Annotated in this window: 99 protein-coding genes, 3 tRNA genes and 4 pseudogenes; 46 read left to right on the top strand and 60 right to left on the bottom strand. The window is 69.4% G+C overall.

Features of this window, described 5'->3' with window-relative positions; translation table 11 throughout:
* The 6 genes from BCY76_RS02275 to fabF all read left to right on the top strand — a co-directional run.
* Positions 1 to 514 (top strand): transketolase-like TK C-terminal-containing protein (locus BCY76_RS02275; RefSeq protein WP_442935339.1); only part of this gene is annotated, 514 nt, incomplete at its 5' end.
* Positions 515 to 749: 235 nt separating this feature from the next.
* A complete protein-coding gene (locus BCY76_RS02270; RefSeq protein ID WP_070161427.1) occupies positions 750 to 1,925 on the top strand; it encodes a PucR family transcriptional regulator in 1,176 nt (391 codons plus the stop codon).
* A 117-nt stretch (positions 1,926 to 2,042) separates the two neighbouring features.
* Positions 2,043 to 2,966 (top strand): ACP S-malonyltransferase, encoded by a 924-nt coding sequence (locus tag BCY76_RS02265; RefSeq protein ID WP_085437109.1) that lies wholly within the window; start codon positions 2,043 to 2,045, stop codon positions 2,964 to 2,966.
* 136 nt (positions 2,967 to 3,102) lie between these two features.
* Positions 3,103 to 4,107 carry a beta-ketoacyl-ACP synthase III gene (locus BCY76_RS02260; RefSeq protein ID WP_085437112.1) on the top strand — a complete coding sequence of 335 codons (1,005 nt, stop codon included), beginning with the start codon at positions 3,103 to 3,105 and terminating at the stop codon, positions 4,105 to 4,107.
* Positions 4,108 to 4,251: 144 nt separating this feature from the next.
* Complete coding sequence (locus tag BCY76_RS02255; RefSeq protein WP_070161425.1) at positions 4,252 to 4,497, top strand: acyl carrier protein; 246 nt, start codon at positions 4,252 to 4,254, stop codon at positions 4,495 to 4,497.
* A 120-nt stretch (positions 4,498 to 4,617) separates the two neighbouring features.
* Positions 4,618 to 5,862 carry a beta-ketoacyl-ACP synthase II gene (gene fabF, locus BCY76_RS02250; protein ID WP_085437108.1) on the top strand — a complete coding sequence of 415 codons (1,245 nt, stop codon included), beginning with the start codon at positions 4,618 to 4,620 and terminating at the stop codon, positions 5,860 to 5,862.
* A 229-nt stretch (positions 5,863 to 6,091) separates the two neighbouring features.
* Here the strand turns inward: fabF and BCY76_RS02245 are convergent, their stop codons facing one another.
* The 14 genes from BCY76_RS02245 to ffh form a co-directional block, all read right to left on the bottom strand.
* The gene (locus tag BCY76_RS02245) at positions 6,092 to 6,595 is read right to left on the bottom strand and encodes a DUF3145 domain-containing protein (RefSeq protein ID WP_070161423.1); all 504 of its coding nucleotides are present in this window, start codon (positions 6,593 to 6,595) and stop codon (positions 6,092 to 6,094) included.
* A gap of 308 nt (positions 6,596 to 6,903) precedes the next feature.
* Positions 6,904 to 7,962 carry a tyrosine recombinase XerC gene (locus BCY76_RS02240; RefSeq protein ID WP_083277664.1) on the bottom strand — a complete coding sequence of 353 codons (1,059 nt, stop codon included), beginning with the start codon at positions 7,960 to 7,962 and terminating at the stop codon, positions 6,904 to 6,906.
* 21 nt (positions 7,963 to 7,983) lie between these two features.
* Positions 7,984 to 9,441, bottom strand: coding sequence for a DNA-processing protein DprA (locus BCY76_RS02235; RefSeq protein WP_085437107.1), 1,458 nt, complete (start codon positions 9,439 to 9,441; stop codon positions 7,984 to 7,986).
* Positions 9,438 to 11,039 (bottom strand): YifB family Mg chelatase-like AAA ATPase, encoded by a 1,602-nt coding sequence (locus BCY76_RS02230; protein ID WP_085437106.1) that lies wholly within the window; start codon positions 11,037 to 11,039, stop codon positions 9,438 to 9,440. The genes BCY76_RS02235 and BCY76_RS02230 overlap by 4 nt, the downstream gene beginning before the upstream one ends.
* On the bottom strand, positions 11,036 to 11,446 hold the full coding sequence (locus BCY76_RS02225; RefSeq protein ID WP_070161417.1) for a YraN family protein: 411 nt from the start codon (positions 11,444 to 11,446) through the stop codon (positions 11,036 to 11,038). The genes BCY76_RS02230 and BCY76_RS02225 overlap by 4 nt, the downstream gene beginning before the upstream one ends.
* A 150-nt stretch (positions 11,447 to 11,596) precedes the next feature.
* Positions 11,597 to 12,298 (bottom strand): ribonuclease HII, encoded by a 702-nt coding sequence (locus tag BCY76_RS02220; RefSeq protein ID WP_070161415.1) that lies wholly within the window; start codon positions 12,296 to 12,298, stop codon positions 11,597 to 11,599.
* On the bottom strand, positions 12,298 to 13,077 hold the full coding sequence (lepB, locus tag BCY76_RS02215; protein ID WP_083277663.1) for a signal peptidase I: 780 nt from the start codon (positions 13,075 to 13,077) through the stop codon (positions 12,298 to 12,300). Before lepB (BCY76_RS02215) ends, BCY76_RS02220 begins: the two co-directional genes overlap by 1 nt.
* On the bottom strand, positions 13,067 to 13,774 hold the full coding sequence (gene lepB, locus BCY76_RS02210; protein ID WP_070161413.1) for a signal peptidase I: 708 nt from the start codon (positions 13,772 to 13,774) through the stop codon (positions 13,067 to 13,069). The genes lepB (BCY76_RS02215) and lepB (BCY76_RS02210) overlap by 11 nt, the downstream gene beginning before the upstream one ends.
* Positions 13,775 to 13,926: 152 nt before the next feature.
* Positions 13,927 to 14,319, bottom strand: coding sequence for a 50S ribosomal protein L19 (rplS, locus tag BCY76_RS02205; RefSeq protein ID WP_070161411.1), 393 nt, complete (start codon positions 14,317 to 14,319; stop codon positions 13,927 to 13,929).
* Between the two features lie 245 nt (positions 14,320 to 14,564).
* Entirely contained in the window at positions 14,565 to 15,311 is a 747-nt protein-coding gene (gene trmD / locus BCY76_RS02200; protein ID WP_070161409.1) for a tRNA (guanosine(37)-N1)-methyltransferase TrmD, read from the bottom strand.
* 71 nt (positions 15,312 to 15,382) lie between these two features.
* Positions 15,383 to 15,964, bottom strand: a complete 582-nt coding sequence (gene rimM, locus BCY76_RS02195; protein WP_083277662.1) for a ribosome maturation factor RimM — start codon at positions 15,962 to 15,964, stop codon at positions 15,383 to 15,385.
* Between the two features lie 24 nt (positions 15,965 to 15,988).
* Positions 15,989 to 16,231, bottom strand: a complete 243-nt coding sequence (locus BCY76_RS02190; protein WP_070161407.1) for an RNA-binding protein — start codon at positions 16,229 to 16,231, stop codon at positions 15,989 to 15,991.
* Positions 16,225 to 16,674: a 30S ribosomal protein S16 gene (gene rpsP / locus BCY76_RS02185; RefSeq protein WP_070161405.1), complete on the bottom strand. Its 450-nt coding sequence runs from the start codon at positions 16,672 to 16,674 to the stop codon at positions 16,225 to 16,227. Before rpsP ends, BCY76_RS02190 begins: the two co-directional genes overlap by 7 nt.
* 205 nt (positions 16,675 to 16,879) lie before the next feature.
* Positions 16,880 to 18,502: a signal recognition particle protein gene (ffh, locus tag BCY76_RS02180; RefSeq protein ID WP_070161403.1), complete on the bottom strand. Its 1,623-nt coding sequence runs from the start codon at positions 18,500 to 18,502 to the stop codon at positions 16,880 to 16,882.
* 212 nt (positions 18,503 to 18,714) lie between these two features.
* Here ffh and BCY76_RS02175 point away from each other — a divergent pair, with 212 nt between their 5' ends.
* The 5 genes from BCY76_RS02175 to BCY76_RS18455 all read left to right on the top strand — a co-directional run bounded on the left by BCY76_RS02175 (position 18,715) and on the right by BCY76_RS18455 (position 27,051).
* Entirely contained in the window at positions 18,715 to 19,428 is a 714-nt protein-coding gene (locus BCY76_RS02175) for a hypothetical protein (RefSeq protein ID WP_085437105.1), read from the top strand.
* Positions 19,429 to 21,093: 1,665 nt separating this feature from the next.
* The gene (locus BCY76_RS02170) at positions 21,094 to 22,029 is read left to right on the top strand and encodes a glycosyltransferase (RefSeq protein ID WP_336581737.1); all 936 of its coding nucleotides are present in this window, start codon (positions 21,094 to 21,096) and stop codon (positions 22,027 to 22,029) included.
* Positions 22,030 to 22,193: 164 nt separating this feature from the next.
* Positions 22,194 to 22,565, top strand: coding sequence for a hypothetical protein (locus tag BCY76_RS02165; RefSeq protein ID WP_070158633.1), 372 nt, complete (start codon positions 22,194 to 22,196; stop codon positions 22,563 to 22,565).
* A gap of 196 nt (positions 22,566 to 22,761) precedes the next feature.
* Positions 22,762 to 25,350, top strand: a complete 2,589-nt coding sequence (locus tag BCY76_RS02155; protein ID WP_085437103.1) for a glycosyltransferase — start codon at positions 22,762 to 22,764, stop codon at positions 25,348 to 25,350.
* Positions 25,351 to 25,470: 120 nt separating this feature from the next.
* A complete protein-coding gene (locus BCY76_RS18455; protein WP_070158630.1) occupies positions 25,471 to 27,051 on the top strand; it encodes an ATP-grasp fold amidoligase family protein in 1,581 nt (526 codons plus the stop codon).
* Here BCY76_RS18455 and BCY76_RS18450 read toward each other — a convergent pair.
* On the bottom strand, positions 27,015 to 29,189 hold the full coding sequence (locus BCY76_RS18450; RefSeq protein ID WP_070158629.1) for an acyltransferase family protein: 2,175 nt from the start codon (positions 29,187 to 29,189) through the stop codon (positions 27,015 to 27,017). The two genes, BCY76_RS18455 and BCY76_RS18450, sit on opposite strands and share 37 nt — an antisense overlap.
* A gap of 281 nt (positions 29,190 to 29,470) precedes the next feature.
* On the opposite strand from BCY76_RS18450, the gene BCY76_RS02140 reads away from it, so the two are divergent.
* The 5 genes from BCY76_RS02140 to BCY76_RS02120 all read left to right on the top strand — a co-directional run bounded on the left by BCY76_RS02140 (position 29,471) and on the right by BCY76_RS02120 (position 35,900).
* Positions 29,471 to 30,640 (top strand): acyltransferase family protein, encoded by a 1,170-nt coding sequence (locus tag BCY76_RS02140; protein ID WP_070158628.1) that lies wholly within the window; start codon positions 29,471 to 29,473, stop codon positions 30,638 to 30,640.
* Between the two features lie 27 nt (positions 30,641 to 30,667).
* Complete coding sequence (locus BCY76_RS02135) at positions 30,668 to 31,567, top strand: SGNH hydrolase domain-containing protein (protein WP_085437102.1); 900 nt, start codon at positions 30,668 to 30,670, stop codon at positions 31,565 to 31,567.
* Between the two features lie 298 nt (positions 31,568 to 31,865).
* Complete coding sequence (gene wecC / locus BCY76_RS02130; protein WP_070160400.1) at positions 31,866 to 33,104, top strand: UDP-N-acetyl-D-mannosamine dehydrogenase; 1,239 nt, start codon at positions 31,866 to 31,868, stop codon at positions 33,102 to 33,104.
* An 81-nt stretch (positions 33,105 to 33,185) separates the two neighbouring features.
* A complete protein-coding gene (ftsY, locus tag BCY76_RS02125) occupies positions 33,186 to 34,403 on the top strand; it encodes a signal recognition particle-docking protein FtsY (RefSeq protein WP_070160402.1) in 1,218 nt (405 codons plus the stop codon).
* Between the two features lie 231 nt (positions 34,404 to 34,634).
* A complete protein-coding gene (locus BCY76_RS02120) occupies positions 34,635 to 35,900 on the top strand; it encodes an ammonium transporter (RefSeq protein ID WP_070160403.1) in 1,266 nt (421 codons plus the stop codon).
* A 101-nt stretch (positions 35,901 to 36,001) separates the two neighbouring features.
* Here BCY76_RS02120 and BCY76_RS02115 read toward each other — a convergent pair whose 3' ends face one another.
* Positions 36,002 to 37,240: an MFS transporter gene (locus BCY76_RS02115; RefSeq protein WP_085437111.1), complete on the bottom strand. Its 1,239-nt coding sequence runs from the start codon at positions 37,238 to 37,240 to the stop codon at positions 36,002 to 36,004.
* Positions 37,241 to 37,421: 181 nt separating this feature from the next.
* Here BCY76_RS02115 and BCY76_RS02110 point away from each other — a divergent pair, with 181 nt between their 5' ends.
* From BCY76_RS02110 to BCY76_RS02100, 3 genes are all read left to right on the top strand, one after another.
* Positions 37,422 to 38,408, top strand: coding sequence for a hydroxyacid dehydrogenase (locus tag BCY76_RS02110; protein WP_070160405.1), 987 nt, complete (start codon positions 37,422 to 37,424; stop codon positions 38,406 to 38,408).
* A gap of 33 nt (positions 38,409 to 38,441) precedes the next feature.
* A complete protein-coding gene (locus tag BCY76_RS02105; protein ID WP_070160407.1) occupies positions 38,442 to 39,131 on the top strand; it encodes a methyltransferase in 690 nt (229 codons plus the stop codon).
* A 179-nt stretch (positions 39,132 to 39,310) separates the two neighbouring features.
* A complete protein-coding gene (locus BCY76_RS02100) occupies positions 39,311 to 40,450 on the top strand; it encodes a 2-hydroxycarboxylate transporter family protein (RefSeq protein ID WP_170922557.1) in 1,140 nt (379 codons plus the stop codon).
* 25 nt (positions 40,451 to 40,475) lie between these two features.
* On the opposite strand, the gene BCY76_RS02095 is transcribed toward BCY76_RS02100, so the two are convergent.
* The 5 genes and pseudogenes from BCY76_RS02095 to wecB form a co-directional block, all read right to left on the bottom strand.
* Complete coding sequence (locus tag BCY76_RS02095; protein WP_085437100.1) at positions 40,476 to 42,017, bottom strand: IclR family transcriptional regulator; 1,542 nt, start codon at positions 42,015 to 42,017, stop codon at positions 40,476 to 40,478.
* A gap of 38 nt (positions 42,018 to 42,055) precedes the next feature.
* Positions 42,056 to 43,804, bottom strand: coding sequence for an AAA family ATPase (locus BCY76_RS20180; protein WP_336581734.1), 1,749 nt, complete (start codon positions 43,802 to 43,804; stop codon positions 42,056 to 42,058).
* A gap of 81 nt (positions 43,805 to 43,885) precedes the next feature.
* Entirely contained in the window at positions 43,886 to 44,185 is a 300-nt protein-coding gene (locus BCY76_RS20610; RefSeq protein WP_442935340.1) for a hypothetical protein, read from the bottom strand.
* A gap of 24 nt (positions 44,186 to 44,209) precedes the next feature.
* A pseudogene (locus tag BCY76_RS20175) lies at positions 44,210 to 45,625 on the bottom strand (chromosome segregation SMC family protein); the annotation flags it as partial.
* 98 nt (positions 45,626 to 45,723) lie between these two features.
* A pseudogene (gene wecB, locus BCY76_RS02085) lies at positions 45,724 to 46,871 on the bottom strand (non-hydrolyzing UDP-N-acetylglucosamine 2-epimerase).
* A gap of 157 nt (positions 46,872 to 47,028) precedes the next feature.
* On the opposite strand from wecB, the gene BCY76_RS02080 reads away from it, so the two are divergent.
* From BCY76_RS02080 to BCY76_RS02065, 4 genes are all read left to right on the top strand, one after another.
* Positions 47,029 to 48,156 carry an ATP-binding protein gene (locus tag BCY76_RS02080; protein ID WP_070160421.1) on the top strand — a complete coding sequence of 376 codons (1,128 nt, stop codon included), beginning with the start codon at positions 47,029 to 47,031 and terminating at the stop codon, positions 48,154 to 48,156.
* Between the two features lie 135 nt (positions 48,157 to 48,291).
* Complete coding sequence (locus tag BCY76_RS02075) at positions 48,292 to 50,433, top strand: acyltransferase family protein (protein WP_170922556.1); 2,142 nt, start codon at positions 48,292 to 48,294, stop codon at positions 50,431 to 50,433.
* A gap of 67 nt (positions 50,434 to 50,500) precedes the next feature.
* Positions 50,501 to 51,451, top strand: a complete 951-nt coding sequence (locus BCY76_RS02070; protein WP_083277531.1) for an ABC transporter permease — start codon at positions 50,501 to 50,503, stop codon at positions 51,449 to 51,451.
* Positions 51,448 to 52,488 carry an ABC transporter ATP-binding protein gene (locus BCY76_RS02065; protein WP_083277532.1) on the top strand — a complete coding sequence of 347 codons (1,041 nt, stop codon included), beginning with the start codon at positions 51,448 to 51,450 and terminating at the stop codon, positions 52,486 to 52,488. Before BCY76_RS02070 ends, BCY76_RS02065 begins: the two co-directional genes overlap by 4 nt.
* Positions 52,489 to 52,643: 155 nt before the next feature.
* On the opposite strand, the gene BCY76_RS02060 is transcribed toward BCY76_RS02065, so the two are convergent.
* From BCY76_RS02060 to ileS, 6 genes are all read right to left on the bottom strand, one after another.
* Positions 52,644 to 53,357 carry a hypothetical protein gene (locus tag BCY76_RS02060; RefSeq protein ID WP_070160424.1) on the bottom strand — a complete coding sequence of 238 codons (714 nt, stop codon included), beginning with the start codon at positions 53,355 to 53,357 and terminating at the stop codon, positions 52,644 to 52,646.
* A gap of 130 nt (positions 53,358 to 53,487) precedes the next feature.
* Positions 53,488 to 55,170: a hypothetical protein gene (locus BCY76_RS17920; RefSeq protein WP_170922555.1), complete on the bottom strand. Its 1,683-nt coding sequence runs from the start codon at positions 55,168 to 55,170 to the stop codon at positions 53,488 to 53,490.
* Between the two features lie 213 nt (positions 55,171 to 55,383).
* Complete coding sequence (gene ndk / locus BCY76_RS02050; RefSeq protein ID WP_085437097.1) at positions 55,384 to 55,797, bottom strand: nucleoside-diphosphate kinase; 414 nt, start codon at positions 55,795 to 55,797, stop codon at positions 55,384 to 55,386.
* The gene (locus tag BCY76_RS02045; protein ID WP_085437096.1) at positions 55,798 to 56,304 is read right to left on the bottom strand and encodes a DUF4233 domain-containing protein; all 507 of its coding nucleotides are present in this window, start codon (positions 56,302 to 56,304) and stop codon (positions 55,798 to 55,800) included.
* A 1-nt stretch (position 56,305) separates the two neighbouring features.
* Positions 56,306 to 57,709 carry a bifunctional folylpolyglutamate synthase/dihydrofolate synthase gene (locus BCY76_RS02040; RefSeq protein WP_070160428.1) on the bottom strand — a complete coding sequence of 468 codons (1,404 nt, stop codon included), beginning with the start codon at positions 57,707 to 57,709 and terminating at the stop codon, positions 56,306 to 56,308.
* 69 nt (positions 57,710 to 57,778) lie between these two features.
* Positions 57,779 to 61,123 carry an isoleucine--tRNA ligase gene (gene ileS, locus BCY76_RS02035; RefSeq protein ID WP_070160430.1) on the bottom strand — a complete coding sequence of 1,115 codons (3,345 nt, stop codon included), beginning with the start codon at positions 61,121 to 61,123 and terminating at the stop codon, positions 57,779 to 57,781.
* 412 nt (positions 61,124 to 61,535) lie between these two features.
* On the opposite strand from ileS, the gene BCY76_RS02030 reads away from it, so the two are divergent.
* On the top strand, positions 61,536 to 62,243 hold the full coding sequence (locus tag BCY76_RS02030; protein ID WP_085437095.1) for an MgtC/SapB family protein: 708 nt from the start codon (positions 61,536 to 61,538) through the stop codon (positions 62,241 to 62,243).
* A 97-nt stretch (positions 62,244 to 62,340) separates the two neighbouring features.
* On the opposite strand, the gene BCY76_RS02025 is transcribed toward BCY76_RS02030, so the two are convergent.
* Both BCY76_RS02025 and valS read right to left on the bottom strand, forming a co-directional pair.
* A complete protein-coding gene (locus BCY76_RS02025; protein WP_083277533.1) occupies positions 62,341 to 63,261 on the bottom strand; it encodes an AraC family transcriptional regulator in 921 nt (306 codons plus the stop codon).
* Between the two features lie 162 nt (positions 63,262 to 63,423).
* A complete protein-coding gene (gene valS / locus BCY76_RS02020; RefSeq protein WP_085437094.1) occupies positions 63,424 to 66,102 on the bottom strand; it encodes a valine--tRNA ligase in 2,679 nt (892 codons plus the stop codon).
* Positions 66,103 to 66,298: 196 nt separating this feature from the next.
* On the opposite strand from valS, the gene BCY76_RS02015 reads away from it, so the two are divergent.
* The gene (locus BCY76_RS02015; protein ID WP_070160432.1) at positions 66,299 to 67,066 is read left to right on the top strand and encodes an SDR family oxidoreductase; all 768 of its coding nucleotides are present in this window, start codon (positions 66,299 to 66,301) and stop codon (positions 67,064 to 67,066) included.
* Positions 67,067 to 67,147: 81 nt separating this feature from the next.
* Here the strand turns inward: BCY76_RS02015 and BCY76_RS02010 are convergent, their stop codons facing one another.
* Positions 67,148 to 67,750, bottom strand: coding sequence for a mycothiol-dependent nitroreductase Rv2466c family protein (locus tag BCY76_RS02010; RefSeq protein ID WP_070160434.1), 603 nt, complete (start codon positions 67,748 to 67,750; stop codon positions 67,148 to 67,150).
* Positions 67,751 to 67,900: 150 nt separating this feature from the next.
* Complete coding sequence (locus BCY76_RS02005) at positions 67,901 to 69,373, bottom strand: mycothione reductase (protein WP_070160436.1); 1,473 nt, start codon at positions 69,371 to 69,373, stop codon at positions 67,901 to 67,903.
* 185 nt (positions 69,374 to 69,558) lie between these two features.
* On the opposite strand from BCY76_RS02005, the gene BCY76_RS02000 reads away from it, so the two are divergent.
* Positions 69,559 to 69,888 carry a putative quinol monooxygenase gene (locus BCY76_RS02000; protein ID WP_070160438.1) on the top strand — a complete coding sequence of 110 codons (330 nt, stop codon included), beginning with the start codon at positions 69,559 to 69,561 and terminating at the stop codon, positions 69,886 to 69,888.
* 83 nt (positions 69,889 to 69,971) lie between these two features.
* On the opposite strand, the gene BCY76_RS01995 is transcribed toward BCY76_RS02000, so the two are convergent.
* Together BCY76_RS01995 and BCY76_RS01990 are read right to left on the bottom strand one after the other, a co-directional pair.
* On the bottom strand, positions 69,972 to 71,504 hold the full coding sequence (locus BCY76_RS01995) for a sodium:solute symporter family protein (RefSeq protein ID WP_201791061.1): 1,533 nt from the start codon (positions 71,502 to 71,504) through the stop codon (positions 69,972 to 69,974).
* Complete coding sequence (locus BCY76_RS01990; RefSeq protein ID WP_070160440.1) at positions 71,497 to 71,730, bottom strand: hypothetical protein; 234 nt, start codon at positions 71,728 to 71,730, stop codon at positions 71,497 to 71,499. The genes BCY76_RS01995 and BCY76_RS01990 overlap by 8 nt, the downstream gene beginning before the upstream one ends.
* A 215-nt stretch (positions 71,731 to 71,945) precedes the next feature.
* On the opposite strand from BCY76_RS01990, the gene BCY76_RS01985 reads away from it, so the two are divergent.
* The 5 genes from BCY76_RS01985 to BCY76_RS01965 all read left to right on the top strand — a co-directional run bounded on the left by BCY76_RS01985 (position 71,946) and on the right by BCY76_RS01965 (position 75,739).
* On the top strand, positions 71,946 to 73,199 hold the full coding sequence (locus tag BCY76_RS01985; RefSeq protein ID WP_083277534.1) for a CaiB/BaiF CoA transferase family protein: 1,254 nt from the start codon (positions 71,946 to 71,948) through the stop codon (positions 73,197 to 73,199).
* A 17-nt stretch (positions 73,200 to 73,216) separates the two neighbouring features.
* Complete coding sequence (locus BCY76_RS01980; RefSeq protein ID WP_237089913.1) at positions 73,217 to 74,209, top strand: hydroxymethylglutaryl-CoA lyase; 993 nt, start codon at positions 73,217 to 73,219, stop codon at positions 74,207 to 74,209.
* Positions 74,190 to 74,489: a GntR family transcriptional regulator gene (locus tag BCY76_RS01975; protein WP_085437092.1), complete on the top strand. Its 300-nt coding sequence runs from the start codon at positions 74,190 to 74,192 to the stop codon at positions 74,487 to 74,489. Before BCY76_RS01980 ends, BCY76_RS01975 begins: the two co-directional genes overlap by 20 nt.
* Positions 74,441 to 74,866: an FCD domain-containing protein gene (locus BCY76_RS01970; protein WP_170922554.1), complete on the top strand. Its 426-nt coding sequence runs from the start codon at positions 74,441 to 74,443 to the stop codon at positions 74,864 to 74,866. The genes BCY76_RS01975 and BCY76_RS01970 overlap by 49 nt, the downstream gene beginning before the upstream one ends.
* A gap of 87 nt (positions 74,867 to 74,953) precedes the next feature.
* Entirely contained in the window at positions 74,954 to 75,739 is a 786-nt protein-coding gene (locus BCY76_RS01965; RefSeq protein ID WP_070160508.1) for a ParA family protein, read from the top strand.
* Between the two features lie 96 nt (positions 75,740 to 75,835).
* On the opposite strand, the gene BCY76_RS01960 is transcribed toward BCY76_RS01965, so the two are convergent.
* From BCY76_RS01960 to BCY76_RS01930, 8 genes and pseudogenes are all read right to left on the bottom strand, one after another.
* The gene (locus BCY76_RS01960; RefSeq protein ID WP_070160510.1) at positions 75,836 to 76,423 is read right to left on the bottom strand and encodes a MerR family transcriptional regulator; all 588 of its coding nucleotides are present in this window, start codon (positions 76,421 to 76,423) and stop codon (positions 75,836 to 75,838) included.
* Between the two features lie 553 nt (positions 76,424 to 76,976).
* Positions 76,977 to 77,270 (bottom strand): annotated as a pseudogene (locus BCY76_RS20605) (bifunctional nuclease family protein); the annotation flags it as partial.
* A gap of 250 nt (positions 77,271 to 77,520) precedes the next feature.
* On the bottom strand, positions 77,521 to 78,264 hold the full coding sequence (gene ftsR / locus BCY76_RS01950) for a transcriptional regulator FtsR (RefSeq protein ID WP_070160446.1): 744 nt from the start codon (positions 78,262 to 78,264) through the stop codon (positions 77,521 to 77,523).
* 92 nt (positions 78,265 to 78,356) lie between these two features.
* Positions 78,357 to 78,794 (bottom strand): FHA domain-containing protein, encoded by a 438-nt coding sequence (locus BCY76_RS01945; protein ID WP_070160448.1) that lies wholly within the window; start codon positions 78,792 to 78,794, stop codon positions 78,357 to 78,359.
* Positions 78,795 to 78,825: 31 nt separating this feature from the next.
* Positions 78,826 to 79,212, bottom strand: a complete 387-nt coding sequence (gene gcvH / locus BCY76_RS01940) for a glycine cleavage system protein GcvH (protein WP_070160450.1) — start codon at positions 79,210 to 79,212, stop codon at positions 78,826 to 78,828.
* A 94-nt stretch (positions 79,213 to 79,306) separates the two neighbouring features.
* Positions 79,307 to 79,462: a response regulator transcription factor gene (locus tag BCY76_RS18820; protein ID WP_237089912.1), complete on the bottom strand. Its 156-nt coding sequence runs from the start codon at positions 79,460 to 79,462 to the stop codon at positions 79,307 to 79,309.
* On the bottom strand, positions 79,399 to 80,010 hold the full coding sequence (locus BCY76_RS01935) for a response regulator (protein WP_237089911.1): 612 nt from the start codon (positions 80,008 to 80,010) through the stop codon (positions 79,399 to 79,401). Before BCY76_RS01935 ends, BCY76_RS18820 begins: the two co-directional genes overlap by 64 nt.
* The gene (locus BCY76_RS01930) at positions 80,007 to 81,185 is read right to left on the bottom strand and encodes a sensor histidine kinase (protein ID WP_085437089.1); all 1,179 of its coding nucleotides are present in this window, start codon (positions 81,183 to 81,185) and stop codon (positions 80,007 to 80,009) included. Before BCY76_RS01930 ends, BCY76_RS01935 begins: the two co-directional genes overlap by 4 nt.
* 110 nt (positions 81,186 to 81,295) lie before the next feature.
* Between BCY76_RS01930 and BCY76_RS01925 the strand changes: the two genes are divergently transcribed.
* Positions 81,296 to 82,048: an ABC transporter ATP-binding protein gene (locus BCY76_RS01925; RefSeq protein ID WP_070160456.1), complete on the top strand. Its 753-nt coding sequence runs from the start codon at positions 81,296 to 81,298 to the stop codon at positions 82,046 to 82,048.
* On the top strand, positions 82,048 to 82,851 hold the full coding sequence (locus tag BCY76_RS01920; protein WP_070160458.1) for an ABC transporter permease: 804 nt from the start codon (positions 82,048 to 82,050) through the stop codon (positions 82,849 to 82,851). The genes BCY76_RS01925 and BCY76_RS01920 overlap by 1 nt, the downstream gene beginning before the upstream one ends.
* 87 nt (positions 82,852 to 82,938) lie before the next feature.
* Here the strand turns inward: BCY76_RS01920 and BCY76_RS01915 are convergent, their stop codons facing one another.
* The 11 genes and pseudogenes from BCY76_RS01915 to BCY76_RS01865 form a co-directional block, all read right to left on the bottom strand.
* Positions 82,939 to 84,189 (bottom strand): ABC transporter ATP-binding protein, encoded by a 1,251-nt coding sequence (locus BCY76_RS01915; RefSeq protein ID WP_070160460.1) that lies wholly within the window; start codon positions 84,187 to 84,189, stop codon positions 82,939 to 82,941.
* Positions 84,190 to 84,304: 115 nt separating this feature from the next.
* Complete coding sequence (locus tag BCY76_RS01910; RefSeq protein WP_070160512.1) at positions 84,305 to 85,156, bottom strand: carbohydrate ABC transporter permease; 852 nt, start codon at positions 85,154 to 85,156, stop codon at positions 84,305 to 84,307.
* Positions 85,156 to 86,138: pseudogene (locus BCY76_RS01905) on the bottom strand (carbohydrate ABC transporter permease). Before BCY76_RS01905 ends, BCY76_RS01910 begins: the two are co-directional and overlap by 1 nt.
* Positions 86,135 to 87,505, bottom strand: a complete 1,371-nt coding sequence (locus tag BCY76_RS01900; protein WP_085437088.1) for an extracellular solute-binding protein — start codon at positions 87,503 to 87,505, stop codon at positions 86,135 to 86,137. Before BCY76_RS01900 ends, BCY76_RS01905 begins: the two are co-directional and overlap by 4 nt.
* 291 nt (positions 87,506 to 87,796) lie before the next feature.
* Entirely contained in the window at positions 87,797 to 89,089 is a 1,293-nt protein-coding gene (gene clpX / locus BCY76_RS01895) for an ATP-dependent Clp protease ATP-binding subunit ClpX (protein WP_070160462.1), read from the bottom strand.
* A gap of 189 nt (positions 89,090 to 89,278) precedes the next feature.
* Positions 89,279 to 89,935 (bottom strand): ATP-dependent Clp protease proteolytic subunit, encoded by a 657-nt coding sequence (locus BCY76_RS01890; RefSeq protein WP_070160464.1) that lies wholly within the window; start codon positions 89,933 to 89,935, stop codon positions 89,279 to 89,281.
* A 62-nt stretch (positions 89,936 to 89,997) separates the two neighbouring features.
* Complete coding sequence (locus BCY76_RS01885) at positions 89,998 to 90,585, bottom strand: ClpP family protease (protein ID WP_070160513.1); 588 nt, start codon at positions 90,583 to 90,585, stop codon at positions 89,998 to 90,000.
* Between the two features lie 333 nt (positions 90,586 to 90,918).
* On the bottom strand, positions 90,919 to 92,328 hold the full coding sequence (gene tig, locus BCY76_RS01880; RefSeq protein WP_070160466.1) for a trigger factor: 1,410 nt from the start codon (positions 92,326 to 92,328) through the stop codon (positions 90,919 to 90,921).
* Between the two features lie 122 nt (positions 92,329 to 92,450).
* Positions 92,451 to 92,524: transfer RNA gene (locus BCY76_RS01875), tRNA-Pro, on the bottom strand.
* 97 nt (positions 92,525 to 92,621) lie between these two features.
* Positions 92,622 to 93,617: a serine hydrolase domain-containing protein gene (locus BCY76_RS01870; protein WP_237089915.1), complete on the bottom strand. Its 996-nt coding sequence runs from the start codon at positions 93,615 to 93,617 to the stop codon at positions 92,622 to 92,624.
* Positions 93,618 to 93,841: 224 nt separating this feature from the next.
* On the bottom strand, positions 93,842 to 95,227 hold the full coding sequence (locus tag BCY76_RS01865; RefSeq protein ID WP_336581724.1) for a purine-cytosine permease family protein: 1,386 nt from the start codon (positions 95,225 to 95,227) through the stop codon (positions 93,842 to 93,844).
* Positions 95,228 to 95,491: 264 nt separating this feature from the next.
* Between BCY76_RS01865 and BCY76_RS01860 the strand changes: the two genes are divergently transcribed.
* On the top strand, positions 95,492 to 96,145 hold the full coding sequence (locus BCY76_RS01860) for a TetR/AcrR family transcriptional regulator (protein ID WP_070160470.1): 654 nt from the start codon (positions 95,492 to 95,494) through the stop codon (positions 96,143 to 96,145).
* 160 nt (positions 96,146 to 96,305) lie between these two features.
* On the opposite strand, the gene BCY76_RS01855 is transcribed toward BCY76_RS01860, so the two are convergent.
* Positions 96,306 to 97,928: an AbgT family transporter gene (locus tag BCY76_RS01855; RefSeq protein ID WP_085437086.1), complete on the bottom strand. Its 1,623-nt coding sequence runs from the start codon at positions 97,926 to 97,928 to the stop codon at positions 96,306 to 96,308.
* A 578-nt stretch (positions 97,929 to 98,506) separates the two neighbouring features.
* Between BCY76_RS01855 and BCY76_RS01850 the strand changes: the two genes are divergently transcribed.
* The gene (locus BCY76_RS01850) at positions 98,507 to 98,788 is read left to right on the top strand and encodes a DUF1540 domain-containing protein (RefSeq protein WP_085437085.1); all 282 of its coding nucleotides are present in this window, start codon (positions 98,507 to 98,509) and stop codon (positions 98,786 to 98,788) included.
* Between the two features lie 29 nt (positions 98,789 to 98,817).
* Here the strand turns inward: BCY76_RS01850 and BCY76_RS01845 are convergent, their stop codons facing one another.
* Together BCY76_RS01845 and ligD are read right to left on the bottom strand one after the other, a co-directional pair.
* Complete coding sequence (locus tag BCY76_RS01845; RefSeq protein WP_070160472.1) at positions 98,818 to 99,648, bottom strand: hypothetical protein; 831 nt, start codon at positions 99,646 to 99,648, stop codon at positions 98,818 to 98,820.
* 299 nt (positions 99,649 to 99,947) lie between these two features.
* Positions 99,948 to 100,862 carry a non-homologous end-joining DNA ligase gene (gene ligD, locus BCY76_RS01840; protein WP_083277539.1) on the bottom strand — a complete coding sequence of 305 codons (915 nt, stop codon included), beginning with the start codon at positions 100,860 to 100,862 and terminating at the stop codon, positions 99,948 to 99,950.
* 183 nt (positions 100,863 to 101,045) lie between these two features.
* Between ligD and BCY76_RS01835 the strand changes: the two genes are divergently transcribed.
* Positions 101,046 to 101,282 carry an NINE protein gene (locus BCY76_RS01835; protein ID WP_070160476.1) on the top strand — a complete coding sequence of 79 codons (237 nt, stop codon included), beginning with the start codon at positions 101,046 to 101,048 and terminating at the stop codon, positions 101,280 to 101,282.
* 17 nt (positions 101,283 to 101,299) lie between these two features.
* Here the strand turns inward: BCY76_RS01835 and BCY76_RS01830 are convergent, their stop codons facing one another.
* Positions 101,300 to 102,055, bottom strand: a complete 756-nt coding sequence (locus BCY76_RS01830; protein WP_085437084.1) for a Crp/Fnr family transcriptional regulator — start codon at positions 102,053 to 102,055, stop codon at positions 101,300 to 101,302.
* A 307-nt stretch (positions 102,056 to 102,362) separates the two neighbouring features.
* On the opposite strand from BCY76_RS01830, the gene BCY76_RS01825 reads away from it, so the two are divergent.
* Both BCY76_RS01825 and BCY76_RS01820 read left to right on the top strand, forming a co-directional pair.
* Positions 102,363 to 102,653, top strand: coding sequence for a hypothetical protein (locus tag BCY76_RS01825; RefSeq protein WP_201791060.1), 291 nt, complete (start codon positions 102,363 to 102,365; stop codon positions 102,651 to 102,653).
* Positions 102,654 to 102,843: 190 nt separating this feature from the next.
* A tRNA-Lys gene (locus BCY76_RS01820) sits at positions 102,844 to 102,916 on the top strand.
* Between the two features lie 118 nt (positions 102,917 to 103,034).
* Here the strand turns inward: BCY76_RS01820 and BCY76_RS01815 are convergent.
* On the bottom strand, positions 103,035 to 103,589 hold the full coding sequence (locus BCY76_RS01815) for a hypothetical protein (RefSeq protein WP_085437083.1): 555 nt from the start codon (positions 103,587 to 103,589) through the stop codon (positions 103,035 to 103,037).
* Between the two features lie 211 nt (positions 103,590 to 103,800).
* Between BCY76_RS01815 and bcp the strand changes: the two genes are divergently transcribed.
* Entirely contained in the window at positions 103,801 to 104,268 is a 468-nt protein-coding gene (gene bcp / locus BCY76_RS01810) for a thioredoxin-dependent thiol peroxidase (RefSeq protein ID WP_070160484.1), read from the top strand.
* A gap of 106 nt (positions 104,269 to 104,374) precedes the next feature.
* Positions 104,375 to 104,455 (top strand) — tRNA-Leu (locus BCY76_RS01805).
* A gap of 1 nt (position 104,456) precedes the next feature.
* On the opposite strand, the gene BCY76_RS01800 is transcribed toward BCY76_RS01805, so the two are convergent.
* The gene (locus BCY76_RS01800; RefSeq protein WP_070160486.1) at positions 104,457 to 105,335 is read right to left on the bottom strand and encodes an EamA family transporter; all 879 of its coding nucleotides are present in this window, start codon (positions 105,333 to 105,335) and stop codon (positions 104,457 to 104,459) included.
* A 71-nt stretch (positions 105,336 to 105,406) separates the two neighbouring features.
* Between BCY76_RS01800 and BCY76_RS01795 the strand changes: the two genes are divergently transcribed.
* The 6 genes from BCY76_RS01795 (at position 105,407) to BCY76_RS01775 (ending at position 110,680) form a co-directional block, all read left to right on the top strand.
* Positions 105,407 to 106,303, top strand: coding sequence for a LysR family transcriptional regulator (locus BCY76_RS01795; protein ID WP_070160488.1), 897 nt, complete (start codon positions 105,407 to 105,409; stop codon positions 106,301 to 106,303).
* 155 nt (positions 106,304 to 106,458) lie between these two features.
* A complete protein-coding gene (locus BCY76_RS01790; protein ID WP_070160490.1) occupies positions 106,459 to 108,147 on the top strand; it encodes an ABC transporter substrate-binding protein in 1,689 nt (562 codons plus the stop codon).
* Positions 108,148 to 108,318: 171 nt separating this feature from the next.
* Complete coding sequence (locus BCY76_RS01785) at positions 108,319 to 109,824, top strand: malate:quinone oxidoreductase (RefSeq protein ID WP_083277541.1); 1,506 nt, start codon at positions 108,319 to 108,321, stop codon at positions 109,822 to 109,824.
* 60 nt (positions 109,825 to 109,884) lie between these two features.
* On the top strand, positions 109,885 to 110,286 hold the full coding sequence (locus BCY76_RS01780; RefSeq protein ID WP_170922553.1) for an alpha/beta fold hydrolase: 402 nt from the start codon (positions 109,885 to 109,887) through the stop codon (positions 110,284 to 110,286).
* Positions 110,205 to 110,384, top strand: coding sequence for a hypothetical protein (locus tag BCY76_RS20600; protein ID WP_139827570.1), 180 nt, complete (start codon positions 110,205 to 110,207; stop codon positions 110,382 to 110,384). Before BCY76_RS01780 ends, BCY76_RS20600 begins: the two co-directional genes overlap by 82 nt.
* On the top strand, positions 110,348 to 110,680 hold the full coding sequence (locus BCY76_RS01775) for a hypothetical protein (RefSeq protein WP_085437082.1): 333 nt from the start codon (positions 110,348 to 110,350) through the stop codon (positions 110,678 to 110,680). Before BCY76_RS20600 ends, BCY76_RS01775 begins: the two co-directional genes overlap by 37 nt.
* Here the strand turns inward: BCY76_RS01775 and BCY76_RS01770 are convergent.
* Entirely contained in the window at positions 110,634 to 112,127 is a 1,494-nt protein-coding gene (locus tag BCY76_RS01770) for a hypothetical protein (RefSeq protein WP_085437081.1), read from the bottom strand. The two genes, BCY76_RS01775 and BCY76_RS01770, sit on opposite strands and share 47 nt — an antisense overlap.
* The gene (locus BCY76_RS18815) at positions 112,120 to 112,629 is read right to left on the bottom strand and encodes an SbcC/MukB-like Walker B domain-containing protein (RefSeq protein ID WP_237089914.1); all 510 of its coding nucleotides are present in this window, start codon (positions 112,627 to 112,629) and stop codon (positions 112,120 to 112,122) included. The genes BCY76_RS01770 and BCY76_RS18815 overlap by 8 nt, the downstream gene beginning before the upstream one ends.
* Between the last annotated feature and the right edge of the window lie 967 nt (positions 112,630 to 113,596).

Below are 113,596 nucleotides of genomic sequence, written 5' to 3'. Positions count from 1 at the left end.
TGCTCCGGTGGTGCAGCTGATGGCTTCTGGGGTCGCGGTGCCCTGGGCGTTGGAGGCCCAGCGGCTGCTGGCCGCTGATTGGGGGGTGGCTGCTGATGTGTGGTCAGTGACCTCGTGGAACGAGCTGCGTCGTGAAGCACTGGCGGTACAGGCTTCTGCGATGCTGGATCCATCTCGAGAGCCGCAGACCCCGTTCATCACTGAACAGCTGGCCGGGGCTTCGGGTCCAGTGATCGCGACCACGGATTACTCCACGCAGGTCCCGGACCAGATCCGGCAGTTCATCCCGAACAGGTTCGCGACTCTAGGGGCAGATGATTTCGGGTTCTCGGATACCCGGGCTGCTGCGCGTCGGCATTTCCGTATTGATGCTCATTCCATGGTCATCCGTGCTCTGCAGATGCTGGCCGAAGAGAACACCCTGGACCCAGGCCTGGCTGAGGAAGCGATCGAGAAGTACCAGCTCTCTGATCCCAATGCTGGGACCTCGGGGTCCACAGGAGGCGATGCCTGAGCCCAGGACCAACACCTGGGCTGAGGACCATCGCCTGGGCTGAGGACCGAGGACACGGAGGCACGCCGCCGAGGCTGACGTCCCCACAGGTCCGTCCCGCAGATCAGGGGCCGCGCGACCGCACACCGGTCGAGCGGCCCCTGATCTGTGTTCGGCTCCGGGCCCGTCGACGCCTGTTTTTGTAGGAGAGGCACAACTGGCCGGTCACATCCCTGACCGACTAGGCTCAGGGCCCATGACCGCCTCCGCCCCTCAGCTGCCTCCGCCCGCCCGGGTCTCCGAGGCTTCCCTGGAGGTCCTGCGGCGGCACACCGACCACCTCACCACGGCGGTGAACCTCCACCTGGAGGGCACGCTGCCCTGGTACCGGCAGCTCACCACCGACGAGCGCGCCTCCCTGCGGCTGATCGCCCAGCGCGGCATCCTCGGCCTGGTCAACTGGCTGGACAACCCGCAGACACGTTCCCTGCCCCTGGTCAACGAGCTCCTCGGCTCCGCGCCGCAGGACCTCATGCGGACCATCTCGCTCCAGCGTGCCCTGCAGCTGATCCGCACGATCGTCGAAGCGGTGGAGCATCGGCTCCCCGGCCTGGTGCCCGCCGACGATCAGCAGGGCATGCTCGAAGCCGTGCTGCGCTATTCGCGCGAGGTGGCCTTCGCCATCGCCGACGTCTACGCCCGTGCCGCCGAGTCCCGCGGCGCCTGGGACTCGCGCCTGGAGGCCCTGCTCGTCGACGCCGTGCTGCGCGGTGAGGCCGGAGAGCAGATCGCCTCCCGTGCCTCCGCCGTCGGCTGGCGCAGCTCGTCGGGAGTCGTGGTCGTGGTCGGACCCGCGCCCGACCAGGCGGACGCCGCCTTCATGAGCCACCTGAGGCGGCAGTGCGTGCGCTTCGCGGCGGATGCGGTGGTCGGCGTCCAGGGCGACAGGCTGGTCCTGCTGCTCGGCGGCGTGACCGACCTCGATGGGGGTCTGGAACGCATCATGTCCAGCTTCGGCGAGGGGCACGTGGTCTACTCGCGCATCTCCGGCTCCATCGAGCAGGCGCATCGCTGCGCCCAGGCCGCCTACTCCGGACACAGCGCCGCCCCGGCCTGGACCCTGGCCCCGAATCCGGTGGCTGCCGACGACCTCCTCCCGGAACGTGCGCTGGCCGGGGACGACACGGCCCGGCAGATGCTCCGCGAGGCGACCTTCGTGCCGTTGGCCGCTGCCGGCAACGGTCTGCTCGAGACCGTGACGGCATACATCAGCGCCGGCCGGTCGCTGGAGGGGACGGCCCGCGCGCTCTACGTCCACCCGAACACCGTGCGGTATCGGCTCCGCCGCGTCACAGAAATCACGGGCTGGGACCCGACGGAGCCGCGCGACGCGTACGTGCTGCAGACCGCTCTGGCCGTCGGACGCCTGTAGACTCGTCCTGGCCTCGGGTTTGTAGAGACCCCACAAAGGTCCCCGGAGAGCTTGGTCCACCCATGCCCCGCTCCGAGCAGCTGCGATATGGAAGGTTGGTAGTGTGCTAGCGATCATCTGCCCTGGACAGGCTCCCAGTCCTCCGGCTTCCTCTCGCCGTGGCTCGAGGACGACTCCGCCCGCGAGACGCTGCAGGAATGGTCGGAGGTCGCGGAGACCGACCTGGTCCTCCACGGCACCCAGTCCGACGAGGACACCATCCGCGACACCGCACTCGCCCAGCCCCTCATCGTCGCCGCGTCTCTTCTGTCGGCGCGCGCCCTGGGCCTGACCCCCGGTCACACCACCGAGGCTGTGGACACCGACCAGCTGCTCTTCGCCGGCCACTCCGTCGGTGAGGTGCCGGCCGCCGCCCTGGCCGGAGTGCTCAGCGCGGATCAGGCGCTGCGCCTGATCCGAGTCCGCGAGCAGGCATGGCGCAGGCGGCCGCCGCGGAGGCGACCTCCATGGCGGCGGTGCTCGGCGGCGTCGTGGACCAGGGTGCGTGAGAGCATCGAGGCCCACGGCCTGACCGCCGCCAACGCCAACGGCCCCGGACAGATCGTGGCAGCCGGCACGGCCGACCGGATCGCGGCCCTGGAGGCTGAGCCCCCGGCCCGCGCCCGGGTGATCCCGCTGAAGGTGGCCGGCGCCTTCCACACCCAGCACATGGCCCCCGCCCAGGAGACTCTGGCCGCCGCCGTGGCGGACTTCTCGGTGCAGGACCCGATGGCACGTCTGCTCTCCAACCGCGACGGCCAGGCCGTCGCATCCGGGGGCGAAGTCCTGGACCGACTCGTGGAACAGGTCACACGTCCCGTGCGGTGGGACCTGTGCATGGAGTCCATGAAGGCCGCCGGCGTCACCGGTGTGCTGGAGCTTCTTCCCGGCGGCACTCTCACCGGGCTCGCCAAGCGCGGCCTCAAGGGTGTGGCCGCTCTGGCCGTCAAGTCCCCCGACGACCTCGACGCCGCCCGGACGTTCGTCGCCGACCACGCCTGAGCCCCACTCACCGTCCGATGCGCCGAGCCGCGCCCCGATCCCCGCAGCTGCCCTCCGGCAGCGCCGATTCACAGCAAGGACAGCTTCCGTGACAGCCACACTCAATCAGACCGAGACCGTCGCCGGCACCCAGGTGATGGGCATGGGCGCCTACCGCCCGGATGTCATCGTCGACAACGAGCAGATCTGCCAGTGGATCGACTCCTCCGACGAATGGATCCGCCAGCGCACCGGAATCCGAACCCGCCACCGTGCGGCCGCGGACGTCTCCGTGGTGGACATGGCAGAGGGCGCGGCCCGGGAAGCCCTGGAGAAGGCCGGACTCACCGGCGAGGACGTCGGCGCCGTCATCGTCGCCACCGTCACGCACCCCTATCAGACGCCCTCAGCGGCCGCCGCGGTCGCCCACCGGATCGGCTCCACCCCGGCGGCGGCCTTCGACATCTCCGCGGCCTGCGCCGGATACTGCTACGGCATCGCCCAGGCCGACTCCTTCGTCCGCTCCGGACTCGCGAAGCATGTCCTGGTGATCGGCGTCGAGAAGCTCTCCGACGTGATCGACAACCATGAGCGCAGCATCTCCTTCCTCCTGGGAGACGGTGCCGGCGCGGCCGTCGTCGGCCCGGCCGAGACGCCGGGCATCTCCCCCAGCCTGTTGGGCTCCAACGGCGAGAAGTGGGACTCCGTGTCGATGAACGGTTCGCTGATCCCGCTGCGCGACGCACTGGCGCGAGCTCGGGAGACCGGCGACGCCGGTGAGCTGCTGGATCCGGAGACCACCCTCTGGCCCACTCTGCGGCAGGACGGACCGACCGTCTTCCGGTGGGCCGTCTGGGAGATGGCCAAGACCGCGCAGAAGGCCCTCGACGCCGCGGGCATCACGGCCGAGGATCTCGCCGCCTTCGTGCCGCACCAGGCCAACATCCGGATCATCGACGAGATGGTCAAGCAGCTCAAGCTCCCGGAGCACGTGCTCGTCGGACGCGACATCGCCGATGCGGGAAACACCTCCGCCGCGTCCATCCCGCTGGCCGCCCACCGGCTGCTGGAGGAGAACCCCGAGCTCTCCGGCGGGCTGTGCCTGCAGATCGGCTTCGGCGCCGGGCTCGTCTACGGCGCCCAGGTCGTCCGCCTGCCCTGACCCGGGCGCGGAGGACCACCACAGATGTCCTGGTCGAGGCGTCGCACAGCCGCCCGGCCAGGCCGACAGCGTCAGGGACACCTGAGGCACACACCAGAACACCGTACGAGCGACTCGTACGACCGAACAGAAGGGAGCAGCCCCGTGGCTGACAAGAACGAGATCCTCGCCGGCCTGGCTGAGATCGTCAACGAGGAGACCGGACTGGAGACCGAAGAGGTCCAGCTGGAGAAGTCCTTCACGGAGGACCTGGACATCGACTCGATCTCGATGATGACCATCGTGGTCAACGCCGAAGAGAAGTTCGACGTGAAGATCCCCGACGAAGAGGTCAAGAACCTCTCCACCGTCGGCGACGCCGTCACCTTCATCGCCGACGCCAAGGGCTGACCTGCCCGGCCTCAGTGTCCGGGGAGCGGGCAGGCGCCGCAGGTCCCGACGATCTCGGGCCGTGCGCCGGCCCGTTCCCGACTGAAGACCCACCATCCACCACTGACCAGAGGTAGATCCATGACACGCCGTCTCGTCATCACCGGCCTCGGCGCCACCACACCCATCGGCGGCGACGTGCCGACCCTGTGGAAGAACGCATTGACCGGCACGCCGGGCGCCAAGACCCTCGAGCACGACTGGGTCGAGCAGTACCAGCTCCCCGTCACCTTCGCAGCCGAGGTCCAGGTCGAGCCCGCGGAAGTGCTCGCCCGGCCCGAGACCCGGCGCATGGACCGCTCCACGCAGCTGGGCATGGTCGCCTCCCGTCAGGCGTGGAAGGATGCCGGCCTGGATGAGGCCGACGTCGATCCAGAACGCCTCGGGGTGTCCTTCGCCACCGGTATCGGAGGTGTGTGGACCCTGCTCGACTCGTGGGACACCCTGCGTGAACGCGGGCCTCGCCGCGTGATGCCCATGACCGTGCCGATGCTGATGCCCAACGGCGCCGCCGGGGCCATCAGCCTGGACTTGGGCGCCCGGGCCGGCGCTCGGACCGCCGTTTCGGCCTGCGCCTCGGGCACCGAAGCCCTGGAGATGGCCATCCGGATGCTGCGGGAGGGCGAGGCCGACGTCGTCATGGCCGGCGGCACCGAGGCCGCCATCCACCCGCTTCCGCTGGCGGCGTTCTCCTCGATGCAGGCGCTCTCCCGCCGGAACGACGACCCTGCCGCGGCGTCTCGCCCCTACGACGTCGACCGCGATGGCTTCGTCATGGGTGAAGGCGCCGGTGCCCTGGTGGTGGAGACCGAGGAGCATGCCAAGGCCCGTGGCGCCACCATCTATGCCGAACTGGCCGGAGCCGCCGTCACCTCTGACGCTCACCACATCACCGCACCCGACCCGGAGGCCATGGGGGCTACTCGGGCACTGCGCAAGGCGCTGGCCGACGCAGGCGCCTCGGTGGAGGACGTCACGCATGTCAACGCCCACGCCACCTCGACGCCGGTCGGCGACAAGCCGGAGTACACGGCGCTGAAGTCGGCCCTGGGGGATCGCCTCGACGAGGTCTGCGTCTCGGCGACCAAGTCCCAGACCGGTCACCTGCTGGGCGCCGCTGGTGCCGTGGAGTCCCTGCTCACCGTGTTGGCTCTCCACGACCGCAAGGCCGCCGTCACCATCAACCTCGAGAACCAGGACCCGGACATGCCGCTGGACGTGGTCACCGGGCAGGCGCGTGAACTGCCGGCCGGCGATCAGGTCGCCCTGTGCAACTCCTTCGGCTTCGGCGGGCACAATTCGGTGGTGGCGTTCCGCACCGTCTGATCGCAGTCTCGGCTCCGATCGTTCTCTGAGCGTTCCCCACCGGGGATCTCGCAGGACGTGCGAAGGGCGGTCTGCCCGGGATCTGCTGATCCTGGACAGACCGCCCTTCTGTCACGCTGTGGGAAGCGGTGCCGCGTGGGAAGCGATCGCCCGAAGGCGATTCAGCGGCAGGTTCAGACGTCGGCGGTGGACGGAGGAGGGCTCCACCGGACCGACAGGCGTCAGCCGATCAGCCGACGCGGTGCAGCCATCGCACCGGTGCGCCCTCGGCCGCGTGGCGGAAGGGGTCCAGCTCCTCGTCCCAGGCCTCGCCCAGGGCCAGCGAGAGCTCCTGATAGACCACAGAGGGGTCGCCGGCCCCCATCTCATAGGCATAGCGGATCCGGTCCTCGGAGACCAGGATGTTGCCGTGGACGTCGGTGGTGGCGTGAAAGATCCCGAGTTCCGGAGTGTGGGACCAGCGGCTGCCGTCACAGCCCGGGCTGGGGTCCTCCGTGACTTCGAAGCGCAGCTGCGCCAGGCTCCGCAGGGTGGAGGCCAACGTGGCTCCGACCCCCTGGGTGCCGCGCCAGCTCAGCTCGGCGCGGAACGTGCCGGGCGAGGCGGGCTGGGGCTCCCACTGGAAGTCCACTCGCGCATCCACCACTGACGACACCGCCCATTCGACATGCGGGCAGAGCGCAGCAGGCGCCGAGTGGATGTGCAGGACACCCCGGGCCGTGTGTGCAGACATATCCATCCTCCGTTGTGCTGTTGGTACGTCTTCCCCTACGACCGACAGCGCGGCACCGGATGGGTGCATCTGCAGTATGAAGCTGTGACTCGACAATTGTGCATGAGCGATGACTCATCTGCCAAGTGGAGTCACAGCCGACCGAACGCCTGCGCTCTGACGAACGCCGGCCGAGCGGCCTGGACTCCGTGGACAGCTTAACAGGTGAGCGTGCGCCGCGACACCATCTGTGAGGGCTGTGTCTCGTCACCCCTCGTCCCGGTCACCTGTGGCGGGCGCTCACGCTCCCGCAGGACGTCCGCGCAGGCTCAGGCCCGAGGATGCGCCTGTCCATAGGCAGCACGCAGGCCTTCGACGGAGACGTGGGTGTAGAGCTGAGTGGTCGACAAGGAGGCGTGTCCCAGCAGCTCCTGCACTGTCCGCAGATCTGCACCACCGTCGAGCAGATGGGTGGCGGCGCTGTGACGCAGCGCGTGAGGACCCCGGGCCGCCGTGGTGCCGAGGCTTTCGAGCAGAACATCGACCACCCGACGGACCGTGCGCTGGTCGATGCGCGCCCCGCGACGTCCCAGGAAGACGGCCTGCCCGGAGCGCTCCGTGACGAGACGCGGGCGCCCCTGCTCCAGATAGGCTTCGACGGCCTGCTCGGCGGGCACGCCGTAGGGCACCATCCGTTCCTTGTCCCCCTTGCCCAGTACGCGGACCATCCGGCGATCGGCGGCGAACGACGGCACGTCGAGCCCGACCAGCTCCGCCACACGCATGCCGGTCGCGTAGAGGAGCTCGACCATGGCGAGGTCCCGCAGGGCGACGGCGTGGTCGATCGGGGCTTCCGCGCGCCGCTCCGCAGTGTCCCGGCACCGCTCGGTGAGCCGGGTGATCAGCTCATCCACCTGACGGTCCTGCAGGACGTCCGGCAGGCGGCGGGCCGTCCGCGCGGTCCGAAGCCGCACTGAGGGGTCCTCGGGCAGGGAACCACGACGGTGCGCCCACGCGGTGAAGCTGCGGACCGCCGCGATCTTGCGGTTCACGGTCGCCCGTCCGAGACCGGCGTCGTGGAGGTCCGCCAGCCAGGTGCGCAGACGGAGCAGGTCCAGCCGAGCCAGTGGACCCACGGCCTGCCGAAGCTGACGAAGGTCAGTGCGGTACGAGCGCACAGTGTGCGCCGAGAGTCCCCGCTCTGCGCTGAGATGGGTCAGGTAGTCCCGGAGCAGGGCGTCCTGCTCGGCACCCGCGGCATCCGCGGCATCGACGGCACCCACGGCACCCACGGCATCGTCGGCGGGCACGCGCGCGAGGTCGCCGTCCGGACTGCCGCCCGGCGGTCTGGCTCTCCGGCCTGTGGCCGGATCGTCCCTGTCCTCCATGTCGGCAGTCTATCGGTGCGATCACGACGTCGCGCACACCGTGCTCCGCCCCCAGCGGCCGCCCGACTCCCGCGCCAGGCCGCACCGTTGGAGCCGGGTGAGCCCGCCCAGCACCTGCGGCATGGGCAGTCCCGCCACTTCCGACAGCTTTCCGGCGGTGCTGAGCCGCCGCAGCGGCAACGCATCGAACAGCAGCCTGTCGGTCTGGTCCAGGCCATCCAGCACCTCCGTGATCCTCGCGCGCTCCCCCGGGGCTCCGCTGTCCCCGGCGTCCTGCCCTCGGCCGCCCCGATCGCCCGCTGTGCGCACGGAGACCGTGGGACCCGACCGTTCCGGCAGCGGAAGTCTCGGCTGGTCGAGTCCTCCGATGCGCGGATCCGCAGGCCCGGCGCTGGTGGCTGTCGGGGTCACCTCAGCGATGAGGCTGACGACGTCAGCGGCATCTGTGATCACTTCGGCGGGGGTCTCGCGCAGGAGCCGGTGACAGCCTGCGGATCTCGCCGCATGCACACTGCCCGGCACAGCACCGACCGGTCGACCGAGCCCCAAGGCGTGGTGGGCCGTGTTCTGCGCCCCGGACCGCCATCGGGACTCCACCACGACCGTCGCCGCGGTCAGCGCAGCGATCAACCGGTTCCGGTGCAGGAAGCGGTGTCTGGTCGGACTCCCACCGGGCGGCATCTCGCTCACCAGCAGGCCGTGCTCCCCGACCGCCCGCAGGAGGGAGTCATTGCCGGCGGGATAGAATCGGTCCAGGCCCCCTGCGAGGACCGCGACGGTCGGAGCGGCCGCCTCGGCACCTCTGAGGATCGCCCCATCCGCTGTCGGGCCTGCCGCACCGTGCGGCGCCGCACCGTCGCGGCGCAGCGCGGCACGATGGGCGGCGGCATCGATACCGTAGGCCCCTCCGGAGACGATGCAGACACCGTGGCCCACCAGGTCCTCGACGATCTCGGCTGTGACCCGCAGCCCGTAGTCGCTCGCCTCCCGCGAGCCGACGACGGCGACCCGACGGGGCAGACGCGGCAGCCGGCCCCATGCGGCCTCGATGCGCGACCCGGCGCCACGATGCCAGAGCGCCAGCGGCGCGGCCCCGCCGAGATCCTCGAGCTCACTGGGCCACCATGGGTCCTCCGGCACAGTCAGGCCCCCTCCGAACCTCCAGATGGTCTCCAGGTCACGCGCCCCCTGGGCCTGCCTCCGGCGAGTGCGCCAACGGGCCAGCCCAGCATGGAGATCGCGTTGTCTCGCACCGAGCCCGGACTGTGCCCCCAGTTCCCCGATCTGAGTGGTCAGCGTCGCCCCAGGATCTGCCTCCGACATGATCAGTGCGTGGGCTTCTACCGGCCCCAGATGAGCGACCAGCAGCCCGGCGAGTGCGTCACCGGGTTCGACCAGGCGACTCAGCTCGGCCCGCACCCGGAGCAGATCCTCGTCGACAGCAGGTCTCCCTCGGTCCTGTCCGACGGCCCCGTTCATGCCGCCCTCCTCTCCTCCGCGGTCTGCCTCAGCTGCATCGCCGCATCGACCTCCTCGGTCCCTGGGCAGGACTGGCCGGCGAGGTCGGCCAGCGTCCAAGCCAGACGGAGCACCCGGACATAGCCGCGGAGCGAGAGCACCGCCCGATCCAGGCTCGCATCGAGCGCCCGGGTGCTGGCGGGTGTCAGCCGCAGCGGTCCGGTGAGCAGTCGCAGCGGGAGGTCCCCGTTCGTCCTCAAGCCCCAGGGGGCGAGCCGTTCCCTTTGGGCGCCGCGAGCCCCCATCACACGCCGCAGCACCTCGGCGGAGCTCTCTCCGGGCTCCGCCAGGGCCATGGCGGCGGATCGAGGCCGTTCCACCTGGACCTGCAGGTCGATGCGGTCCAGCAGCGGACCAGAGAGCCGCGCGAGGTAGGACCGGCGTTGCAGCACCGTGCAGGTACAGTCCCGCCCGGTGCCCACAGCCATCCCGCATGGACACGGATTCGCAGCCATGACCAGCTGGAAACGCGCGGGATACGTGACGGTGCCCGCCGATCGGTGCAGAGTCACCGCCCCCGTCTCCAAAGGCTGACGCAGGGCATCCAAGGTGGAGCGTTGAAACTCCGGCGCCTCATCGAGGAACAGGACGCCCCGGTGGGACCGCGTCACCGCGCCCGGGCGGGGCAGCCGGGAGCCGCCGCCGATGATCGCCGCCGTGCTGGCGCTGTGATGCGGCGCTTCGAAGGGAGGACGTCGTGTCAGGGCCGTGACAGGTCCCGTCGGCCCCGCCACCGAGCCGATGGCGGTCACCTCCATCGCCTCATCGTCGCCCAGCGGTGGAAGGACGCCGGGCAGTCGTTCCGCCAACATGGTCTTCCCGGCGCCGGGTGCACCCATGAGGAGGAGATGGTGACCACCGGCGGCGGCCGCTTCCAGCGCGAACCGTGCCTGGGGCTGCCCACGGACCTCTGCGAGATCGGGCAGGGCTTCGGGTCCCGGCTCCACGTCCTGGTCCGCCGCGGCGCTGCCGGTGTGGCGGTCCATCACCACATCCGGGTCCACCGGAAGACGGCGTGGATCCACGCCGGCGACGCCGCGATCCCGCCGTCCGGACACGGCGAAGCCTTGGGCAACCTCGTAGGCATGGGACGCGGCCCAGACTTCGATGCCGGGCACCAGCGCGGCCTCGGCCGCGTTCTGTCGGGAGACCACCACACGCACCGCCCCGGCCCGCGCGGCAGCCGCGACCGCAGGCAGAACGCCTCGCACCGGGCGCAGGCGGCCGTCCAGACCGAGTTCAGCCAGAAAGACCACCTCGTCGGTGCCGGCGACCAGCCCGTCGGCCGCCCACGCGCTCATCAGAATCGCCAGATCCAGGGCTGAGCCGGACTTCGGCAGAGAAGCAGGCAGCAGATTCACGGTCAGCCGCCGGGAGGGCAGGTCCAGTCCGGAGTTCTTCGCCGCGGACCGGATGCGGTCCTGGCTCTCCCGCAGCGATGCGTCCGGCAGCCCCAAGAGGATGAAGGCCGGCAGCGACTGGCCGATGTCGGCCTCCACGTCGATCAGGTGCCCTTGGACTCCCACGAGCACCACCGAGCGGGCGCGTCCCATGCTCATGGCCGCAGGTCCTCCAGGTGCTCGATCTGCGGCACACCCAGTGCGGTGTCGCGCTCGGCGGGGAAGAGCACCGAGACGGCGTCCACACGCAGAGGCACCCGCACGCCGCTGTGCTGAGCGGCGTACTCGCGGAGCAGCCGGTGCAGCCGGTGCAGCTTCACCGGGGTCACGGCTTCGAACGGATGACCCCAGCCACGGCCACGGCGGGTCTTGACCTCGACGGCCACCAGGACGCCGTCGTCGAGAGTGATCAGGTCCAGCTCACCGTGGCGGCTGCGCCAGCGTCGGTCCAGCACGATGTGGCCGGCCGCGACCAGGTGCGTCTCCGCGTACTCCTCCCCCAGCAGTCCCAGCTCGTCCTTGCTCGGCGGCGCCTGGTGCTGGTGCCGCGACGGAGTGATCTCCATCTGTGGTGCTCCCTTCCTCGGTGCGCACCACTCTGCCCCGCCGCCGAAAAGCCCACGAGCTCCGCGACGCGGTCTGTGGAGGGCTGGGCGTGTCGTCAGCCCACCGGTCGCTCCTGTGGAGGAACGGAAGACGCCACGTGCCGGCCCGAGTCACCGGCGGAGGGCGGCGTCCCGGAGGGAATGCCTTCCCGGCACCAGCTTCCAGGAGCGCCGATGCTGAGGGGTCAGCCCCCGCTCCACCAGGGCTGCACGGTGGGCCGCCGAGCCATAGCCGCGGTTCGACTCCCAGCCGTAGCCGGGGTGCTGCTGCGCCAGGTCCGCCATCAGGGCATCGCGGCGCACCTTCGCCACCACACTGGCCGACGCGACGGAGAGGGCCTTGACATCAGCCTTCACCAGAGGATGGACGCGCGGGGACGCCCCGCCCGTCAGCCAGTCATGGGAGCCATCGAGGATGACCGCGTCGACGGCGAGCCCCAGCGAGTTCTCCACCTCGTCCAGGCCCGCCAGGCCCGCCTCGCGGAGCGCCGCCGTGATGCCGATCTGGTCGATGCGGGCGGCCTCTCGGTGCTGGACGCTGCACGAGGCTGCCCGTTCGAGCACCACCGGAGCCCATCGCTGCCGAGCTGCGGCGGTCAGCAGCTTCGAGTCTCGCACCCCGTCGAGCCCCTCGACCACGCCCGTCGTGGGACAGTACTCAAGTCCAGGCTCGTAGAGGTCGAAGACCGTCACGCCGACGGTCACGGGCCCGGCCAACGCCCCACGGCCCACCTCGTCCACTCCGGCGACGTAGCGCGCACCGATCGACGAGGCCAGGGCCAGCTCCGGCAGCAGCGTCGCGTTCTCCGGCATCAGGGCGCCTCCGGCACCTCGATGAAGGGGTCGCGGTCCGACCCGCCACCGGCCCACCGGTCCCAGGGCCAGATGATCGCCGTCGAGCGGCCGATGACGTCGTCGAGCGGCACCGCTCCCATGTCACCGTCCTGCACATGAGCTCTCGAGTCCGCCGAGGCCGATCGGTGGTCACCGAGCAGCCAGACGTGACCCTCCGGCACCGTCACGGAGAACTCAGTCTGGCTCGGGGCGTCTCCGGGGAACAGGTACGGCTCGTGGATGGGTTCGCCGTTGACGCTGATCCTGCCGGAGTCGTCGCAGCACTCCACCTCGTCGCCGTCCATCCCGATCACCCGCTTGACCACGTAGTGCGCCGAGGTGTCAGGCATGAGGCCCAGGAAGATCAGTGTGTCCTGCAGCGCCGTCGTGTCGGCGGCCTCCGCGGCACCCCACCATCCGCGCGTGTCCTCGAAGACCACGACGTCTCCCCGCTCGACGTCCATGACCTCCGGTGCCAGCAGGTTCACCACGATGCGGTCATCGACCTCCAGCGTCGACTCCATCGACTCCGACGGGATGTAGAACGCCCGCATCAGGAAGGTCTTCACCACGAAGGAGATGATCAGCGCGAGCACCACGATGGTCGCGATCTCGACCAGGAAGGCGGCGGCCGGACTGCGATCCCGCAGCCGGCGGCGCTCCTGCGGACCGTCGGCCCCGGGCCGGTCCGGACCTCCCGTCCCCTCACCCGAAGCGGGCTCCTCGGACACGCCGCGCGGCTCGTCCTCACTGCTCATCCGTGCCCTCCTGGCGTTCGTGGTCGTCGGCGGATCCCAGCAGGGGATGCGGGTCCGCTGCGGACGTGCTGTCCTCGGCGAGGTCACGCCGCGCGCTCCAGGGCCAGAAGACATCGGTAGCGCGGCCGATCAGCCGATCCTCGCTGATCATACCGCCGCCCGGAGCCCCGAGCAGGGCTCGCGAGTCCACCGACTCGTCGCGATTGTCGCCCATGACCCACAGGCGTCCCGGGGGCACCTCGACGTCGAAGGACTGTTCGGAGGCCGGCTCCTCGGGGCTGGGACGCCACCCCAGGTAGGGCTCCTCGAGCGGTTCGCCGTCCACCGTCACACGCCCCTGCTCGTCACAGCAGGCCACCGTGTCGCCGCCGACGCCGATCACGCGCTTCACATAGGTCTGTGGGGGCGACCCGATGCCGAACCAGTGACCTGCCCTCTCAGCCAGCTCCACGAGCGCACCATGGTCTGCCTGGTACGGAGTGAAGGACCCCGTGCCGTCGAAGACGACGACGTCCCCACGGTCCGCACCCGAACTTCCCGGATAAGAGCGGTCCACCAGGATCCGTTCGCCGTCGTCCAGGGTGGGCTGCATCGAGTTCTGGTCGACCGTGTAGACGTCGACCACCCAGGTGCGCACCGCCGTGGTGGCCAGCACGGCCGCCAGCACGGTCAGCAGCATCAGATGCCAGAGCCTCACGCGTCGCTGAGCAGACGACGAACCCCGAGCCTCATCGGCAGTGCCGGGAGACTCGGGGTTCGGAGATGACGACATGGGCGCAGCCCGATCGGCTCGTCGGACATCGGACCGGGTCCGACAGACCGGAGCCGGTCAGACCTGGTCCAGACCGATCAGGCCTCGGTCGCCTCGACGTCCTCGCCCTGCTGCCGGGCGATGGCCGACTCGCGCTTCTCGCGGATGCGAGCGGCCTTGCCGTGGCGGTCACGCATGTAGTAGAGCTTGGCGCGACGGACGTCACCGCGGGCGACGACCTCGACCTTCTCGATCACCGGGGAGTGCACCGGGAAGGTGCGCTCCACGCCGACGCCGAAGGAGACCTTGCGGACGGTGAAGGTCTCGCCGACGCCGCGACCCTGGCGGCCGAGCACGTAACCCTTGAAGACCTGGACACGAGTGGTCTTGCCTTCGACGATGTTGACGTGCACGTTCACGGTGTCGCCGGGGGCGAACTCGGGGATGTCATCACGCAGGCTTGCTGCGTCGACGAAGTCGAGAGTGTGCATGGTGTTTCTCCTCGGACGACTGCCACAGGTCACTCGTCCTGATCGACAGACCTCTCACCCGGAGGCGGGCGTATGCCCTCGGGGCGCAGGTCATCAGGTGTGATCTCCGGCGCCGACAGGATCAGCGGCACCGGCGGCCTCACTGTTGACGGTCATCCCCCATGGCAGATGAACCCGTCCAGCAGGCACGGAGGACCATTATGCCAGATCGTCGACGCCTGGGCGACCGGACCGGGACGAGTCCCTCAGCCCTGGGCCTCGTCGGCGCGCCGCGCCGCCTCCTCCTGGGCGACGATGTGCTTCGCGTAGAGATCGGGGCGGATGCGCCGGGTCCGCAGCAGCTGCTCCTGGCGCCGGTGCTCGTCGATCTTCGCGTGGTTGCCCGAGAGCAGGATCTCCGGCACCTCATGCCCGCGCCAGACGGCCGGCTTCGTGTAGACGGGATACTCGAGGAGGCCGTCGGCGTGGGACTCCTCGTCGAGGGACTCCGGATTCCCCAGCACTCCGGGAAGCAGACGGGTGATCGCCTCCACCATCACGATGATGGCCGCCTCCCCCCCGTTGAGCACGTAGTCGCCGATGCTCAGAGGCAGGACGTCGAAGTGCTCCTGGGCCCAGTCCGTGACGCGCTGGTCGATGCCCTCGTAGCGACCAGCGGCGAACACGAGATGCTCCCGTGCGGCCAGCTCCTCGGCGGTGCGCTGGGTGAAGACGTCACCGGCGGGCGTGGGGATGATCAGCACGGGGCGCTCAGCGGGGCTCGGAGCCGCGAGCACGTTCTCCAAGGCCAAGGCCCACGGCTCCGGCTTCATGACCATGCCCGCGCCGCCGCCGGTCGGTGTGTCGTCGACCGTGCGATGCCGGTCGGTGGTGAAGTCGCGCAGCTGGTGGCGGCGCAGCTCCAGAAGTCCGTCACGCTGGGCCTTGCCGATGAGCGAGAGGTCCAGCACGTCGAAGAACTCGGGGAAGATCGAGACGGCGTCGATGCGCATCAGAACGGATGCCTTCCTGGTCATCGGTCACGGAGGGCCGGCTGAGAGGCCTGACGGCTCGGGACGTGGGGTCAGAAGAGACCGGCGGGAGGGTTGAGGCGGATGAGCTGGGCCTCGAGGTCGATCTCCGGAACGAGCTCGACGACGAAGGGAACCAACACCTCCTCACCCGAAGGCGTCCCCACGGACAGCAGGTCCTGCGCGGCGCCGGTGATGAGCTCCCGCGCGGTGCCGAGCTCCTCACCGTCCGGGCCCACGCAGCGCAGACCGGCGATCTGATGGCTGTACCAGCCGTCGTCGTCCTCCGGCTCCGCCGGGACGTCGATATGCAGGAACGAGCCGCGCAGCGCCTCTGCGGCATCGCGGTCGTCGACCTCGGCGAACCGCAGCAGGCAGATGCTCTTGTTCCACCGCTGACCGGTCACAGTCAACGACGTGGTGCTCCGGTCGAGGGTGTCCCGCCCCGGCGTGCGGATGAGCTCGGCTCCGGGGGCGAGCCGCTCGGAGGGCTCATCGGTGAACAGCTGCACCGTGACCTCGCCACGGACGCCGTGCGGCTTGCCCACGCGAGCGACCCGCAGGCGCTCCGCCGTCTCCGGCGGTGCCTGCGGGTCGCTCGTCTCTGGGCGCTTCCCGTTCTGGGCAGTGCTCATAGTGGTCGCAGCCTGGGACGTCGCTCAGCGACGCCGGTCGGTGTCGACCACGTCGACGCGGACGTGCTCGCCGTCTGGGAGCGCGGCGATCACGGTGCGCAGTGCCTTGGCAGTGCGCCCCGCTCGACCGATGACCCGGCCGAGGTCGTCCGGGTGGACCCGGACCTGGAGCACATCGTGACGGCGCCCGCTGCGACGACGGACGTCGACGTCATCAGGTGAGTCGACGATGCCGCGCACCAGGTGTTCGAGAGCATCGGTCAGCACTGCATCAGCCACGCGGAATCACTCAGCCTTGTCCTCGGTGGTCTCCTCGGCGGAAGCTCCGCGGACTCCTCGGCCTGGGGCTTCTCGGGAGCCTTCTCGGAGGTTCCGACGATGACCGAGCCCTTCTGCGGGACCTGGTACTCCTCCTTGGGAGCCTTGGTCTTCAGAGTGCCCTCGGCGCCGTCGAGGCCCTTGAACTTCTGCCAGTCACCGGTGATCTTCAGCAGTGCCATGACCTGCTCGGTCGGCTGAGCGCCGACGGAGAGCCAGTACTGGGCACGCTCAGAGTCGATCTCGATGAACGAGGGCTCCTCGGTGGGGTGGTACTTGCCGATCTGCTCGATGGCCGCTCCGTCACGCTTGGTGCGGGAGTCGGCGACGACGACACGGTAGTACGGTGCGCGGATCTTACCCATCCGCTTCAGACGAATCTTGACTGCCACTTGAGTGGTCCACTCCTGTTTCTTGTTTTCAGGGGCGCGGCCGAGCATCGTGCTGCGTGGGGATTGCTGCTCAGTCGATGCGACCGCTCAAGGAACAGTGATCTGCCGCAGGGTCAGAGGGTCGCCACGGCCGATCACAGTACCTGCCCATTGTGCCAGACAAACCCTCAGGGCGCGATTCGACGCGCCCCGGACGCACGGCGCCTCACTTGAGGTACTTCTCGAAGCCCTTCGGCAGGTTCAGCTGGGCCGGGTCGAAGGCGTCGTCACCGGCCGCTCCGAAGCTCGAACCGTCCATGCGCTTCTTGGCCGCCTCGGCCTTCCGGCGCTCCGCCTCCTGGGCCTCCTGCGCGGCGCGGGCCGGGTTGCCGGACTTCGCCTTCTTCTTCCCCTTGCCCTTGGCGGGCTTCTTCCGCCCCTTGCCGGCACCCATACCGGGCATGCCGGGCATCCCGGGCATCCCGCCGCCGGGCGCCCCTCCGCCGCCGGGCATCTGCGGCATCCCGCCCCCGCCGGCCATCTTCTTCATCATCTTCTGCGCCTGAGTGAACCGCTCGAGGAGCTGGTTCACCTCGGAGACATGGACGCCCGAACCCCGGGCGATGCGGGCCCGACGCGAGCCATTGATGATCTTCGGAGCGACCCGCTCATGCGGGGTCATCGAGTAGATGATCGCCTCCACGCGGCCGATCGAGGACTCGTCGAACTGGTCAAGCTGCTCCCGCATGCCCTGGGCGCCGGGCATCATGCCCAGCAGCTTCTTCATGGAGCCCATCTTCTTGAGCTGCTGCATCTGGGCGAGGAAGTCCTCGAGGGTGAAGTCCTCCCGGTCGGCGAACTTCTGGGCCATCTTGGCGGCCTCGGCCTTGTCCCAGCTGGCCTCGGCCTGCTCGATGAGCGAGAGCACGTCACCCATGTCCAGGATGCGCCGGGCCATCCTGTCGGGGTGGAAGACCTCGAAGTCCTTCAGCCCCTCACCGGTGGAGGCGTACATGACGGGCTTCCCCGTCACCGAGGCCACGGAGAGCGCGGCTCCGCCTCGGGCGTCGCCGTCGAGCTTGGAGAGCACCACGCCGGTGAAGTCCACGCCTTCGTTGAAGGCCTGCGCCGTGGTGACCGCGTCCTGACCGATCATCGCGTCGATGACGAACAGCACCTCGTGGGCACCGACGGCGGCCTTGACGTCGGCAGCCTGCTGCATCAGTTCGGAGTCGACGCCCAGACGGCCGGCGGTGTCGATGATGACGACGTCGTGGAGCTTCTCACGTGCCTCGGCCACACCGTCGCGGGCCACGCCCACCGGGTCCCCGGTGGGCGTCTCCTCCTCAGAGGACACCCCGGGATGCGGCGCATACACCGGCACGCCGGCCCGCCGCCCGCCGACCTGCAGCTGGTTCACCGCGTTGGGGCGCTGGAGGTCGCACGCGACCAGCAGGGGGGTATGACCCTGGTTCTTCAGTCGGTACGCGAGCTTCCCGGCCAGGGTCGTCTTTCCCGCGCCCTGGAGACCGGCGAGCATGATGATGGTGGGAGGCTGCTTGGCGAACTGCAGCTCGCGCGTCTGACCTCCGAGGATGCCCACGAGCTCCTCGTTGACGATCTTCACGACCTGCTGGCCTGGGTTGAGTGCCTCGGCAACCTCAGAGCCCAGCGCACGGGCCTTCACGCGGGCGATGAACTCACGCACCACCGGAACGGCGACGTCGGCGTCCAGCAGGGCCCGACGGATCTCACGGGCTGTGCCGTCGATGTCCGCCTCGGTCAGGCGCCCCTTGCCGCGGAGGTTCTTGAATGTCGCTGTGAGGCGATCGGAGAGGGAGTTGAACACTGGGTGCAGATCCTTAGATCGACAGAGCTGGGGCAGGCAGGGCAGAGCCGCTCCGGCCCGCGTGGCCGACCGGGCGTGTCATCTGCCGAACCTCTAGAGTAGCAATGTGCGTTGGACAGAGACTCCCCCGGCGGGGCCGCAGGAGCCGACAGGCTCCCTGACCGGCTCCCCCGCTGCCCCCTCCCCCCGACCCGGCCGACTCCGCGAGACGGATGTGCTCGGCGCCGCTCTGCGCACCCATCGCGCGGCGCTGCGGACCGTGGAGGACGCCCATCGGCGGGCGGCCGGGAGCTGGTGCACCGACGACGCGGCGGCGAGACGACGGCGACGTCCGCAAGACCGGTGCCGAACCTCGACCCAGGACCGCCGCAGAGGCCGACGCGGGGGCGCATCCGACGGATCGGCTGCGCCGGGACCACGCTCGGGACCACCTGCGCCGCGCTGAGGAGCACCGCCAGCGGCACGAGTTCCTCGCCCAGATCGCGACCATCTCCCCGGGGGCGGTCTCCTCACTCACCGCGGACGACCTGCAGGCGCTCACCGTTGCGGACACCATCGGGCCTCAGGCCCTGCACACGCCTGCGCATCGCCTCCAGGAGGCCCTCGAGGCCGCCCAGGGCCTCCCCGACGGCGAGATGGGCATCTCTCGTCCTCGCCTGCCGGTGCGACTGGGGATCATCGGGGCTCCCCGGGTCCAGGCCCGCTTCAGCGGACTCGCCGACGTCGTGGCACTGACCGGCTCCACGTGGCGGGAGCACCTTGAGGACCTCGACCTGCTGCTGGTGGCCACCGACACGGGGCCTCTCCCGCTGCTCTGGGAGGACGGCTTCGAGGATGCCGCGGCCTCCCCCGCTGCTCGCGACGCGCTCGACGGCGCGGAGGCCGCCGAGCTGCTGACGCGCGGGCCGAGCTGGAGCACGCGCTGACGATGCGCCATCTCGCGGAGACCGTCATCCCCGCGTTCCGGGGCAGAGGGGTCCCCACCGTGCTGGTGTCCACCGCAGGGACCGCCGTCGAGGAGACCGCGGAGCTGGCGCGCGCATGCTCGCGGATCGTCACCACCGACGCCGAAGCCGCGGCCCTGTACCGCGCTCAGGAGACCGAGTCGACCGGCGTGGACGTGATCCCGGCGGGCGTCAATCCGCTGATCCACAGTCCGATCGGCACGCGCCCGGCGCGCACCGACCTGGTGGCGCTGCTGGGCTGCGAGCAGACGCACCCGGCGGGCCACCTCTCTGACCCACCCTACGCCCCGGCGCTGCTCGACGGTGCCCTGATCTCCGGTCGTCCCGTCGTCCTCCTGCAGCCCGACCCCGCGCAGGCGCCGGACTCGGAGCACTGGGTGATCCCCACCCGCTACGGGCCTTGGACGGTCTCGGCGGACGAGGCCGCCGACATCGACCTCACCTACGGCACCGACACGCTGCAGCGAGCCATGGATGTGGCGCTGACCATCAACGCCGTCGTCGACTCGCAGGCGGTGTTCGACCCGCAGATCCTGGAGCTGCAGGCCAGCGGCACGATGGTGCTCTCCACCTACAACCAGGGCCTGAACTCCTACCACCCGCACACCTACATCGCGAACTCCGCGGAGGACGTCGCCAAGACCCTGCAGCTGATGTCGCAGGAGGAGCTGCGCCGCGTCCAGGGCGACGGCATCCGCAAGGTCTTCACCGACCACCACGCCTCCGACGTGCTGCGGCGCATCTGCGAGCGCGCGGGGCTGAACGTGACGCCCGTGCGGGAGAGGGTCCTGGCGGTCGCCGAGCAGCGCACGGACGACCTCGCCCGCGAGATGGCCGAGCAGACTCATGCCGACGTCGAGCTGATCACGTGGGAGGAGCTGGCCGGGCGGGTGGAGGAGTCCGGGGCGGAGGCCGCGGCCGGGAGCTTCGACGTGCTGCTGCCGGTCTCCCCCACCAGGCACCATGCCCCCACCTACGTGGCCGACCATGTGGCGGCGTTCCGCTATCAGTCGGCACCGGTGACCCAGAAGCTCTCCGGCGACGCCGCGGACAGCGACTCCCAGGCCCACCGCCATCGCCGCGGAGTCCTCGCGCTCGAGCTCACGGCCTGGTGGCGCCCGGCCCCTGACCTCCTCGGGACACGTCAGGAGCTGCTCCGGGCGGCCGAACGGAGCCGGGTCTACTGCGTGGACCACCTGGGCCATCGCCCGGCTGGTCCGCTCACCACCGGCGCTTCGCGTCGGGACGCCCGAGAGGCGTCGGGCACCGCATCGGCGGGGTCGACGACCCCGCATGCGGCCCCTGCCGAGCACCCGGAGACGCCGGCCTCCGCACGTCCGTCCTTCTGGGACGTCGTCCGCGGCGTCGCTGCCGCCTCGGAGGTGAGCACCCCGATGACCCCGAACCTGGAGCGGGAGTCCGCAGCGTCCGGCAGCGCCGGCACGCCCGCGCCGCCGGAGGCTCGTCGTCCGAGGCGGCGCGGCCATCCCCGGAGTCCGCGGCTCCGAGCACACGGGACGCCCACCGCGACGGCGACCGGCGCCGTCGCCGCTGACCGCAGACGATCTCGAGGCGGTCCAGCAGGAGGCTCGCCGCACGGCCCACGAGCTCGGCCTTCAGCTGGCGGTGATCGTGCCCATCTACAACAACGGCGACCACCTGCGCCACAAGGCCTTCGCCTCGCTGCGACGCTCCTCGATCTTCGAGAGGATGCACGTCCTGCTGGTCAACGACGGGTCCACCGACCCGGTGACGGTGGACACGGTGGAGGAGCTCGCTCACCGGTGGCCGAACGTGACCGCCTACCACCATGCCCGCGGGGGCTCGGGCTCCGCCTCCCGTCCGCGCAACACGGGGCTGGCCCTGAGCTTCACCCCGTACGTGACCTACCTGGATCCGGATGACGAGGAGCTCGACGACGGCTACTGGGAGCTGATGGACACGCTCGAACAGGCCCCAGAGGCGAACTTCGCCCTGGGCACCATGGCGGTGTGGACCAGGAAGCATTCGGTGCACGACTACCACGCGTGGTTCGCCGGAGCGATACCACACCGCGACGGACTGTTCCGCGTGGACCGGGAGTCGCTGCCGGCTGTCGGCTTCAGGCCGGCCAGCATCGAGGCCCTGGTCGCCCGGACCGACTGGCTCAAGGGGCTGGGACTCGTCCAGCCGGAAGGGGCCGTCGGTCAGGACACCTACTTCTTCCAGCAGATGCTCTTCCACACCGAGGCCTACGCTCCGGTGTACCGCCCCGTGTACACCTACTACGGCGCGGTGGACACCTCGATCGTCAATGTCGTCTCCCCGGGCTACTTCCGCAAGTACCTCATCCTGGAGCAGGCCCGGGCGGCCTGGCTGCGCGAGACCGGGCTGCTGGAGGCCTACATGGAGCAGCGGTTCGAGAAGTTCTTCGTCACCTGGTACCTGGACAAGTACAAGCGAGTCCTCCCCCACCAGCGGGCGGAGGCCGCGGCCGTGTTGCGTGAGATCGCCGCAGCCTACGGCGAGTACAGTTGGACGTCACCGAAGGCCAGGAGGTTCTTCGAGAGCGGGTCCGGCTGACCTGCGGCCCGCCTGCGTCAGCCGACCTGTCTGTTCCGCCCGCCCATCCTGCTGTGGCCCTTCCCCGCAAGGCCCGCTACCGTGAAGCACAGCCCGCCCTGTGCGGTCCGCCGCCTCTGGAGGCGCTGCGGCCCGCCCCATGACAAGGAGTACCGAGGACACGCATGAGTGCAGAAGCCGCGACCGAGCAGCCCCTGTCGGAGGACGCGCGTGACGTCATCGTCGCACTGCTCGGGCAGCAGGAGGCCCTCCTGGCCGAACTCCGCTGGGCCTACGACCAGCTGGAACGCACCCAGGAGGCCGACATCGCCGAGCTGCGCTCCCGGGTGGCCAAGCTGGAGCACCGCGTGGCGGCCCGCCGACAGGCTCCGACTCCCCCGGTGACGGGCAGCTCCCCTGACGAATCTCCGGCCAGCAGGATGCGGCGACGGCTGGAGTCCGCCGTCCAGGATCCGGAGCGGACCGTCCGGGCGGCTTCCCGTCGTGTGCGCCGCCAGGTGGGGAAGGTCGCCCGGCGCGCGGGGATCTCCCGGTGAGCCGGGCTCGACTCCTGGGGCCCTCAGCCCGCCAGTCGGAGCTGGATGAGGCTCGAGAGCGGATCGTCGGCCTCGTGGCGTCCCGCGATCCGTTGCGCCAGCTGCTGGAGCCCGGGGCCCTGCAGTCGCTCGGTGTCCGTGACTCCTCTCCCTTCTGGGGCGGCGGGCCGGGGCCGAGGCGTTCCTGGACCAGCTGATGCCCGCCCTGGAGGCGCTGCCGCCGCTCGAGGCGGGAGTCTCGCGTCCGGCGCTTCCGAAGACCGTGGCGGTGCTGGGCGATCCTGACCTGATGGAGGTCCTGGCCGGTGCCGCCGATCTCCGGCTGATCGACCCGGACGACTGGGAGTCGACGCTGTCCGCCGCCGACGCGGTGCTGCTCTCCCCCCGCACCGTGAAGGCCCCCCGGGCACGCGGCCGGGTGATCACTGCCGCCCGGGAGGCGGCCATCCCGCTGATCTACTGCGACACGACGCTGCCGGAACCTGGGCGCCCCGAGGTGAAGCTCGCGGCACGCTGCGACGTCGTGCTCACGACCTCCGAGGAGGGCGCCGAGGAGTACCGCCGTGGCGTGCCGAGCTCAGTGCCGGTGGCCACGGTGGTCCAGCCGGTGAGTCCGCTGCGCCGGTCGCCGCTGGGGTCCCGGACGCACACGCATCGGCTGGTGACGCATCTGGAGCGCCGCCGCGCCGGAGCGCTGGATGCGGATGCCCGCCGCGGTCTGCAGTGGATCCACGACGGCATCGTCTCCTCCGGGTCGCCGCTGCTCCTGGGCCTGGAGGTCCGCGGGCCGGGCGCACGGCGGGAGACTCTCCCCGTCCGGCACCGCCCCTACTGCGCACCGTCGGCGATCTCCCACGCGCCGGGTCTCGACCGGCTCTCCCCGGTCGGCGTCGTCACTCAGGCCGTGGCCGGCTCTCAGACCTTCTTCTCCCCCCGGACCCTGGATCTGCTGGCCTCCGGCTCCCTGGTGCTCTCCACCTACAACCAGGGGCTGAACTCGCACTATCCGGAAGTGCGCATCGCGAACTCGGCCGAGGATGTGGCGGTGGGGCTGGAGTCCCTTGAGCTCGAGGAGCTCCGGCGGGCCCAGGGCGACGGCGTCCGCCACGCGTTCCGTCGGCATCATGCCGTGGATGTGCTGCGCACCGCGCTGGGCATGGCGGGCATCTCCGTGCCGGAAGCCCCGGACCGCGTGCTGGCGGTCGCCTCGGGGGACGACGCCGCCGACCCTGTGCTGGCCGAGCAGCTGCGCCTGCAGACGGCTGGGGCCGTCGAGACCGTGACGTGGGACGAGCTGACGGGCCGCCACGGCGACTACGACGTGCTGGTGCCGGTCTCCTCTGCTCACAGCTACGCTCCCACCTATGTGGAGGACCACCTGGCCGCGCTGGCGCACCAGTCCTGCCCGGTGACCGCCAAGGTGGACGTCCGGCGCGTCGACGCCGGTGATCCGCGCGCCCAGCGGCATCATGGGGCGGGCGCCCTCGCGGCCGAGGAGGTCCCGCCGTCGGGCCGGCCGCTGACCGAGCTGGCGCTCTCGGCCTGGTTCCAGCCCCCGGCTGACGCGTCGCTCTCGCCGGAGACGCTGATCGCGTCGCTCCAGCGCGTGCATCTGTCCGATCATCTGGGACACCGGCCTCGCCGGGGGCACACCGTGGTGACGTCCGACGGCGGAGCCGTGCCGGGCCCCAGGACCCCTTCCGGGCTCGCCGACGGAGACGACCTGGAGACCGTGCGGCGCGAGGTCGCCGCCACCGCAGAGAGGGAGGGGCTGCAGCTCTCCGTCATCGTGCCCGTCTACGACAACGGCGACCATCTGCGGCACAAGGCCTTCGCCTCGCTGCGGCGCTCGTCGATCTTCGAGACGATGCACGTCCTGCTCATCAGCGACGGTTCCACCGACCCCTCGACGGTGGACACGGTCGAGGAGCTGGCCGCGGAGCACCCCAATGTGACGTCCTTCCACCACGGCGGGGGAGGCTCCGGCTCGGCCTCCCGGCCGCGCAACACCGGACTGGACCTGGCCCAGACCCCGTTCGTGACCTACCTGGACCCGGACAACGAGGCGATCGAGGACGGCTACGCGCAGCTGCTGGAGGATCTCCGCGCCCACGAGGACGTCGACTTCGTGCTGGGCAACATGTCGCAGTGGGCCCGGCACCACACCCGTCTGCCCTACGCCGGCATCCTTGAGGAGACCTTCGCCGACCATGCTGAGCCGGACGGCACCCTCGTGGTCCCGGACCGTGCCCTGGAGGCGCTGCGGTTCCGGCCGTTGGGCATCCAGACGGTCGTGGCCCGCACGGGGTGGCTGAAGTCGCTGGGCATCAGCCAGCCGTTGGGCGCGGTGGGACAGGACTCCTACTTCTTCCAGCAGATGCTCCACTATGCCCGACGGATCCGGACCCTCGACGTCGGAGTGCACACGTACTACATGGCAGTGAGCAGCTCCACCATCAACACGCTCAATCCGGGGTACTTCAAGAAGTACCTCCCGCTGGACTCCTCCCGCGCCCGATGGCTTCAGGAGGTGGGGCTCCTGGAGGCCTACCGGCGCGACCGGCTCGAGAGGTTCCTCGTCTCCTGGCACCTGCCGAAGCTGAAGAGGGTCCGGCCCGAGGAGTGGTTCGACGCCGCTGAGAACCTCGCGGAGCTGCTGGCCTGCTACGGGGATCATGAGTGGACGGACCCGGCGGCGCTGGAGTTCTGGGACGACCTGGACCTGGCGCGACGGCGCGACTCGTCGCGCCGTCGTCGTGCCGGCGAGAGGACCGGGGCAGGCTGAGCACGCCACCTGCGCCCGGCCGGGACCTTCCCCGATCAGGCTCGGAGCAGTAGGTTGGAGGCGATGAGCCAGACCCTGGGACACGCTCGTCGCCCCTGATCAGCCGCAGAAGGGAGCCGCATGGTCCGCATCCCGGCCGCAGTGCGTCGCCGCCTGCCGGGCATCGCCTGGCGGGACAGGAAGATTCTCCATCTGGAGACCAGGGTGGCTCACCTCGAGGCCTCCCGCGAGAGGGTGCGGCGTCTGCTGCGGGAGGCGCGCAGCTCCGGCCGCGATGAGCTCCGTCGTCGCGAGGAGGAGATCACGAGGCTCTCCGATGATCTTCAGGAGGCCATCCTCCGCGCGGAGGCCGCTGAGGCGGAGCATGCCCGATTCCGCCGCTCCTCCTTCAAGGGGAAGCTGTCCTCCCACATGGCGGCGGTCAACGCGGCGAAGCTCAGCGGCTGGCAGGCGACCACTCCGGCGCTGCAGCTGCCCTACAAGCTCCGCAGCTACGCTCTGGCACAGAGCCACGGAATCGCCGTGCCGAGGATCCACCAGGTGTGGTCACGCACCGAGGACATCCGGATCCCCGACGACCTGCCCGCAGACCGGGTGGTGCTCAAGGCCGACGGCGGCCACAGCGGTCTCGGAGTCGTGCCGCTGCGTCGCACCGCCGAAGGCTGGCAGACGCTCACCGGACGCGACACGCTCGTCGACGGGCGACCCGGCGATCGACTGCTGAGCCGGCTCGAGCGAGCTCGAGGGCCGTTCTTCCTGGAGTCCTTCCTGGAGCCCTTCGCGCAGCCCTTCGCGCAGCCCTTCGCGACGACGGACTCCCGGGCGGGCGCGGATCACGGGGCCGCCGGTCAGGGATCCGCCGATCTGGCGCTGGTCGGCCCGCCCCAGGGAGCCGAGGTCCGCCTCCCGGAGGACATCAAGGTCTACACCGCCTATGGCGAGATCATGCAGGTGCTGGTGATGCGCACCCACGGGGTGAAGGTCATGAACCGGAGCCGCTTCACCCGGCGCTACTTCGACGCCGAGGCGCGCCCGCTGGGCGAGGTGCTGCCCGGCAGGCCGGAGGACCCGGAGATCACCGCGCCGGAGGGGTGGGAGGATCTCATGGAGGCCGCTCGCCGCCTCTCCATCGCCGTGGGGCTCCCTTTCGTCCGTGTCGACCTCTACTCGACCCCTGACGGCCCGGTGCTCGGGGAGCTCACGCCGATGCCCGGAGGCGTCCAGGAGTACCGGCTGAACCACGACCTGCGATTGGGCGCCGCGTGGATGCGCGCCGACCTGAGGCTGGCCCGAGACCTGGCGCGGGGGCGGCCCAGCGGGACGCTGTTCGGCTCTGAGCCCTACCAGTGGTGGTATCCGGAGCCGAGGGGCGGAGAGCCGGCAGGCACGGAGGGAGGTCCTTCCCGGTGGCCGCGGCTCCAGGCGGACCCGTTGCAGTGGTACACCCCGCCGGAGGACGTGGTCCGACTGGGGACGGACGGGAATGGCGCCGACCAGACAGGCGCCGACCAGACAGGCGCCGACCAGACAGGCGCCGACCAGACAGGCGCCGACCAGACAGGCGCCGACCAGACAGGCGCCGACCAGACAGGCGCCGAGGGTGCAACTGCCGAGGTGTCGATCCCTGAAGAGTCCCGTCCGGACGACCGCGGCCCGGATGAGGATCAGGTGGAGCTGAGGATCGCCGACTCGAGCCGCTGACCGATCTCGCCAGTCGCTGACCGCACGAAGTTCTCGGAGACATGGCTGTTGTCGCGGAAGGTGATGGCGCCGCCCAGCACCGCGTAGCAGAACTCGTCGTCGCAGAGCATGTCCTCGGTGGGGATGAAGTGGAAGTTGTCCTCGTCGCCGAACACCTCGACCGACCGGGTCAGCCAGCGGTCGCCCACGTGCGTGTCGTCGACCTCGTCCCGGCACGCCGCCGGATCCTCCTCGTGGAGCGCGACGCATTCGGGCAGCGTCTGCTCGTCCTCGGTCTCCTTGTTCATCCGCGGCACCTCGCCGAAGACGGCCACCTCCTTGCCGGCCTCGAGCCAGGCGTCGATCGGCGCGTACATGGCTCGCGCCGTGTCGGTGAGCTCCAGATCCGTCTCGGGCAGCTCGAGGTCGTCATCGGGCCCGGAGAAGCTGCTGTGGATCTGGCTGCCGGCGACGACCACCGTCTCGACGTCGTCATCTTCGGCCAGCCGGTCCATGATCTCGGCATTGGCCCTCACGCAGGCGTTGGAGTCGTCGTCAAGCGCACTGACCCGCGGCGAGCAGGCGGAGCGGGTGAGCACCAGCAGACGTTTGTCATGCTCCTGGGCGATCTCGTCGAGCGCCGGCAGCCACATGGTGGCATGCGAGTCACCGAACACGGCGACGGTCCCGTCGGCATCGGTCTCCTCCGCGCCCAGCCAGCACTCCTTGACGCCCTCCTCCTCGGTGTCAGCCTGACAGTCCGGGTAGATCGGTTCGTTGTTCTGCGCCGTGACCTCGGCCGGATGGGGAGCAAGGCCCAGGTCACCTTCCAGCGGGTCACCGCACTGGTCGGGGTTGGCCAGCGCCCGATACCCGTAACAGGGGTGGTCCTCCGAGAGCTCTGTGTCGGCGAAGCCCCGCTCGACGGCGGCCACGGCCGCATGGGCGGTGGAGATCACCAGGACCATCCCGGCCGCCGCCGCCACCACGGCGCGCCAGGTCGGCAGCAGGAACCGCGCACGGCGCAGCGGCGCCTCCACGTACCGCGTGGTCACCGCGGAGAGGCCGACGACGCCGAGGATCAGCATCACCTTGATGTACCAGTGCTTCGCCTCCTCGCTCAGATACGGTGAGAAGACCACGATCGGCCAGTGCCACAGGTAGATCGCGTAGGACCAGTCGCCGATCGCCGTAGCGGGGCGCAGGGAGAACCACCAATGCACGCCCGTGCCGGCTTCGCGCCCGCCGCACATCATCAGCAGCACGGCCCCCAGAGTGGGCATCAGCGCCGCCCCACCGGGGAAGGCGGTGGCGTCGGAGTAGAGCCATGCCGACGCCAGGATCATCCCCAGGCCGGCCCATCCGACCAGATTGGCCGCTCGTCCGGTGAATTGGCTGGAGCCCATCCACAGCGCCAGCAGCGCACCGAGGGTGAACTCCCAGATGCGGGTGGGGGTCACGAAGTATGCCTGGGCCGGCTCATGGGCGGTGTACCAGACCGAGAACCCGAAGGACGCGGCCCCGAGTGCCACGAGCACCACGATGAACGTGGTGCGCACCGCCTGCGCCGTCCGGGCCGCCCGGGCGCCGGTGACCAGCAGTGCCAGCACCAGCAGCAGCGGCCACAGGATGTAGAACTGCTCCTCCACCGAAAGGGACCAGAAATGCTGCACAGCGGTGGCCTGCTCGTCGAGCTTGGAATAGTCCACCGAATCGGCGGCGAGGATCCAGTTCTGCACATAGAGGGTCGAGGCGACGATCTGCCGCAGCGTGGACTGCCAGGCCGTCGACGGCAGCACCAGCACCGCCGAGACCGCGGTGACGAGCAGGACCAGCAGGCTCAGGGGCAGCAAACGACGGATCCGGCGAGCCCAGAACCTCCCCAGCCGCACCGTGCCGGTCTGGGCCGCCTCCTTAAAGAGGTGTGCCGTGATCAGATAGCCCGAGATCACGAAGAACACGTCCACGCCCACGTAGCCGCCCGGCAGATGCTCGGGCCAGAAGTGGTAGAGCACGACGAGCAGCACGGCCAGGGCCCGGAGCCCCTGGATCTCCGGCTGGAAGCGGCTCCCCCTGCGCCGACGCTGGTCCTCGGCGTGCTCCGGCGCCGAGCCTGCGGCGTCGGCCGATGAACGGCGCGTCGTGGAGGGTACGGTCATCTGCTCTACAGTCCTGTCTCGGGGTCGGATCGGCGCGGACGCGACAGCGGCGACGGACCCACCGGCGCTGCGTCCTGGTGAACAGTAACCGATGAGCCGCCCCGCGGACCCGCTGGCAGGCCACACTCCCAGCAAGTTCCCGGCCACCTCCCAGGGTGCTCGTCGAACCTCTACGCCAGCCCTGCGTCCGCGCCGTGATCCACGTCTCGCCGCGGGCTGGGCGCCGTGTCCGGGCCGGGGCACTAGAGTGGTGCGTCGCCGACCCTTCCAGGAGCGCCCCTGTGTCTGCCCCGCAGTCCTCAGCCCGTCCGACCGACCCGCCGTCGTCGTCAGCGTCGCAGGAGCGGCTGTCGCGCGGCGTCCCGGCGAGCCGGTTCCGCCCGGAGCTGCACGGCGTGCGGGGCCTGGCGATCCTCGGCGTGGTGCTCTTCCATCTCTTCGGAGCAGGGCGGGTCTCCGGAGGCATCGACATCTTCCTGGCCGTCTCCGGGTTCCTCTTCACGGCGATGCTGCTCCGCGAGGCCGCATCCCGCGGCGGGGTGCTCGATGTGGGCCGCTATCTGGCGCGTCTGGCCCGCCGCATCCTGCCCCCGGCCGTCGTCGCGATCGCGGTCACCACGATGGCCGGCCTGCTGATCCTGCCCTCCACCCGCCACCACCAGCTGCTCACGGAGGCCCGGGCCTCACTGCTGTACTGGGAGAACATCGAGCTGGTGTCCTCTCAGCTGGCCTATGAGGCGGCCGGGCCCGCCAGCAGTCCGTTCCAGCATTTCTGGTCGTTGTCGGTCCAGGGGCAGTTCTACCTCCTCTGGCCGGTGCTCGCGGTGCTGGCCGTGCTGCTGGCGCGGGCGCTGCGCCGACCTGCGGTGCACGCGATGGCGGTGTTCGTGGTGCTGGTGCTGGGTGCGTCCTTCGCCTGGGCGCTGTGGATGCGCCAGCAGGCCCCTGAGGCGGCGTACCTGATGACCAGCACACGACTCTGGGAGCTGGCCTTCGGGGGTGTCCTCGCGCTGCTCGGCGCCCGTCTGACCCTCCCCCGTCCGGTGCGCGGGGTCGCGGGATGGCTCGGGCTGGCTCTCATCATCTCCTGCGGCTTCGTCCTGGACGGCGCTTCCCTGTTCCCGGGAGCATGGGCGCTGTGGCCCCTGCTGGGACTGGCCCTGGTGCTGGCCTCCGCCGGCCCGCAGGGAGGGCTTCAGGATCCTCCCGGAACAGCGGCCCGTCTCCTCTCAACGCGACCCCTGGCCTGGGTGGGCAGCATCGCCTACGGCCTCTACCTGTGGCACTGGCCACTGCTGATCTTCCATCTGGAGCTCACCGACCAGGACGGACTGGGCGTCCTCGACGGGGCCGGCCTCCTGGTGGTCTCCATCCTGGCCGGATGGGCACCCACCGGTGGATCGAACGCCCGACGGCCGCCCGCGCATCCCTGGCGCCCCGCGTGCCGCTGACGGCGGCCGCAGGCACGCTGGCCATCGGTGCGGTGGCCGACCACCATCGGAGTGATCGGCACCACGGTGACCCTGCCGGAGGGGTACTCGATGGCCGGGGTGGACCGTGCGCTGCATCCCGGAGCGGCGGCGACGGCGCCGGGTGCGGACCCCGCCCCTCCCGACGTCGCCCCGGTGCCCGCCGCCGAGGTGCTCGCCGCGGACCGCCCGCAGTACTACGACTGGGACTGCCGCCAGTCGCAGGGCGGGGGGCTGGAAGCCTCCGAGGTGCTCATCTGTGAGGACCCCGACCCGCCGGCGTCGCCGACTGCGACCGTCATGCTCACCGGGGGCTCCCACGCCGGCCAGTGGCAGCACGCCTGGATGATGCTGGCGGACACCTACGACTGGGAGCTGATCATCGCCGACAAGTCCGGGTGCCGCCTGCAGTCCACGGAGAACGCCGGCTCCTCCTCCTGCGCCGCGTGGAACGCGAACCTGATCGACGCGGTCGCCGAGCGGGCCCCGGACCTGGTGGTCACCCCGGGCACCGTGATGAACCGGAGCACGGAGTCGATCGAGGACGGGGCCCCGCAGCGCTGGCGGGAGCTGCGCAGCACCGGTGCGGAGGTTCTGCTGATGCGTGGGACGCCCCGCCCGGATGCCTCAGTGGCCGACTGCCTGGCCCAGGGTCGGGAATCAGGCGAGTGCGGTGCCGACCCCTCGCAGATCGCCGCCGCCGACCCGCTCGATGACCTCGACCTCCCCGACGGAGTGCACACCGTGGACCTGACGGACCACATCTGCCCCGACGGAACCTGCGACGCCGTCGTCGGCAACGTCGTGGTCTGGTATGACGACTCCCATCTGAGCACCTCCTATGTCGAGACCCTCGCCCCCCTGCTGGACGCCGAGCTGCAGGCCAACGTCCCTGACCTTTTCCGGTGACCTGTTCCGGTGACTCGTTCCTGTGCCTCCTTCCAGTGCCTGCTTCCAGCGCCGTAGAGCGCTCCGGACGCCCGATGCGCACGGAGATGACGCACCCCAGAGTCACTGCTGACCTGCAACTCCGGGCGGCTCGCTGAAGCCCGGAGGCCGCAGGGCCTCTCGTGACCGAGCCGTGATATAAGCTTGCGGGCGTTGCTGTGCTCTGCGCGTCAGTGTCGGCGGGTCCCCTGTCCGGACGGCCTCGCTCCTGTGCGGGGCCGGCGTGCGTACTTTTTGTTCTTCGAGGAAAAGAGTTCTTGTGGTTTCGAGGGAGTTCTCGACCGTCGGTGTGATCGGCCTGGGCTACATCGGTCTGCCCACCGCGGCCATCCTGGCCGACAGCGGGGTGCGAGTCGTGGGGATGGATGTCTCGCCGATCAATGTCGACGCGGTCAACAACGGGGAAGTGCCGTTCGTGGAGCCGGGCCTGAGGGAGGTCGTGGAGCGCGCGGTGGCCGCCGGGAAGCTCTCAGCCTCCACCGAGACCCCGGTGGCGGACGCCTACATCGTGGCGGTGCCCACCCCCTTCACCGACTCCCACTCGGCGGACCTGTCGTACATCGAGGCCGCCGCCGACGGCATCGCGCCGAAGCTGACCGGCGGTGAGCTGGTGATCCTGGAGTCCACCTCTCCCCCCGGGGCGACCGAGCACATGGCCGAGCGGATCCTGAAGTCCCGCCCAGACCTCGCAGCGGGTGACCTGCTCGTGGCCCACTGCCCGGAGCGGGTGCTGCCTGGGCGGATCATGGTGGAGATGGCCACCAACGATCGGATCGTGGGCGGCCTGACCCAGGCGGCTGCCGAGGCGGCGAAGATCCTGTACCAGAACTTCTGCACCGGTGAGGTCCTGCTCACCGACGCGAAGACCGCGGAGATGGCCAAGCTGACCGAGAACAGCTTCCGCGACGTCAACATCGCCTTCGCCAACGAGCTCTCTGTGATCTGCGACCAGCTGGGCGTCGACGTGTGGGAGCTCATCGACCTGGCCAACCACCACCCGCGTGTCAACATCCTGCAGCCGGGGCCGGGGGTCGGGGGGCACTGCATCGCGGTGGACCCCTGGTTCATCGTGGACGCGGCCCCAGACGCTTCACGGCTGATCCGCACCGCGCGGGAGACCAACGATGCCAAGCCTGAGTGGGTGCTCGGCCGCATCGAGCAGGCACTGGAGCACCACGGGCGGGAGGCCACGGTGGCGCTGATGGGGCTGGCGTTCAAGGCCAACATCGACGACCTGCGGGAGTCACCGTCGCTGTCGATCGCCCAGCGGCTGGCCGAGCGGGCGCCGGAGGCCCGCATCCTGGCCGTGGAGCCGCACATCGACCAGCTCCCCGCGCAGCTCGCCAGTTCCGGAAACGTCACGCTGGCCGGGATCGACGAGGCCCTGCAGACGGCACAGATCCTCGTGCTGCTGGTCGATCACGACCAGTTCAAGGCCATCGACACCGCCCGGCTGGCCGGGCACACGGTGATCGACTCCCGCGGCATCTGGCGCTGACGCCCCGGCTCCCCCGCGAGGCGCCCGCGGCACGTGCGAAATCCACCCGATCAGGGTCACGGACTGTGACACACTGGTCGGGTGGATTTTGACGTTCTGACCCTTTTCATCGTTCTGGCAGTGGTCCTCGCCGGCACCATCGGCCTGTTCCTCCTCACCGGCGGCCGCAGGCTGCCCGAGGGGACCTTCCCCGAGACCCGCGACGCCGACGACCTCCCGGAGCCTGACGGCCCTGACGCCCCTGCCGGCACCGCCGTTGCCGAAGACACCGACGCCGCCCCGCTGACCACCGCGGAGGCGACGGCCGAGACGGTCGCCGAGCCCGAGCTCTCCGAGGAGGTCGCCGAGGAGGCGGCCCCGACGATCGAGACGCCGGAGCCTGTGGCCGGACGGCTCGCCCGTCTTCGTGCCCGGCTGGTGAAGTCCAACAACGTCTTCGGCCGGTCGCTGCTGGCACTGCTCTCCTCGGACCAGATCGACGAGGACGTCTGGGACGAGATCGAGGAGACGCTGCTGATGGCGGACCTCGGCACCGAGCCGACCATGGAACTGGTGGATCGTCTGCGTGAGCGGGTGAAGGTCGAGGGATCGCGGGACCCGGACCGGGTGCGTGCGCTGCTGCGTGAAGAGCTCACCACGCTGGTTGACCCTTCCCTGGACCGCAGCCTGAACGTCCGCGCAGCCGGCCGCCCGGCGGTGGTGCTCGTCGTCGGCGTCAACGGCGTCGGCAAGACCACCACCGTGGGCAAGCTGGCCCGCGTCCTGGTGGCGGAGGACAAGGACGTCCTGTTGGGTGCGGCCGACACGTTCCGGGCGGCCGCCGCCGAACAGCTCACCACCTGGGGCTCCCGGTTGGGCGTGCCCACAGTCTCCCGCGACGAGGGCACCGACCCCGCCTCAGTGGCCTATGACGCCGTCGCAGCCGGCATCGAGGGCGAAGTCGACGTCGTCATGGTCGACACCGCCGGCCGGCTCCAGAACAAGGCGAACCTCATGGACGAGCTCGGGAAGGTCAAGCGAGTCATCGAGAAGCAGTCCGAGGTCGACGAGGTCCTGCTGGTCCTGGACGCGACCACCGGACAGAACGGGCTGAACCAGGCCAAGGTCTTCTCCGAGGTCGTCGACGTCTCCGGAATCGTGCTCACCAAGCTCGACGGCACCGCACGCGGCGGCATCGTCGTGGCCATCCAGCGGCAGCTCGGCGTGCCGGTGAAGCTGGTGGGCCTCGGCGAGGGGCCGGACGACCTGGCGCCCTTCGATGCGGAGACCTTCGTCGACGCCCTGCTCGAGGAGCGCTGAGCAGCCTCCCTCCCTGCCTCGATCCGCGTGCGAGCGGTCCCTCCGATCCGGCCCGCTGCCGCGCGTCAGCTCCCGTTCCTGCCCCGGAATCCCTGAGATTCCGGGGCAGGAGCGGGAGTTTTTACGTCACCGAAACATCAGGCGCGGTCGGTGAAACACGGACCGAGAACCATGGAGATCAGCTCGCATCGGTGAAAGACATCGGTGAGTACTTGTTTCCTGGAGGGACACATGGAAATCGTGATCGAAGACGTGGGAGCGATCTGGGTGGTCGTCGCCGGTGCGCTCGTGCTGTTCATGACGCCGGGCCTCGCGCTCTTCTACGGCGGGCTGTCACAGACCCGCTCGGCAGTCAACATGATGATGATGAGCTTCGCCGCGATGGGCCTCGTCGCCCTGACCTGGGCGCTGTGGGGCAACGCCATCGCCGGGGCTGACCCGGTGGCGGGCGGCCTGTTCGGCAACCCCACCTCTGACTTCGTGCTCTACGAGTCCCTGGCTGAAGGCGGAGACTCTCTGGTGTGGGTCGGCTTCGGCGCCACCTTCGCCATCATCACCTGCGCGCTGATCTCCGGTGCGGTCGCCGACCGTGCCAAGTTCGCCGGCTGGATGGTGTTCGTGCCCATCTGGATCACGCTGGTCTACGCTCCGCTGGCCTTCTGGGTCTGGGGCGACGGCGGCCTGCTCGTCGAGGGCGGATTCATCGGTGACACCGTCGGTGAGGCCGTGGACTTCGCCGGCGGGCTCGTGGTGCACATGTGTGCCGGCGTCGCCGCCCTGGCTCTGGTGCTGGTCATCGGCCCGCGCCGCAACTTCGCCCCGAACAAGCCGCACAACGTCCCCTTCGTCCTGCTGGGTGCCTCGATCTTGTGGTTCGGCTGGTTCGGCTTCAACATCGGTGAGGCCGGCAGCGTCGAAGAGGCATCGCTGAACTGGATCAACACGCTGCTCGCTCCGGCCGCCGCCCTGGTGGCCTGGCTGCTCACCGAGTGGGCCCGCGGCAAGAAGCCGACTCCGGTCGGCGCCGCCTCGGGCATCGTGGCCGGACTGGTCGCCATCACTCCCGCGGTGGCCTTCGTCTCGCCGCTGGGCGCCATCGTCATCGGCCTGGTCGCTGGTGCGGTCTGCTGCTTCGCCGTGGAGTTCAAGTACGGCAAGTTCGACGACACGCTCGACGTCGTCGGCCTGCACCTGGTCGCCGGCCTCTGGGGCACGCTGGCCATCGGACTGTTCGGCCGCGAGGAGCTCATCGCCGACGGCCGCGGCAGCCTCTTCCTCAACGGCGACTTCTCCCTGCTGTGGGCCCAGATCGTCGCCTGCCTGGTGACCCTGGTGTTCACCTTCGTGGCCACTTACATCATCGCCACGCTGATCCACAAGACCATGGGCTTCCGGGTGGAGGCCGAGGTCGAGCAGGGCGGCATCGACGCCGTCGCCCACCACACCGAGGCGTACTCCCACGACGCCGTCCCTGCCGGGGCCGGTGCCCGGGAGTGACAGCCTGATCTGACCGATCACTCGCCCAGATCAGGACGGGCCGGGTGGATGCGCATCGCGCTCCGCCCGGCCCGTCCTCGTGTGTCCAGTGTGGTCTGGTCTCAGGTGCGGGCGGCGGCAGGTCGACCGCTGTGGTCGAGGGTCTCCGGTGCGCGTGTCCAGGCCAGCGCCCCGACCATGAGGATCACCCCGGTGAGCCCGAAGGCCCACGCATAGCCGAAGTGGTCCACGATCAGCCCGGCGAGCAGCGGGCCGATGATGGCGCCGAAGTCCTGCGTCATCTGGAAGGTCGAGACCACAGGCCCACCGTTGCGCCCCTCGCCCACGACGTCGGCGATGGCCGCCTGCTGGGCCGGATTGACCAGCCCCGTGCCGACGCCGGCCACGAGACTGAGGGCGAGCAGCACCCAGGGCTCCGGCGCCAGCCCCAGCACGCCGGTGGCGCAGGCGGTGATGACCAGCCCCAGGATGATGGGAGGCCTGCGCCCGAAGCGGTCGGTGCGGCGGGAGAACAGCAGCACGGCGGCCACATTGCCGGCGGCGAAGGTCGCCAGCGCCACACCGGCGAGCTGGGAGGAGTCGATGACGAACCCGGACCCGGCGAACGCCGTGGCGGCGAAGAGCGGAACCAGGGAGTTGCGCAGACCGAAGGTGGCCCACCCGTTGGCGAACCCTGCCGTGAGCGCCGCCCGATACCCCGGCACGGACCACGCCTCCTTCAGAGTCGCCCGTTCGCGCGCGTCCCGGCGGTCGCGATCCTCCAGACGCGAGCCCCGCAGCATCACGAACACGATCAGCGCTGCGATCACCAGTGCGCCCCCGTAGACCAGGAACGGGACATGCGGCCCGAAGACGAGCAGCCCAGAGCCCACCAGGGGCCCCGCCACATTGCCGATGAGGAAGGCCGAGGCGTAGGCGCCGGAGATCTTGCCGCGGATGCTCGGCGGTGACTTCCTGGCCAGGAAGGTCATCGCCGAGACCGTGAAGAACGTGGAACCGATTCCTCCGACGGCGCGGAACGCCAACAGCAGCTCATAGGTGGGGGCGAAGGCCGTGGCGATCATCGAGGCCGCCACGATCAGCAGGCCCACCACATAGACCGGGGTCTCCCCCAACGCCTGCGTGAGCCTGCCGGAGGCCGGAGCGAAGACCAGACGGAAGAGCCCGAAGGCCGAGACCACTGCGGAGACGGCGAACGCGGACACGCCGAAGTCGGCGGCATACTGCGGCAGGATCGGCGCCACGATGCCGAATCCGATCGCCACCACGAAGGCCGCGACGATCAGCACGCGCAGTTCGTTGGGGATCGGTGGACTCTGGACAGCAGGCTTCTCAGGCATGTCGCTCACATCTCGTCGTCAACGCCCGCCGGGCTCCGCTTGTTCCTCGGCGCGCCGCACCCTGCTTCGAGCCCTGTGACCTCCACCACGTCTCGTGCTACGATGTCGACACAAAGTAGGACACTGTCCCATTTTTTGAGTTCCCGGTCGTTTTTCCCACCCTCGACGAAAGGAGCGGCCCGTGGCTGTCATCTACGTGTCGGATCCCATCGACCCCGCCCATCTGGAACGTCTCCACCGCAGCCACACCGTCCATGTCGGCTTCGGCCCGGACCGGTGCGACTACCTCGACGTCGCCGATTCAGTCGAGGCCGTCCTGCTGCGGGGCGAACAGTTCGACCGAGGGATGATCGAGGCGTCTCCCCGGCTGACGATCATCGCCCGCCACGGCGTCGGCACCAACAACGTCGACCTCGAGGCGGCGCAGGAGCAGGGCATCTGGATCACCGTCACCCCCGGCGGCAACAGTCGCGCGGTGGCCGAGCATGTCTTCGCGCTCGCCCTCGCGCTGGCACGGCATGTGCCGGAGGCTGACCGACGCATCCGGCACGGGCGCTGGGGCGCCGGCAAGCAGACGCTGACGGGACTCGAACTCCACAGCAAGGTCCTCGGTCTGCTCGGATTCGGGCACATCGGCAGGATGGTGGCCCAGATCGGCAGAGGATTCGGCATGCACGTCATCGCCGCCGACCCCGCCTTGGACGAGGACACCGCCGCGGAGCTGCAGGTTCGCCGAGTGGAGCTTCCCGAGCTGCTGGAGCAGGCCGACCTGCTCTCCCTGCATCTCCCCCTGACCTCCGGCACCGCCGGGATCCTGGGGGCCGACGAGCTGGCACGACTGAAGCCCAGCGCTCTGGTCGTCAACACCTCGAGGGGCGGCCTCATCGATGAGGACGCCCTGCAGAGCGCCCTCCAGGAGAAGCGCCTCCGCGGAGCGGCGCTCGACGTGATCCACCACGAGGCCGTCGACGCGACGGATCCGCTCTCCCACACTCGGCTCGACGTCGCCGCGACGGAGAACCTGATCCTGACCCCGCACATCGGTGGACAGACGCTCGAGTCCCTCGACGCGGTCGCCGAGATCGCGATCACCTGCATCAACCAGGCGCTGGCCGGGGAGACCCCCGACCATGTCATCGTCGGTCCCGCGCTGCAGACCTCATCCTGATACCGCATCCCCACGACCCAGGAGTCACCGACCATGTACATCTCAGTCCCTGACACGTCCTCCGTCACGGTGGACCTCCCGGAGCACGCAGCCTCCCCAGCACCCGCGGACAGGCTCCGTGGCGTCCCCGCGGCCCATGTGGGCGACGTCTTCCAGCGCATGCTGGTCCTCGACGGGGAGATCCGGAGCCTGACCTCGTCCACCGACACCGTCGTCGGACGAGCCCTCACCGTCCATACCCGCGCCGGAGACAATCTGGCGATCCACATGGCCCTGGACGTCGCCCGCCCCGGGGACATCCTCGTCATCAATGGTCAGGGCGACATCAGTCGAGCCGTGATCGGCGATCTCATCGGGGAGATCATGCTGGCCACCGGCGTCATCGGTGCTGTCGTCGACGGTGCTGTGCGCGACGCCGCGGCCCTCGGCGAGCAGGGCCTGCACATCTACGCCCGCGCCACCACACCGGCTGGACCCTTCAAACATGGTCCCGGCGCCGTGGGTCGACCGGTCGCCGTCGGGGGCGTGTCCATCGCCACGGGGGACATCATCGTCGCCGACGCCGACGGCGTCGCCGTCATCCCCGCGGACCAGGTGGACCACGCCCTGGAGCGACTCCCCCAGATCCACGCCGCCGAGGAGCGGATCCGGGAGGCCGTCCGGCTCGATGCCACGGCCACGCTCGCCTCGACGGCCGGCCCCACACCCCTCGACCGACAGTAGGTGCCCACCATGACCACCGAGACCCAGACCACCGCCGCACCGAAGGTGGCCGGCCTGTCCTGGCCGCTCTTCCTGATCAGTGCCGCAGCGTTCGTCCTGGCCGCCCTCACCGGGGTCCTCCCCGAGGACGGCATCCTGCCGGGGGCAGTCTTCGCGACCCTGGTCGGCATGGTCCTGATGTGGCTCGGCCGCCAATCCCGGTGCTGCGCACCCTCGGCGCCCCGACCCTGTTCACCATCCTGGTCCCCTCGATCCTCAACCACTTCGGGCTCATCCCGGAGACCCTGGGGACGATGCTCGGGAATTTCCTCTCCGGCTACCAGGTGCTCGACCTCTTCATCGCCACCCTCATGGTCGGCAGCATCCTGGGGCTCAGCGCCGACGTGCTGAAGAAGTCCATCCTCAGGTTCCTCGTGCCCCTGCTCTCGGCGATCGCTGCCGGCATCGCCACGGCCGGCTTCCTGGCCTGGGTGCTCGGGCTCGGCCTCATGACCGGGATCCTGAACGTCGGTCTCGCCATCGCCGGCGCCGGGACCGGATCCAGCGCGATCCCGATGGCGGAGATCTACAGCGACGCCACGGGGTCGCCGGCGGGCGACTTCCTCGCCGTCATGATCCCCGCCGTGATCTTTGCGAACTTCGTCGCCGTGATGATCGCTGTCCTCTACAACTGGCTGGCCAAGAAGCCCGACCGTCCCTTCCGAGGCTTCAACGGCCAGGGCACGATCATGCGCGGTGGGGACGGCGCCCTCGAGCAGGAGGACTCTCGCCCCGCCACGAGTGCGGGATCCGTCCTGACAGGTCTGATGATCACCGGAACGATCTACATCGTCAGCGTGGTCATCCACTTCACGCTCACCCCGGGACTGCACTACTTCGCCTGGATCTGCATCCTGGCGGTCGTCTTCAAGCTCAGCGGGCGTTGCCCGGACTACGTGCAGCACGGCGCCGTGGAGTGGTTCGACATCACCCTGAAGTACGTCACCCCGGCCGTCCTGGTGGCCGTCAGCGTCGCCGTGGTCGACTTCGCCCAGGTCATCGAGGTCGTGAAGGAGCCCGCGTACCTCGTCGTCATCACCGGGACCGTGGTCGTGATCGCCGTGGTGGCCGGAGGCGTGGGATACCTGATGAAGATGCACTTCCTCGAGGCGTCCCTGACGGCCGGTCTGTGCACCGCCAACATGGGAGCCGGCGGCGACGTGATCACCCTGAGCACAGCTGGCCGACTGCATCTGATGCCCTATGCCGCCATCGCCTCACGCGTCGGCGGGACCATCGTCCTGATCACGGCGTCTCTGTTCGCCGGGTCCCTCCTCTGAGGCTGACGGCGTCACCCGACGCTGATCAGGACGGAGGCCTCCGTGGCGGTGCGACGCAGCGTTGAGACCAACGTGTCGACGTCGACCTGGTCCTTCCGGAACCGCGGGATCGTGATCGCGATCGACGCCACCACGGAGCCCCCTCGAACACCGGGGCGGCCAAGCCGAAGGCGTCGGAGAAGCGCTCGCCCTCCCCCACGGCCCATCCCCGATCGCGGATCGCGGCCAGATCCTCTCTGAGGGCATCGCGCGTGACCAATGTGCCAGGTGCCAGGCGCGGCAGATCCAGCTGTTCCGCCGTACTCGTCGGCAGGTGGGCCAGCAGCGCCTTGCCCGAGGCTCCGGCGTGCAGCGGCACCTCAGCACCCGTGACGACCCCGTAACGGACGGGATTCGGACCGTCCACGACCTCAGCGATGGTGGCGGTCCGCTCCTCCGGGGCGAGGACCACCAGCGCCGTGGTCTCGCCGGTGTCCGCGGACAACTCGCGGAGACGGGGGCGGAGTAGGTCTCCGAGCCCGGGTCGGGGTCCCAGCTGTGCGGCCCACCGGAGCAGCAGGGATCCGCACGCGGCAGTGTTCGACGGCTCCGCGTACCGGAGGAGCCCACAGTCTGCGGCTGAAGCGAGCAGCTTCTTGGCCGTCGCGGAGTGGGCCTGCAGAGACCGGGCGGCCGCTGTCGGAGAGCCCAGCCCGGGGGCGCCTGCCGCCAGGAGAGTCATGAGCCGCTCCACGCGGCCTGCCGCCGAAGACGCGCCGTCCCGCGGTGTCGGCGGCTCCGCGGACGGCGCCACCGGCGTCGTCACGGCGGAGGATCCGAGTGCCTGCGCGGCTGCGATCACCTGGGCTGCGATCGCCTCGAGGTCCGTCGTGGAGGTCTCAGTGCGTGGACGTGTGGCCGAGACAGCCCCGATCTGTCCGTCCGGGGTACGGAAGGGAGCCGCCACTCCGGCGGCCAGCGGGATGTGCTGACCGATGCTGGTCACATACCCGCGCGCCCCGGCCTCATCCAGGATCTGCCTCAGCTCGGCGACGTCCACGTGTGTGGCCTCGGTGAACCGTTCAGGGGCGATCTGGGCGAGCACAGCCGGGTCCAGCTCGCTGAGGATCGCCTGGCCCGCGGCCCCTGCGTGAAGCGGGAGCCCCATACCGGGAGCCAGGCGATACTGGATCCCGCCAGGAGCCTGGTGGACGGCCGCCACGAATGCCTCTGTCGGGCGGGGTCCCTGCATGACGGCCATGGCAGTCGCGCCCGTGTCCCGGGTCAGCTCGGCCAGCACCGCGGGGCCCTCTCGCAGTACGCCATGGCTGCGGTGAGCCATGCCCGCGATCACCCGCAGCCGAGGGCCGACGGCGTAGGTCCCCCCACCCTCGGCCCTCACCAAGGAGAGGTCGGCGAGCGCCTGAAGTGCCCGGTTGACGGTGGTGCGGCTGGCGCCCATCTCCTCGGCCAGCTCCCTGACGCCCCAGCCCTGGCCCGGGAACCGCGAGACGAGCCTGTCCAGGATGACCATCAGGCGTCGTGTGGGATCCGAGGAACCGGGGAGGACATGACGATCGACAACCATGGTCTCAGCCTAGCCGGGTCCGGCCGCTGACCTGGCCGTCACGTGGCGTTCTGCAGTGCCACGGACTCGGTGTCCTCGGCGCGGGCCAACCGCTGGGACACCACCCGGGTGGAGCCGTCCTGGCGCATGGACACCCCGTAGAGGGCATCGGCGATCTCCATGGTGCGCTTCTGGTGCGTGATGACGATCAGCTGCGACGACTCCCGCAGCTCCTCGAAGATGACCAGCAGACGCGAGAGGTTCGTGTCGTCCAGCGCCGCTTCGACCTCGTCCATCACGTAGAAGGGACTCGGGCGGGCCTTGAAGATCGCCACCAGCAGGGCCACTGCGGTCAGGGACCGTTCCCCTCCGGAGAGCAGCGAGAGCCGACGGATGCGCTTGCCCGGAGGACGCGCGTGGACCTCGATGCCGGTGTTGAGCATGTCCTCCGGGTTGGTCAGCTCCAGCCGCCCTTCCCCGCCGGGGAACAACCGAGCGAAGACCCGCTCGAACTGCTCCTTGGTGTCGCCCCAGGCTTGGGTGAACACCTGCTCCACGGTCTGGTCCACGTCTGAGATGATGTCCAACAGGTCCTGCCGGGAGGCCTTCAGATCCGCAAGCTGCTCCTGCAGGTAGGCGTGCCGCTCCTCGAGGGCGGCGTGCTCCTCCAGGGCGAGGGGGTTCACCTTGCCCAGCGCTTTCAGGTCTCGGCGGGCACGCTGCAGCCGGGCCTCCTGCTCCCCGCGGTCGTAGGGGCGCGGCTCCGCCTCCTCGTCCTCCGGGTCGGGCACGGGCTGGTCCGGGCCGTAGTTCTCGATCAGATACTCGGGGCTGAGGCTGAGCTCCTCGTGGCCCCGCTGCTCCGCGGCTTCCAGGCTGAGCCGCAGCTCCGTACGGGTCAGCTCCGCCTGGTGCAGACGCGCAGTGACCGTGTCGAGCTGCTCAGCCTCGGCGCTGCGCGCGGTGCGCAGGCGCTGGATCTCCGTAGAGACCTCGCGGTGCCTCTGCTGAGCCTCGTCGTGGGCGTCCTGGGCACGCGCCAGCACGGAGGCGAGCCGATCCACGGCCTCTTCAGCCTCCGCCTGGACCTCCTCGGCCTCCTGAGCCCGATGGTTCCGAGCCTCCGCGACGCGCCGAGCCTCCTCACGTCGGGACTCCTCCGCCTGAGCGCTGCGGCGCAGTGAGGCGGCACGCTCCTGGAGCTGATTGAGCTGCTCCTCTGCGGCACGAAGGGCCAGTCGCGCCTCGACCTCGTCACGACGATGCGTCGACGCCAGTTCCGCCAGGCGGTCCCGCTCCGCGGTGGAAGGGTCCTCATCGATGTCGTCGCTCTCGGCTGCGGCCAGGCGGGCGCTCGCCTCGTCGAGCTGCTCCTGGGCCTCATCCCGGGCTTCTCCGGCCTCGAGGATCTCCGTCTGTGCGGAGGCGATGCGCTCCTCGGCGCGAGACACCTCCGCGCTGAGCCGTCCCAGCTGCTCCGTGGTGGCGGTCATCTCGGCATCGTTGGCGTGCAGGGCCTCCAGGCTCTCCTCCACCGCCAGCTCCGCGGCGCGGACCTCGGAGGCCTGGGCGTCCGCCTCGGCAGACACCTGCGCGAGCTCCCGCTCGGAGGTCTCCGCGGTCTGCGTCAGCTCCGTGATCTGAGCCGAGATGGCCACATCGGAGTTCTCCAGTGCGGTGCCGCCGATGTGCTCTCCGAGACGCAGCACATCCCCGGAGGCCGTCACTGCGGTGTGCACCCCTTCGACGGCGAGGCACTGCCGGGCCGCCTCCAGGTCCGGGCACAGCACGACGCCGGTCGAGGGCATGCGCCAACGGCACGGAGAGGTCCTCGGGCCCGGTGATGGCCTCCGCGGCCGGCACGCTGCCCGGAGGCAGCTGCGGTGCGGTCACGGGCTCGGAAACGGGAGCGACGCCGAGCGATCCACCGGGTGGACGAGGTGGGCGCGCCCGCCGTCGTGATCCGCCAGCCACGCCAGGACCTCAGCGGCCCGGTCGGCGTGGGCCACCACCAATGCCGTGTCCAGGGACCCCAGGCAGGCGGCCAGCGCCTTCTCCCAGCCCCCGGTGACGCTGAGGCGGTCTGCCAGCGGCTCGACGTCGTCGTGCTCCCGCCGCAGGGCGCCGGCACCGTCTCGCGGCGCCCGCGCCGCGGAGAGTCCCGAGAGCCGGGCCCGATATTCGCTCACGGCGGCCTCGAGACGACGCCGCTGGGCCTGCAGCTCGTCGTGACGGGCCCGGAGGGTCTCGTAGCGGCTCTGAGCCGTCTCATAGGCGGCGTCGAGGCCCTCTTCACCGGTCTCGATGCCGGCGACACGCTGTTCCAGGTCGGAGAACTCCGCTCGAGCACGCTGCTGCGCCTGGCGAGCCTGCTCGCTCTGCTCCTCGGCTCGACGGCGGCGCGCTTCTGCTGCCTCGATCCGCCCCTGGGCCGCATCTGCGCGGCCCCGCAGCGTGGCCAGGCCCGCGCGTCGGTCGGCGACGGCGCGCAGCTGCTCCGTCAGGCGGGTCTCCTCCGTCTTCAGCGCGTCCTCGCTCGCGGCGCGACGCTCACTGGTCTCTTCGAGCCGGCTCCGGGCCTGGTCCACCTCGGCCTGGGCGGTCTCGGCCTCCTGCGTGACCTGCTGGGCCTGGGCGCGCAGCTGCTCGGGGTCGCGGCCGGAGGTGTCCACCGTGGCGGAGGCGTAGAGACTGCGTGCCCGCTCGGCCGCGACGGAGGCGACCGACCGCAGCCGCTCCTGCACCTGGGCCAGCCGGTGGTGTCCGGCCAGCAGCTTCTCCCCCCGCAGACGCAGGGCACGGGCCTGCTCGTCCCATGCTGTGATCTGCTCGTCCTGGCCCTGCAGGGAGGCCCGGAGCCGTTCCGCCAGCGCCCTGTCCTCCTCCTCGCCGCGCCCGGACTCATGGAGCGCGGTGGCGGCCTGCACGAGGTCGTCGGCGATGAGCCGGGACAGAGCATCCCGCACGTCGTGCTGGATGCGCTGCGCCCGTCGGGCCACCTTGGCCTGACGGCCCAGCGGCGCGAGCTGACGGGAGATCTCAGAGATCAGGTCCTCGAGCCGGTCCAGGTTGCCCTGCATGGACTCGAGCTTGCGCACGGTGCGCTCTCGACGCCGTCGGTGCTTCAGCACCCCGGCGGCCTCCTCGATGAACCCGCGCCGCTGCTCCGGGGTGGCGTGGAGGATCTGGTCCAGCTGGCCCTGGCCGACGATGACATGCATCTCGCGGCCCAGCCCCGAGTCGGAGAGCAGCTCCTGGATGTCCAGGAGCCGACACTTCTGACCGTTGATCGTGTACTCGGACCCGCCGGTGCGGAACATGGTCCGGCTGATGGTGACCTCGGTGTACTCGATGGGCAGCGCGCCGTCGGAGTTGTCGATGGTGAGGCTGACCGACGCCCGTCCCAGAGGCTGCCGCTCGGCGGTTCCGGCGAAGATGACGTCCTCCATGGACCCCCCGCGCAGAGACTTCGCCCCCTGCTCCCCCATCACCCAGGCCAGCGCGTCCACCACATTGGACTTTCCGGAGCCGTTGGGTCCCACCACAGCGGTCACGCCAGGTTCGAACTCGAAGGTGGTGGCCGAGGCGAAGGACTTGAAGCCCCGGATGGTGAGCGTCTTCAGGTGCACGCCCGGTCCTCCTCCGTCACATCGTCTGGGTCACATCGTCTGGGTCACATCGTCTCCGTCACACAGTCGGCTCTCGGCAGCCGCGTGCCGCGGGCTGCTCAGCCCTGCGGGGCGAAGTCCGGCATGCGCTCACCGAGTCCGAAGAGCTTCTCGACGGCGGCGACAGTGCGGGCGGCCGCCTGGCCGTCCCCGTAGGGGTTCACGGCGTTGGCCATCGCCCGGTAGGCAGCGGCGTCGTCGAAGAGCGTGGACACCTCGTCCACCACACGGTCCTCATCTGTTCCGATGAGCCGCACCGTGCCGGCGTCGACCGCTTCCGGTCGCTCGGTGTTCTCGCGCATCACCAGCACCGGCTTGCCCAGGCTGGGAGCCTCCTCCTGAACGCCGCCGGAGTCGGTGAGCACCACCGTGGCCAGGCTCATCAGGCGCGTGAACTCCCCGTAGGCAGCGGCTCGGTGACGATGACATTGTCGTGGCCGGCCAGTGCCGGCAGGATGGCTTCACGCACCACCGGGTTGCGGTGGGCCGGCAGCACGATGAGCTTCTCCGGGTACCGCTCGGAGAGCCGGGCCAGCGCGCGGCCCACACCCTCCATGGCGGAGCCCTGGTTCTCCCGCCGGTGCGTGGTGACCAGCAGGACCTCCTGACCGGAGGCGGCGGCATCCTCGAGCTGACTGTCGGAGAACGGCACCTGCTTCTGGGCGACCTCCAGCAGCGCATCGATGACCGTGTTTCCTGTCACCACGACGTCCTCCTCCGCGACGGCCTCCCGCAGCAGGTTCGCGCGGGACTGGCCGGTCGGCGCCAGGTGCAGCGAGGTGATCTGCGAGGTCATCTTCCTGTTGGCCTCCTCCGGGAACGGAGAGAACAGGTTGAACGACCGCAGGCCGGCCTCGGCGTGGATCACCGGGATGCCGACATAGAAGGCCGCCAGGGCGCCGGCGGTGGTCGTGGTCGTGTCGCCCTGGACGATCACCGCGTCCGGCCGGTCCTCGGCGAAGAGGGCGTCGAGGCCGGAGACGGTCCGGGTGAGCACCCCGTTGAGGGTCTGCCGCTGCTGGATGATGTTCAAGTCATGGTCCGGGACGATCCCGAAGAGCTCGTTGACCTGGTCCAGCATCTCGCGATGCTGGCCGGTGACGGTCACCCGGCACTCGAAGTGCTCGCTGGCCTGCAGGGCCTTCACGATCGGGGCCATCTTGATGGCCTCCGGCCGGGTTCCGTAGATCGGCATGATGCGCTTCATCGCCGGTGTGCTTCCCCTCTGATGGTGATTCTCGTCTGCTCGCTCGTGGGCGTCGTCGCTGCCGGAGTCGCCGACTCCAGCCTATCCCCTGCGACGCGCCGCGGGCGGAGACCCTCCGGGCCGGGGACGGGCGCGGCCCTGCGCTACTGTGGTGGCGATGAGCAGCTCAGCAGACTTCTCCGGGGAGGCCCTCCAGGGACGCCGACTTCAGCGCGCACGCCACGCCGCGGCCTTCCGGGACCCCGACTCCCCGCCGCGTCGCCTGATCACGCGCCTCCCCGACGTGGACTGGGCGGCCCCCCGCGAGTTCGAGGGCGCCCCATCGGCCACACGGCAGATGTTCGCCGCCGCTCGGCGCAAGAAGGTCACCAAGCATGAGGTGCAGCACGCCTTCCGGACCTTCACACTCAACGGAGACGTCATCGGCGGACTCAACCACCGCACGCATTCGCTGGTGAGCGATCAGGCCAAGCGTGCCTGCCGCTCCCGGCCGCTGGCCAAACAGCACCTGCAGGCCGTGGAGGTCCCCACCCCGGACGGCCGGGGATTCCGGGTGCGCGAGCTGGACGAAGCACTGGCCCACCGGGCGCAGCTCGACGGGCCGGTGGTGATCAGACCGGCCACCGGGTCAGCCGGCGTCGGCGTCTCCTGGGGAGTCCGGACCGAGGAGGAGTTCCGCGCGGCCTGGGCCTACGCCGGAGCCGCCCGGACCAATCCGCTGTACCGGAGCCTCTCGCTGCTCGTCGAGGAGCAGGCCACCGGCATCGATGTGCGCGCCTACGTGGTCGGGGAGAAGACAGTGGCGGCCGTCGCCCGGCTGCCGCTGTTCATCGTCGGTGACGGGCGCGCCACGGTGCGGCGCCTCGTGGACGACGCCGTGGCGGCCCGGGCCCGCAACGCCCATCTGGCCAAGCACCCGCCGGAGGTCGACGACGACGCCCTCGCCGACCTCGGACTCCGCGCCTCCGAGGTGCTCCCCCGCGGGCAGCACCGTGACGTCAGCGGCACGTCGAATCCGCTGCAGGGCGGGATCACCGTGGACATCACGGCCGAGCTGCGCGAGGCCCATGCCGAGCTGGCCGTGGAGGCGATGTGGGCGCTGCCGGGGCTGCGCGCGGCCGGAGTGGACCTGCTCATCCCCGACCTCGACGGCGACGACGGCGCGGTCGTCGTCGACGTCGCCGACGACGCTGACATCTCTCTGCATCGCTATCCCTCGCACGGGAGCCTGCGCCGTCCGGCCAACGCCGTGGTGGAACAGATGATGCGGCGCGCGAGGCGCTGAACCGTGCGCCCCGTGGGACCTTCTGCATCTCCGCCCTCCCCATCCACGTCGGGCTCTTGCGAGGACCCGGCTGCGGGCCGCGGGGCGACGACGTCGCTGACTCAGGGCCTTCCGGATCGTCGTCGGCTGCCTGCGTTGGAGGGCACCAGAGGCCTCGCCATCCTCGGCGTGGTGCTCTTCCACCTGTTCGGGGCCGGGCGTGTCTCCGGCGGCATCGACATCTTCCTGGCCGTCTCCGGCTTCCTGTTCACCGGTATGCTGCTGCGCGAGGCGGCGAGCACGGGCCGCATCGCCCTCGGCCCCTACCTGAGCCGCCTGGCGCGGCGCATCCTCGCCCCGGCCGCGCTCGTGATCACAACGACCACGGTGGCCGGACTGCTCATCCTGCCGGTCACCCGCCACGGTCAGCTGCTCACCGAAGCCCGCGCCTCGCTGCTGTGGCTGGAGAACCTGGAGCTCATCCGGTCCCAGCTCTCCTATGAGGCGGCCGGGCCCGAGACGAGTCCGTTCCAGCACTTCTGGTCCCTGTCCGTCCAGGGGCAGTTCTATCTGCTCTGGCCGCTGGTGGCCGTGGCGGCGGTGCTGCTCGCCCGCCGTATGGGCCGTTCGGCCGCCGCGACGATGGGGGTGCTCACTGCTGGTGTGCTCATCGCCTCGTTCCTGTGGGCCGCGCACCGTCAGCACGTGGACCCCGCTGAGGCCTATCTGTCCTCCAGCACCCGTGCCTGGGAGCTGGCCTTGGGCGGGCTGATGGCACTGCTGGCCGTCCGGTTCCGGCTGCCTGATCGGTTCCGCTCCGCCGCCGCCTGGACGGGACTGGGGCTGGTGGTCAGCTGCGGGTTCGTCCTCGACGGCGCCGCGCTGTTCCCGGGTCCGTGGGCGCTGTGGCCGCTCTTCGGGCTCGCCCTGATCCTCGCGGCGGCGCAGAGCTCCTCCTCCGCGATCGCACAGCCTGCGCCGCTGCGGCTGCTGTCCTCCCGTCCGCTGGCCCGAGTCGCCGACCTGGGCTATGGGCTGTATCTGTGGCACTGGCCGGCCCTGATCCTCTTCCTCGAGGCCACCGGGGCGGAGTCCCTGGGGCTGCCGGGGGCGCTGGCGGTTCTCGCGTTCTCCCTGACGGCGGCCTGGGCCACGCACCGCTGGGTCGAACGGCCGCTGGCCCGACTCGGCCGGAGCACGCCGGGCCAGCACCCCACGCATGGGCCGTCTGCAGGTCGCGGCGCGTCCCGGTCCCAGCGTGTCACCCTGGCGCTGGCCGCCACGACCCTGTCCCTGGGAGCGGTGGCGACGACGGCCCACCTCCACCTGACCACGGCCCCGCAGGAGGACGGTCTGGCGATGCAGGGCATGGACCGGGCGCTCTACCCGGGAGCCTCGGTGTCCGGCTCCTCGGCCGCCGTCGCCGGGACTCCGGAGCTCGACGAGGTCCCGGCCTTCCCCGAGCTCACGGGCCTGAGCCGCAGAGTTCCCGAGTACGCGACCCGGGACTGCCATCAGCGCACCGGGAACCGGCCGGGGACCTCTGAGGTGCTGGTCTGTGAGGACCTGGACGCCCCGGAGGACCCCCGGGCCACGATCATGCTGGCGGGCGGCTCCCATGCGGGCCACTGGCAGCACGCCTGGCTCATGCTGGCCGAGACGCACGACTGGGAGATCCTGGTGGCCACCAAGGGCGGGTGCGTGTTCCGTCATATCGAGGACGTCGAGGACAACCAGTGCGCCCAGTGGAACGCCGGCTTCGCCGAGGTGGTCGCGGACCGGGAACCCGACGTCGTGGTGACTCCCGGCACCCGCATCCCCCGCGAACCGGGAGAGGAGTTCGTCGTCGAGGGTGCCCCGGAACGGTGGCAGGAGATCACCGACGCCGGTGCCGAGCTGCTGCTGATGCGCGGCACGCCTCGCCAGCTCGACGACGTCCCCGACTGTCTGGCCTCGGGCGGGGATGCCCACAGCTGCGCCCCCGACGGCTCCAAGTTCGCGGAGGTCGACCCGCTGAGCACGCTGGAACTGCCCTCCGGAGCCTCCACGGTGGACCTCACGGATCTGTTCTGCCCTGCGGGTCGATGCGCGGCCGTCATCGGCAACGTGGTGGTCTATCGGGACAGCCACCACCTGACGAACGAATACGTGGAGACGGCGGCTCCGTACCTCGAGGAGCGGGTGCGCGAGGTCATGCCGCATCTGTTCGAGCCGGAGGCCCAGGCGGTTCGACCGCCGGGCGCCGAGGACCCCGCTGATACAATGGCTGGCGCTCCGCGGGAAGAAGACTCCCTGTGAACGCCCCGCAACAACGGACCCGGCGGATGGCCGGACCCGCGACGACGCCCCTGGAAGGAACGTGGTGATGGCCACCCCGACAGCAGAGCGCTCGGCCGCCCCGACGCACGTGGACGAGCCTCGCCAGGCCGGACACGTGGTGCAGCTGGATGGCAGCTCCTTGGTCCGCGTGGGCGCGCGCCCCCGGCTCCTGGACTACGTCCAGCGGCTGTGGGCGTTCCGGCACTTCATCATCTACGACTCCCATTCGAAGGTGCAGACCGCCAACTCCAATGACGCGATGGGTCGTGTCTGGATGGTGGTCAACCCGATCCTGAGCGGCCTGGCCTACTTCCTGGTGTTCGGGCTGCTGCTGGACCTCTCCCGCGGGATCAGCAACTTCATCGGCTACCTGATCATCGGCGTGTTCATGTTCCGGTACACCACCTCGGCGGTGTCCTCCGGCGCCAGCTCCATGGTCAGCAACCAGTCGGTCGTCCAAGCCTTCAACTTCCCCCGGGCGAGCCTCCCGTTCGCGATCAACGTCCGCGAGCTCTTCGCCAATGTGCCCATGCTGATCGTGATGGCCCTGTTGGTCATCACCATCGGCGACATCCCGTTGGCGGACACTCCTCCGACTCCGGTCAGCGTGGACTGGCTGTGGCTGTTCATCTTCCCGGTGCTGGCGCTGAACTTCCTGCTCAGCACGGGTCTGGGCATGCTGCTGGCCCGCGCGGTCTCGGCCTACACCGATGTGAAGCACATGATCAGCTTCGGCATGCGCATCTGGTTCTACACCTCGGCCGTGTTCTTCACCGTGGACCGTTTCGCCGGGTCGCCGGGAGGCGAGTACATCGAGTTCGTGATGTACCACAACCCCATGTTCTGCGTGCTGGACATCATCCGCTCCACGTGGCTCTACGGCGAGATGGCGGACCCGTATCGCTGGGTCGTGCTGACCGTCTCCTCGGTAAGCATCTTCATCATCGGATTCCTCGTGTTCTGGCACGGCGAGGAGAAGTACGGGAGGGAGCGATGAGCACCCCGGTGCGCAACTACACGCCCCGACGCGTGAACTGGCGGTCCTCCGGAGCACCGGCCACGGAGGCTCCCGCCCCTACCGCCACCGGCGAGCTGGACATTCTGGAGGATGAGCAGCTCTTCGAGGAGATCTCGTGGGCGGAGGAGGACTCCGCGCCCGTGGTCGAGCGCCTCGACTCCTCGGACATCGCCGTCGCCGTCGACCACGCCTCGATGATCTACCGGATCCGCTCCTCCACCGAGTACCTGAACTCCACCGGCCGGTTCTCCCGGCAGCTGCGGCGGATCACCGGTTCCGGGTGGGCGAACGTCCCGGCCCTCCAGGACCTCAGCTTCGTGGTCCGTCAGGGCGAATCCGTCGGGGTCATCGGCACCAACGGGTCGGGCAAATCCACCCTGATGAAGCTGCTGACCGGGAAGATCCGCCCGACCACGGGGGAGATCTATGCGACCTCCACCCCGATCATGCTCGGCGTCAACGCGGCACTGGTGAAGCAGCTCTCCGGCCGGGAGAACATCAAACTGGGCTGCCTGGCCATGGGGCTGACGCCCAAGGAGGCCGCGGAGAAGTATGACATGGTCGTGGAGCTCTCCGGGCTGGAGGACTCGCTGAACCTGCCGCTGAAGTCCTACTCCTCGGGCATGGCCTCCCGCCTTCAGTTCGCGATCGCCACAGCGGTGGACCCCGACATCCTCATCATCGATGAGGCCCTGAACACCGGTGATGCGCAGTTCCGCGCGCGCACGAAGCGCCGCCTCGACGAAGTCCGGCAGCAGGCCGGCTGCGTCTTCCTGGTGTCGCACTCCTTGGGAACCATCAAGCAGATGTGCTCTCGGGTCCTGTGGATCGAGCAGGGACGTCTCCTGGCCGACGGCGACCCGGAGTGGGTCACCCAGCAGTATCAGGAGTACACCGAGCACAAGTCTCAGAACCGGATGCGCTCGGCGCAGATCGTCTACGAGCGCACCCTCATGCAGCTCGACCAGGTGCAGGTGGAGTTCGACTCCGGCACGCGCCCGAAGCGCGCCGGCTGAGGCACTCCGGCGGGGGAAGCCGACGCTGCCGCCGGCCGGCCGGAGTCATGCCGACCTCCGCAGCAGCCCGACGGACATGCTGACGGCCCCTGACCTGAGGACTCGTGTCCTGCAGGTCAGGGGCCGTCAGCGTCCGCCGCGGGCCCGGCCGGTGATCAGTCCTCGGACTCCTCCTCCGAAGCGGTCTCGTCCGGGCCCTGCTCGAAGCGCTCCTGCGCCTCGTCGATGAACCCCTCCAGGGTCTCGACATCCCGCGGGTCAGCGGAGAAGCCGACGGCGGTGAAGTGGTTGTTGCCGTAGCTCTCGATCACCAGGAGCACAACGCCGCCGTCAGCACCATCGTTGACCAGCAGCATCCCCTCTCCAGAGGTGTCCGGAGAGGACACCTCGAAGTCGTCGCCGTCCAGTCCGGTGCTGCGCCCCAGGTCCTCGACGATCTCGCTCTCGCAGGCCTCGAGCATGTCATGCGTCAGCGAGGCGAATTCGACGTCGTCCTCGGTGGAGAAGACCTCCACTTCGGTCATCGCCTGGTCCGTGACGTAGGTGGCGGTGGCACCGGCGACCATCCCCGCCTCGGCCAGCTCCTCGTCGCCGGCGCTTCGTGCCTCGACGCAGCCCTCCGAGGGGTCACCGAGCTGGCCGTCGAGCGGACCGAAGCCGTCGAGGGTCTCGCCGAACCTGTCCCGGGATGACGGGCTGCCCTGCAGGTCCCACCCCTCGGGCACCGCCCGTCCGGTCAGGAAGACCGTCTCCAGCTCGTTCTCGTCCATCGGCCCGCTCGGCAGGTCGTTCCCGCAGGCGGTCACCGCCAGCGTGAGCACCGCGCTCGCCCCTGCGGCGCGCAGCACGCGCCCTCGCTTCGTCGTCATCGTATCCATCGGCCTCCCCCTCATAGGTGTGTGTCGTCCACAGCCGGCCGCCGGTGGCAGCCAGCCATCTGCTCATCCCCGTCGCCTCGGCCGATCCCTGACGAGAACGAGGGACCGGCCGGGCGGCGAGTCACTCGTCCTCGTCGGCCTCGTCGTCAGCGTCGGAGTCCTCGTCGGCGTCAGCGTCGGCGTCGTCGGCCTCGTCGGCCTCAGCGTCGGCGTCATCGTCTTCGTCAGGGTCGTCGGAGTCGTCGTCGGACGCCTCCGGCTCCGACTGCGGGAAATCCACCGTCGAGGAGTCGGTCTCCAAGGTCAGGGTGGCGATGTTGTCATCCCAATCCTCGACCCGTGTCTCAAAGGTCTGGCTCAGGGTGACCTCCGTGACGTCGGCGGGCATCGCCACCGCCATCCAATAGGTCGAGTTCCAGGTGCGGGTGTCGATGTCGATCGTCCGCGAAGCGGAGTACGTCTCTCCTGCCCCATCGGTGACCGTCAGGCTGGGGGTGAGCTCCTTGAATCGGGGGTTGAAGTCATCGCTGTCCAGGATCGCGTCGAACTCCAGGAGCAGCCAGGCCTCGTCCTCCTCCGCCCAGCCGTCAGCGCCGCCGACCTCCGAGTAGGCCGTGAGCCAGGCGGACTGCAGGCTCAGATACATCGAGGCCTCATAGTCTCTCTCATCCAGCGCGAAGGGCTGGTCGGCGATCGAGAACTCGTGGTTCGTGTCCTGCTGGGTCACGTCACGGTAGTAGGCACGGGTCACCGGGTCCGCCTCGCGCTGGCCCTCGGGCAGGTCCACGACCTGGTCCCGGCCCGCCGACGAGACGACCAGGTGCGCGTCGTCCTCCGGGACGGAGGCCAGGAAGCTTCCCGACTGCTCGCTGGGTCCGCTCCAGCCGTCGTCCTCGCCGAACTCCGCCAGCGTCCTCTGCTGACCGCCGGCGTTCAGCGCCAACGCCGCTGTGGACGTCTCGTCCTCGCCGGGCCGCTCCGTGGGCTGGTAGTCGTACTCGACGAACACGAAGGTCTCACCGTCCGCGGGAGCATGGGGCTCCCCGTCCAGGCTGACTCCGATGTCGCCGTCATCCGTGTCGCCGTCGAGATGATCCTCCATACCCTCCTCATGAGTCGGGGCGCCGGCGACCGGGACGGTCTCGAGCGTCGCGACAGAGGTGATCGTCACGCGCCCCCCGGGAGTCATGACCAGGCCGTCGTCGCCCGGGCTGACCTGCTCGTCACCCGGCTGCACAAGGTCACCGGGCAGGGACTCCCCGCTGAGGATGAACCCCGAATCGGTCTGCGGCATCGGCGGCGCCGCCAGGGCGTCGATGGAGTCGGGGGCCTCGTCGCCGTCGGCATCCACCACGGGACCCTCCGGCCGGGTCCGTCCACGCTCCAGACCGGCGGTCCATCCCTCCGGGAGACGGGCCTCCATCTCGCTGTCCGAGTTCGGGCGGATCTCGAAGGTTCCGATGTCCCAGACCTCACCCTCCTGGGCCGTGCTGGTGCGCACGCCTCCGCAGGCGAGCTCGCCCGTCACGTCCTCGTCCTCACCCAGCACGAAGAAGCACCCGGCGTCCTCACTGACCTCCACGTTCTGCGTCGGGCGCGACTCCTCCCATTCCGCGGAGGCCTGCTGGAGGAACTCAGCGGCGTTCTCGAGCGGGTCCCCGTCCTCGGTGGTCGGGCCGCCGCTGCCCGTGAGACCCCCGCAGCCGGAGAGCACCAGGGCCAATGACGCCGCCCCGGCTCCGAGTCCGGCGACACGATGGCGCAGATCAGTCCTCTTCTTCGTCTGCCCTGCAGACTTTCTCAACGCAGGCTTCATCAATGATCGTCCCCCCTCGTCATGCGATTCTCAGCGATCGCACATGAGTCTATAGACCACCACTGACACGCGCAGGTCCTTGCCACCACGGGATGGTTGTGTGACGTAAGCACCGCTGGGCACCCGGCATGCGGCTCCGGGAACACGCAGGGCCCGGGACGACGCGTCGTCCCGGGCCCTGCGTGTTCTCTGACCGACCGGTCAGCCGAACCAGATGCCGATCTCGCGCTCAGCGGACTCCACGGAGTCGGAGCCGTGCACCAGGTTCTTCTGGACCTTCTCTCCCCAGTCTCGCCCCAGGTCACCACGGATGGTCCCGGGAGCGGCGGTGGTGGGGTCGGTGGTGCCGGCCAGGGAGCGGAACCCTTCGATGACCCGGTCACCCTCCAGGATGGCCGCCACGACGGGCCCGGAGAGCATGAAGTCCACCAGCGGCTGGTAGAACGGCTTGCCCTCGTGCTCGGCATAGTGGGCGGCCAGCTGCTCGGTGGTCGCCTCCAGCTGCGCCAGGGCGGCGATGCGGTAGCCCTTGGCCTCCACCCGGCGTAGGATCTCCCCGGTCAGACCCCGGGCGACGCCGTCGGGCTTGACCAGGATCAGCGTACGTTCAGTCATTCAGCTCTCCTCGTGATGCGTGTGATCGTTCTCGGGCGGGCTCGGCTCCTGCTCGGCGGCCAACCGCTCCTCCGCCCTCCATCTTTCCATCTTCTCCACGTCCAGCTGGCGTCCCTTGACCACCGCGTACCACCAGCAGGCCAGGAAGAGGACGCCGACGAAGTACATGTAGGGCTCGACCAGCCCGCCGGCCAGGATGATGAACTGCAGGATCCAGCCGAGCCACCAGCCCACCGGACGCTTCAGCAGCGCGCAGGTGAGGATCAGCAGCACGGAGACCCCCAGCGACCCGCCGAAGAGCCACCAGGCGTACCACTCGTTCTGGTGGAGCCCCCACACCATGAGCCCGAAGAAGAACATCAGCAGAGCCTCAAGGCTGAGCACGGCGGAGCCGAACATGACCCGCACCGAGCGCGGCGGCCGGGTCATCCCGGGGCGCCACTCCCGCTGGGCCCGGGTCTGGCGGCGCGGCCGCCCGCCGCGGTCGCCGTCGTCCTGAGCGGTCATCTCAGAGCTCACCTCCGCCCAGCAGCGTGCGGGCCTCACCCACCACGGTGATCGACCCGGTGATCAGGACTCCGCCCGCAGCCCCCTCGGCGGAGGAGTCCAGGCGACCGACTGCCCAGTCGATGGCCTCGTCCAGACGTTCGGTGAGGTGAATGTCCTCCTCGCGGAAGCCGACGTCGAGAGCCAGCTCCGCCAGCTGTCCGGCCGGTATCGCCCGGGGAGACGTGGACTGGGTGAAGCAGATGTCCTCCGCCAGACCGTCGTACTCCCGGTGCAGGGTCGCGAGGATCTCGCGGGCGTCCTTCTCCTGGAGGATGCCGACCACCAGCACCAGCTGTCCCAGGCCGAAGGACTCCTTGAGCGCCTGGGCGCTGGCCTCGACCCCGGCCGGATTGTGGGCGGCGTCGATGATCATGGAGGGTCCGGTCCGCAGCACCTCCAGCCGGCCCGGGGAGCTCATGTGCTCACAGGCCAGCTGCAGTGTCTCCAGGGACAGCTCCTGCTCTCCTCCCCCGATGAACGCCTCCAGCGCCGCCACGGCGACCGCCAGGTTCTCGGCCTGATGCGCCCCGTGCAGAGGAAGAAGCAGGTCGGGGTACCGGCCCGCCAGACCCCGGAGGGTCACCTGCTGGCCGCCCACCCCGGGGGCGCGGCTCTCCACGCCGAACTCCACCCCTTCGAACCGGAATGGCGCCTCCGCCTCCCGGGCCGCCTCGAGGAGGACGTCGGCCGCCTCGGGCACCTGCGCCGCGGAGACCAGGAAGCCTCCCGGCTTGATGATGCCGGCCTTCTCCAGGGCGATGTCCCGCTCGGAGTCCCCCAGCAGGTCGGTGTGGTCCAGGGAGATCGGGGTGATGACGCTGACCGCACCGTCGGCCACATTGGTGGCGTCGGTGATGCCGCCCAGCCCGACTTCGAGGACCATCACGTCCACCGGCTCATCGGCGAAGATCGCGAAGGCCAGGATCGTGACGCACTCGAAGTAGGTCAGCGGCACCTCGCCGCGCTCGGCGAGCTGCTGGTCCACCAGGCCCAGATGCGGGCGGATCTCATCCCAGATCCGGACGAAGGTCTCGTCCGGCACCGGGGAGCCGTCCAGGCAGATGCGTTCGGTGACCTTCGCCAGGTGCGGAGAGGTGTACCGGCCCACGCGCAGATCATGGGCCAGCAGCCCGGCCTCGATCATCCGGGCGGTGGAGGTCTTGCCGTTGGTGCCGCTGAGGTGGATCACCGGGGCCGCGCGCTGAGGCTCGCCGAGGAAGTCCATGGCCATACGCATCGGTTCCATGCGCGGCTCCATCTTGTTCTCCGGGGCTCGGGAGAGCAGCTCAGCGTAGACGCTGGCCACGGAGAACTGGTCCAGCGGCTGTCCCTCCACAGGGTTCAGCGACTCAGAATCTGACATGTCAGGTCTCCTTGCAGAAGGTCGAGTAGCGGGCGATCGTGCTGCAGCCGGCCGGCGTCGGGGTCCTCGTCACGCCCGGACCACGCTGATCAGCGGCTCGGAGGCGCCGTCGTCGCTGAACAGCCGCAGATCGTCGGTCAGCGTCTCCTCGCAGAGGAGATCCCGGTGGCTCTCCAGCGCGGAGATCGTCGCCGGGGTCGCCGTGACGGTGGTGCGGATGCGGTCGGAGACCTGCAGGTCGGCGTCCTTGCGTGCCTGCTGCACGGAGCGGACCAGGTCACGCGCCGTGCCCTCCGCGCGCAGGGCGGCCGTGAGACGGGTGTCCAGGACCAGGAAGCCGCCGCCGGCACCCTCGACGACGCCGTCCAGCACGGTGACGGCCTGATCGGCCAAGGCGTCGGAGACGGTGGTGGTCAGCGTGTACTCCCCCTCCTGCAGCCGGAGCCCGCCGGCGACGACGACACCCTCGGAGACCGACCAGTCTCCGGACTTCGCCCCCTTGATGGCCTTCTGCACGTCCTTGCCCAGCCGCGGGCCGGCTGCCCGCGCGTTGACCACCAGCTGCTGGCCGATCCCCCAGTCGTCGGCGGAGACCTCCGTGGCGTCGAGCAGCCTGACCTCTTTGATGTTGAGCTCCTCGGCGACGATCTGCTGGTAGGTGCCGGCCAGCGCCTCGGCGTCGGGCACCACGACGGTCAGCGTCGCCAGGGGCTGGCGGACTCGCAGCTTCGCGGACTTCCGCAGCGAGGAGCCTGCGGAGGTGATGCCCCGGGTCAGGTCCATCAGCTCCACGGCGCGCTCGTCGCGCAGGTAGTCCTCCGGGTCCGGCCAGTCGGCCAGGTGCACGGAGCGCTCACCGGTGAGGCCCCGCCAGATCTCTTCGCTGATCAGCGGCAGCAGTGGAGCCGCGACTCGTGCGAAGGTCTCCAACGCGGTGTACAGCACGTCATAGGCGGCGGTGTCCTCCTCGTAGAACCGCTGACGGGACCGGCGGATGTACCAGTTGGTCAGCGTCTCAGAGAAGGCCCGGAGCGCCTCGCAGGCTCCGGAGACGTCATAGGCGTCGAGGGCCGCGGTGGCGTCACGGACCAGATCTCCGGTCGCGGCCAGGATGTACCGGTCCAGGGGGTTCAGTCCCTCGACGTCGGCCTCGGCCGCGGTCACCCGCCGCGCCTGGTAGCCCTGCCCCCCGTTCGCGGTGTTGGCGTAGAGGGTGAAGAAGTGCCAGGCGTTCCACATGGGCAGCAGCACCTGCCGCACACCTTCGCGGATGCCCTCCTCGGTGACCACCAGGTTGCCGCCGCGCAGGATCGGTGAGCTCATGAGGAACCAGCGCATCGCGTCGGAGCCGTCACGGTCGAAGACCTCGTTGACGTCCGGGTAGTTCTGCAGGGACTTGGACATCTTCTGTCCGTCCGAGCCGAGCACGATCCCGTGGCTGATGACGTTGGTGAAGGCGGGACGGTCGAACAGGGCGGTCGCCAGGATGTGCATGGTGTAGAACCAGCCGCGCGTCTGCCCGATGTACTCCACGATGAAGTCCGCCGGATGGTGGTCCTCGAACCAGTCGGAGTTCTCGAAGGGGTAGTGCACCTGGGCGAACTGCATGGAGCCGGAGTCGAACCAGACGTCGAGGACGTCGGGCACGCGGACCATCCGCGCCCTGCCGGAGGGGTCGTCCGGGTTGGGACGGGTCAGCTGGTCGATCCAGGGGCGATGCAGGTCCGGCTCCCCTTCGGCGTTGCGCGGCACGTCGCCGAAGGCCTCCTGCAGCTCCTTGAGCGAGCCGTAGACCTCGGTGCGCGGGTAGGCGGGGTCGTCAGAGACCCACACAGGGATCGGGCTTCCCCAGTACCGGTTGCGTGAGATGGACCAGTCCCGGGCGTTCTCGAGCCACTTGCCGAACTGGCCGTGCTTGACGTTGCCGGGGATCCAGTTGATCTTCTCGTTGTGCTCCAGCATGCGGTCCTTGATCTGGGTGACCGCCACGTACCAGGAGGTGACGGCCTTGTAGATCAGGGGCGTCCGGCAGCGCCAGCAGTGCGGGTAGGAGTGCACATAGGACTGCTCCCGGACCAGCCGCCCGGCGGCCTTGAGGACGTTGATGATGGTGCGGTTGGCCTCGAAGACCTGGACTCCGGCGATGTCGGCCAGCGGCGCCTCGCCGGCCGCCGTCGGTTCGGCGAACAGGGGCAGGAACCTTGCGCCCTCGTCCACCGAGAGGATCACCGGGATGCCGGCCTCCTCGGAGGACCTCTGGTCCTCCTCACCGTAGGCCGAGGCCTGGTGGACCAGTCCGGTGCCGTCCGAGGTGGTGACGTAGTCCTCCACCAGGACGCGGAACGCGTGCTGAGTGCCCCAGGTGTCGGCGTCGGTGTAGTAGTCCCACAGCGGCTGGTACTCCAGGCCGGCCAGGTCCGAGCCGAGGTACCGGGAGACGACGGCGGCGGAGGCGTGCTCAGCGGCGGTGCCGTCCTCGGTGTCGGCGAAACCGAGGTCCTTCGCATAGGAGGCGAGCAGCTCGGCGCCCAGCAGGTGGCGCCCCGGCAGCGGCCCGTCCGCAGGAGCTTCGACGACGACGTACTCCACCTCCGGGCCCACGGCCACGGAGAAGTTGGTGGGCAGCGTCCAGGGCGTGGTGGTCCACGCCAGCAGGTTGACCCCGCGCAGGGCATCCCCATGATCACCGCCCCCTGCGATGGGGAAGGTCACGGTGATCGAGGGGTCCTGGCGGTCCTTGTAGACCTCGTCGTCCATGCGCAGCTCATGGTTGGACAGCGGGGTCTCGTCCTTCCAGCAGTACGGGAGCACCCGGAAGCCCTGATAGGTCAGGCCCTTCTCGTGGAGCTGCTTGAACGCCCAGATGACCGACTCCATGTACTCGACGTTGAGCGTCTTGTAGTCGTTGTCGAAGTCCACCCAGCGGGCCTGCCGGGTGACATAGTCCTGCCACTCGGCCGTGTACTTCAGCACGGAGGCGCGGCAGGCGTCGTTGAACCGGTCCATGCCCATGGACTCGATCTCGGCCTTGTCGGTCATCCCGAGCTGCTTCATGGCCTCGAGCTCGGCGGGGAGCCCGTGGGTGTCCCAGCCGAAGCGGCGCTCCACCCGGTGTCCGCGCTGCGTCTGGTAGCGGGCGACCAGATCCTTCACGTACCCGGTGAGCAGGTGCCCGTAGTGCGGCAGGCCGTTGGCGAAGGGCGGGCCGTCGTAGAAGACGAACTCCCCGCCGCGTCCTCCCTCAGCATCGGCGGGCCGGTTCTCCACGGAGGCCTGGAAGGTGTCGTCCTCGGCCCAGCCGGCGAGGATCCGCTCCTCGATGTCCGGGAAGCGCGGGGAGGCGGGCACGGAGCCGGCGGCACCGGCCGCCGGGGTGGCGCGGGGGTACACGGGTGAGGAGTTCTTCTCGGTCATGGAGGTCCGTCCTGGGTGCTCAAGAACTGGTGGGCGTCTCGTTCTTCCGCAAGGACGCCTCGGCCGGGCCGGACGCGGTACCACCTCGCTTGTCCGCCGTCGGCCGCGGCGCCTCGGCGCCGGGACCGCTCAGCGGACCTCTCCATGACAGCTGTGACGGGCTTGCCCGTCCGGATCTACTGAGGCCCGCGCTGCGGACCTGTTCTGCCGGAAGCTCACCGGTGATGGCCGGGTCGTCGCTGATGCCCATATTCTACGGGATCCCCCGGCATGACGCCGAACCGTGGAGCGCGCCTGCACTCGGGCGGCGGCCATCCCTTCCGAGCCGGAGAGGCCGAGGCTACCGTGGTGGCTTGTCACGGGACGACATCGACGTCACCGGACCGGATCGACGGGTGCGAGGAGGCGGGCCGTGCAGATCATCTGGATCTCGGAGACCGCGGCCACCGAGGCCGTGCTGCTGGTCTGCGCCTTCGTGCTCTCTGCGGTGATCGGCATCGAACGGGAGGTCCGACTGAAGTCGGCCGGAGCCCGAACCCATATCCTGGTGGGCCTGGGTTCGGCGCTGTTCACCCTGGTGTCCGCCTATGGCTTCGCTCCCCTGCTGGGCGACGAGGTGATCCTGGATCCGTCCCGCATCGCGGCCCAGATCGTCACCGGCATCGGATTCCTGGGCGCCGGAGTGATCTTCGTGCGGCAGAACATCGTCTCGGGGCTCACCACGGCGGCCTCCATCTGGGTCACCGCCGCGGTCGGCATGGCGTGCGGAGCGGGCATGCCGGTCATCGCCGCGCTGACCGTCGTGCTGTACCTGCTGGCCGTCACAGTGATCACGGTCGTGGCGCGCAGGCTCCCTCACCACAGCCGCAGCCGCGTCTTCCAGGTGCGCTACCTCGACGGCCGCGGCGTCCTGCGGGACGTGCTGGGCCGCGCCTCAGATCTCGGATACGCCTCGGCTCTGTCGCGCACCCGGCATGTCGAGGGCGACGACGGCGCCATCGTGGAGGCCACGCTGCGCTTCACCCGGCATCAGGGCGTCAGCGAGGACGAGCTGTTCCGCTCGCTCTCCGAGATCTCCGGAGTGCGTGAGGTGCGCTCGGTGCAGGAGGAGCACGACTGAGAGGCTCGACCGCATCACGCTCGGCGTCCTGCAGACCGGCCCCTTCCTGGGCTGACGCCCCCTGCTCAGCCAGAGTCCTGCTCAGCCAGAGTCCTGCTCAGCCAGAGCTCTGCGCCGTCGGGCGGACCGCCAGCCACAGCTCCATGTGGTCCTCCTCGCCGCCGTCGTCGTGCACCGTGGCGAGCATCTCGGGGGCGTCCAGCGGCTCGTACGGGTTGGCGGGGAACCACTCCCCGTAGGCCTGAGGCCACAGCTGCTGGATCTCTTCGATCTCCACGCCCTGGGAGCTGAGCACCAGCCACTGATGCGCCTCGACCTCAAGCGACTCAAGCGGCCCGTGGTCCGGCTGCCGGCCGTCGTCCGGGGGAGGTGACTGGGTCGCGGCGGCCAGCCAGTAGTCGAACGTGCTGCCGTCCTCGCGCTCCTCCTCGAAGGCGGTGCACACGGCAAGCACACCGGGCGGCCTGCCGGTGGACAGCGCGGCGATGTCCTCCAGCGTCTTCTGGCCCAACTCGTCCAGGAACGCTGTCATCGCGGGGTTCGGTCCCTGCTGGACGATCGGCAGACGACGCCGCCGGCCCAGCAGGGTGAAGGCGTCCAGGGTCTCGATCCGATAGGTCATCTGCTGTGTTCCTTCCACGGAGAGGGTGAACCGCAGCGGGGGCTGCGATCGCAGGCGAGGGGCCGCTCTGCGGGCATCCACGGGGCCGACGCCGTGGACCGCGCGGAAGGCACGGCTGAAGGCGTCGGCCGAGCGGTACCCGAAGCGCACGGCGATGTCCTGCAGCGGCTCCTGCCCGCTCAGCACCGCCGGTGCGGCCAGGGTCATACGCCGGCGCCGCACGTACTCGGACACCGGCATCCCGGCCAGCACGGAGAACATCCTGCGGAAGTGATGCTCCGAGGTCAGGGTGGCTCGTGCCAGCCGGGCGACGTCGACCGTCCCCGAGGTGCGGTGGTGCGTACCGTCGGCGATCTGCTCCTCGATGAGGGCGATCGCCCGGTTCCAGCTGTCCATCCGTTCCTCCTTCGGATCGCCTCGATCCGACTGCTGCGGTTGATCTGACCTCATCAGCTTAGGAAGACGACGACGCCGCGGACCCGATGATGCATGCCCGATCCTGTCGGGTCGGCATCGTCGGATCCGCGGCGTCTCACGAGGCGGACATGCGCGCGGGGCTCAGCCCTGCTCAGGCTCGGCCAGCTCCACCTCGGTGACGGTGAGCTCGTGCACGGTCTCCCCCTGGCCCACGAGTTCCAGGGCACGCGAGCGAGTCGCGGCGCGGATGTCGCCCAGAGCGGCCTCCACGTGGCTCAGCGCCTCGTTCGGACCCGTGACGCGTGCCGAGAGCACCTCGGTGCGCTGCTTGACCTTGGCCTCGGACTTCGCGCGGCGCAGTCCGGCCAGGACCTCAGCCACCGAAGGCAGGATCGCCGGGTTGCCGTGGACGGACTCCAGCGCCTCGGCGCTGGGCCAGGCGGCACGGTGCACCGAGCCTTCGCGCCACCAGCGCCAGACCTCGTCGGTGGCGAAGGGCAGCACCGGGGCGAAGAGCCGCAGCACCGCATCCAGCGTGGTGGCCAGAGCGGCGCGGACCGAGGCCTGGGCCTCATCGCCGCGGGCACCGTAGGCCCGGTCCTTGACCAGTTCCACGTAGTCGTCGGTGAACCGCCAGAAGAAGGACTCCACCCGCTGCAGGGCACGGGCGTAGTCATAGGCCTCGAAGGCGTGGGTCGCCTGCTCCACCACCTCGCGCAACTCGGCGATGAGCGCCCGGTCCAGCGGCTCGGCCAGCACGTCGGCGTCCTCGCCTCGGGTGACGATGTGCTCCTCGGTGACCCCGAGGTTCAGTGCGAACTTCGAGGCGTTGAGCAGCTTGATCGCCAGACGACGGCCGATCTTCATCTGGGCGACCTCATAGGCAGTGTCGGCGCCCAGCTTGGCCGAAGCCGCCCAATAGCGGACCGCGTCGGAGCCGAACTGCTCCAGCACGTCGTCGGGGACGACCACGTTGCCCTTGGACTTGGACATCTTCTTCCGGTCCGGGTCCAGGATCCAGCCGGAGATGGCGGCATCCGTCCACGGGGCGGAGTCGTTGAGGGTATGGGCCCGCACCACGGAGGAGAACAGCCAGGTGCGGATGATGTCGTGCCCCTGGGGCCGCAGGTCGAACGGGAACACCTTGGCGAAGAACTCGTCGTCGTGGCTCCACCGGCCGGCGATGTGCGGCGTCAGCGAGGAGGTCGCCCAGGTGTCGAGGACGTCGGCCTCTCCGACGAAGCCTCCGGCCTGGCCGCGCTGGGACTCCTCGTATCCAGGAGCGACGTCCGTGGTGGGGTCCACCGGAAGCTGCGCCTCGTCGGGCAGGATCGGACGGTCGTAGTCGGGTTCTCCCTCGGCGTCCAGCGGGTACCAGACGGGGATCGGCACGCCGAAGAACCGCTGACGGGAGATCAGCCAGTCGCCGTTGAGCCCTTCCACCCAGTTCTCGTAGCGGGAACGCATGAACGCGGGGTGCCAGTCGATCTCGGCGCCGCGGCGCAGCAGCGCCTCGCGCCGGTCGGCATCGCGGCCGCCGTTGCGGATGTACCACTGCCGGGAGGTCACGACCTCCAGCGGCTTGTCGCCCTTCTCGTAGAAGTGCACCGCGTGCGTGATCTTCTCCGGCTCGCCGTCGAGCAGACCGGCCTCGCGAAGCAGCTCCACGACGGCCTCCTTGGCAGAGTGGACGGTCTTGCCGGCCAGCTGCTCGTAGTGCGCGCGACCCTGCTCCGAGGAGATCCACTCCGGCGTCTCGCGGGAGAGCCGGCCGTCTCGGCCGACGACGGTGCGGGTCGGCAGCTGGAGCTCGCGCCACCAGGTCACGTCGGTCATGTCTCCGAAGGTGCAGATCATCGCGATGCCGGAACCCTTCTCCGGGTCGGCCAGCTGGTGGGCCTTGACCTCGACGGCGACATCGAACAGCGGCGAGGTCACGGTGGTGCCGAACAGGTGCTGGTACCGCTCGTCCTCCGGGTGCGCGACGAGTGCGACGCAGGAGGGCAGCAGCTCCGGGCGGGTGGTCTCGATGAAGACCTTCTCCCCCTGACCGGTGAAGAACGGGTACCGGTGGTAGGCCCCGGGCCGCTCCTTGGCCTCCAGCTCCGCCTGCGCCACGGCGGTCCGGAAGGTGACGTCCCACAGCGTCGGGGCCAGTGCCGTGTAGGCGTGGCCGTTCTGGACGTCACGGATGAACGCGCGCTGGGAGATCGCCCGGGTGCTGTCGTCGATGGTGCGGTAGGTCTGGGTCCAGTCCACGGAGAGGCCCAGGCGGGAGAACAGGTCCTCGAAGACCTTCTCGTCCTCGACGGTGAGCTTCTCGCAGAGCTCGATGAAGTTGGGCCGGGAGATGACGTCCCAGTCCCGCTGGTTCTTCGCCGGGCTCGACGGCGGCGCGTAGTCCGGGATGTAGGGCTTGGAGGGGTCGCACCGGACCCCGTAGTAGTTCTGCACCCGGCGCTCGGTGGGCAGGCCGTTGTCGTCCCAGCCCAGCGGGTAGAAGACGTTCTTGCCGCGCATGCGCTGGAAGCGGGCCAGCACGTCGGTCTGGGTGTAGGAGAACATGTGCCCCACGTGCAAGGAGCCGGAGGCGGTGGGCGGCGGCGTGTCGATCGAGTAGACCGCGGAGCGCTCGGTGTCCTCCTCGAACCGGTACACCTGTTCCTGGGTCCAGGCGGCGCCGAGCTTCTCCTCCAAGCCTTCCAGCGCGGGACGGTCCGGGACCTGCGGGGTCTTCACCGATGCCGTCGCGGTCGCTGCGGCCTCGGGACGTGCGGTCTCGATGACGGGCGAGTCTGTGCCCAAGTTCTGTTCAGCCATGCCTGCCATTGTTCCATGTCCGCCGGCCGCATTCGGCCCACCGTCCGGGGCCGGGCCCGCCCCTCCAGGACACCACGTGCGGAGAGCCCCGTCGAGGTCGCCGTCCGGGTCGCCGTCCGGGTCGCCGCCGAGATCGGCCATCTCAGCATGCGGGCGGACCGTGGTGACCTGACGCGTGTCTCACTAGGCTGGACCCATGATTCAGACGCAGTCCGCACAGCCCCGCAGAGCTCTCGTCACCGGTGCCTCGTCCGGCATCGGTGCGGCCACCGCGCACCGCCTCACCACCGACGGCTGGCAGGTCTACGCCCTCGCCCGACGCGCGGAGAAGCTCGAGCACCTCGCCGAGCAGGAAGGCATCATCCCGATCGTCTGCGACGTCACCGACGCCGAGCAGGTCCAGCAGGCCCTGGCCCAGGTCACCGCCGAGGGCGGCATCGACACGCTGGTCAACAATGCCGGCGGCGCTCTGGGCGTCGAGAAGGTCGGCGACGGCCGGGTGGAGGACTGGGACTGGATGTACCGGACCAACGTCATCGGCACCCTCACCATGGTCCAGGCGTTCCTGCCGATGCTGCGCGCCCACGGCGAGGGCACCGTGCTCAACCTGACATCGACGGCGGGGATCACCGCCTATGAGGGCGGCGGCGGATACAACGCCGCCAAGTTCGGCCAGCATGCGCTCACCGGCGCTCTACGTCTGGAGGAGGCCGAGCACAACATCCGCGTGATCGAAGTCCTTCCCGGTCTCGTGCACACCGAAGAGTTCGCCGCCAAGCGGCTGCGCGGCGACGCCGCGGCGGCCGAGGCGGTCTACCGCGGCGTCGAGAAGCCCCTGACGGCAGAGGACGTCGCGGAGGTCATCGCCCACGCGGTGAACCTGCCCCACCACATCAACCTGGACCAGATCGTGGTCCGGCCGGTGGCCCAGGCCGCCCAGCACAAGCTCATCCGCAAGGGCTGACGCCCTCCCGCGGCAGACCGCCGCGCCGGCTGCGCGGCAGGGCCCGTCAGGTCACGCCGCACAGCCGGGCCGGCGACGGCGTCAGTCGAACACCGGACGCTCGGTGCGGCTGCGCTTGAGCTCGAAGAACCAGGGGAAGCCGGCCAGCGTCACCGAGGCGTCGAACAGCGTCCCAGCCTCTTCCCCCCGAGGAATCCGGGTGATCACCGGGCCGAAGAACGCCGTGCCCTGGAAGGCCACGATCGGCGTGCCGACGTCCTGGCCCACCAGGGAGATGCCCTTCTCATGCGAGGCCCGCATCTGCTCGTCGTTGACGTCGGTCTTCGCCTGCTCCAGGAGCGCCTCGTCAAGGCCCAGCTCCCGCAGCGCCTTGGCGGTCGCCTCCGCGAAGTCCTTGTTGTCGTTGTCATGGATCTCGGTGCCGACCGCGGTGTAGAAGCGACCGACCTCCTCCTGCCCGTGGGCCAGCTGCACGGCCGTCGCAGCCCGTGAGGGGATCCAGCGGGCCAGCTGCTCCTCATCCTCGGCCGGCGAAGGGTTCTTGTCCTCGTTCAGCACTCCCAGGCTCATGACGTTCCAGGTGACCTCGACGTCACGGACATGTTCGACCTCACGGATCCACCGGGAGGTGACCCAGGCGAAGGGGCACAGGGGGTCGAACCAGAAATCTACGCGCTCAGCCATGCTCGGCTCCTCTCTGACGGGATGTCACCGGCGACGGCTTCATCCGTCGGCGGCTCGCTTCCATCCATCCCCAACTGCTGGGTGGTCCAGGTCATTCCTTCCCCACGGCGGCAAGGGAGAGCCGGCGACGCCGTCACCCTGCCCAGCCGCTCAGAGATGCCGGCTGGGCGGGACGTCGAGTCCCAGCAGCGCGTTCTCCGTGACCTCCATCAGCGCCGGGTGGATCCAGTACTGCCCTCTGGCCGCGCTGTGGGCGTCCTGTCCGAAGCTCATCGCCTGGATGACCGGCTGCAGAAGGTTGGAGGCCTGATAGCCCATGGCGTGGCCGCCGAGCAGCGTCCCGTCACGACGGTCGGCGATGACCTTGACGATGCCGGTGCTGTCCTCCATGGCCCATCCGTAGGCGGTGTCGCCGTAGTGCTGGATCTTCACCGTGACGTGCTCGGCGCCGATCTGCTCGACCGCCTGCGGCTCGGTGAGCCCCACCTGGGCCAGTTCGGGGTGGGAGAAGACGGCGGCCGGGACCGCGTGCTGACGCGAGGGCCGCAGGTCGTGCGGGTTCTCCAGATTATGGGCCACGACCCGGGCCTCGTGGTTGGCCACATGTTTGAGTTGAGCCGCCGAGCTGAGGTCTCCCAGGGCGTAGAGCCCCTCGACGGGCTCCCCGCCGGCGAGCACACGCTGCCAGGCGTCGACGACGATCCGCCCGTCGTCGTGGAGGTCCAGCCCCGCCTCCTCAGCGCCGAGCAGATCACTGTTGGGGCGACGCCCGATCGCGATGAGGACGATGTCGACGTCGTACTCCTCCTGCCGTCCGTCGACGGTGAGCAGCTGGGCCGTCGCCCCCGCCGGCTCGCCCCGTCCCTCGGGATCGCGGGCGACGACCGCGCCCAGGGTGCGCTCATAGAGCACGGTCCAGCTCTTCTCCGCCTCGGCCGAATACGCGCTGGCCAGGTCAGGGTCCAGGGCGGACATCAGACCGACGCTGCGGTTGACCTGGATGACCTCGCTGCCGAGACCGGAGAAGATCCCGGCGAACTCGCAGGCGATGTATCCCCCACCGACGATCAGCACGCGGGAGGGCAGACTCTCCAGGCGCATCACCGAGTCCGAGGTGTGGACCTGAGGCAGGTCGACGCCGGGAACCTCCGGGAGGACCGGCCTGGATCCGGCGGCCAGCACCAGCTGCTCGGCGCGGACCTCGGTGCCGTCCTCGGCGAGGAAGGAGCGAGGGCCCGTCAGGCGAACCTGTTGCTCCAGCAGGGTGACGTGGTCCAGCTCCTCAGCGCGGTAGTGCCGCCCAGCCCGCGAGATGGCGTCCACACGGGCGAAGATCCGGTCCCGGATCTGTGGCCAGTCCGCACCCCGGAGATGGAGGTCCACGCCGAGCCGGCCGGCCTCCTCGGTGCTGTGGGCCAAAGCGGCGGGGCGCACGAACATCTTGGTGGGGATGCAGCCCACGTTCAGACACGTCCCGCCGAAGGCGTCCGTGCTGCCGACACCGCGGTCGGCCAGCACCACCGGGCGGCCGTCCCAGTGCGGCGTGATGAGCGAGTTGCCGGAGCCGGATCCGATGATGGCCAGGTCAGGGGTGAGCGGAACGCCCGGTGCGGAGTCGGTCATGAGTCCATCCTATGGCCGTGACGGGGAGCTGATCCGGAGCGCAGGCTCAACGGACAGGGTTGTGACGTCCGCCTCCGCAGGGGCTCCCCTGACGCCGGAGCCGGGAGGCAGAGACCATACTGGAGCACGGAGACGTCCGGTCCTCCCGGCGTCCGCACCACCCGCCCGACCCGAAGGAGAGATCCATGATCTTCATCGTCGTGAAGTTCCAGGTCAAGCCCGAGCTGGCCGACCAGTGGCCCGAGATCACCCGAGAGTTCACCGAGGCGACCCGCGCCGAGCCCGGCAACAAGTGGTTCGACTGGTCCCGCAGTGTGGAGGACCCGAACGAGTACGTGCTCGTCGAGGCCTTCGACGACGACGCCGCGGAGGCGCACGTCACCAGCGACCACTTCCTCCGGGCCATCGCAGAAGGCGGGCCCATGCACCAGGCGCTGGTGTCCACCCCGAAGATCATCTCGCGCCAGATCGACGGCGACGGATGGGACGAGATGGGCGAGATGCAGGTCGGCTGACGACGCAATCGGCTCTGACGAGGGGCCCTGGCTGGGATGCTTGGAGGCTTCCCCGCCAGGGCCCCTCGTCGTGCCCGCTCCCCTCAGACGCGGACGGCGGGCAGCCCCGAGCCGGTGAGCTCGTCGGTGGCCCGCTGCCTGGCGGCGCTCGGCGGCACCAACCAGGAACCGACCACGCAGACGACGAAGTTCAGCAGCAGCCCGTAGGTGCCGCCGTGCACACCCAGGAACGTCGAGTTGCCGCTGAGCGTCATGGCTGCGGCCACCGCGGCGCCGGCGAGCATGCCGAAGAACACCGCCGGGGCCGAGAGCCTGCGCCAGTAGAGCCCGAGGACGAACGCCGGCGCCACCTGGACGAGGATCTCGAATTTGAGCACGAAGATCTGGTACAGCGTCCCCGGCGGATTCCAGGCGATCCACAGCAGCAGGGCGATCAGCACGATGCCGGTGACCTTTCCCACCAGCACCTTCTGCCCGTCCGAGGCCGAGGGACGCACCAGCTTGCCGTAGATGTCATGGGACACCATGGAGGAGAAGCTCAGCAGCACCGAGTCCGCCGTGGAGACGATCGCGCCGACCACCGCGCCGAAGAGGATCACCATCGTCCAGTAGAAGAACGGGTTGAGCGAGGCGACGTCGTTGGCGAGGAGTCCGACCAGCTGCTCCGAGGCGGAGACGTCCAGCCCGGGATACAGGTCGATGCAGATGATGCCGACCACGAAGACCAGCCCCGAGGTGATGAAGGGCATCCACGTCATCCGGGCCAACGAGCGTTTGAGGATCCGCTCCGAGCGTGAGGAGTAGATGCGTTGGATGGCGTGCGGGTACATCGCCGCGCCGAAGCCCACGATCACGAGCATGGACAGCCAATTGATCGAGGTCAGGGTGTCCGGGACGCCGATCTTCTCCGGCTGGCTCTCCGCGATGGAGGCGGTCAGGTCTCCGATGCCGCCGCCGGTGAGCGCCAGCGCACCGATGAGCATGATGACGATGCCGACCATCAGGATGATGCCCTGCATCGCGTCCGTGATGGCCACCGCCCGCATGCCGCCGAGCCATTCATAGACGAGCATGACCACGATGAACGCGATCACCGCCCATCCATACGGTATGGCTCCGCCGGTGAGGCCCGAGACCGCATGGCCGATCGCCACCAGCTGCTCGAGCAGATAGTTGGCCAGACCCCACAGCATCAGCACGATCGCCAGCGCCGTGACGGCTCGGGACTGGAAACGTTGGCTGATCCAGTCCGTGGGCGTCACGAAGCCGCGTGATCGTCCGACGGCGTAGAGCCGCGGCGCGAACAGCAGGTAGACGCCGATGATCACGGTGAAGAACGGGATCGACTGCAGCCAGGAGAAGCCCTCGCGGAACGCCTGGGGCGCGTATCCCACCACGGTGTTCCCGCTGTACTGAGTGGCATAGAGCGTGAAGAACAAGGTGATGAAGCCGAGGTTGCGGCCGGCGAGGTAGTACTCGCTCACGCTCTTGCCGAGTCCCTTCCCCCGGCCGCACATCCACCCGACGGTGATCATCGCGGCCGCGTAGAGGCACAGGATGATGATGGCGTCGGCACCGGCGAAGGCCAGTTGAGTGTCCATGGTCTCGTCATCCATGGGTGTCGGCCTCCTCCTCGTCCTCGACGATGTGCCACTGCGTCAGGCACACCCAGGTGAGAAAGGCGCTCAGTCCTGCCGAGAGCACCAGCACGACGACCACCCAGTAGGGGATCCCGAACCAGTACGGGGCGATGCTTCCCTCTGGCAGGTACCAGGGGGCGTTGAAGAGGACGAGCGCGGCCAGCACCACCCAGATCCACGGCCTGCGGATGGGTTCCTTCATGTCAGTCCTTCGAAGAGTTGTATACAGCGCGGCAGCGCCAGGGTTCTCCGCGGGTTCTGCGGGGTTCACGATCGGCTCTGACGAGCCGATCTGCCACCAGGGGTGATGGCGACAGATATGAGCACAGCCAAGATCGTATACTGTCTTCTGTGACAGAGCTAACACCGGCCGCCTGAGTCAGGCATCCGATCCGCGCACAGGAGAGACCGACCCCGATGACCCAGCCGATCCAGCCGACTCCGCCGGCCCAGGCCCTCACGTCCACCGCGAGCACAGGCTCAGGGCCCCTGGCCGGCCTCCGCGTGGTAGAGATGGGGCAGCTCATCGCCGGCCCCTTCTGCGGCCAGCTCCTGGGCGACATGGGTGCCGATGTCATCAAGATCGAGGAGCCCACCACCGGAGACCCGCTCCGCCAGTGGGGGCGCGCGCACCCTCGGGGAGAGTCGCTGTGGTGGGCGGTGCTGGGACGCAACAAGCGGTCCCTCGCTCTCGATCTCCGCCAGCAGGAGGGCCAGCGGATCGCTCGGGAGCTCATCGGCGGCAGCGACGTCCTCGTGGAGAACTTCCGCCCGGGCTCCCTGGAACGCTGGGGCCTCTCCCCCGCGGAGCTGATGCGGGAGAACCCCGGTCTGATCGTGGTCCGGGTCTCCGGCTTCGGACAGACCGGTCCGTACTCCTCCCGGCCGGGCTACGGGTCGATCGGCGAGGCGATGGGCGGCCTGCGCCACGTCGTCGGTGACCCGTCGACGCCGCCGTCCCGCGTCGGGATCTCGATCGGCGACACGCTGGCCGCCACATTCGCGGCACTCGGCGCCCTGTCCGCCCTGCACGAGCGCCACCGCAGCGGCCGAGGACAGATCGTCGACTCCTCGATCTATGAGTCCGTGCTGGCGGTGATGGAGTCCCTGGTGCCGGACTGGGCCCTGGGTGGGGTGCAGCGGGAGCGCAGCGGCTCGATCCTGCCGAAGATCGCCCCCAGCAACGTCTACCCCACCCGAGACGGGCTCTGGGTGATCATCGCGGCGAACCAGGACACCGTGTTTCGCCGCCTGGCGCGGGCCATGGGAGACCCTGCCCTGGCCGACGACGCGCGCTTCGCCGACCACCACGGGCGCGGCGAGCACCAGGAGGAGCTCGACCAGCTGATCGCCGAGTTCTCCTCCACCCTCGACTCCGCGGCCCTCGAATCCCTCCTGGAGGAGCACGAGGTGCCGGTGGGCAGGATCTTCCGGCCTCAGGAGATGCTCACCGATCCGCACTACGCCGCCCGCGAGTCGATCACCGCAGTGCCCCACCCGGTGCTGGGCGAGGTCCCGATGCAGAACACCTTCCCCCGGCTCAGCCGCACCGACGGCGGCATCCGCTGGCCCGGTCCGGCACTGGGGGCCCACACTGACGAGATCCTCGCCGAGCTCGGGCGCGACGCCTCGTCCCGTCAGAGCCTCCGCGACCAGGGGGTCGTGCGATGAACAGCGACAGCCGTCCCGTGCCCTCTCTCTCCGACGTCTGGAAGCTTCCTGCGCGCGCCCGCGTGGTGGAGGTCGGTCTGCGCGACGGGCTCCAGGCCGTGGAGCGGCCGCTGCCCCTGGGGGCCAAGGTGGAGATCGTCCACCGACTCATCGATGCGGGCGTCACAGAGATCGAGGTGGCGTCGTTCGCCCACCCGAAGATCCTCCCGCAGCTCGCCGACGCCGAGGAGCTGCTGCGCCGCGTCCCGCGCATCGACGGTGTTACCTATCGGGGGCTCGTCCCGAATCTGCGGGGCATGCGGCGCGCCGCCGACTGCGATCTCGACGAGGTGGCCGTGGTGGTTCCGGCAGACGACGGCATGGCACTGAAGAACCAGAACAGGTCCACCTCGGAGCTGCTCACCGAGACGCGCGAGATCGGGCGCCTCGCCGCCGACGCCGGTCAGCGGCTCATCGTCGCCGTCGCCTGTGCCTTCTTCGCCCCCAGCCGCGGCACGGTCCCCTCCGCCGAGCGGATCGCCGTCGTCGAGGGCGCCCTGGAAGCCGGGGCGGACGCCGTCTATCTGGCGACCACCACCGGGCAGGAGCATCCCGCCGAGGTCCATGACGGAGTGGCCGAGGTCCGCCGACGATTCCCGGAGCTGAGCTGCGGAGTCCACCTGCACAATCGCAACGGCTTCGCCCCCGCCAACGCGCTGGCGGCGCTCACGGCCGGCGCCGACTGGCTCGAGGCCTCGTTCTCCGGGCTCGGGGGCGACATGTGGTTCCCGGGGGATCCCACGGTGCTGGGCAACATGGCCACCGAGGACCTCCTGCATCTGCTGGGCGGGCTGGGCATCGAGACCGGCATCGACTTCGAGAAGCACCGCCGACTCGCCGCCGAGGTCACCGACCTGACCGGATTCCCCGTCACCTCCTTCGTCGCACGCGGCGGCAGCCGCGACGACCTGGCCGCCGCCACGTGGCCCGACACCCACCCGGGGAGGGCTGATGGCGACGCTGGCCGATGACCTCCTGGGACTGATCGCCTCCGGCGAGTACAGCGGCGGCCAGTGGCTGCGGGAGGGAGTTCTGGCTGAACGTCTGGGCGTGTCCCGCACACCGGTGCGCGATGCGCTGCGTGAGTTGGCCGCGCTGAGTGTGGTCGAGCTGGTTCCGCACCGCGCGCCCGGATCCGAGAGCACAGCTTCTCCGACATCGAGCAGATCTACCGCGCCCGGGCACGGGTGGAGCCCGCCGTCGTGGCCGACGCCGTCCCGCGGCTGGAGCGTGGACACCTGGAGCAGCTGAAGATCATCAGCGCTCGCATGCACACGCTGGCCCACGACCCCTCCCGTCGCGCGGAGCTCTCCCGGCTGAACAACGCGTTCCACCGGATCTTCCTGGACGCGGCGGGCAACCGGGCCCTGGCCGCCTCCGCGCGACACCTGGTGACGCCGCTGCTGGTGGCCCATGTCTTCGCGGCCTACTCGTCGGAGGCGCTGGCCCGGTCCCTGATGCATCACGACGAGCTCATCCTGGCCGCGGAGGCCGGAGACGCCGAGTGGGCGGAGGCCATCATGACCGCCCACATCCTCAGCGGACTGCAGGGCCACCGGGCCGCCCGGGCCGCTGCGGAGGAGGAGAGATCCGGCGACCCGGCCGGGACTCCGCCCGCGCTCGGATGACGTCGTCAGCAGTCGTGCGGGTGTCACACCCGGCCGCCCCCGGGAGTCGCCACCACAAAGCACCGGGGAGTCCCTATGATGGGACGCGTGCAGATCATGAGCGTGTCCAGCTTGAAAGGCGGGGTCGGCAAGACCTCGGTCACCATGGGGTTGGCGTCTGCCGCCCTCCAGCAGGGGGTCAGGACGCTGGTCATCGACCTTGACCCCCACGCTGACTCGACCACCGGGCTCGCGGTCTCCCGCGGCGCCGGCACGGAAGCGGGTCAGCTGCTCAAGGACGCCCGCAGGACGCGGGTCTCCGAGCATGTGGTGCGCTCCGGCTGGATCGACCTGCTGCCGGAGGACCAGCGCGCCGACGCAACTCTCGACGTCATCGTCGGCTCCGCGCTGTCGGCCACGTTCGACCGCCCGGACATCCGTCCGCGGGACATGCGACGCCTCCGGACCCTCCTGACAGGCCTGGAGGGCTATGATCTCGTACTCGTCGACTGTCCCCCGTCACTGGCCGGACTGACGCGCATCGCCTGGGCCGCCTCGAACCAGGTGCTCCTCGTCGCCGAGCCCAGCCTGTTCTCCGTCGCCGGGACCGAACGCACCATGCGAGCCATCCGGCTGTTCTCCAACGAGTACGCCCCCCAGCTGAAGTCAGCCGGTGTGGTGGTCAACAGAGCCCGCGCCGACTCCACGGAGCACGAGTACCGGCTCCTGGAGATGGAGCGCCTCTACCAGGAGAAGCTCATGCTGCCTGTGCTGGAGGAGAACGCCTTCTGGCAGCAGATCCAGGGCGCCGCCTACCCGGTCCACCAGTGGCCGGGCGACCAGGCTCGCGATCTGGCGAAGTCCTTCGACCAGCTCCTCGACCAGCTCCTCTGAGCGTCTCGGCGTCCTGCGCCGCGACACCTCTCCCGGACATGAGGAAGGGGCCCGATCCGCGGATCGGGCCCCTTCCTCATGTCCGGGAGTCTCTGCTCAGGAGGCCTGCGAGCGTCGCCGAGCGCGCATCTTCGCCAGCTCATCCTGCTGGCTGAAGGCGGACAGCTCCTGCTGGACCGCATGGTCTCCGGTCGCCGGAGCCGCCGCCTCATCCTCGGCGTCGGTCCGCTCCCGGGGCAGCTCGGCCAGCGACCCTTCGACCTCGCGCCACACTCTCCCCACGGCGATCCCGAAGACGCCCTGGCCGCCCTGGACCAGGTCGATGACCTCATCGGCCGAGGTGCACTCGTAGACCGACGCGCCGTCGGACATCAGCGTGATCTGCGCGAGGTCCTCGACTCCGCGCTCCCGCAGGTGCTCGATGGCGGTCCGGATCTGCTGGAGGGAGACCCCGGTGTCCAGCAACCGCTTGACGACCTTGAGGACCAGGATGTCCCGGAAGGAGTACAGGCGGGCCGAACCGGAGCCGGATGCATTGCGCAGGGACGGCTGCACGAGCTTGGTGCGCGCCCAGTAGTCCAACTGCCGATACGTGATCCCGGCCGCCGCGCAGGCCACAGGGCCGCGGTAGCCCATCTCCTCATCCAGGTCCGGCAGGCCGTCGTCGAACAGCCGCTGCTGCAGGACAGGATGCTGCGGAACTCGGCCCGGCCCCTGCTGCGCATCGCTGCGAGAATCAAGACTCACGTATACCCTCCTCGGTGCGGTCCCGCCGGGGGAAGTTCGTCGCCCTCGGCCGACACCTCACGGTGCGGACCGAGCGAGTCAGGACGACGCATGCGGAAACCTTCTTCCTCGACGGTAGAACGGCAGCAGCCGGGGGTCAAAGACATCCGCTCCGACCGTGGCGGCGTGTCGCCCGATGCGACGCCGGGGCACAGAACCCCGACGATGACGACACCTCGGGACGACGCCCACACTCTACTCCCCTCCGAGGCGCGCGCCCACAGCTGTCGACCAGCTTCCCGCTCAGGAGGTGGACTTGCCGAAGTCCTCCGGCTCCGCGCCGTCGAGGAACTTCTGGAACTCTTTGATCTCGTCTGCGGAGATCGGTCCCCGCCCCGCCACATCGGCCGCCTCGGGACTGGCGCCCGGGGGTGCGGCGGGCCGCTGACCCGGGCCGGAGGAACCGGAGTCCCCGCCGTCGCGTCCGGTACGGCGGCGTGACGGCCACAGCCCGGAGAGTGGACTCGGCCATGGTGATCCGCGCCGCAGTGCGGACCGCCACGGCGATCGCATCGGATGCGCGGGAATCGAGCACCTGGCCGCGACGCAGCCGGATGGTGCCGAAGTAGGTGGAGCTGTCCAGGAGTCCGATCTCGATCGACTCGACGCCGTCGGCCAGGCCGGTCAGCGCATCCACCAGCAGGTCATGGGTCATGGGCCGCGGGGGCGTCTGCCCGTCCATGCCCATCGAGATGGCAGTGGCTTCCGAGGTGCCGACCATGATGGCCACGTGGAGATCCTCCATCCCCGGCTCTGCGCCGCGGAGCATCACCACAGGCTGATGTGAGGGCACCTCGATGCGCACGCCCACCACGTTCAGACGGATCTGCCGCTGTGTCATCGGACTGCGACCTCCCCACCTCCGGTGCGCCGGTCGCCTCGACTGCGGTGCACGCGCGGACGCGCACGACGACCGTGCACTTCCATGGTCACCGCCCCGGGGAGCAGTTGTCCAGACCTGCCCGCACGTCAGAGCGCGTCGACAGCGGTACGGCTCAGTTCCGGTCCAACGACTCGACCGCCGAATCCATCATCGAGGCTCGGAGGTCCTTCAGAGACTGCAACATCTCCTTGGAGGACTCGGCCACCCGGGCCCGCGCGGCGGCGTCCTTGCGGGCCGCGTAGGGGGCCATCGCCCGACCGATCAGGTCCAGCTCGTTGTCTGCCGAGCGGCGGATGTTGACCAGGTGCTTGGGTTCGAGCCCGTAGCGCGCCAGGACCCGCACAGCGCGGACCGCCTTGAGGTCATGGTGGCTGTAGTTGCCGTCCGCGTCCGCCCGGATGATCCGGAACTTCTCGAGCGTGTCGAGCATGCCGCGCGTCGCCCCCGACTGCGCCCGCAGCTCCTTGCGGGTCAACGGGCGGATCCGGCCGGTGATCTGCGCGGCCATCTCCGTGGTGACCTCGCGGGGACCCACAGGGGCCGCCTCGGGAAGCTCCTCGGGCTGCTCCCCCGCGTCCAGAGCGTCCATCGTCTTCTTGATGACGTCCAACGGCATGTAGCGGTCCCGCTGCAACGCCAGGATGAAGCGGAGGCGTTCGACGTCGGCGGCGCAGTACTTCCGGTACCCGGACGGGGTGCGGGCCGGCTCCACCAGGTCGCGCTCCTCGAGGAACCGCAGCTTCGACGCCGTCAGGTCCGGAAACTCGTTCTGGAGCTCCCGCAGGACCTCGGAGATCGTGAAGACATGCGTGGTCGCCGGGTCGACGTCCTCAGCGGACGCCTTCGGCTTCCTCATGGGCGAGACACTCACGGCGCATCCTCTTTCAGGCTCAGGGGGAAGGTAGAGGAGAACAGCCTCAGGATAACGTGCTCAGCAGCAAACGCAGCTCATTTGCTTCCTGCGTAGTAGGTGAGCCGGAATTTGCCGATCTGCACCTCGTCCCCCGCCTTGAGCGTGTAGTGGTCCACGCGGTCATGGTTGACGTAGGTGCCGTTGAGGCTGCCGAGGTCCTCCAGCTCGAACCCGCCGGCGATCCGACGGAAGGTCAGATGCCGACGAGACACCGTGACGTCGTCCAGGAAGATCTCCGCCTCGGGGTGACGGCCCACGGTGGTCACGTCCTTGTCCAGAAGGAACCGGGCCCCCTGATTGGCGCCGGAGTGGGCCACCAGCAGCGCGGACCCCTGCGGGAGCGCCGCGATGGCCTCCCTGTCGTCGTCGGTCAGACGCGGCTGTGCGGCACGCGCCTCGGCAGGCGGCAACGAGATGCTCGTGGTCTCAGCGATGTTCTCTCGCTCATCCGGTGCGCCAGAAGTCGTGGACACGGCGGCCTCCCTTCCCTTCGACGATGTCGTCTCAGCCTACCTGGCTTTCATAGTCTTCGGCAGACAGCAGGCCGTCCAGCGCGTCCGCGGCGGAGAGCTTGACCTCGAAGAGCCAGCCGGCGCCGTAGGGGTCGGAGTTGACCGAGCCCGGATCGGCCTCCAGGGCCTCGTTGACGGCCACGATCTCGCCCGCCACCGGGGCGTAGATGTCCGAGACGGACTTGGTCGACTCGACCTCTCCGACCACGTCACCGGCGGCCACCGTGCTGCCGGTCTCAGGGTGCTCGACATAGACGACGTCGCCCAGGGCGTCCTGGGCGAAGTCGGTGATCCCCACGCGGACCACGCCGTCGGTGTCCGTGGTGGCGACCCACTCATGCTCCGCGCTGTACTTCAGCTCGGCCGGGATGGTGCTCATGTTCAACTCCGCTCGTCATCGGGCAGGATCCGTGCACCGCTGGTGCGGCGGGACGGACGATCCATGGACAACTTAGCACCTGTTCCGGGCCAGGTCAGCCGAGGATCCCCTCGTGGAGCGCGCGCAGCACCGCATTGGTGCGGTCCCGGGCCCCGAGCTTCTGCAGGATGACGGAGATGTGGTTCTTCACCGTGCCCTCGGCCAGGTGGACCAGCTCCGCGATCTGCCGGTTCGGATACCCTTCGGCCACCAGGCGAAGGACTTCGAGCTCACGCGACGTGAGCTCCTCCACCCCGACGTCGGCGGCGCGACCGGAGGAGGGCCGGAGCGGATCGCGCGCAGGAGTCGGTCGGTGATGGAGGGGGCGATGAGGGTGCCGCCCTCGGCCAAGGTGCGCACCGCCCGGGCGAGCTGTTCGACCGTCACGTCCTTGAGCAGGTAGCCGCGGGCGCCGTGCCGCAGGGCCTCCAGGACGAGGGCGTCGTCGTCGAAGGTGGTCAGCACCAGCACCGGCAGCTCGGAGCCCAGCTCCCCCAAGGCACCGGCCTCCAGCTGCTCCAGGAACCACAGGCCGTCGTGGCGAGGCATGCGCAGGTCCAGCAGGACCACGTCCGGGCGGGTGCGCGCGACGACGTCGAGGGCCTCGGCTCCGTCTCCGGCCTCACCGACCACTGTGGTCCGTCCCAGCTCCAACAGGGTGCGGACGCCTTGGCGCACCAGGGTCTGGTCGTCGACCACGACGACGCGAGGGTCCTCCCCGTGGCCGAGTTCGGGGGTCCCCGACGGTTCGGTGCTCATGCTCTGTCCGCCTCCTCGAGCGTCGATCCGGCGCGTCGTCCGTGCGCCGGAAGGTCCACCTGGACGGTGAACCGGCGTCGGGGGGTGACGGTCAGCGTTCCGCCGAGCAGCTCGACGCGCTCACGCAGGCCCGTCAGCCCGTGCCCCGGCGTGACGCTGGAAGGAGTGGTGCCGTCGTTGACCCCGGTGAGGACGATCCTGTCCTCCTGGCGCGCGACGTCCAGACGCAGCGTCCAGGCCTCCGAATGCTTGATGGTGTTGGTCATGATCTCCTGGGCCGCCCGCACCAGAACGTCCTGCTGCTGCTCATCGACCTCGACGTCGGTCTCCACCCGGATCCAGATGTCGAGGCTGGGCACCGCCGCAGCCACACGCTGGAGCGCCTCCGCGAGGTCACCGTGGTCGGCGGCGCGCATCTCTCCGACCGTGCTGCGGACGTCCCCCAGCAGCTTCTTGGCGAGCCCGCTCGCCCGCTCGACGTGTTCCGCCGCAGAATCGGCGCTGCGATGGCGCGCCGCCTCCAGCTCGAGGTTCAGCACCGTCAGCTGATGCCCGAGCAGGTCATGCAGGTCCCGCGAGATGCGCAGCCTCTCGGCGGTCTTCGCGGAATCCTCCAGCAGCACCGAGGCGGCCGTGAGCTCCACCGTCTTCTGCTCCAGGGCGGCCCGCATGCGGGCCTCCTGCTGCAGGCTCCAGGTGGACAGCACCGCCGCCAGGTGGATGAACAGGTAGAAGATCGGTGTGGCCACGTAGTCCACCACGCCCGCCCCATGGGCCCAGGCATGCACCGCGATCACCACGGTGTTCAGAGCGACGACACCCACGACGGCGGCCATCGGCACCACATAGGTGCCCACCGCGGCGACCACCACGAGGATGACCACCAGCATGCCCTGTCCGGGCAGCGTGAGCAGCAGGGCCCACGAGCTCAGCACGGCGAGCGCGTAGCTGGCCAGCTGAATCCTGCGGTCCGTCACTGGGGCGGCGGCGAAGAACACGCCGACGAGGCATGCGACCAGCAGCGCAGACCAGGCGAGGACCGGGATGTAGGGACGCATGCCGGTCAGCAGGACCACCACCCCGACCCCGAGGCACAGCGCGAGGATCGCCGCACCGGCGCTGAATTCTGCGCGCCGCTGATGCGACGCCGACGTCCGTCTCTGGTGGGGGCCCATAGGGTGAGACTAGCGCGTCGGGGCTGATCCCTCTCCAGTGCCGAAAGTCATGTCCGACTCCATGACCGCCGGCACTGCCGCGCCGTCGCGCCCCGGGCGAGGCTGGAGACATGACGAACACACCGACGCTCGCGGTGGATGCCGAGCATCTGACCAAGCGATACCGCAGAACCACGACCAACGCCGTCGACGACATCAGCCTGAGCATCCGTGCCGGGGAGACCTTCGGGATCCTGGGCGCCAACGGAGCGGGCAAGACCTCCACGGTCGAGATGATCGCCGGACTGCGCCGTCCCACGTCCGGACAGGTCCGCATCCTGGGGCTCGACCCCTGGCGCGACCGCACCAAGGTGCGACGGGTCCTGGGCGTCCAGCTCCAGGAGGCGTCCCTGCATGACGCCCTCACCTGCGAGGAGCTGGTGGACCTCTATCGCAGCTTCTATCCGGACCCGCTGGGCACCGAGGAGGTGCTCGAGATGGTCGAGCTGCGGAGCAGGGCACGCACCCGCTTCTCCAAGCTCTCCGGGGGCCAGCAGCAGAGACTCTCCATCGCTCTGGCGCTGGTGGGCCGCCCGGAGGTCGTCATCCTCGATGAACTGACCACCGGTCTGGACCCGAGCGCCCGCCGCCGGGTCTGGTCGGCGTTGGAGGCGCTGCGGCGGCAGACCGTGATCCTGGTGAGCCACGCGATGGATGAGGTCGAGAGACTCTGCGACCGAGTCGCACTGATCGACGGCGGGCGGGTCATCGCGCAGGGAACCCCGGAGGACCTGAGGCGCCAGGCCGGCACCTCGACACTGGAGGACGCCTTCGTGGCGCTGACCGGCCGGGCGTTCGACACCGACGACGAGGAGGAGACCTGATGAGCAGCACCCACCCGCAGCGGGAGCTCCAGGAGGAGCTGGCCGCCGTCCGACCCCACAGTCCGGGACCCCGCGCCTGGTGGCGGATGACCGTCGCCGAGGCGAAGATGGTCGTCCGGGACACCGCAGGACTGATCCTGCCCCTGGGCATGCCGGTGCTGATCCTGGTGATGCAGGCGCTGGCGTTCGGTGACGAGGCCCTGACGGATGAGCTGTCCGTCCTCGACGTCTATGTGCTGCCGCTGATGCTGCTGATGGTGGTCGCCTCGGTCGCGGTGGTCAACATGCCCAGCTTCCTGGCCACCTATCGCAAGACGCACATCCTGCGGCGTCTTGCCGTCACCCCCGCGTCACCGGCGATGGTCCTGGTCGCCCAGGCCGTGGTGAGCGTGGTGCAAATCGTGGTGGGCATCGTCCTCGCCTTCACCGTGGCCAGCGTCTTCTTCGACGCGAGCCTGCCCACAGACGTAGTCGTGGCGCTGGCGGTGATGGGCGCCGCGATCGCCTCGCTGTACGCCATCGGCATGCTGGTCGCGGCCGTCTCGCCCACTCCGAACGCCTCCCTCGCGCTCGGGCTGATCGCCTTCTTCGGGCTGGCCGCCCTCGGCGGTCTCTTCGGTGGGATGCAGAACCTGCCGGAGACCCTGCAGAGCATCGGAGTGTGGCTGCCCTTCGGCGCCGCCGTCGAGGGCCTGCAGCAGGCCTGGCTGGGGCAGACCGTGGACGGCCAGATCTGGGTGGCGTTGGCACTGTGGACCGCCGTGGGCGGCGGCGCGGCGGCGCTGCTGTTCCGCTGGGAATGAGCCCCACGCCCTCCCTGGGACACCAGAGCGAGGCGGGCGCCTCACCCCTGGTCAGGGGTGAGCGCCCGCCTCACGAGTGCGGTGCCCTCAGGACTCCCGCTGGGCGGCGGCCCGCTCGGCGTCGCGCTGGCGGTCCTCCCTTGCCATCCGGGTCAGCTCAGCGCCGGCCTCGGCGTCCCGGGTGAGGTTCTCCCCGGTCGCCGGATCGAACAGATGGATCCTCCGGGAGTCCACCCACAGCGTGGCGGCGTCTCCACCGCGCAGCCGGGACGTGGCATCCACAGAGACCACCAGCTGGGTGCGCAGCTCGTCGGCGTCCATCTCCTCAGCCAGCGTCTGGAGGACCTCGGCCACCCGGGGGTCGTTCTCATAGGAGACGTACACGTACTGCTCGTTGCCGAGCCACTCGGTGTGGGTGAGCGTCGCCTCGAACGTCGTGCCCTTGGCGAGCTGCGTCTCCGTGAGCGTGGCGGCATCCTCGAAGAAGTCCGGCCGGATGCCGGCCAGCACGATCTCCTTGCCCCGCCCCGCGTCGGCCGTCCCCTCGGGCAGCTGGATCTCCCCCAACGGTGTCTGCAGGACGTCTCCCTCCACCGTGCCGGGGAGGAAGTTCATGGACGGGGCCCCGATGAAGCCGGCCACGAAGAGGTTGGCCGGCTGCTCATAGAGCTCCCGCGGGGAGGCGATCTGCTGCAGGACCCCCTTCTTCAGCACGGCCACCCGGTCGCCGAGGGTCATGGCCTCCGTCTGGTCGTGCGTGACGTAGACGCTGGTGGTGTTGAGGCTGCGCTGCAGCTGCGAGATCTCTGCACGCATTTGGCCGCGCAGCTTGGCGTCCAGGTTGGACAACGGCTCGTCGAAGAGGAACGCATTGGCGTGCCGGACGATCGCGCGACCCATCGCCACCCGCTGCCGCTGACCGCCGGAGAGGTTCGCCGGCTTCCGTTCGAGATGATCCGTGAGCTCCAGCATGTGTGCCGCCTGCCGGACTCGGTCGTCCACCTCCTGGTCGGAGAACTTCCCCTTCGTCAGCCGCATCGGGAAGGCGATGTTCTCATAGACGGTCAGATGCGGGTACAGAGCATAGTTCTGGAAGACCATCGCCAGGTTGCGGTCCCGGGGAGCCTTCTCGTTGACCCTCTCCCCGTCGATCAGCAGATCGCCGGAGGTGATGTCCTCCAGGCCCACGATCATCCGCAGCAACGTGGACTTTCCGCAGCCGGACGGACCGACCAGAATGACGAACTCGCCGTCCTCGATGTCGATCGAGACGTCGTTGACGGCGGGGAAGCCGTCGTCGTACTTCTTCACGATGTTCTTCAGGGTGATGGATGCCATGCTGACGTCTCCTCCACGGTCTCGACGCTGCGCGCAGCGTCCGGGTCTTCAGGTCTGGGACTCCCGCCCTGCGGGATGCTGAGTGAGCCGGCGACGCCGGTCGGTGCGGGTACGGTCATCCCTTCACCGCCCCCTGCGTCAGGCCGGAGACGATCTGACGCTGGAACAGCAGCACGAGGACCACCACGGGGATGGTCACCACGATCGCCGCCGCGGAGATCGCACCGGTGGGCTCCTCGAACTGGGAGGCTCCGGTGAAGAACGCCAGCGCCGCCGGGACGGGGCGTGCCGCCTCGGTGGAGGTCAGCGAGATCCCGTAGACGAAGTCGTTCCACGCGATGAAGAAGGCGATGATCGCGGTGGTGAACACCCCGGGCATCGCCAGCGGGACGATCGCCCGACGGAAAGCCTGCCACTGGGTGGCGCCGTCCACCTGCGCCGCCTGCTCCAGCTCCCACGGGATCTGCCGGAAGAACGCGGCCAGCGTCCAGATGGAGATCGGCAGGGTCAGCGACAGGTAGGGGATGATCAGGCCGAGCCACGTGTCGTAGAGCCCGATGACGCGCCACACGTTGAACAGCGGTGTGACCACAGAGATCACCGGGAAGATCGAGACCGCCAGGGCCGAGGCCAGGATGACCTTCTTGCCGGGAAAGTCCAGCCGGGCGATCGCATAGGCGCACAACGTAGCGAGCACCACGGCGACGAACGTGGCGATCAGCGTGATGCCGATGGAGTTCCGCAGCGCCGTCAGGAACAGCTCCTGCGCGTTGCCGAAGAAGATCATCTCGTAGTTCTGCCACGTCCACACCGTCGGGAGGAACGTGTTGTTGCCGAGGTCTCCGGGCGTCTTGAAGCTCGTCGCCAGGATCGCGGCGACGGGGAACAGTGCGTAGCCCAGGACCACGACAGTCAGCACGGTCCAGGCCAGGCGCTGGCGGCCGGTGAGCGTTCCGGAAGCAGCCATCACTTCTTCCCTCCCTTGCCGCCGGCGTCCGTGCCGCTGGCGAGATCGACTTTGAAGAACTTGATCGCGACGAAGCAGATCAGCAGCACGCACAGGAACAGCACCACCGAGATGGCCGAGCCGAGCCCGATCTCCAACCGTCCGATCGACGTCCGGTAGGCCAACAGCGAGAGCACCTCGGTGCCCGCATCGCCTCCGGTCATGATGAACACGTTGTCGAAGATCCGGAACGCGTCCAGTGCACGGAAGAGCACCGCCACCATGATGGCGGCCTTCATGTTGGGAATCGTCACCCGGGACATCTGCTGCCACCAGGTGGCCCCGTCCACCCGCGCGGCCTCCAGGAGCTCATCCGGGACCTGAGCCAGTCCGGCCAGCAGCAGCAGCGCGATGAACGGGGTGGTCTTCCAGATCTCCGAGGCCATGATCACGGTGATCGCGGTGCCGAAGTTCGCAAACCAGTCGAGGTCTCCCCCGATGCCCGGCACGAAGCCGAACCAGCTGTTCACGAACCCGGAGTTGATGTCGAACATGTAGTACCAGGCGAAGGCCGAGACCACGGTGATGATGCCGTAGGGCACCAGGATCGCGGTCCGGAGCATGCCCCGCAGGCGCTTCAGGGCCCGGTGCATCACCAGGGCCAACGCGAAGCCGAGCACCAGTCGACGGCCACGGTGACCACCGTGATGAGCACCGTGACCAGCAGGGCGCGCCAGAAGACGCCGTCGGTGAAGATCGTGGCGTAGTTGGACAGGAACACGAAGTGTCGCTCGTCCGGGGCGGTGAGCCGGAAGGAGAAGAGCGAGTCGAAGACCGCCTGACCGATCGGGTAGGCGGTCACGGCGAGCATGATGACGAAGGCGGGTCCGGCCAGCAGCCAGCCGAGGCGCGCCTCCGCCTTGGCCCGATCGGACTTCGCGGCGCGGTGCTGCACCGCAGCCTCCCGCCGGGCTCGGCGGCTGTCGTCAGCGGTGGTGGTCACAGGAGACGCTCCCCTCTCAGCACCTCACCCACGGTGGTGTCGGCCTCGGCGGGGGTCCGCTCGGGGTCGACACCGCTCAGCGGGGTGTAGTTCAGCTGGATCGTGGTCGAGATCTCGTTGTAATAGGGCGTCTGAGGTCGCGGAGCGGCATTGTCCAGGGCCTCGCGGATGTCGTCGGCCATCGGGAAGTCCTCTTCGACCTGAGGGTCGTCGAAGGCCGCCTCCGAAGAGGGCGGGTTCCCGTTGGTGACGAAGTACTCGGTCTGGTTCTCGGGGGCGACGATGCATTCGATCGCCTCATAGGCCAGCTCGGGGTGCTCGGACTGGGACCCCACCCCGAGGTTGATCCCGCCCAGCGGAGGTGCCGACGGGGTGTCGGCATCCATACGCGGATACTGCGCCCACCCGATGTCGTCGGGCAGCTCCGCGTCGACCGTCCCGTCCTCGGCGGCCGCGTTGGTGGCCGCCCAGACGAACGGCCAGTTGACCATGAAGGAGCCGGCGTCCCGCTGGAAGAGCAGCATCGACTGGCCCTCGTCCATCGACGCGATGCCGGGGCCGCCGAGCCCTTCTGCACCGATGCGATGCAGCACCTCGGCCGCCGCTCGACCCGCGTCGGAGTCCAATGCGGTCTCCAGCTCGTCGGCCGGTGCGGTCGGGTCGGTGATGATCGACTCGCCCTGGGACTCGATCAGGGCGTTGAGCCATACCGTCATCGACTCGGCACGGATGCCCTGGACGGCGAGGTGCTTGTCCTGCTCCTCGGCGACGTCCATGATCTGTTCCCAGGTGACCGGCTCGTCCATGTCGAGCCCGGCCTCCTCCACCACGGATTCGCGGTACCAGAGGAGCTGGGTGTTCGCCCAGAACGGGATGGTGACCAGTTCGTCGCCCCACATCGCGCCGGCCAGCGCGCCGTCCAACGTGTCGGCAGTGGTGCGTTCTGCGACGTCCTCGGGCACCGGGGCAAGGAATCCGGGCTCTGCGAGCTCGGGGATGAACGGCGGGTCGAGGCTCATGATGTCCAGCGAGGTGTCCCCTGCCGCGAGGCGTCGGGCGAGCTGCTCACGCTGGGACGGGGCATCATTGGGCAGCAGCGAGGTCTGGATCCGGTAGGCGCCGTCGGACTGGTCGGTGCATCTTTCCGCGATCACCTGCTGGCCGCCGTCATCGGGGTTGATGTACCAGGTCAGGACAGGGGTGGCGTCTCCGTCACCGCAGGCGGAGAGGAGAAGCCCTCCGGCGAGGATCGCGGCCGCCGCGCGGGCCGGGCGTGATCGCGAGCGGCGGGCCGACGTCGCGGATCTCCTCCTCCGCGGACCGCCCGCGACCCTCGCAGGGCCTCCGGGAATCGATGAATCGGGCATGGACCGTCCACCTCTCTCAGGTCGGGGTGGCATCGCCGAGGAAAGGGTCAGGAACAGGTGCGCCCCCCGGCGATCGTTCTGTGAGTGCCCTCACTATATACCCCGAGAATCCCTGATCAGAGGGGTGACATACCTGCCTCAAGCACGGCTCACGCGGCAGACGGTCCTGGGCGGCTCGAGGGGGACGGGCCGCGGATGCAGGAATCCCCCGCCGGAACGGTCCGGCGGGGGATTCCTGAGGTGGGGGATTCCTGAGGTGGGGGCGCTGTGGCCCGCCTGCGACGGCTTCGGTCAGGCAGACTTCCTGCGCAGCTTCTTGACCTCGGCATGAGTGAGCAGCACAGGCTCGGCACCCTCTCGGACGACCTCCTCGGTGACGGTCACCTGCGCGACATCGTCACGACTCGGCAGGTCGAACATCACAGGATTCAGCACCGCCTCCAGGATCGACCGCAGTCCGCGGGCCCCGGTCCCCCGGGCTTCGGCCTGCTCCACGACGGCGGTCAGCGCGCCCTGTTCGAACTCCAGGTCGATGCCGTCGAGGGCGAAGATCTTCTGATACTGCTTCAGCAGCGCATTGCGCGGCTCGGTGAGGATGCGGATCAGGGCCTCCTGGTCGAGGTCCTCGACCGTGGCGACCACAGGTAGGCGTCCGATGAACTCAGGGATGAGGCCGAACTTGTGCAGATCCTCGGGTTCGACGTCGGCGTAGGTGATGTCGTCCCGGCTGATCGTGTTCAGCGGCGCGCCGAAACCGATGCCCTTCCGACCCGCGCGCGAGCCGATGATCTCCTCCAGCCCGGCGAAGGCGCCGGCCACGATGAACAGCACGTTGGAGGTGTCGATCTGCATGAACTCCTGCTGCGGGTGCTTCCTCCCGCCCTGCGGGGGGACGGAGGCCACTGTGCCCTCGAGGATCTTCAGCAGCGCCTGCTGGACACCTTCTCCGGAGACGTCGCGGGTGATCGAGGGGTTCTCAGACTTCCGCGAGATCTTGTCGATCTCGTCGATGTAGATGATGCCCTGCTCGGCCTTCTTGATGTCCCCGTCGGCGGCCTGGATCAGCTTGAGCAGGATGTTCTCCACGTCCTCGCCCACGTAGCCGGCCTCGGTCAGCGAGGTGGCGTCGGCGACGACGAACGGCACCTGCAGCTTCCGGGCCAGCGACTGTGCGAGGTAGGTCTTGCCCGAGCCGGTGGGCCCGACCAGCAGGATGTTGGACTTCCCGATCTCGACGTCGTCGAGGGGCCCCTTCTCGAGCGAGGCGGTCTTCTTCGCCGTACCGAGCGCCTGAATGCGCTTGTAATGGTTGTGCACCGCCACCGCCAGGAGCCGCTTGGCCTTGTCCTGACCGATGACATACTCGTCGAGGAAGTCGTGGATCTCCCGGGGAGTGGGGAGCTCGAAGTCATCAGGCTCCTGAACCTCGTTGAGGTACTCCTCGATGATCTCGTTGCAGAGCTCGATGCACTCGTCGCAGATGTACACTCCGGGGCCTGCGATGAGCTTGTACCGCACCTGCTTCTGACTCTTCCCGCAGAAGGAGCACTTGAGCAGATCGGCGCTCTCTCCGATTCGTGCCATGCCTCGCAATCCCCTCAGATCATCGGGTCCGGTCGTCCCGGGGCCTGTGCCGTCGGAACGGTGACCGCCCTCCCAAGGCGGTACGGATCAAGACTACGTCACCGCGGTGACATCCTTGGCGACCATGACTCGCCGTGTGTGCCGGGTCCTCCGCCGAGAGGCGGAGGACCCGGCACACACACGCAGCGCTCAGACGGGCAGCTTGCGGGAGGTGAGGACCTCGTCCACCAGGCCGTAGTCCTTCGCCGCGTCCGCGGAGAGGAACTTGTCCCGGTCGATGTCCTCGCTGACCTGCTCAGCGGACTTATCGGTGTGCTGGGCCAGCACCTCTTCCATCCAGGTGCGGATGCGACGGACCTCGTCGGCCTGGATGGCCAGGTCGGTGGCCGTACCCCGCTGGCCGCCCATGGAGGGCTGGTGGATCAGCACGCGGGCGTTGGGCAGCGCCAGGCGCTTGCCCGGGGTGCCTGCTGCCAGCAGCACCGCCGCCGCGGAGGCCGCCTGCCCCAGGCAGACGGTCTGCACGTGCGGACGGATGAACTGCATCGTGTCGTAGATGGCGGTCATCGCAGTGAAGGAGCCCCCGGGCGAGTTGATGTAGAGGGTGATGTCCCGCTCGGAGTCCATGGACTCCAGCACCAGCAGCTGGGCCATGATGTCATCGGCCGAAGCGTCGTCCACCTGGCTGCCGAGGAAGACGATCCGGTCCTCGAACAGCTTCGCGTAGGGGTCCTGACGCTTGAAGCCGTAGGGGGTGCGCTCCTCGAACTGCGGAAGGATGTAACGGGACTCCGGGGCGGGCATGTGCGGCATCGCCTGCGGGATCTGGGTGACGTCGTGGTTCATCGAAATTCTCCTGAAGTGTCCTGGTGGCCGGTCTCGTCGTGGCCTGTGTCGTCCGGGAGGTCTCAGACTCCGCCGCCGCCGGAGACGGTCGAGGAGCGCTGGGCGATCTTGTCGAAGAAGCCGTACTCCAGCCCCTCCTCCGCGGTGAACCACTTGTCACGGGCGTTGTCGTTGAGGATGGTCTCCACCGACTGGCCGGTCTGCTCAGCGGTGAGCTCGGCCATGACCTGCTTCATGTGCTTGATCAGCTCCGCCTGGATCCGCACGTCGGACTCGGTGCCACCGATGCCGCCGGAGGGCTGGTGCATCAGGATGCGCGCGTGCGGAGTGGCGAACCGCTTGCCGGGAGTGCCCGAGGAGAGCAGGAACTGCCCCATCGAGGCGGCCAGGCCGGTGGCGACGGTGACGACGTCGTTGGGGATGAACTGCATCGTGTCGTAGATGGCCATCCCGGCGGTCACCGAGCCGCCCGGCGAGTTGATGTAGAGGTAGATGTCCCGCTCGGGGTCCTCGGCCGAGAGCAGCAGCATCTGGGAGCAGATGGCGTTGGCGTTCTCGTCACGGACCTCCGACCCCAGCCAGATGATCCGCTCCTTGAGCAGACGGTTGTAGATGTAGTCGTCGCGGGACGCCGGGTCCACGGTCGACATGCTGGGCAGGCTCTCAGACATGGACGTTCCTCCACTCCAGTGTTCTCTCACGTCAGGACGGTCGAGCGGCGCCGCGAGATCGTCGCGCGCCGCGCAGGACCGTCCGTGCTGTCCCCGACATTACCTGGTGACCGCCCCGGGCCGAGGCGTGCCGCGGCGTCGTTCGCTGTTGGCGCAGGGTGCGGAGCTCCGTACTCCGACGCACCCCCTGCTCACGACGACGGCGGGCCGCCGGGCCTCTCGGCTCAGCGGCCCGCCGTCGTCGGGCTCAGTGCTGGGTCAGCACCGGTTCAGCGCGTCACGGACACGGACTCACTCCGGTCCGGCGGCTGCTCACTTCTGCTCGTCGGACTCCTCGTCCGCCGAGTCGGCGTGCTGCTCGTCGGCGGCCGTCTCGGTCTCAGCGACCTCGGCGACCTCCTCGGCGGCGCCCTCCTCCTCGTCGTCACCCTGCGGGGTCACGAAGTCGGACAGGTCGACGTCGTTGCCCTCGGAGTCCTTCACGACGGCGAGCTCGAGGACCTTGGCCAGCGCCTTGCGGCGGCGGACCTCGCCCATGATCATCGGCACCTGGCCGGCCTGGTCCAGCATCTGCGCGAACTGGTTGGGCTCCATGCCGTACTGGGAGGCCGTGGAGACGATGTACTCGATGAGCTCGCCCTGGTCGACGCCGATCTCCTCCTTGTCGGCGATCAGGTCCAGCACGATCTCGTTGCGGAATGCCTCGCGGGTCTGCTTCTCGATCTCCTCGCGGTGCTCCTCGGTGTCGTGGTCGTCGCCCTCGGCGTGGCCGCCCTGGCTGAAGTGCTGCTCCACCTGTCCCTCCACCACGGAGGCGGGGACGGGGACCTCGACGAGCTCCATGAGCTTCTCCAGGACCTTGTCGCGGGCCTCGACGCCCTGCTCCACGACGAGGTTCTCCTCGGCCTTGGTCCGCAGGTCTGCGCGGAGCTCCTCGATGGTGTCGAACTCCGAGGCCATCTGGGCGAACTCATCGTCGGCCTCAGGCAGCTCGCGCTCCTTGACGGCCTGCAGGGTCACCTTCACGGAGGCCTCCTCGCCGGAGTGCTCACCTCCGGCCAGGGTGGTCTCGAAGGTCGCGTCCTCGCCGGCGGAGAGTCCTTCGAGGGCCTCGTCGAGACCCTCCAGCATGGTGCCGGCACCGACCTGGTAGGACAGGCCGGTCGCGTTGTCGACCTCTTCGCCGTCGATGCTGGCGGCCAGGTCGAGGGTCACGAAGTCGTCGGTCGCCGCGGGCCGCTCGACGTCCTTGAGGGTGCCGAAGCGCGAGCGCAGCTCGTCGAGCTGCTCCTGCACGGCGTCCTCGTCAGCGGCGCGGGCCTCGACCTCGACCTCGAGGCCTGAGTACTCGGGCAGCTCCACCTCCGGCTTGACGTCCAGCTCACCGGTGAACTTCAGAACGCCCTCGTTGGTCTTGGGGTCCGGGATCTCCTCGATCTCCACCTCGGGGCGGGACAGCGGAGCGATCTCGGCCTCGGCCAGGCCCTGCTGGTAGAACTCGTTGAGGCCGTCGTTGATGGCGGTCTGGACGACGTACTCGCGGCCGACGCGCTGGTCGATGATCGGCGCGGGAACCTTGCCCTTGCGGAAGCCGGGGATCTGAACCTGCTCCGCGATGCTCTTGTATGCGGCCTTGATCTTGGGCTCAAGCTCCTCAGAGGTCACCTCGACGGTGAGCTTGACTCGAGTCGGGTTCAGATTTTCAACGGTGCTCTTGACCACGTGGGGGCTCCTGATAGATGACGACTGATCATGTCTGATGCGAGCTCTGGCAGAACCCGCAGCGTCGACCGCGGCCGAGCGGCGCCGCGAGCTTCGATGCTCCCGCTGCGCCTCGGCCGCCGTCGGGGTGACAGGATTTGAACCTGCGGCCTCACGCTCCCAAAGCGCGCGCTCTGCCAAGCTGAGCTACACCCCGATCGCCCGCCACCCGGACTGCGCGGCCCCCCGCAGCGCGGAGGAGACGGCGCCCGACAGACGGCACGGACCGATACACAATAGCGCGCCGCCGTCGGTCACGGCGAATCCGCGCCGCACTCTGCGGCAAGAGCCCGCGTCAGGTCTTCCATCAACAGCGCCTGCGTCCGTTGGTCCTGCTCGGCGTCCGGCTGAGGCCAGCTGGACAGTTTGACGATGACCGTGGACGACTGCGGATCCAACCAGAGGTGCTGACCATGGATGCCGAGGCCGGTGACGTTGCCGCGCCGGTTTCCCGTGCACCACCACTGCCGCGTATAGGAGCCGCCGGGGTAGACCGAGGTCCAGCCCTGGTCGACCATCTGGCGGGGATCTCCGCCAGCCAGGATGCTCTCGGCCCACTGCGCCGCGACCACGCGCCCTCCGGGCGCTCGTCCGCCGGCCAGCACCATCTCTCCTACCCGGGCGAGGTCGCGCGCCGTGCAAGAGACTCCGCCGTCGGCATGGGCGAATCCCGATCGATCCACCGTCACCATGGCATCATGATCCGGGCGAAGTCTGGACCACACACGATCAGCCAGCTGGTCTACGTAGCGGGCCCCGGTGGCCCGCTCGATCGCCCAGGCCAGCACATCAGTGGTCGCCGAGCAGTACTGGAAACGCCCCTGGGGACCCGCGCCGGTGAGCGTGCGCAGAAAGCTCCACGTGTCACCAGGGTCTCCCGGCCGGGGCCCTCTCCAGCCAGCGCTGCGGTCATGACGTTGCAGCTCGGATCGAGGGTTCAGATAGTCCTCGTCGTAGTCCACGCTGACTGTCATATCCAGCAGGTCAGCGATTGTAGCTCGGGCATAGGCACCCTCAGCCAGCTCCGGTACGAAGCTGATCACGCGGTCCTCAAGACTCCACAGACCGTCCATCGTCAGCGATCCCGCCACGAGCCCGCACAGCGACTTTGACACGCTCATGATCAGATGCTGGTCATCCGGCCCGCAGCCGGGGGCGTACCACTGCGCGGCGACCTGTCCCTGACGGACGACGAGCAGAGCATCCGTGTGAGTCTCTTCGAGCCGATGCGAGAGATCTGGAACCCGCATCAGCAGCCTGGGCATCTCCCCCGCTTCATCACCTGCCGCAGCGCGGGAACCCGTCGACCGGCGATGGATGCGCGCTGACGGCAGGACCTCGGAGAGGTGGGTGAACGCCCAACGGACGTGCGGGGGTTCCTGCCAGGTGTCGATGGTGGGGCGAAGCGGCACTGCCGGCCTGAGCCGGTTCACCGGCGCGGACAGGTCTGCCTGGGGAGGACGTCCACCCTGGGTCATCGCGCTCCTCCTCGCCGCTCATGGGCGACCGACCACCTGTGCATACGCCGACCTCCCCGCGTCATGGTGGCATACACGGCGCCCGCGACGATCGCTGAGACCGGCACAGAGAGGTCCAAGCCTCCCAGCGCCGCTGAGAGCGGGCCGGTGCCGAGCTCGGTGGTGAGGGCCAGCGTGCCAGAGGCCATCCCTGCCAGGAGTGCGGTCAGTCCGGCGGGGCTGCACCCGGCCACACCCCAGTAGGGGCTGTTCGCCGTCGCGTCCAGCAGCCCCGGCCCGTCATAGCGGTATCGACGCATCAGTGCGTCCATACACAACAGTGTCATCGTCGGGGCCGAAATCACGATCAGAAGCTGCAGCAGCAGGTTCACCGCTTCGAGCAGTCCGGTGGAGAACACCAGCACGAGGGTCAGTCCGGTGGCGACCAGGCCCACCGCCACAGCCGCGGTGGTCCTCCTCATCGGGAGTCCGATCGCCTGCAGCACCATGGATGCGGTGTAGGTGGTCATGGCGTTCAGCGCCACCGTGTTCAGCACCACGCCGAGCACGAAGAGCACGCCCAACCAGGCCGGCAGCAGCCCCAGCAGGGCGTGCTCCACCCCGATCTCGAGGGCCACAGGGCTCATGGCGGTGGCCAGCAGCGCTCCGACGGCCGTGAAGACGATGCACGGCAGGGCGCCGCCGGCGGCGATGGCGATGGCGATCCGCCATCGCGGAGTCTCCTGGGGGAGGTATCGCGCCATGTCCGGGCTGTTCGAGAAGGACAGCGGGGTCGAGGCCAGCACGGCGAAGCCGATGCTCAGCACCACCCAGAGGTGGATCCCCTGCAGCGGCTCCGGCTGGCGGAAGCCCCAGTCGACCGCTGTCAGGCTCACCGCCGTGACCAGAACGAATATCACCAGCAGGATCCCGGTGATCCAGCCATAGGCCCGGGTGATGAGTCCATGCCCGTATACGGCCACCAGCACGGTGGTCACGGAGACGACGATGGTGACGGCCACACGAGCCGTTCCTGAGTCGGCCAGTCCGGCCATGGTGACGATCTCGGCTCCCATGTAGGTCGACGCCAGCCAGTTCAGCGCGAGGAACACCGCAGAGATGAGACCCCCGTAGACGACCATCACGCCGGAGTTTCCACGGATGCCATAGACAGCACGGGTGATCGCGGAACTCGCGGTACCGGCCGCAGGACCGGCGGCAGCGGCGACTCCGGTGAGGATCCAGGGCAGGTTGCCCACCACGATGAGGATCATCGCCTGCCACAGCTCGAGCCCCATGAAGATCAGTGACGCACCGATGGTGAAATTGAGCACGCTGACCATGGGAGCGGCCCACACGAAGAGAAGGTCCCGAGGACGTCCTCTGCGCTCGTGCTGCGGCACCAGCCTGATGCCTCGTGTCTCAAGCTGCACCGATGGTCTCGCCGGGGCATGCCCTCCATCGCGCCTCCCCCCAAGACTCGCCTCGGCCGCACCACCTGCCTCCCGCAGAGAGATCCGGACTTCAGCATGCCCGGGCATCTCCTGGGCTCGATGGTCGTGTGCCATGACATCTCCCTGCTCCAGTGCACGATCCGCACCGGTCACGCCGGTTATTGGTCTTATGACCAACACTCTGTTGGTCACTCATCCAATAAGATGGAAGGCATGGTGTCAAGGGTCACATCCACGAACTCCCGCAAGGCCCCCGGCGAACGTCGGGACGAGATCATCGCGGAAGCTGCCCGACTGGCGGTCACAGCGGGCCTCGAGAAGATCACTCTGCGGGCCGTCGCCGCCGGCATCGACGTCAGGCCAGGCCTGATCAGCCATTACTTCCCCACCGTCGAGGATCTTCTGGTGGTCGCGTGCGAACGCGCACTCTCGGACGAACGCACTCGACTGATCCCCGCAGAAGGTGCACCGCTGACACGGCTGGCCCGAATGATCGCCCGGCTGGAAGGTGGCCACGCCGACGATCTGGCCCGACTGTGGCTCAACGCCCGCCATCTCTCTCGGCATCACCCGCGCCTCGGAGAGGCACTCGTGGCCCAGGAGGAGCAGGACAGAGAGCGTCTGATGGGGCTGATCCGGGACGGCATCGCCGAGGGGGCTTTCCCTGCGCAGGATCCATTCGCCGCCTGCGTCCGCATATTCGTCGCCGTCGACGGCGCCGGGGCGTACGTGAACTCACCGACACCCTTCGACCATGTGACCTACCACCGATTCATCACCGACGTCGCCCAATGGGCCCTCGGGATCACCGATGACTCCCTTCGTCAGGCCGTCGACTGTGCCACCGCCGAACTGATCAGGCCCTGAGACGTGGACGCGACACCACAAGTGCCGGAACGGAAGAAGCACACTTCACGAGCCGCCCGGCACCTGCGATCTCACAGCAGAGACGCCGCTCGCCCTCGCCGTGTCGCCACCAGCATCACGAGCGGACCAGATCGATCTTCGGTCCGTGGAGCGTCGTCACTCAGGGCTCGTAGTGGATCGGCGCATTCGGCCCCAGCGGCAGGTCCAGCCACATCCAACCCGTGGTCATCAGCGTCCAGGCCGCCATGAAGGCCAGCGAGTACGGCAGCATCACGGAGATCAGGGAGCCGATGCCGATGCGTTTGTCATACTTCTGCGCCACTGCGATGACGATCGCGAAGTAGGTCATCAGCGGGCTGAGGATGTTCGTGGCGGAGTCCGAGACCCGGTAGGCCGCCTGGGTGAACTCCGGAGAGATGCCCAGATGCATCAGGATCGGCACCATGACCGGGGCGAGCATGGCCCATTTCGCCGAGGCCGACCCGACCAGCAGGTTCACCACGGCCACGAAGCCCATGAACAGCAGGATCAGCGGCAGCCCGGTGAGATTGATGGACTCCAGGAGGTCGGCTCCGCCGACCGAGACCAGCAGGCCGATGTTCGACTGGTTGAAGTAGGCGATGAACTGGCCTGCGGTGAAGGCCAGGACCAGGAACATGGCCATCCCGGCCAGCGTCTTGGAGACATGGTTGATCACGTCCGTGTCATTGCGGACCACCTTCGTGACGATTCCGTAGACGAGCCCTGGCACGAAGAACGCGATGATGATGACCACCACCAGGGAGCTCATGAACGGCGATTGGACGACCGCGCCGTCCTCGCCGCGCAACACACCGTTCTCCGGGACGATGAGCAGCAGGAGCAGACCCACGGTGATCACCAGCGAGATCCCGGCGGCGATCATGCCCTTCTTCTCCACGGCGGTGATCTTCAGGGCCGAGCGGTCCTGATCCGCCAGGACGCCTTCGCCGTGCCAGGAGCCGAGGCGCGGCTCGACCACGAACTGGCTCACCAGGGTGCCGACGACGGCCAGCAGCGCGGTGGAGGCGATGATGAACCAGTAGTTCATGGCGAGATTCATCTGCTCGGCATAGGCCGGGTCCACGGTCGCGGCGGCCTCGATCGTGAGCTCACCGAGCATGACGTCGGTGGCCGAGAGCAGCAGATTCGCGCTGAACCCTGCCGAGACGCCTGCGAAGGCGGCGGCGATGCCGGCCAGAGGGTGGCGCCCCACGGCGATGAACAGGATGGCCGCCAGCGGGGGCAGCACCACGTAGCCGGCGTCGGAGGCGGCCGAGGACATGATGCCTGCGAAGACGATGCCGAAGGTCACCAGGAACCGCGGGATGGACAGGATGAACGTCTTCAGCGCCGTGCCGATCAGCCCGCTCTGCTCGGCCATGCCGATGCCGATCATGGTCGCCAGGACCACACCCAGCGGTGCGAAGTTGATGAAGTTGTCCACCGCTGAGGTGAACATCCATTCGATGCCCTCTGCGGAGAGCAGGTTGAAGACCTCGACCTCCTCGCCCTCCAGAGGGTCGGTGACGCTGATCCCGGCCTGCGAGAGAGCCCAGGACAGCACGACGACGAAGGCCGCGAGCAGAGCGAACAGCGTGGCCGGGTGCGGCAGCTTGTTGCCGAGGAACTCGACGAGGTCGAGAAAGCGCTGGAAGAGGCCGTGTCGCTTCCCCGAACCGGTGATGGGTCCGCGCGCGGCGTCCTCGCCCTCGGGTCCTGACGCGCTTGAGCCGGGTTCCGGCTCCTGAGTGGTGGTGCTCATCGGGTGGGTGTCCCCTCGGATTGTTGTGCACAAGACAAGACACCCGACGGCGGGTCGGCCGGCGGGTGCTGAGGCACACCATATTGCGTCGACTTGTGATGTGCGTCAACTCTGACGCACCCGTGAGCACTGTCACAGGCGTCTTCCGAGGACAGTGACCAGCAGTGATGTGCCTCCGAGCCTCCCCGGAACGTCCGAGCGTCTCGGCGCGCCGGACCGGCTGGAGTCCGCTCCATGCGGCGGGCCGCCGCTCCTCCCGGCAGGGAACTCCGTCACCTCCTGTGGGTCTCGACGGCGCGCACGGGCGCATCCGCACGGCCGGCTTCTCCTGAGCGGTCGATGGTCCCGCCCGACGACCATGCCTGACGATTGCGTCGCTCCAGGTCAGACCTGGTTCGATCACACTGGTGTGCTGTCATCCTGCCAGGCGCGCCTGCCTCGGTCGGTGCCGGTTCCGACCCCGAGATCTCGTGGAATCCGGTGAGGCGCGCTGGTCTTGTGGGCCCTGTCATCGAGGCATACTCTGGCGGCATCCGCTCAGGAACCGCCGAGCGGGCAGAGCACTGAGGAGTCCTGTCATGACCAGTCTCGCCACCGTCACGTCCTGCGCCGCCACGTCGTGCGCCTTCAACGACGGCGCCTGCCGCGCTGATGCCGTCACCATCACCGGTTCCGCCGGCTCCCCCAGCTGTGGGACCTTCATCGCCCTGGATGTCCGCGGCGGTCTGCCGACCGCTGAGGGACACGTGGGGGCGTGCCAGCGCTTGGAGTGCGTCCACAACACCGACCTGATGTGCTCCGCCGAGGCCGTCACTGTCGGTGGTGACACCGCGAACTGTCTCACCTACTCACAGGAGTGAGCTGACGGGGCGCCCGAGGGCTCGGGGCCTCAGGCCACCTGCACGCACCAGGCCCGCAGCGCGGCCTCGAATCCGGCCGCATCCGTGACCGGCTGGTCGAACGCGATCAAGACGGCCCGCACCTGATCGCCCTCGCGCACCAGCCACGTGCACCCCTCGGCGTCGACGTCGAGCAGCATTTGCTCCACTGACCCGTCGAGCTCCCGCGGAGCCGGCAGGGTCCGCCCGAGGATGCCGCGCCGCACACCGTGCGCGAGTTCTTCCATCAGCCGCGCCACGACCTCGGGGGCGAGTGCAGCGGCGGTGTCCAGCGCGCTCCATTCTTCGATGCCCAGCGGCCATGCCCCTGGCTGCGCCACCTGGTCCCACGGAAGCTTCTCCACGTCCTCGCGGGCGTGGACCAGAACGCTGTCGCTCTGCACCATGGCCACCCGCGCGAATGGCGCCGCGGCGGCTGCGACCAGCTCGTCTGACAGGGCGTGCTCGGTGAGCGCATGGTGGGCGGCATCGGGACTGAGCATGTGCACGCGACCCAGCGCATGGAGACTCGCGACCTGCACCCGGACATGCGCCTGCGCACCGAACTGGTCGATCTGCAGCCGGACGTCGGCCTCATCTCCTTCGGCAGCGGTCGGCGTGCCCTCTGATCCCAGGACGACGAGCCAGGCGCCGACGTCGGTCATCCCGTGGGCGAGGACCGCAAGCTCCCGCTGTGGCTCCTCTCGATATGCCACGAGACTCAGCCGACCGGCGCCCGCCAGCAGCCGCTGGGCCGTCGACGTCGCGCAACGACGGCGCAGCGCCACCCCGTCGACCAGGCGCGCCACATCGCGCGCAGTGCCTGCCCTCTCACCGGCCATAGCGTCTCCCTCGGATGGGTCGGAGGAGCCGGACGCCCGCTCCGCAACAGATCCTCATCCATTGAAGCACAGCCACAGACCTTTAGGGCACACAATCATGAGGTAATTCACGCCCTCGATCCCTCGTAGGGCCCCCGTGCGCCACGCCGGCTCACGATCAGTGCAGGTCAGCCTTCCGGCTGGTGACCGTCACCGAGAAAGCTCGATCACTCCCAGCGGACGTCATCGGGCGACTTGTCACCCCGCAGACCCCTCCACACGGCCCGACTCAGGGAGGCGGCCGTCTGGCCGGGAGAGCTCTAGGCCACGGCGTCGCTGTCGCTCAGGTCCTGCAGCGGGTCCAGCCCGTCTGCCACGCGCCGCAGGACCTCATCGCATTCGAGCTGCCGCAGATCAGGATCCTCCAGCTCCTCCCAGGTACGAGGCGCCGCGACGGTCGGACGCGGACGTCCTCGCAGGGAGTAGGGGGCCACGGTGGTCTTGCTTCGGCTGTTCTGGCTCCAGTCGATGAACACCTTGCCCCGTCGGGCGGACCGGTCCATCCGACTGACCACCTGGTCAGGATGCTCCTTCTCAAGCGCCTGCGCGAGCTCCTGGGCCACAGCGGACACCTCGGGAGAAGTGCGTGAGCCGTCAAGCGCCGCATACAGGTGGATCCCCGCCGAGCCGGAGGTCACCGGGATGCCGGTCAGCGCCATGCCGTCCAGCAGCTCGGCGCACCAGCGGGCCACCTGGGCACAGTCACGCAGGTCCGAGCCGTCTCCGGGGTCGAGGTCGAGGACCATGCGGTCCGGTGGCTGCGGGTCGCCGGCGTCGTCGACACGCCACTGGGGGACGTGCAGCTCGAGGGCCGCCACCTGACCGAACCATGCCAGCACCGCCTCATCGTCCACCAGAGGGTAGGTGGTGGTGTGATCCTGGTGCTGCTGATCGATCCGCGGCACCCAGTCCGGGGCGGAGTCTTCGAGGGCTTTGCGGAAGAAGGGCTTCATCGGGCTCTCCGCCGTGCCGACACCGTCGGGCCACCTCTTGCGGGTGACCGGGCGGCCACGAAGGTGCGGCACCATCACCGGAGCGACAGCCCGCAGGTACTCCTGCACGTCGGCCTTGGTCATACCGGTGGCCGGATACATCTCCTTGTCCAGATTGGACAGGCTGAGTCGTCTCCCTGCCACCGTGGCGCGCCTGCGCTGTGCTGACGAGCCTGTCGACATCGGGAACCTCCTGTCTCCGACGGCCGTTCCGATCACCAGTGTCAGGCACCTCCGTTCCCGGCGGAACCGCTGCGGCGCCTCGCAAGGCCGTAGGAGGCTCCAGGGAACGGTCCTACACAGGTACGACAGGGTCAGCCAGGGCCAGGAGGAGAGGTGGGCCTGAGCCAGGCGTAGGATGGCGCTATGGCTTCTCGTGCGTTCGACGGCCCGCAGAAGGATCCCGGGATCGCCCTGGTGCTCACCATCCTGGGCTTCTTCTTCGTGGCAGGGCTGCAGTACTTCTACCTGGGGAAGATCCTCAAAGGGATCCTCTTCCTGCTGACCCTGGGATTCTTCTACATCGGCACCATCATCTCGCTGTTCACCATCCGGGGCGAGACCCGGCGGGTCAACAGGCAGCGCCTGTTCGGCCTGCGCTGAGGCGCTGCCTCACAACATCACCGGGCCAGCTCAGCGAGCGCCTCTGCATCGCGCAGCGTGATGACCCCGTAGCCGACACCGATCACGCCGCGCCGCTCCAGGTCCTTGAGCACCTTGTTCAGCGAGGGCCGCTGGACGCCGATCATCGCGGCCACGGTGCGCTGAGGCAGCAGCACCTCCCCCTGCACTGCCTCATCCAGCAGCACCTGGGAGATCTGGGCGGTCAATGACCGACCCAGCAGGCCGATGATGCGGTTCTGGCTCATCGCCAGGCGCTCGGCGATCGAGGAGAGCCATCGGCGGGCGATCGCCGGATGGTGCCCCAGGAGGCGCTCGAAGCCGTCGGCCTCCAAGTGCAGCGCGGTGACCTCCTCCAGTGCTCGGCCCGTGTACGGGAACGGCATGTCCAGGAGCAGCTGCACGTCGCCGTCGACGTCCCCCGGATGGAGCACGTGGACCACGGAGCGACGCTCCCCCGCCCCCGCGATGAGCTCGACCCGCCCGCTGCGGATGATCCACACTCCCGCCGACTCGGGCTCGGCTCCGGGGGCCATCCCGTCGGCGAAGAGCTTCTGCCCCGGCTCGAACTGGCGAGTGGTCAGGTAGGTCGCGATGGCGGAGACATCGGTGGCGCTCAGGGGCGCCGATGCACCGCGGCCCACGCAGCGCGCCACCCAGGCGGCCTGCCGCAGAGCGGCCATCTCGGCGTCGGGGCCCGCCGTCTCGGCCGTCACCTGCTGCCAGGGAAGGGTGAGGAATCGTGAAGGCGCCATGGCATCGATTATGTCATCAGGCTGACATTCGGGTCAGTACCTCGCGTTCGGCGTCGTGGAATGGAACCACCGGGGAGACGCCCCGGTGCCGCACCTGCGGCATGTGGAGAGGAGAGGGACATGACTTCCACTCAGGGAGCCCACGCCGCCGGAGCGGCGGGAACGCTGACACGCCGTGCTGTCCATGGCGGCCTGGGAGACTGGCGGGCGGCGTCGTCTTCGGCATGATGATGGCGGCGATGGGGATGTTGCCCATGGTCGGCGCTCTGGTCGGTGTCGAGAGCGCGCCGTCGGAGGCCTGGTGCACATGGGCATCTCGCTGCTGTTCGGCGTCGTGTTCGGCGTCGTGATCACCAGCGCTCGGCCTGCACCGCTGCTGCTGCTCGGTGCCGGCTACGGCGTCGTGCTGTGGGTCGTCGGTGCCCTGCTGATCATGCCCGCCATGCTCGGCATGCCGGTGTTCATGATCAACGCCATGACCCTGCAGAGCCTCGTCGGGCACCTGGTCTTCGGGCTCGTGGCGGCGGCCGCCGCCTGGCTGCTGCGCCGTCACTCCGGGAGCCTGGACCTCGGGGACATGCGGGCCCAGCACGCCTGACCGTCAGGTCCTCAGCACCGTGCCGACGGGTGTCTCACGGTTCCGTCGGCACGGTGCTGAGCTGGTGCGATGAGGATCACAGGCGGAGAGGACTCCTCGAGTTGGCAGGGCCACGAAGCCGGTGCTAGAGTTTCATGTCGTTGCGCAGATGACTGAGCAACGGATCGCGGAAGCGACGACCTGCAGCCGAGGGCCTCTAGCTCAACTGGCAGAGCATCAGACTCTTAATCTGCAGGTTCCGGGTTCGAGTCCCGGGGGGCCCACTCTGACGAGTGCAGGTCTCGCCTCCGCGGGAACCCCGTCTCCAGCTGGAGACGGGGCTTCCTGCGTCTGCGCCGGGGCCATGTCGACTCGGGCCGTCGCCGTGCGCCGGGCCCGGGCTCACACGGGATTCATGTCCTCGAGCCGGTCCAGGAAGAAGTCCACGAACTCCGTGAAGTCCCGGACGTCCCGCCGCTGGTCCAGCGTGACCTCGGGCAGCTCGTCGAAGCTCACGCGACCCCGGACGTCCAGGACCACGCGGTGACCGGTGGACAGGGCGATGGTCACAGACGCCCGCTCGGCGTCGCCCTCAGCGGCCATGCCCGCCAGGTTCGTCATGTTCACCGGCAGGGGCACCGTCGGCGTCGCGTCGTCCGCCGGATCCGCGGCCGCCCCGGTGATCCGTGGCATCGCTTCGGCGAGATCCACCGGGCACAGCACGATCTCAGTGGGCTGGCGCCGGTAGCCGACCAACAGGTGCTCGGCCATGCTCACGGCGTCCTGGACCGAGTCGGCGCTCTCCCCGGGAGGGACGGCACGAGCATCATTCGCCTCGAGATTGGCGGCGTAGAGGATGTTGTAGGAGCCGAAGTTCATCACCGAGACGTCGAAGGTCCCGCGCAGGGCCGCGACCAGGCGTTGCTCCTGCTCTCCGCGGTTCGGCTGCTCCACCATGGCGGCCAGTCTACGGACCACGGCGGACCGCGCCCAGGACCCTACACACCGTTTCCCCCACCGCCGCGTCCCGCAGGCCGACGATCGACAGGCCGACGATCGATAGGCTGGGAGGTGCTCCACGGCGACCCGAGGACATCTCGAGCCCGTCCGAGGAGACGCCCGTACTGCGCCGCCGCCGGCGGCACCCCCACGTCGAAAGGTTCCCTGCATGGCACAGCGACTAGCACCTGGTGACGCAGCACCCGAGTTCACCCTGCCCGCGGTCGGCGGAGGCACCGTCAGCCTCGGCGACCTCCGCGGACAGAAGGTCATCGTCTACTTCTACCCGAAGGCCTCCACCCCGGGCTGCACCAAGGAAGCCTGCGACTTCCGTGACTCGCTGGCGTCGCTGCAGTCCTCCGGATACGCCGTGCTCGGCCTCTCCCCCGACCCGGTCTCCGCACTGGAGAAGTTCACCGCGAACGAGTCGCTGAACTTCCCGCTGCTCAGCGATGAGGACCACCAGGTCGCGGAGGCCTACGGCGCCTGGGGCGAGAAGAAGAACTACGGCCGCGTGACCGAAGGGCTGATCCGCTCGACGATCGTCGTCGACGAGCACGGCGCGGTGGAGCTCGCCCAGTACAACGTGAAGGCCACCGGCCACGTGGCACGGCTGCGCGACAAGCTCGGGGCCTGAGACGCCGCACCGCGCTGGCGTGAGCCGCACCGCCAGCCCGGCGGGGCGGCTCTTGTAGACTGATGGGCCGCGGCCGCCACAGTCTCGACGGCGCGCCGCGGCATCGGCGGGCGTGGCGGAATTGGTAGACGCGCTGGATTTAGGTTCCAGTGTCTTTGACGTGGGGGTTCAAGTCCCCCCGCCCGCACTCACTCGGTCCGGGGGCGCCGTCGTCCGCCGACGAGCACCCCGGCCACCACCAGCACGGCCCCGACCAGCTCCAGCCCTGCCGGTCGCTCCCCCAGCAGCGCCCAGGCGGCGACGAGGCCCACCACCGGCACCAGCATCGAGTAGGGCGCCACCGTCCCGGCCGGATGCCGCCTCAGCAGCCAGACCCACACCACCGGCGCCAGCAGCGAACCGACCAGCACCGTATAGGTCAGTCCCGCCCACGCGGGGGCCGCCTGCCAGGAGATCGAAGCGGCCAGGGCGTCTCGGATCTCCTCAGGCCCTTCGACCACGAGGGACAGTCCCAGCAATGGGACAGGGGGCACCACGGCCATCCATAGCACCAGGGCCAGGGGATCCTCGGCCTGAGCCCGCCGGGAGGCCAGGGTGCCCGCAGCCCAGCCCACCGCACCGAGCAGGACGAGAAGGAACGGTGCCCACTCTCCGCCGCCACCGCCGCGCGCCCAACCGGCCAGCGCCAGGCCCCCCAGCGCCAGACCGGCACCGGCGGCGGCGCTGCCGCTCATCGGCTCGCGCAGCAGGATCACCCCGAGCACCAGGGTCAACGGGGCCGCGCAGGTGAGCACCAGCGAGGCGACGCCCGCGGGGAGTCCCGCCGCCATGCCGAGATACAGTCCCACGAACTGCACAGTGCCGGTGCCCAGCCCGAAGCCCAGCAGGTGCCGGAGCCGCACCCCCGGCCACGGGACGCAGATCACCGCGGGAAGCGCCAGCAGCAGGAAGCGCGCTCCGGCGAGGAACAACGGCGGGAAGTGCTCCAGGGAGATGTGGATGGCGATGACGTTCAGTCCCCAGCACAGCGAGGCCAGGACAGCGAGAGCACGGTGGGTCAGGGTCACGGCTCCATCCTCGAAGCCTCGACCCCTCAGGTCTACCTAATACTTCTTACGCGATCATTTAGGCTGACTGAATGGAGATCCGTCACCTGGAACTGCTGCGCGAGCTCTCCGCACGGGGCAACCTCGCAGCCGTCGCACGCGCCACCCACCGCACCCCCGCCGCACTGTCCCAACAGCTGCGCACGGCCGAGCGAGACCTGGGGGTGAAGCTGGTCGAACCGGTCTCCCGAGGGATCCGCCTCACCTCTGCCGGTCAGCTCCTCGCCGACGGCGCCGGCGACATCCTGCACCGCCTAGCGGCCCTGCGGGCTCAGCTCGACGCCGCCACCGGGGAGCCCCGCGGCACCGTCGCCGTGCAGGCTCTCCCCAGTGCCGGCGCCGCGCTGCTTCCGGACCTCGTGCAGAGGTTCTCCGAGACCGCCATCACCGTCGAGCTCAGTGACTTCCTGTCCATGGACCGCTTCGCAGACTTCGCTCGGGACGCGGACGTCGTGGTCGGTCACCGGACTGTGCCGCAGCAGGACGACGCCTCCGACCTCATCACGACCGTGCTGGCTCGGGAGCCTCTGGACATCGCACTGCCGAGCGACCACCCCCTGGCAGCCGAGGAGCATCTGCATCCCCGCCAGCTCGTGGACCTTCCGTGGATCGGGGTGCCCACCGGCTACCCCTTCGATGCCGTCCCTGCGGCAGTCGAGCAGGCCACGGGGCGGGCGGTCCACCGAGCAGTGCGCCTGCGGGACAACCACCTCGTGGAGGCTCTGGTGGCCCGTGGAGCGGGAGTGGGCGTCCTGCCGCGGTTCTCCTCCCGCATCGGCCCGGGAGTGACTCTCCGACCCCTGCGCGGCGTCCCGGCCGAACGGACCATCATCGCCCTGAGCCGACCGGAGAGGCATGCCCGCCAGGCGGTGCGCACCGTGCTGGCGGAGCTCGAGAGGATCGGACGACGACTGACTCCCCCGCGCTGACTCCCCCGCACCGACCGGCCCCTCCCGGGCGCTTCAGGCTGTGCATTTCAGGCCGTGCGCGCGGAGATGCGGCGCCTGCATCGTGCCGGCGTCCGACCGCACAGGCGGTAGCATTGTCAGGTCCGTCCGCGACTGTCACGAGGAGACCTGCCCGCATGGCCGAAGAGCTGAACCGCCGGCAGATGCTGGGAGCATCGACGGCGGCGGCCGCCGCCGGGCTGTTCCTCGGGCCGACCGCCGCCTCACCCGCGGCCTCAGCATCGTCGACGGCGCCCTCCCACGACGACGCCTCCCGGGATGAGCGTCGTGACCGCACCGCCGTCATCGCAGGGGTGTCGGCCGTCACCTCCCTGGATCCGTCGCTCGCCGTCGACACGGAGACCGAACGGGTCTGCCGGCAGGTGTACGAGGGCCTGCTGGGCGTAGACCAGGAGACCGGCGCCACCGAGCCGCTGCTGGCCCGTGACGTGGATGTCGACGAGGCCGGGCTCGTCCACCGTTTCACCCTGCGTGAGGGAGTCCTCTTCCACGACGATACGGCCCTTGACGCCGACGCCGTGGTCGCCAACGTGGAGCGGTGGGGGCGGCTTCCCGAGCTGCATGGCTCCGGCAATCTCCGCCGCACCGCAACCCTGCCGTTCGAGGCCATCTTCGGCGGCTACCTGGGAGACGAGGACTGCGTCCTGGAATCGGTCGAGGCCGAGGATCCGTCCACGGTGGTCCTCACGTTGAGCGAGCCGATCGTGTTCCTCCACCAGGCACTGACCCTGCCCGCCTTCGGGATCGTCTCTCCTGCAGTCCTCTCCGACGATGACCCGGGCCTGGTGGCCCGCTCCCCGGTGGGGACCGGAGCCTACCGCGTGATGGAGACCCATGAGGGGGACGTCACCTTGGAGGCCTTCCCCGACTACTGGAACGGCCCGGTCACGGCCTCCGCCGAGGAGACTCCGGACGGTCCGGCCCCCGAGCGCGTGGAGATCCGCGCCATCCCTCGGTCCTTCGATCGGCTGCGGGATCTGCAGCGGGGCCAGGTCGACGTCTATGACTACATCACTGCGGACAATCTGCGCCCGCTGGTGCAGTCCGGGCGCCTGATCCTGCAGCGTGATCCGTTCTCCGTGCTCTATCTGGGGTTCAACCTGGCCCATCCCGTGATGGAGGACCATCGGGTCCGCGAGGCCGCTGCGCGGGCGATCAACCGCTCCGACCTGGTGAGCGAGCACTTCCTGGAGGGGACGCGCCCGGCGCACCAGTTCACCCCGGCTGCCCTGGGCGTGCATTCCGAGACCGCGGAACGGTACGGCCGTGACCTCCAGGAGGCCCAGGATCTCCTGGACGACGCCGGCTATGACGGGGAGCCGCTGCGCTTCTACTATCCGATGACCGCGACCCGCAGCTACCTTCCCCGCCCCGAGGCCGTCTACGCCTCGCTGGCCCGCGATCTCACCCAGGCCGGCTTCGTGATCGAGCCCCGCCCCGTCCCCTGGGACGCCGGCTACCTGGAGGAGCTCCTCGAGGACGACGACCGAGCGATGCACCTGCTGGGGCGCAACGGAGGCTACCGGTCCCCGCACTCCTTCTTCGGTCCGCTGTTCCAACGCTCCTCCCGAGAGTTCGGCTATGACTCCGACGACGTCCAGGACCTGCTGCACCAGGCGCGTTCCGAGACGGACGATGAGCAGCGCGCGACGCTCTACCGCGAGGTGGCCGACGTCGTGGCCGAGGACCTTCCCGCGCTCCCGCTGGTGCATCCGATCTCCGGTCTCGCCCTGGGACGACGCGTGGCCGACTACCCCATGTCTCCGGTGCTGTTCGAGCCTTTCCGGCAGATCCGCATGAGCTGAGCTGATCCGTCCGTCACACTGCCCGCCCAGATTTCATGGCTCGAGTTCCCCGGCGGTAAAGTCTCCTCGGAGCCCGTCCGAGTTCAGCCGCCCCCGGTGCACCGGCTGACCTGCGTGGCCAGCACCCGGCTGGCCCACCCCCACCCGCCGGACAACCTCAAGGAGAGTTCTGTGGCCACGTCAACGTCGACCAGGTCGACCAGCGCGGACAAACGGTTCGATGTCATTCTCATCGGAGGTGGCATCATGTCCACCACCCTGGGGAGCATCCTCCAGGAGCTCGAGCCGAACTGGTCGATCGCCCTGTACGAGACTCTCGACCAGTCGGGTCAGGAGTCTTCGGACCCCTGGAACAACGCCGGCACCGGCCACGCCGCACTGTGCGAGCTGAACTACACCCCGCGCGACGCCGACGGCAGCATCTCCCTGACCAAGGCCCGCGGCATCAACGAGCAGTACCAGGTCTCCCGGCAGCTGTGGTCCCACTGGGTGGAGTCCGGCACGCTGGGCTCGCCACGGACCTTCATCAATGCCCTGCCGCACATCAGCTTCGTCTGGGGCGAGGACAACGCCCGCTACCTCAAGGACCGCTACGAGGCCATGAAGGCCGAGCCGCTGTTCTCAGACATCGAGCACACCGAGGACCTCGACGAGATCGCCTCCTGGGCCCCGCTGCTCGCCGAGGGCCGCGATCCCCAACAGCGCGTGGCGGCGTCGAAGATCGACTCCGGCACCGACGTCGACTTCGGCTCGCTCACCCGGCAGCTGGCCAACCACCTCAACGAGGCCGGTGCGGAGGTCCGCTACGGCCACGAGGTCACCTCCATCTCCCGCGGCTCCGACGGCCGGTGGCAGCTGAAGGTGCGCAACTCGGCCTCCGGAGAGAAGTTCACCGCCACGGCGCGGTTCGTGTTCGTGGGCGCAGGCGGCGGGGCGCTGAGCCTGCTGCAGTCCTCCGGCATCCCAGAGATCAAGGGCTTCGGCGGCTTCCCCGTCTCGGGCAAGTTCCTGCGCAGCACAGACTCCGCCGTCGCCGACCGGCACCACGCCAAGGTCTACGGGCTGGCCTCGGTGGGCGCCCCGCCGATGTCGGTGCCGCACCTGGACACCCGGTTCGTGGAGGGACGCCGCACGCTGATGTTCGGCCCCTACGCCGGGTTCTCCACCAACTTCCTGAAGAACGGCTCCATCACCGACCTTCCGTTCTCGGTGCGTCCGCACAACCTGCTGCCCATGATGCAGGTGGGCGCGGCCAACACCGATCTGGTGACCTACCTGGTGAAGGAGGTCTCCAAGTCCGCGAAGAAGAAGATCGAGACCCTGCGGGACTTCTACCCTGAGGCCGAGACGGACTCTTGGGAGCTGATCACCGCCGGCCAGCGTGTCCAGGTGATGAAGAAGAACGGTCAGGGCAAGGGTGTGCTGCAGTTCGGCACGGAGCTGGTGGCCGGCGCCGACGGCACGATCGCCGGCCTGCTGGGCGCCTCTCCAGGCGCCTCCACCGCGCCCTCCATCATGCTCAAGCTGCTCGAGCGCTGCTTCCCCGCCCAGGTGGAGTCCTGGAAGCCGCGGCTGCAGGACATGGTCCCCTCCTACGGGCGTCTCCTCAGCGAGGACCCCGCCCTGCTCTCCGAGGTCACCGCCGCGACGAACCGTTCGCTGCAGCTGGAGAACTGAGCTCGCCCGCGCGCCATCGGCGGCCGCCATGGACCGGTGTCCTGTCTGAGAGAGGCTGACGTGTCCCGACTCCTGCATCCCGCACCCGAGACCTGGCGCACCCCGTCGGGTCTCACGGCGCACCTGTGGCGTCGGCCCTTCGCCGACAGGGCACCGGTGCTTCTGGTGCACGGCTATGCGTCGAACGTGCTCTACAACTGGGTCAAGACGGGCTGGCTGGATCCGTTGGCCGCCCAGGGCCGAAGCGTGCTCGCCGTGGATCTCCCCGGGCATGGTTCCTCGGCCGACGTCGACCCGACCGGTCTGAGCGTGCAGGACCTGCTCGACGACCTCCACGGACTCAGCACCGAGATGGTGGCCGATGAACCTCGGGCGACGCCATCGCGGTCCACGGCTATTCCCTGGGGTCACGGCTGGCCTGGCAGCTCGCGGCCGCTCACCCGGAGCTCGTGGCCTCGTTGATCGTCGGCGGCGCCCCGGCCGCCGATCGACTGGCCGGGCTCGACGCTGAGGCGGCGCGCCGGTGGGCCGCGACGTCGTCGTCCCCCAGGATCCGCTGACGCGATCGGTGGTGACCGTCGCCGCCGCCATGCCCGACCAGAATCTTCCGCATGTGGTGGAGCTGCTCCTCGCGGTCGCCCGGACACCCTTCGACCCCGCAGCAGCCGTGCCTGCCGCACCGACCCTGGTGGTGGCCGGTGCCCGGGACGAGATCGCCGCCGGCTCGGCACGTCTGGCAGAGCTGGTGGTCGCCGCGGGGCACCCGGCACGTCTTGTCGAGGTCCCCGGTCGCGACCACGTCAACGTGCTCACCTCGCGGATCTACAAGGACGCTGTGCTCGACGCGCTCCCCTGAGAGCCGTCCGGGCGGGGCCCGGCATGGCGGCGCATGCCGCCCCGCAGCCGCTGGCCACGGCGCAGGGCCACGAGGGCTGGGGCGGCAGCACGGCGATGACGACGACGGAGCTGAAGACCCCAGCACCTGCCTCTGCGAGAAGCCCCGCGGTGATCAGCCCGACCACCAGTCCGATGAGCAGAGAGCCGGCCACGCTGCTGAGAGTCGAGACGAGCTCAGCCGTCGGAGCCCGTCGAGCGACCACCCGGTAGACCTCCACCAGCAGGACGCCGGCAGAGGCTCCGAGCATCAGGTAGAGCCCGACCGCCGCGCTGGCCCGCAGCAGCGTCCCCACCCAGGAGCCGCCCTCGGCCGGCCCCACGGCGAGCAGCGCCGTCAGCAGCCCCGCCGTCAGCAGCAGCAGCAGCGCGAAGAGCCGGCGCCGCCGCAGGACGTCGAGGGCGCGCAGGCGCCGAGGCAGGCGCCGGGAGCTGAGCATCGCCGCTGCGGCGCACAGTCCCAGGAGGAGGCCCAGGGCCTCCGGACGGTGGGACTGGGAGGAGAGGACCAGAGCCGAGATCGCGGAGCCGCCGATCGCCACACCGAGCCCCAGGCTGACGAGGAGAGCTCCGACGACGCTGGGGCCGGCCCCTGCACGACGAGGCTGCACAGCCCGGGTCGGGTCCCCAGGCCGTTCCGGACACATCCCCCGGGCCTCGGCCACCATCTGCTGGCCGTGCTCCACCGCCGGCCATGGCACGCGCAGCGGCTCCAGAGGTCCCTCGGGGACCTCCGCCGAGCCCCCCGCCGCAGTCCTGCACGCATCCCCAGGGTCGGAGAGCGGGTCCGCCACAGGGTCCATGGCGTAGGCAGGGACTGCGAGCGCTCCCAGCAGCGCCGCCATCATGAGCCCGGCCCCTGGCCCCAGCCCGCCGCTGAGCAGCGCCGCGAGCACCGGAGCCAGCACCAGCAGCAGCTCGTCCACGGCCGCTTCGCGGCGCATCCAGGCGCCGAGCCCGACACCGAGGTCAGGGCGGTGATGATGGAGGTGCCACCCGCGGGCCCGGCTCATCGCACTGGCCGATGGGGCGGTCAGTCCGGCCCCGAGGGCGAAGATCACGGCGACGGAGATCACCAGGGAAGAGGGACCGTCCGCCGCATCCGTCGCGACCGGGGTGGACCCGGCGGCGGTCAGCTGGAGGCGAGGCAGCACCGCCAGGACGAGGACGAGCAGGATGACGTGCGCTCCAGCGGTGGCGAGCAGCACAGGCCGTTGACCGTGGCGGTCAGCGGCTGCGCCGGCGATCGGCACCGACAGGGCCAGACCGATCAGGGCGAAGCTGGTCATCAGCGCGGCCGTCATCGGAGAGCCGGTGCCCGCCGCGGCCAAGAGCATCCCGGCCGGAAGCAGGGCCGCCGGTGCCCGCGCGGCGACACCGAGCCACTCGACCGGCCCCGGACTACGCATCCATGCCTCCCAGTCTCGAGAGCACCTCCGTCCCGGCCTCAGGCCCGTCGTCCGCCGGACCTCCCACCGGGTGTTCCGGGGAGTCTATGGCACCGGGGAGCACCATCCGCGCAGTGGAGCCGGTGCGCCGCCGGATGACGCGCAGCTGGGTGGGGATCGCCCGGTGCATCTCCGTGACATGACTGACCACCCCCACCCGGCGCCCCTCTCCCTGGAGCCGGTGCAGGGCCACCATCACGTGGTCGAGGCTCTCTTCGTCCAGAGAACCGAAGCCCTCATCGATGAACAGGCTCTCGAGGCCGATCCCGCCGGCCTCCGACTGGACGACCTCGGCGAGCCCCAGCGCCATGGCCAGGGATGCCATGAAGGTCTCGCCCCCGGACAGGGAGGAGGTGGGGCGCTGGTGGTCGCTGTGCTCATCGTGGACCTTCAGCTCCAGCCCGTGGCGGCGGCCCGGCCCCTCGGCGTCGTCATGGAGGAGACGGTAACGACCTTCGGACATGGTCTGCAGGTGCCGGGTGGCAGCCGCAGCCACCTTCTCGAGGCGGGCAGCCAGGACGTAGCTGGTCAGCGTCATCCGCCGGGGGTTGTCCGGCCCGCCTCCACCGAGCGTCTCCGCCAGCTCGGCGAGACGCCGGTGCTCGATCAGCTCGGAGTCCCGTGAGGCCAGAGCCGCACGGAGCCTCTCGGCGGCCTCGGCCACGGCGTCCCGACGGTCGGCGGCCCGGTCCCGCGCCGTCCGCTCAGCGTCGCGCCGCGTCGACGCCGCCTTCGCCTCCTCGACCGCTTCGGTGACCGCATCTTCTGCGGGGGTCGTCGGCTCGCGGCGACGGACCTCCCGCGCCGCGGAGATGTCCTCGGACTCCTCGGCGAGCGCCAGACGTCCGGCCTGTCGGTCCCACTCCTCCACCTGCTGGTGGTGCTGCCGCCGCAGCGCAGGGTCCAGGATCGCGCCGTCCAGCGCCTCCCGCGTGCCCAGCCCAGAGTCCACCAGCTGTCGGTGCGCCTCGCTGTGGGCCTCCTGCGCCGTCTTCTGGGCCGATCGCCAGGCCTCGATCCCCTCGGAGGCGGACCGGCACGTCTGGTGCAGGGTGTCGAGAGCGTCCAACCGAGCGGCGACGCTGCTGTGGGAGCCGCGCAGTCGGCCGAGCATCTCATCACGGTCTGCGAGCTCCGCGGTGAGCCGTTCGACCTCCTGGGCGGCGTGCCCGACCGCGAGCCCGGCCGCTTCGTGGAGACGCCGCTGCTCGGCCAAGTCCTCCCGCAGCGCCGTCCTGGAAGCCTCGCGCCGGCGCTGATCGCGCCACGCCTGGTCCGCGGCGTCCCGCCTGCGCCGCGCGTCGGCGAAGGAGGCCTCCGCCTCATCACGACGCCATGGCCGCGTTATCGCCGGCGGCACCGACTCTGCCCATGGATCCGACCAGGCGGTGGTGCTCCAGAGTCCGGAGGTAATTTCTTGGAGCGGAACT

The sequence above is a fragment of the Nesterenkonia sp. PF2B19 genome, from assembly GCF_001758425.2.
Classification (GTDB): domain Bacteria; phylum Actinomycetota; class Actinomycetes; order Actinomycetales; family Micrococcaceae; genus Nesterenkonia; species Nesterenkonia aethiopica.
Note: the sequence above shows the minus strand (reverse complement) of the source record. Positions and strands in the feature narration are given on the sequence as shown.

Bases quoted from the DNA above. Each gene is read 5' to 3' on its own strand.
- BCY76_RS02270 (WP_070161427.1), top strand. From the start codon at position 750: ATGACCGCCTCCGCCCCTCAGCTGCCTCCGCCCGCCCGGGTCTCCGAG.
- BCY76_RS02260 (WP_085437112.1), top strand. From the start codon at position 3,103: ATGGGCATGGGCGCCTACCGCCCGGATGTCATCGTCGACAACGAGCAG.
- fabF (WP_085437108.1), top strand. From the start codon at position 4,618: ATGACACGCCGTCTCGTCATCACCGGCCTCGGCGCCACCACACCCATC.
- BCY76_RS02245 (WP_070161423.1), bottom strand. From the start codon at position 6,595: ATGTCTGCACACACGGCCCGGGGTGTCCTGCACATCCACTCGGCGCCT.
- BCY76_RS02240 (WP_083277664.1), bottom strand. From the start codon at position 7,962: ATGGAGGACAGGGACGATCCGGCCACAGGCCGGAGAGCCAGACCGCCG.
- BCY76_RS02235 (WP_085437107.1), bottom strand. From the start codon at position 9,441: ATGAACGGGGCCGTCGGACAGGACCGAGGGAGACCTGCTGTCGACGAG.
- BCY76_RS02230 (WP_085437106.1), bottom strand. From the start codon at position 11,039: ATGAGCATGGGACGCGCCCGCTCGGTGGTGCTCGTGGGAGTCCAAGGG.
- BCY76_RS02225 (WP_070161417.1), bottom strand. From the start codon at position 11,446: ATGGAGATCACTCCGTCGCGGCACCAGCACCAGGCGCCGCCGAGCAAG.
- BCY76_RS02220 (WP_070161415.1), bottom strand. From the start codon at position 12,298: ATGCCGGAGAACGCGACGCTGCTGCCGGAGCTGGCCCTGGCCTCGTCG.
- lepB (WP_083277663.1), bottom strand. From the start codon at position 13,077: ATGAGCAGTGAGGACGAGCCGCGCGGCGTGTCCGAGGAGCCCGCTTCG.
- rplS (WP_070161411.1), bottom strand. From the start codon at position 14,319: ATGCACACTCTCGACTTCGTCGACGCAGCAAGCCTGCGTGATGACATC.
- trmD (WP_070161409.1), bottom strand. From the start codon at position 15,311: ATGCGCATCGACGCCGTCTCGATCTTCCCCGAGTTCTTCGACGTGCTG.
- rimM (WP_083277662.1), bottom strand. From the start codon at position 15,964: ATGAGCACTGCCCAGAACGGGAAGCGCCCAGAGACGAGCGACCCGCAG.
- BCY76_RS02175 (WP_085437105.1), top strand. From the start codon at position 18,715: ATGTGCTCGGCGCCGCTCTGCGCACCCATCGCGCGGCGCTGCGGACCG.
- BCY76_RS02165 (WP_070158633.1), top strand. From the start codon at position 22,194: ATGAGTGCAGAAGCCGCGACCGAGCAGCCCCTGTCGGAGGACGCGCGT.
- BCY76_RS02155 (WP_085437103.1), top strand. From the start codon at position 22,762: ATGCCCGCCCTGGAGGCGCTGCCGCCGCTCGAGGCGGGAGTCTCGCGT.
- BCY76_RS18455 (WP_070158630.1), top strand. From the start codon at position 25,471: ATGGTCCGCATCCCGGCCGCAGTGCGTCGCCGCCTGCCGGGCATCGCC.
- BCY76_RS18450 (WP_070158629.1), bottom strand. From the start codon at position 29,189: ATGACCGTACCCTCCACGACGCGCCGTTCATCGGCCGACGCCGCAGGC.
- BCY76_RS02120 (WP_070160403.1), top strand. From the start codon at position 34,635: ATGGAAATCGTGATCGAAGACGTGGGAGCGATCTGGGTGGTCGTCGCC.
- BCY76_RS02115 (WP_085437111.1), bottom strand. From the start codon at position 37,240: ATGCCTGAGAAGCCTGCTGTCCAGAGTCCACCGATCCCCAACGAACTG.
- BCY76_RS02105 (WP_070160407.1), top strand. From the start codon at position 38,442: ATGTACATCTCAGTCCCTGACACGTCCTCCGTCACGGTGGACCTCCCG.
- BCY76_RS02095 (WP_085437100.1), bottom strand. From the start codon at position 42,017: ATGGTTGTCGATCGTCATGTCCTCCCCGGTTCCTCGGATCCCACACGA.
- BCY76_RS20180 (WP_336581734.1), bottom strand. From the start codon at position 43,804: ATGCCCTCGACCGGCGTCGTGCTGTGCCCGGACCTGGAGGCGGCCCGG.
- BCY76_RS02080 (WP_070160421.1), top strand. From the start codon at position 47,029: ATGAGCAGCTCAGCAGACTTCTCCGGGGAGGCCCTCCAGGGACGCCGA.
- BCY76_RS02070 (WP_083277531.1), top strand. From the start codon at position 50,501: ATGGCCACCCCGACAGCAGAGCGCTCGGCCGCCCCGACGCACGTGGAC.
- BCY76_RS02065 (WP_083277532.1), top strand. From the start codon at position 51,448: ATGAGCACCCCGGTGCGCAACTACACGCCCCGACGCGTGAACTGGCGG.
- BCY76_RS02060 (WP_070160424.1), bottom strand. From the start codon at position 53,357: ATGACGACGAAGCGAGGGCGCGTGCTGCGCGCCGCAGGGGCGAGCGCG.
- ndk (WP_085437097.1), bottom strand. From the start codon at position 55,797: ATGACTGAACGTACGCTGATCCTGGTCAAGCCCGACGGCGTCGCCCGG.
- BCY76_RS02045 (WP_085437096.1), bottom strand. From the start codon at position 56,304: ATGACCGCTCAGGACGACGGCGACCGCGGCGGGCGGCCGCGCCGCCAG.
- BCY76_RS02040 (WP_070160428.1), bottom strand. From the start codon at position 57,709: ATGTCAGATTCTGAGTCGCTGAACCCTGTGGAGGGACAGCCGCTGGAC.
- ileS (WP_070160430.1), bottom strand. From the start codon at position 61,123: ATGACCGAGAAGAACTCCTCACCCGTGTACCCCCGCGCCACCCCGGCG.
- BCY76_RS02025 (WP_083277533.1), bottom strand. From the start codon at position 63,261: ATGGACAGCTGGAACCGGGCGATCGCCCTCATCGAGGAGCAGATCGCC.
- valS (WP_085437094.1), bottom strand. From the start codon at position 66,102: ATGGCTGAACAGAACTTGGGCACAGACTCGCCCGTCATCGAGACCGCA.
- BCY76_RS02015 (WP_070160432.1), top strand. From the start codon at position 66,299: ATGATTCAGACGCAGTCCGCACAGCCCCGCAGAGCTCTCGTCACCGGT.
- BCY76_RS02010 (WP_070160434.1), bottom strand. From the start codon at position 67,750: ATGGCTGAGCGCGTAGATTTCTGGTTCGACCCCCTGTGCCCCTTCGCC.
- BCY76_RS02005 (WP_070160436.1), bottom strand. From the start codon at position 69,373: ATGACCGACTCCGCACCGGGCGTTCCGCTCACCCCTGACCTGGCCATC.
- BCY76_RS02000 (WP_070160438.1), top strand. From the start codon at position 69,559: ATGATCTTCATCGTCGTGAAGTTCCAGGTCAAGCCCGAGCTGGCCGAC.
- BCY76_RS01995 (WP_201791061.1), bottom strand. From the start codon at position 71,504: ATGGATGACGAGACCATGGACACTCAACTGGCCTTCGCCGGTGCCGAC.
- BCY76_RS01990 (WP_070160440.1), bottom strand. From the start codon at position 71,730: ATGAAGGAACCCATCCGCAGGCCGTGGATCTGGGTGGTGCTGGCCGCG.
- BCY76_RS01985 (WP_083277534.1), top strand. From the start codon at position 71,946: ATGACCCAGCCGATCCAGCCGACTCCGCCGGCCCAGGCCCTCACGTCC.
- BCY76_RS01975 (WP_085437092.1), top strand. From the start codon at position 74,190: ATGGCGACGCTGGCCGATGACCTCCTGGGACTGATCGCCTCCGGCGAG.
- ftsR (WP_070160446.1), bottom strand. From the start codon at position 78,264: ATGAGGAAGCCGAAGGCGTCCGCTGAGGACGTCGACCCGGCGACCACG.
- gcvH (WP_070160450.1), bottom strand. From the start codon at position 79,212: ATGAGCACCATCCCGGCCGAGCTGAAGTACAGCGCGGAGCATGAGTGG.
- BCY76_RS01935 (WP_237089911.1), bottom strand. From the start codon at position 80,010: ATGAGCACCGAACCGTCGGGGACCCCCGAACTCGGCCACGGGGAGGAC.
- BCY76_RS01930 (WP_085437089.1), bottom strand. From the start codon at position 81,185: ATGGGCCCCCACCAGAGACGGACGTCGGCGTCGCATCAGCGGCGCGCA.
- BCY76_RS01925 (WP_070160456.1), top strand. From the start codon at position 81,296: ATGACGAACACACCGACGCTCGCGGTGGATGCCGAGCATCTGACCAAG.
- BCY76_RS01920 (WP_070160458.1), top strand. From the start codon at position 82,048: ATGAGCAGCACCCACCCGCAGCGGGAGCTCCAGGAGGAGCTGGCCGCC.
- BCY76_RS01915 (WP_070160460.1), bottom strand. From the start codon at position 84,189: ATGGCATCCATCACCCTGAAGAACATCGTGAAGAAGTACGACGACGGC.
- BCY76_RS01910 (WP_070160512.1), bottom strand. From the start codon at position 85,156: ATGGCTGCTTCCGGAACGCTCACCGGCCGCCAGCGCCTGGCCTGGACC.
- BCY76_RS01900 (WP_085437088.1), bottom strand. From the start codon at position 87,505: ATGCCCGATTCATCGATTCCCGGAGGCCCTGCGAGGGTCGCGGGCGGT.
- clpX (WP_070160462.1), bottom strand. From the start codon at position 89,089: ATGGCACGAATCGGAGAGAGCGCCGATCTGCTCAAGTGCTCCTTCTGC.
- BCY76_RS01890 (WP_070160464.1), bottom strand. From the start codon at position 89,935: ATGAACCACGACGTCACCCAGATCCCGCAGGCGATGCCGCACATGCCC.
- BCY76_RS01885 (WP_070160513.1), bottom strand. From the start codon at position 90,585: ATGTCGACCGTGGACCCGGCGTCCCGCGACGACTACATCTACAACCGT.
- BCY76_RS01870 (WP_237089915.1), bottom strand. From the start codon at position 93,617: ATGCGGGTTCCAGATCTCTCGCATCGGCTCGAAGAGACTCACACGGAT.
- BCY76_RS01860 (WP_070160470.1), top strand. From the start codon at position 95,492: ATGGTGTCAAGGGTCACATCCACGAACTCCCGCAAGGCCCCCGGCGAA.
- BCY76_RS01855 (WP_085437086.1), bottom strand. From the start codon at position 97,928: ATGAGCACCACCACTCAGGAGCCGGAACCCGGCTCAAGCGCGTCAGGA.
- BCY76_RS01850 (WP_085437085.1), top strand. From the start codon at position 98,507: ATGACCAGTCTCGCCACCGTCACGTCCTGCGCCGCCACGTCGTGCGCC.
- BCY76_RS01845 (WP_070160472.1), bottom strand. From the start codon at position 99,648: ATGGCCGGTGAGAGGGCAGGCACTGCGCGCGATGTGGCGCGCCTGGTC.
- ligD (WP_083277539.1), bottom strand. From the start codon at position 100,862: ATGTCGACAGGCTCGTCAGCACAGCGCAGGCGCGCCACGGTGGCAGGG.
- BCY76_RS01835 (WP_070160476.1), top strand. From the start codon at position 101,046: ATGGCTTCTCGTGCGTTCGACGGCCCGCAGAAGGATCCCGGGATCGCC.
- BCY76_RS01830 (WP_085437084.1), bottom strand. From the start codon at position 102,055: ATGGCGCCTTCACGATTCCTCACCCTTCCCTGGCAGCAGGTGACGGCC.
- BCY76_RS01825 (WP_201791060.1), top strand. From the start codon at position 102,363: ATGGGCATCTCGCTGCTGTTCGGCGTCGTGTTCGGCGTCGTGATCACC.
- BCY76_RS01815 (WP_085437083.1), bottom strand. From the start codon at position 103,589: ATGGTGGAGCAGCCGAACCGCGGAGAGCAGGAGCAACGCCTGGTCGCG.
- bcp (WP_070160484.1), top strand. From the start codon at position 103,801: ATGGCACAGCGACTAGCACCTGGTGACGCAGCACCCGAGTTCACCCTG.
- BCY76_RS01795 (WP_070160488.1), top strand. From the start codon at position 105,407: ATGGAGATCCGTCACCTGGAACTGCTGCGCGAGCTCTCCGCACGGGGC.
- BCY76_RS01790 (WP_070160490.1), top strand. From the start codon at position 106,459: ATGGCCGAAGAGCTGAACCGCCGGCAGATGCTGGGAGCATCGACGGCG.
- BCY76_RS01770 (WP_085437081.1), bottom strand. From the start codon at position 112,127: ATGCGTAGTCCGGGGCCGGTCGAGTGGCTCGGTGTCGCCGCGCGGGCA.
- BCY76_RS18815 (WP_237089914.1), bottom strand. From the start codon at position 112,629: ATGTCCGAAGGTCGTTACCGTCTCCTCCATGACGACGCCGAGGGGCCG.